The 110070-nt window shown below is 67.3% G+C and carries 83 protein-coding genes, 9 pseudogenes and 1 riboswitch; of the genes and pseudogenes, 46 read left to right on the forward strand and 46 right to left on the reverse strand.

Annotated elements, in window-relative coordinates:
• A partial coding sequence (locus WS69_RS34420; RefSeq protein ID WP_231747051.1) for a hypothetical protein occupies window positions 1-206 on the forward strand: 206 nt, incomplete at its 5' end.
• A 162-nt stretch (window positions 207-368) separates the two neighbouring features.
• Here WS69_RS34420 and WS69_RS01400 read toward each other — a convergent pair.
• Window positions 369-584 (reverse strand): annotated as a pseudogene (locus tag WS69_RS01400) (phage terminase large subunit family protein); the annotation flags it as partial.
• Between the two features lie 293 nt (window positions 585-877).
• On the opposite strand from WS69_RS01400, the pseudogene WS69_RS01405 reads away from it, so the two are divergent.
• The 4 pseudogenes from WS69_RS01405 to WS69_RS35425 all read left to right on the forward strand — a co-directional run.
• Window positions 878-1135 (forward strand): annotated as a pseudogene (locus WS69_RS01405) (transposase); the annotation flags it as partial.
• Between the two features lie 139 nt (window positions 1136-1274).
• A pseudogene (locus WS69_RS01410) lies at window positions 1275-1620 on the forward strand (phage virion morphogenesis protein); the annotation flags it as partial.
• Between the two features lie 713 nt (window positions 1621-2333).
• Window positions 2334-3488: pseudogene (locus WS69_RS01415) on the forward strand (trypsin-like serine peptidase); the annotation flags it as partial.
• A gap of 93 nt (window positions 3489-3581) precedes the next feature.
• A pseudogene (locus WS69_RS35425) lies at window positions 3582-3796 on the forward strand (hybrid sensor histidine kinase/response regulator AtsR); the annotation flags it as partial.
• Window positions 3797-3879: 83 nt separating this feature from the next.
• Here the strand turns inward: WS69_RS35425 and WS69_RS01420 are convergent.
• Both WS69_RS01420 and WS69_RS01425 read right to left on the reverse strand, forming a co-directional pair.
• Window positions 3880-4854, reverse strand: coding sequence for a LysR family transcriptional regulator (locus WS69_RS01420; protein ID WP_059469059.1), 975 nt, complete (start codon window positions 4852-4854; stop codon window positions 3880-3882).
• A 205-nt stretch (window positions 4855-5059) separates the two neighbouring features.
• Window positions 5060-7435, reverse strand: coding sequence for a penicillin acylase family protein (locus tag WS69_RS01425; protein ID WP_059469060.1), 2376 nt, complete (start codon window positions 7433-7435; stop codon window positions 5060-5062).
• 398 nt (window positions 7436-7833) lie between these two features.
• On the opposite strand from WS69_RS01425, the gene WS69_RS33955 reads away from it, so the two are divergent.
• From WS69_RS33955 to WS69_RS01440, 4 genes are all read left to right on the forward strand, one after another.
• Complete coding sequence (locus WS69_RS33955) at window positions 7834-8445, forward strand: hypothetical protein (RefSeq protein ID WP_197419190.1); 612 nt, start codon at window positions 7834-7836, stop codon at window positions 8443-8445.
• Complete coding sequence (locus tag WS69_RS35235; RefSeq protein WP_250645203.1) at window positions 8442-9035, forward strand: type VI secretion system baseplate subunit TssF; 594 nt, start codon at window positions 8442-8444, stop codon at window positions 9033-9035. The genes WS69_RS33955 and WS69_RS35235 overlap by 4 nt, the downstream gene beginning before the upstream one ends.
• Window positions 8992-10551 (forward strand): type VI secretion system baseplate subunit TssF, encoded by a 1560-nt coding sequence (gene tssF, locus WS69_RS01435; protein ID WP_269434729.1) that lies wholly within the window; start codon window positions 8992-8994, stop codon window positions 10549-10551. The genes WS69_RS35235 and tssF overlap by 44 nt, the downstream gene beginning before the upstream one ends.
• Window positions 10552-10627: 76 nt before the next feature.
• Window positions 10628-13708 carry a transglycosylase domain-containing protein gene (locus WS69_RS01440; protein ID WP_059469062.1) on the forward strand — a complete coding sequence of 1027 codons (3081 nt, stop codon included), beginning with the start codon at window positions 10628-10630 and terminating at the stop codon, window positions 13706-13708.
• A 25-nt stretch (window positions 13709-13733) separates the two neighbouring features.
• Here the strand turns inward: WS69_RS01440 and WS69_RS01445 are convergent, their stop codons facing one another.
• From WS69_RS01445 to WS69_RS01460, 4 genes are all read right to left on the reverse strand, one after another.
• Window positions 13734-14423, reverse strand: a complete 690-nt coding sequence (locus WS69_RS01445; RefSeq protein WP_059469063.1) for a phosphoribosyltransferase — start codon at window positions 14421-14423, stop codon at window positions 13734-13736.
• Between the two features lie 112 nt (window positions 14424-14535).
• Window positions 14536-15894, reverse strand: coding sequence for a nicotinate phosphoribosyltransferase (locus WS69_RS01450; protein WP_059469064.1), 1359 nt, complete (start codon window positions 15892-15894; stop codon window positions 14536-14538).
• Window positions 15891-16568 (reverse strand): dienelactone hydrolase family protein, encoded by a 678-nt coding sequence (locus tag WS69_RS01455; RefSeq protein ID WP_059469129.1) that lies wholly within the window; start codon window positions 16566-16568, stop codon window positions 15891-15893. Before WS69_RS01455 ends, WS69_RS01450 begins: the two co-directional genes overlap by 4 nt.
• A gap of 25 nt (window positions 16569-16593) precedes the next feature.
• Window positions 16594-17913, reverse strand: coding sequence for an erythromycin esterase family protein (locus tag WS69_RS01460; RefSeq protein WP_059469130.1), 1320 nt, complete (start codon window positions 17911-17913; stop codon window positions 16594-16596).
• Window positions 17914-18278: 365 nt separating this feature from the next.
• On the opposite strand from WS69_RS01460, the gene WS69_RS01465 reads away from it, so the two are divergent.
• From WS69_RS01465 to WS69_RS01475, 3 genes are all read left to right on the forward strand, one after another.
• Window positions 18279-20012: an ABC transporter permease gene (locus WS69_RS01465; RefSeq protein ID WP_059469065.1), complete on the forward strand. Its 1734-nt coding sequence runs from the start codon at window positions 18279-18281 to the stop codon at window positions 20010-20012.
• 8 nt (window positions 20013-20020) lie between these two features.
• Window positions 20021-21376, forward strand: a complete 1356-nt coding sequence (locus tag WS69_RS01470; RefSeq protein ID WP_059469066.1) for an ABC transporter ATP-binding protein — start codon at window positions 20021-20023, stop codon at window positions 21374-21376.
• Window positions 21377-21746: 370 nt separating this feature from the next.
• Window positions 21747-21941 (forward strand): hypothetical protein, encoded by a 195-nt coding sequence (locus WS69_RS01475; protein ID WP_059469131.1) that lies wholly within the window; start codon window positions 21747-21749, stop codon window positions 21939-21941.
• A gap of 255 nt (window positions 21942-22196) precedes the next feature.
• On the opposite strand, the gene mnmH is transcribed toward WS69_RS01475, so the two are convergent.
• Together mnmH and WS69_RS32835 are read right to left on the reverse strand one after the other, a co-directional pair.
• Complete coding sequence (gene mnmH, locus WS69_RS01480; protein WP_059469067.1) at window positions 22197-23276, reverse strand: tRNA 2-selenouridine(34) synthase MnmH; 1080 nt, start codon at window positions 23274-23276, stop codon at window positions 22197-22199.
• Between the two features lie 76 nt (window positions 23277-23352).
• Window positions 23353-23627 (reverse strand): annotated as a pseudogene (locus WS69_RS32835) (LysR family transcriptional regulator); the annotation flags it as partial.
• Between the two features lie 422 nt (window positions 23628-24049).
• Between WS69_RS32835 and WS69_RS01490 the strand changes: the two are divergent.
• Entirely contained in the window at window positions 24050-25810 is a 1761-nt protein-coding gene (locus tag WS69_RS01490; protein ID WP_059469069.1) for a cholesterol oxidase substrate-binding domain-containing protein, read from the forward strand.
• Between the two features lie 196 nt (window positions 25811-26006).
• A complete protein-coding gene (locus WS69_RS34430; protein ID WP_231747052.1) occupies window positions 26007-26201 on the forward strand; it encodes a pyruvate kinase in 195 nt (64 codons plus the stop codon).
• A gap of 515 nt (window positions 26202-26716) precedes the next feature.
• Here the strand turns inward: WS69_RS34430 and WS69_RS01505 are convergent.
• A complete protein-coding gene (locus WS69_RS01505) occupies window positions 26717-27301 on the reverse strand; it encodes a DUF4142 domain-containing protein (protein WP_059469072.1) in 585 nt (194 codons plus the stop codon).
• A 14-nt stretch (window positions 27302-27315) separates the two neighbouring features.
• Here WS69_RS01505 and WS69_RS32840 point away from each other — a divergent pair, with 14 nt between their 5' ends.
• From WS69_RS32840 to WS69_RS01515, 3 genes and pseudogenes are all read left to right on the forward strand, one after another.
• Window positions 27316-27480 carry a hypothetical protein gene (locus WS69_RS32840; RefSeq protein ID WP_156437897.1) on the forward strand — a complete coding sequence of 55 codons (165 nt, stop codon included), beginning with the start codon at window positions 27316-27318 and terminating at the stop codon, window positions 27478-27480.
• Between the two features lie 497 nt (window positions 27481-27977).
• Window positions 27978-29396, forward strand: a pseudogene (locus tag WS69_RS01510) (HD domain-containing phosphohydrolase).
• Between the two features lie 46 nt (window positions 29397-29442).
• Window positions 29443-31274: pseudogene (locus WS69_RS01515) on the forward strand (histidine kinase).
• Here WS69_RS01515 and WS69_RS01520 read toward each other — a convergent pair.
• A complete protein-coding gene (locus tag WS69_RS01520) occupies window positions 31252-32934 on the reverse strand; it encodes a purple acid phosphatase family protein (RefSeq protein WP_059469073.1) in 1683 nt (560 codons plus the stop codon). The pseudogene WS69_RS01515 and the gene WS69_RS01520 sit on opposite strands and share 23 nt — an antisense overlap.
• Before the next feature lie 443 nt (window positions 32935-33377).
• Here WS69_RS01520 and WS69_RS01525 point away from each other — a divergent pair.
• Window positions 33378-33749: pseudogene (locus tag WS69_RS01525) on the forward strand (DUF4377 domain-containing protein); the annotation flags it as partial.
• Window positions 33750-33833: 84 nt separating this feature from the next.
• Here the strand turns inward: WS69_RS01525 and WS69_RS01530 are convergent.
• On the reverse strand, window positions 33834-34181 hold the full coding sequence (locus tag WS69_RS01530; protein ID WP_059469075.1) for a GFA family protein: 348 nt from the start codon (window positions 34179-34181) through the stop codon (window positions 33834-33836).
• A gap of 341 nt (window positions 34182-34522) precedes the next feature.
• Here WS69_RS01530 and dgoD point away from each other — a divergent pair, with 341 nt between their 5' ends.
• Window positions 34523-35671, forward strand: coding sequence for a galactonate dehydratase (dgoD, locus tag WS69_RS01535; protein ID WP_059469076.1), 1149 nt, complete (start codon window positions 34523-34525; stop codon window positions 35669-35671).
• A 390-nt stretch (window positions 35672-36061) separates the two neighbouring features.
• On the opposite strand, the gene WS69_RS01540 is transcribed toward dgoD, so the two are convergent.
• Window positions 36062-36988 (reverse strand): CopD family protein, encoded by a 927-nt coding sequence (locus WS69_RS01540; RefSeq protein ID WP_059469077.1) that lies wholly within the window; start codon window positions 36986-36988, stop codon window positions 36062-36064.
• Between the two features lie 380 nt (window positions 36989-37368).
• Here WS69_RS01540 and WS69_RS01545 point away from each other — a divergent pair, with 380 nt between their 5' ends.
• The 3 genes from WS69_RS01545 (at window position 37369) to WS69_RS01555 (ending at window position 41052) form a co-directional block, all read left to right on the forward strand.
• A complete protein-coding gene (locus WS69_RS01545; protein ID WP_059469078.1) occupies window positions 37369-38130 on the forward strand; it encodes a c-type cytochrome in 762 nt (253 codons plus the stop codon).
• Between the two features lie 19 nt (window positions 38131-38149).
• Window positions 38150-39448 carry a c-type cytochrome gene (locus WS69_RS01550; protein WP_059469079.1) on the forward strand — a complete coding sequence of 433 codons (1299 nt, stop codon included), beginning with the start codon at window positions 38150-38152 and terminating at the stop codon, window positions 39446-39448.
• 128 nt (window positions 39449-39576) lie between these two features.
• Window positions 39577-41052 carry a DEAD/DEAH box helicase gene (locus WS69_RS01555; RefSeq protein ID WP_059469080.1) on the forward strand — a complete coding sequence of 492 codons (1476 nt, stop codon included), beginning with the start codon at window positions 39577-39579 and terminating at the stop codon, window positions 41050-41052.
• An 81-nt stretch (window positions 41053-41133) separates the two neighbouring features.
• Here the strand turns inward: WS69_RS01555 and WS69_RS01560 are convergent, their stop codons facing one another.
• From WS69_RS01560 to WS69_RS01570, 3 genes are all read right to left on the reverse strand, one after another.
• Complete coding sequence (locus WS69_RS01560; protein ID WP_059469081.1) at window positions 41134-41634, reverse strand: hypothetical protein; 501 nt, start codon at window positions 41632-41634, stop codon at window positions 41134-41136.
• A gap of 67 nt (window positions 41635-41701) precedes the next feature.
• Window positions 41702-42529: a ferritin-like domain-containing protein gene (locus tag WS69_RS01565; RefSeq protein ID WP_059469082.1), complete on the reverse strand. Its 828-nt coding sequence runs from the start codon at window positions 42527-42529 to the stop codon at window positions 41702-41704.
• A 321-nt stretch (window positions 42530-42850) separates the two neighbouring features.
• Window positions 42851-44515, reverse strand: coding sequence for a gamma-glutamyltransferase family protein (locus tag WS69_RS01570; RefSeq protein WP_082715875.1), 1665 nt, complete (start codon window positions 44513-44515; stop codon window positions 42851-42853).
• Window positions 44516-44753: 238 nt separating this feature from the next.
• On the opposite strand from WS69_RS01570, the gene WS69_RS01575 reads away from it, so the two are divergent.
• Entirely contained in the window at window positions 44754-45533 is a 780-nt protein-coding gene (locus tag WS69_RS01575) for a DeoR/GlpR family DNA-binding transcription regulator (RefSeq protein ID WP_059469083.1), read from the forward strand.
• 322 nt (window positions 45534-45855) lie between these two features.
• The gene (locus tag WS69_RS01580; protein WP_010101796.1) at window positions 45856-46053 is read left to right on the forward strand and encodes a phage tail assembly chaperone; all 198 of its coding nucleotides are present in this window, start codon (window positions 45856-45858) and stop codon (window positions 46051-46053) included.
• 66 nt (window positions 46054-46119) lie between these two features.
• On the opposite strand, the gene WS69_RS01585 is transcribed toward WS69_RS01580, so the two are convergent.
• Entirely contained in the window at window positions 46120-46491 is a 372-nt protein-coding gene (locus WS69_RS01585) for a hypothetical protein (protein WP_059469084.1), read from the reverse strand.
• A gap of 166 nt (window positions 46492-46657) precedes the next feature.
• On the opposite strand from WS69_RS01585, the gene glpD reads away from it, so the two are divergent.
• From glpD to WS69_RS01605, 4 genes are all read left to right on the forward strand, one after another.
• Window positions 46658-48190, forward strand: coding sequence for a glycerol-3-phosphate dehydrogenase (gene glpD / locus WS69_RS01590; protein WP_059469085.1), 1533 nt, complete (start codon window positions 46658-46660; stop codon window positions 48188-48190).
• A 114-nt stretch (window positions 48191-48304) separates the two neighbouring features.
• Window positions 48305-49807 (forward strand): glycerol kinase GlpK, encoded by a 1503-nt coding sequence (glpK, locus tag WS69_RS01595; RefSeq protein WP_059469133.1) that lies wholly within the window; start codon window positions 48305-48307, stop codon window positions 49805-49807.
• Between the two features lie 112 nt (window positions 49808-49919).
• Window positions 49920-50636: an MIP/aquaporin family protein gene (locus WS69_RS01600; RefSeq protein WP_059469086.1), complete on the forward strand. Its 717-nt coding sequence runs from the start codon at window positions 49920-49922 to the stop codon at window positions 50634-50636.
• A gap of 324 nt (window positions 50637-50960) precedes the next feature.
• On the forward strand, window positions 50961-51647 hold the full coding sequence (locus tag WS69_RS01605) for an HAD family hydrolase (protein WP_059469087.1): 687 nt from the start codon (window positions 50961-50963) through the stop codon (window positions 51645-51647).
• Window positions 51648-51723: 76 nt separating this feature from the next.
• On the opposite strand, the gene ribB is transcribed toward WS69_RS01605, so the two are convergent.
• The 3 genes from ribB to WS69_RS01620 all read right to left on the reverse strand — a co-directional run bounded on the left by ribB (window position 51724) and on the right by WS69_RS01620 (window position 54841).
• Window positions 51724-52452, reverse strand: a complete 729-nt coding sequence (ribB, locus tag WS69_RS01610) for a 3,4-dihydroxy-2-butanone-4-phosphate synthase (protein ID WP_059469088.1) — start codon at window positions 52450-52452, stop codon at window positions 51724-51726.
• 137 nt (window positions 52453-52589) lie between these two features.
• A riboswitch (FMN riboswitch) is annotated at window positions 52590-52738 on the reverse strand.
• A gap of 129 nt (window positions 52739-52867) precedes the next feature.
• On the reverse strand, window positions 52868-53536 hold the full coding sequence (locus tag WS69_RS01615) for a helix-turn-helix domain-containing protein (protein WP_059469089.1): 669 nt from the start codon (window positions 53534-53536) through the stop codon (window positions 52868-52870).
• 132 nt (window positions 53537-53668) lie between these two features.
• The gene (locus WS69_RS01620; protein WP_059469134.1) at window positions 53669-54841 is read right to left on the reverse strand and encodes an MFS transporter; all 1173 of its coding nucleotides are present in this window, start codon (window positions 54839-54841) and stop codon (window positions 53669-53671) included.
• A gap of 142 nt (window positions 54842-54983) precedes the next feature.
• On the opposite strand from WS69_RS01620, the gene WS69_RS01625 reads away from it, so the two are divergent.
• From WS69_RS01625 to lnt, 7 genes are all read left to right on the forward strand, one after another.
• Entirely contained in the window at window positions 54984-55916 is a 933-nt protein-coding gene (locus tag WS69_RS01625; RefSeq protein WP_059469090.1) for a LysR family transcriptional regulator, read from the forward strand.
• 337 nt (window positions 55917-56253) lie between these two features.
• On the forward strand, window positions 56254-57654 hold the full coding sequence (miaB, locus tag WS69_RS01630) for a tRNA (N6-isopentenyl adenosine(37)-C2)-methylthiotransferase MiaB (RefSeq protein ID WP_059469091.1): 1401 nt from the start codon (window positions 56254-56256) through the stop codon (window positions 57652-57654).
• 26 nt (window positions 57655-57680) lie between these two features.
• Entirely contained in the window at window positions 57681-58745 is a 1065-nt protein-coding gene (locus tag WS69_RS01635) for a PhoH family protein (RefSeq protein ID WP_059469092.1), read from the forward strand.
• Between the two features lie 570 nt (window positions 58746-59315).
• A complete protein-coding gene (gene ybeY, locus WS69_RS01640; protein WP_059469093.1) occupies window positions 59316-60104 on the forward strand; it encodes an rRNA maturation RNase YbeY in 789 nt (262 codons plus the stop codon).
• Between the two features lie 20 nt (window positions 60105-60124).
• Entirely contained in the window at window positions 60125-60763 is a 639-nt protein-coding gene (locus WS69_RS01645) for a gamma-glutamylcyclotransferase (protein ID WP_059469094.1), read from the forward strand.
• A 635-nt stretch (window positions 60764-61398) separates the two neighbouring features.
• Window positions 61399-62286, forward strand: a complete 888-nt coding sequence (locus WS69_RS01650; RefSeq protein ID WP_038751910.1) for an HlyC/CorC family transporter — start codon at window positions 61399-61401, stop codon at window positions 62284-62286.
• 45 nt (window positions 62287-62331) lie between these two features.
• The gene (gene lnt, locus WS69_RS01655; protein ID WP_059469095.1) at window positions 62332-64026 is read left to right on the forward strand and encodes an apolipoprotein N-acyltransferase; all 1695 of its coding nucleotides are present in this window, start codon (window positions 62332-62334) and stop codon (window positions 64024-64026) included.
• 66 nt (window positions 64027-64092) lie between these two features.
• On the opposite strand, the gene WS69_RS01660 is transcribed toward lnt, so the two are convergent.
• Window positions 64093-65730: a tetratricopeptide repeat protein gene (locus WS69_RS01660; protein WP_059469096.1), complete on the reverse strand. Its 1638-nt coding sequence runs from the start codon at window positions 65728-65730 to the stop codon at window positions 64093-64095.
• Window positions 65731-66278: 548 nt separating this feature from the next.
• On the opposite strand from WS69_RS01660, the gene glyQ reads away from it, so the two are divergent.
• The 5 genes from glyQ to WS69_RS01690 are packed head-to-tail and all read left to right on the forward strand — an operon-like array spanning window position 66279 to window position 71749.
• Window positions 66279-67286: a glycine--tRNA ligase subunit alpha gene (gene glyQ, locus WS69_RS01670; protein WP_082715876.1), complete on the forward strand. Its 1008-nt coding sequence runs from the start codon at window positions 66279-66281 to the stop codon at window positions 67284-67286.
• 16 nt (window positions 67287-67302) lie between these two features.
• Window positions 67303-69402 (forward strand): glycine--tRNA ligase subunit beta, encoded by a 2100-nt coding sequence (glyS, locus tag WS69_RS01675; RefSeq protein WP_059469098.1) that lies wholly within the window; start codon window positions 67303-67305, stop codon window positions 69400-69402.
• Between the two features lie 17 nt (window positions 69403-69419).
• Entirely contained in the window at window positions 69420-69983 is a 564-nt protein-coding gene (gene gmhB, locus WS69_RS01680; RefSeq protein ID WP_059469099.1) for a D-glycero-beta-D-manno-heptose 1,7-bisphosphate 7-phosphatase, read from the forward strand.
• A gap of 42 nt (window positions 69984-70025) precedes the next feature.
• Window positions 70026-70805: a lysophospholipid acyltransferase family protein gene (locus WS69_RS01685; RefSeq protein WP_059469100.1), complete on the forward strand. Its 780-nt coding sequence runs from the start codon at window positions 70026-70028 to the stop codon at window positions 70803-70805.
• Window positions 70806-70852: 47 nt separating this feature from the next.
• Complete coding sequence (locus tag WS69_RS01690) at window positions 70853-71749, forward strand: M48 family metallopeptidase (RefSeq protein WP_059469101.1); 897 nt, start codon at window positions 70853-70855, stop codon at window positions 71747-71749.
• Between the two features lie 427 nt (window positions 71750-72176).
• Here the strand turns inward: WS69_RS01690 and gloA are convergent, their stop codons facing one another.
• Window positions 72177-72566, reverse strand: a complete 390-nt coding sequence (gene gloA, locus WS69_RS01695) for a lactoylglutathione lyase (protein ID WP_059469102.1) — start codon at window positions 72564-72566, stop codon at window positions 72177-72179.
• Window positions 72567-72925: 359 nt separating this feature from the next.
• Here gloA and WS69_RS01700 point away from each other — a divergent pair, with 359 nt between their 5' ends.
• Window positions 72926-73864 carry a DMT family transporter gene (locus WS69_RS01700; protein WP_059469103.1) on the forward strand — a complete coding sequence of 313 codons (939 nt, stop codon included), beginning with the start codon at window positions 72926-72928 and terminating at the stop codon, window positions 73862-73864.
• A 505-nt stretch (window positions 73865-74369) separates the two neighbouring features.
• Here the strand turns inward: WS69_RS01700 and rsmA are convergent.
• From rsmA to WS69_RS01720, 4 genes are all read right to left on the reverse strand, one after another.
• Window positions 74370-75197 (reverse strand): 16S rRNA (adenine(1518)-N(6)/adenine(1519)-N(6))-dimethyltransferase RsmA, encoded by an 828-nt coding sequence (gene rsmA / locus WS69_RS01705; protein WP_059469104.1) that lies wholly within the window; start codon window positions 75195-75197, stop codon window positions 74370-74372.
• A gap of 31 nt (window positions 75198-75228) precedes the next feature.
• Window positions 75229-76278, reverse strand: coding sequence for a 4-hydroxythreonine-4-phosphate dehydrogenase PdxA (gene pdxA, locus WS69_RS01710; protein WP_059469105.1), 1050 nt, complete (start codon window positions 76276-76278; stop codon window positions 75229-75231).
• 15 nt (window positions 76279-76293) lie between these two features.
• Window positions 76294-77643: a peptidylprolyl isomerase gene (locus WS69_RS01715; RefSeq protein WP_059469106.1), complete on the reverse strand. Its 1350-nt coding sequence runs from the start codon at window positions 77641-77643 to the stop codon at window positions 76294-76296.
• 66 nt (window positions 77644-77709) lie between these two features.
• Window positions 77710-80073, reverse strand: coding sequence for an LPS-assembly protein LptD (locus WS69_RS01720; protein ID WP_059469107.1), 2364 nt, complete (start codon window positions 80071-80073; stop codon window positions 77710-77712).
• A 214-nt stretch (window positions 80074-80287) separates the two neighbouring features.
• Between WS69_RS01720 and WS69_RS01725 the strand changes: the two genes are divergently transcribed.
• Complete coding sequence (locus tag WS69_RS01725; RefSeq protein ID WP_059469108.1) at window positions 80288-81322, forward strand: aminoglycoside phosphotransferase family protein; 1035 nt, start codon at window positions 80288-80290, stop codon at window positions 81320-81322.
• 3 nt (window positions 81323-81325) lie between these two features.
• Window positions 81326-82045 carry an N-acetylmuramate alpha-1-phosphate uridylyltransferase MurU gene (murU, locus tag WS69_RS01730; protein WP_059469109.1) on the forward strand — a complete coding sequence of 240 codons (720 nt, stop codon included), beginning with the start codon at window positions 81326-81328 and terminating at the stop codon, window positions 82043-82045.
• 164 nt (window positions 82046-82209) lie between these two features.
• Here the strand turns inward: murU and WS69_RS01735 are convergent, their stop codons facing one another.
• Window positions 82210-84081 carry an ABCB family ABC transporter ATP-binding protein/permease gene (locus WS69_RS01735; RefSeq protein ID WP_059469110.1) on the reverse strand — a complete coding sequence of 624 codons (1872 nt, stop codon included), beginning with the start codon at window positions 84079-84081 and terminating at the stop codon, window positions 82210-82212.
• Between the two features lie 474 nt (window positions 84082-84555).
• Between WS69_RS01735 and WS69_RS01740 the strand changes: the two genes are divergently transcribed.
• Window positions 84556-84954: an acyl-CoA thioesterase gene (locus WS69_RS01740; protein ID WP_059469135.1), complete on the forward strand. Its 399-nt coding sequence runs from the start codon at window positions 84556-84558 to the stop codon at window positions 84952-84954.
• Window positions 84955-85026: 72 nt separating this feature from the next.
• Here the strand turns inward: WS69_RS01740 and WS69_RS01745 are convergent, their stop codons facing one another.
• Window positions 85027-85506, reverse strand: coding sequence for a nitrate reductase associated protein (locus WS69_RS01745; RefSeq protein WP_059469111.1), 480 nt, complete (start codon window positions 85504-85506; stop codon window positions 85027-85029).
• 134 nt (window positions 85507-85640) lie between these two features.
• On the opposite strand from WS69_RS01745, the gene fdhD reads away from it, so the two are divergent.
• On the forward strand, window positions 85641-86465 hold the full coding sequence (gene fdhD / locus WS69_RS01750) for a formate dehydrogenase accessory sulfurtransferase FdhD (protein ID WP_059469112.1): 825 nt from the start codon (window positions 85641-85643) through the stop codon (window positions 86463-86465).
• A gap of 71 nt (window positions 86466-86536) precedes the next feature.
• Here fdhD and WS69_RS01755 read toward each other — a convergent pair whose 3' ends face one another.
• The 18 genes from WS69_RS01755 to WS69_RS01840 all read right to left on the reverse strand — a co-directional run bounded on the left by WS69_RS01755 (window position 86537) and on the right by WS69_RS01840 (window position 108755).
• The gene (locus WS69_RS01755; RefSeq protein ID WP_059469113.1) at window positions 86537-87301 is read right to left on the reverse strand and encodes an enoyl-CoA hydratase; all 765 of its coding nucleotides are present in this window, start codon (window positions 87299-87301) and stop codon (window positions 86537-86539) included.
• A 96-nt stretch (window positions 87302-87397) separates the two neighbouring features.
• Window positions 87398-88597 carry an acetyl-CoA C-acyltransferase gene (locus tag WS69_RS01760; RefSeq protein WP_059469114.1) on the reverse strand — a complete coding sequence of 400 codons (1200 nt, stop codon included), beginning with the start codon at window positions 88595-88597 and terminating at the stop codon, window positions 87398-87400.
• A 127-nt stretch (window positions 88598-88724) separates the two neighbouring features.
• Window positions 88725-91160 (reverse strand): 3-hydroxyacyl-CoA dehydrogenase/enoyl-CoA hydratase family protein, encoded by a 2436-nt coding sequence (locus WS69_RS01765; protein ID WP_059469115.1) that lies wholly within the window; start codon window positions 91158-91160, stop codon window positions 88725-88727.
• 113 nt (window positions 91161-91273) lie between these two features.
• Window positions 91274-93061: an acyl-CoA dehydrogenase C-terminal domain-containing protein gene (locus WS69_RS01770; protein WP_059469116.1), complete on the reverse strand. Its 1788-nt coding sequence runs from the start codon at window positions 93059-93061 to the stop codon at window positions 91274-91276.
• A gap of 56 nt (window positions 93062-93117) precedes the next feature.
• The gene (locus WS69_RS01775) at window positions 93118-93717 is read right to left on the reverse strand and encodes a TetR/AcrR family transcriptional regulator (RefSeq protein ID WP_004189774.1); all 600 of its coding nucleotides are present in this window, start codon (window positions 93715-93717) and stop codon (window positions 93118-93120) included.
• Window positions 93718-93905: 188 nt separating this feature from the next.
• Window positions 93906-95180 carry a cardiolipin synthase ClsB gene (gene clsB, locus WS69_RS01780; protein ID WP_059469117.1) on the reverse strand — a complete coding sequence of 425 codons (1275 nt, stop codon included), beginning with the start codon at window positions 95178-95180 and terminating at the stop codon, window positions 93906-93908.
• Window positions 95177-95653, reverse strand: coding sequence for a dihydroneopterin triphosphate diphosphatase (nudB, locus tag WS69_RS01785; RefSeq protein WP_059469118.1), 477 nt, complete (start codon window positions 95651-95653; stop codon window positions 95177-95179). Before nudB ends, clsB begins: the two co-directional genes overlap by 4 nt.
• Before the next feature lie 224 nt (window positions 95654-95877).
• Complete coding sequence (gene aspS / locus WS69_RS01790; protein ID WP_059469119.1) at window positions 95878-97680, reverse strand: aspartate--tRNA ligase; 1803 nt, start codon at window positions 97678-97680, stop codon at window positions 95878-95880.
• Window positions 97681-97736: 56 nt separating this feature from the next.
• Window positions 97737-98387, reverse strand: coding sequence for a DUF502 domain-containing protein (locus WS69_RS01795; protein ID WP_010101729.1), 651 nt, complete (start codon window positions 98385-98387; stop codon window positions 97737-97739).
• Between the two features lie 67 nt (window positions 98388-98454).
• A complete protein-coding gene (locus WS69_RS01800) occupies window positions 98455-98802 on the reverse strand; it encodes an FmdB family zinc ribbon protein (RefSeq protein WP_059469120.1) in 348 nt (115 codons plus the stop codon).
• 100 nt (window positions 98803-98902) lie between these two features.
• Window positions 98903-99595 carry a methyltransferase domain-containing protein gene (locus WS69_RS01805; protein WP_059469121.1) on the reverse strand — a complete coding sequence of 231 codons (693 nt, stop codon included), beginning with the start codon at window positions 99593-99595 and terminating at the stop codon, window positions 98903-98905.
• A gap of 63 nt (window positions 99596-99658) precedes the next feature.
• Window positions 99659-101236 (reverse strand): ubiquinone biosynthesis regulatory protein kinase UbiB, encoded by a 1578-nt coding sequence (gene ubiB, locus WS69_RS01810; protein ID WP_059469122.1) that lies wholly within the window; start codon window positions 101234-101236, stop codon window positions 99659-99661.
• 12 nt (window positions 101237-101248) lie between these two features.
• Window positions 101249-101896 (reverse strand): ubiquinone biosynthesis accessory factor UbiJ, encoded by a 648-nt coding sequence (locus WS69_RS01815; RefSeq protein WP_059469123.1) that lies wholly within the window; start codon window positions 101894-101896, stop codon window positions 101249-101251.
• Window positions 101897-102003: 107 nt separating this feature from the next.
• A complete protein-coding gene (locus tag WS69_RS01820; protein ID WP_059469124.1) occupies window positions 102004-103023 on the reverse strand; it encodes a Tim44 domain-containing protein in 1020 nt (339 codons plus the stop codon).
• Between the two features lie 42 nt (window positions 103024-103065).
• Window positions 103066-103797, reverse strand: a complete 732-nt coding sequence (gene ubiE, locus WS69_RS01825) for a bifunctional demethylmenaquinone methyltransferase/2-methoxy-6-polyprenyl-1,4-benzoquinol methylase UbiE (RefSeq protein ID WP_059469125.1) — start codon at window positions 103795-103797, stop codon at window positions 103066-103068.
• 50 nt (window positions 103798-103847) lie between these two features.
• Complete coding sequence (locus WS69_RS01830; RefSeq protein WP_059469126.1) at window positions 103848-104261, reverse strand: gamma-butyrobetaine hydroxylase-like domain-containing protein; 414 nt, start codon at window positions 104259-104261, stop codon at window positions 103848-103850.
• Window positions 104258-104701, reverse strand: coding sequence for an HIT family protein (locus tag WS69_RS01835; protein WP_059469127.1), 444 nt, complete (start codon window positions 104699-104701; stop codon window positions 104258-104260). Before WS69_RS01835 ends, WS69_RS01830 begins: the two co-directional genes overlap by 4 nt.
• 34 nt (window positions 104702-104735) lie before the next feature.
• The gene (locus WS69_RS01840) at window positions 104736-108755 is read right to left on the reverse strand and encodes a DUF3683 domain-containing protein (protein WP_059469128.1); all 4020 of its coding nucleotides are present in this window, start codon (window positions 108753-108755) and stop codon (window positions 104736-104738) included.
• Window positions 108756-109360: 605 nt separating this feature from the next.
• Between WS69_RS01840 and WS69_RS01845 the strand changes: the two genes are divergently transcribed.
• Window positions 109361-110070: pyridoxal-phosphate dependent enzyme (locus WS69_RS01845; RefSeq protein WP_156437898.1), on the forward strand; the 710-nt coding region annotated here is incomplete at its 3' end.

Raw genomic sequence — 110070 nt, forward strand, 5'->3', positions numbered from 1 at the left:
AAGCGTCAGGCATCCGCAGCGTCGCTACCCCGCAAACATCATCTTCCAAGCACGGCCACTTCAAACGCTCAATTCCAAAACGCCGTCGTTTAGTGTCGGATTTGGACCGGCGTTCACAGCACGTCGTCGAGCATCACAACGCGCTTTCCCGCCGCTTGCAGCCTTTCTATCGTATTACCGTTCCCGTTCGAGCTGCCCAGGCATGAACCCGTGCAGCGTCGGCTTGACGTTCGGTCCGACGCTTTCGTTCAGATAGTTTTGCCACGCGGCAGACATGATGACCGTTCGGACGCCCTGCTCCGCCAATGCATACGTCATCACCGCATTGTCGTGCTCGACGCATTGGCGATGCGTTTCCTCGAAAGCTGGGTCAGTTGCATGGGCCGACATCGTTTCGTCATCCTCTGCTTGATCGCCATGAACGACGCGGCCAGATCGACCCAGCCCGCGTCGAATTGCAGGCGGCCGTTGCGGATGACGGACTGGCCCTTGAGCACGAGGCGGGGTTTCACCTCGGGCGAGTAGTTCAGCGCGACCGCGGCCGGGAAGAACTTGCACACGAGCGGGTAGACGCCTTGCCCCATGCAGTCCATGCGCGAGCGTTCCCCCGTTCTTCCCATACGAAGACGGGGACGGCACGTGGTCGCAACGTCCGTAGGGGCTGCGCCAGCCGCCTGAGCCCGACGAAGGGAAATCGCCGCGCTTTCGGCCCGGCAAACGCGATCCGGTCTGACCGTGTCCTTCGTGCGAGCCGTACCGCACCGAGCAACGGCATATCGCGCGGCGAATCTGCAGCGCCGTCGGCGCAGCGGCCGGCGCCATGAGCGGCGCCGCTGCCGTGCTATCCGGCGCCGAGATCGGCTCGGCCCTCGCTGTACGCATGATCCGCAAGCATTTCGACGGCATCGCCGCCTGCACGCAAACGCGTCAGACCAACAGTTTCCTGGAAGCGCTCAACGGCCTGTTTCAGGCCGCCAAGCGACGCGCGCGCGGTTACGCCAAACTTACCACCATGCGTACCGTGCTGTTCCCGATCGCCGGCAAGCTCGACTTCGCTTCGATCAACCTGCATGCCGCACACCCCACTCAAATTTCAACGGAGCCACGAATCGGGAAGAGCAACGCAACGGCATGACATTCATCGCAGATATTCTGTCGAGCAACGCGGCCGGCCTCGCGATTAAGGTGAAGCTCCCGGAAGCATTGTGGTCGGAACGGACGAAAACGGCGATCGGACAGTCGAGCATATCGACAGCGGCCGACGCGTGGCCGCCATGACGGACGATCTTCACACGCTCGAAAAATGGGCCGGCGCGCTGCTCGCCAAACTGTCGCCTGCCGCCCGCCATCCATCGCCGAACGAGCTCGGCCGCGATCTGCGTCGCCGCGCAGCAGAATCCGGACGAATCCGCGTATAAGCCGCGGAAAGTAAAGCGCGGCGGGAAACGCTCGCGCGACAAGGCTGGCCGCGTGGAGCGCAAGAGGATGTTTCGGGAGCTGCGCACCACCCGCTATCTGCGAATCGGCGTCGACGACACGGGCCTCGCGATCGGTTTCGACGAGCGGCTGTCGCGCATCGCCCAGATCCGCCAGAAAGGCCTGAAAGCGCCCGTCGAGCCGCACGACATCTCATGCCGCATCAAATGATTTCCCCGTGGCATGACGCCTCGGCAACGGCAAACGGAACGGGAACACGCGCGGCGGGTATACCTCGCAGTCGCACAGCGCGCCGGGGCTCGCCCACGCGAAGAATTCGCCTGACTGCACGATGCCGCGCCGTCGCGGCCGCGCTCGACCATACATCTTGCTCCATACCGCGATCCCACACAGGATCAGGCGGGCCGCCTGCCTGCCATCCGTGAGCGCCGGGTGCCGGCACTACCATTTCTCGCAGGAAATTTGGGCGGCCACGGAAATCGAATTCTAATTACAAAAAATAATAATCATCATGAAAAAATATAATATCCACCATCGAAAATAAAATGAAAAGCAGATCTACACTTCCTTTCAACAAGACAAAGCACGCATCATATCGACACCATTAAAAATACATTGCCTCAACCACAATACGGCCACCACTTAAAAAACCAATTCCAATCAACACCATATCACCCCGATCTGACGCAAAATATTAAATGCCAATTTAAAAAACAACCCGCCACTCCATCAATTCGACCAACCAAGAACAACAAAGAGAGTTCATTGGGATCACCACCCCATACGACAACCTCGCAGAGCATTTAATTCGCCCGGCATAACTTTCATGCAAACCGAGGGGCGCTTTAAAATTCTGCATAAATTTCGAATCTCGGGAAATCATTCAAAATATGCGACAGGAGATTCAAATGAACAACTTGATCAAAAAAATCACTTTTGCCGCGGTCAGTTCACTGATCGCGACCAGCGCGCTTGCCCAGCTAATCAAAACGCAAGGAGGCGTGACGCAAATCACGTTGCCGGAGCGCGGTCTACAAGTTACTGGGATCGATTTCAAGAACGCTCTGCCGATGCCGCTGCCGAAACCGATCCTGGCGCCGCCCACGATGTTGGATTCGCTGATGTACAACGCCAAGCCGGCTCTCGGCACGCCTGGTTACGCGCGAGGCGGCGCTGGAGACGGCAAGCAGCGGCCGGTGCAACTAGTGGCCCCCGTGAACTTGAATCAGGGCGGAATCGAACCGCAAGAGTACGGATCGTCTAATCAGCCGTACACCACCAGCCAAGTGAACGCATACGGAGACAATACCCAGTATTACTATCCGTTCCGTCCAGCCGGTAAGTTGTTCTTCAACATCGGCTCGGCAACCTATCTGTGTTCCGCATCCCTCATCAAGCCGGGTGTTGTCGTCACGGCAGCGCATTGCGTGGCGAATTTCGGCCAACGACAGTTCTACTCGAACTGGGTATTCGTTCCCGACTATAGCAACGGAACTGCGCCCTATGGCGTGTGGAGCGGGGCATCCGCGACCATCATGACGTCCTACTACGACGGCACCGATCCATGCGCCGTTGCCGGCGTCGTCTGCCAAGACGACGTGGCTGTGATCGTGCTGGTTCCGCAAGGAGGATCGTACGCGGGCAATCGCACCGGATGGTATGGCTATGGATGGAACGGCTACAGCTACAATCCGTCAGGACTCGCTTTGATCGACCAACTCGGTTACCCCGTGGCGCTGGATAATGGCGTCTACATGGAGCGCAACGAATCGCAAGGTTTCGTGTCATCCAGCTACTCGAACAACACGATCATCGGATCGCTGATGACTGGAGGATCGAGCGGCGGCCCGTGGCTCGTCAATCTTGGCATGCCGCCGGCGCTCAACGGCACGGCTTTCGGCAACGCGTCCGCACACAACACCGTGGTCGGCGTGACGAGCTGGGGCTATACGGACACTACGGTGAAACAGCAAGGCGCGTCCCCGTTCACGAGCGGCAACATCGTGACGCTCGTGAATGTCGTATGCAGCAGCACGCCAGCAGCTTGTTGACGGCCATCTAAAGGAGTGCGCCGTGCATGGCGTCGCGCTCGTCGTGCCGATGAGGCACGGCAGGTCAGACGCTTTCTGCGGCGCATCCTCGCAGTTGTCAACGACAACGAGAACGCGCGCGAAACGTCGGGCTCGATGCTGACGGCCCTGGGCATTCAGGTGGATCCGGCGACACCGGCAGGAAGACGGCAATACTCGGCGTGAGCGTGTACGAATCGGCCATTCTCAAAGGGGATCAGACGATCTTCGGCGAATTCATCCCCAAGCCGATTCATCTGGACACGCTCAGCAGCGTCGTCGGCCGGCTCCTCAAACGATCGCGGCCTTTCATGCGCACGCGACCGTTGCGTCGGCGCGCATTCGATGCATGCGAACCCGCTCGACGCAACCGCTACGCCGCGACCTGCCCGCGGCTCGCCTTCCGTTCGCGCGCCGCCACGCCGCCGCGCCAGTCTTCGCCGCCTTCGAGCGCAGGTGTCGAGTCGAACAACTCCGCGATCCAGTCGGCGAACACGCGAACCTTCGCGGACAAATGCCGGTTGTTCGGATAGACGATCGAAATCGGCTTGGGCTTCGGATTGAAGCCCGGCAGCACTTCCAGCAGCGATCCGTCGAACAGGTGCGGCAGCACCATGAACAGCGTCGGCTGGATCATGCCGAAGCCTTCGACGCCGCAGGTCACGTAGGCATCCGAATCATTGACGGTCACGACGCCGTTCAGCTTGACCTCGACCGGCTTGCCGTCGATCACGAACACCCACGGCACCGGCCGCGAACCATGGCTCGCGCGAAAATTCACAGCGTGGTGCGCAGCCAGCTCCGCGATCTCCTGCGGCTCGCCGAAGCGCTTCAGGTAGTCGGGCGACGCACAGGTGACGCGCTTGAGCATCCCGATCCGGCGCGCGACCATCGACGAATCCTCGAGCGGCCCGATGCGAATCATGCAGTCGATCCCCTCTTCGACCGGATCCACCGGACGATCGGACAATCCCAGATCGAGCACGATGTCCGGATAGCGCTGATGGAAGATCGGCAGCGCGGGAATCACGAGCCGCCGTCCGAGCGAGCTCGGCATGTGCACGCGCAGCGCGCCGCTCGGCTTGCGGTTGCCGACCTGAAAGCTCGCGTCCGTCTCCGCGATCTCGGTGATGATCTTGATGCAGTGTTCGTAGTACGCGGCGCCTTCCGGCGTCAGCGACAGCCGACGCGTCGTCCGATGCATCAGGCGCACGCCGAGCAGCGCCTCGAGATTCTGGATGATCGTCGTCACCGACGCACGCGGCATCCCGAGCGTCTCGGCGGCCCGCGTGAAGCTGTTCGCATCGACCACGCGGGTAAAGACTTCCATTGCCTGGATGCGGTCCATGCTATCCCCCTTCGAATCGTCAACTGGGCAGAATAGAGCACGCGGCAGCCCCGATTCAAGCCGCTTCGCGACTATTCGCTTTCGCCGAATAGTCGGGCATTTCGCACGGCAAGGGTCCGCATCCGGATGCGGTCGATTCGGCGGCGGCCTCGACCGGCATCGTCGCCGATCGAGGTCGAACGAGGTCGATCATTCGTGCGCCGAACTAAGGCGCAAAGCGCAGCGTATGCTCGGTCGGCCCCGGCAGGAACGGCATCGGCTCGCCCTTCACCCACGCCTCATGGCCCGCCAGAAAGAACGGGCTGAGCGGATGCCCGCTCTGCCCGCCCGGCATGTTGAAGAGGCCGTCCTCCTCGTGCCCCGGCGACACGACGATCCGCTCCGACTGCCCGAACTTCGGTCCGGCGACGCGCGGCATGTTCGCGTCGCCCGGCACCTGGTCGGCGGGCGCGGACAGCCAGCGTCCCACGAGCGGCACGCTGCGCGCGAACGGATGCGCGATCCGCAGCGTGTTGCGCTCGCCCCAGGTCGCGTCGGCGAGCGGCGCGCCCGTCCCGGTCAGTGCGGCAATCGTCCGATCGATCGCCGTCAGTTGCACGTCGCGCCAGCTCGCCGCGTCGGGCGGCAGCCACGCGGCGGGCTGCTCGTCGAGCAGCCGCGCGATCACGACCGGCCAGCGCGGATTCGCCAATGCGTAGTCGGCGTCGGGCTGCTGCTGCTTCAGCCGCGCGTCGAGACTGCCGAAAATCACGTCGTAGAGCCGATGCAAATAGCCGCGCGCGAGCGTGTACCCGACCGAATCGATGCTCGCCCGTCCCGTCCAGCCGTTCACGAGCAGCCGCCGGAATTCCGCGCGCGCCGGATGGCCGGCGAGCGCCGCATCGTCGAGCACGCGCAGCGCCCGGTCGCGCCACGGTGACATGAAGCGCGCGCGATCGTCGAGATCGAGCCGGTACGCGGACCGCTCGTCGGTGCGGCCGAGCGCCGTCAGGCCGTCGCGCAGCTGGCGCGCGCGCGCGCCGAGGTCCGCGCCGCCGTCGCCGATCAACCGGTACGCATCGCTCGCCAATTGCCGGTTGTTCGCTGTCCACAACTGACCGCCGGCAGGATCGACGATGCGCGGATACGCGTCGGGCGGCAGCGCCGCCTGCCACGACAAAGCGCCGCTGTCCGGCCGGCTTCTGCGGTCAGGCAACGCGCCCGCGATCGTCCAGCCGATGCGCCCCGTGCTGTCGCCGATCACGATGTTCTGCGCGGGAAGGCCCGCCGCGTTGGCGATCCGGATCGCATCCTCGATGCTGGCCGCACCGGTCATCCGCGCGAATGCCAGATTCACCGCGCCGCTCGACTGCGCGATCCAGTGCGCCGCATAGAACTTGCCGCCGATGTCGCGCACGGGGCCGGCCGTCGTCTCGAGCACGGTCAGATCGACGGGTGCGCCGCCGCGGACGCGAATCGTCTCGATGCTCTCGCGCGCGGTCTGCCATCCGTCGCCGAGCCTGAAGCGGCGCGGATCGCGCGCGTCGCGCTCGAGCGGCACGAGATCGAGGCAGTTCGCGTAGCCGTTCGTGAAGCCCCATGCGATGCGCCCGTTGCTGCCGACGACGACGGCCGGCAAGCCGGGCAGCGTCACGCCGACGACGCGCGTCGCCGGCCTTGCGCCGCCCGACGACGTGAACGCCGCGCGATACCAGATGTTCGGCAAGCCGAGCGACAGATGCATGTCGTCGCCGACGATCGCGGCGCCGCGCACGCTGCGGCTGCCCGCGAGCACCCAGTTGTTACTGCCGACCGACGATCGTTCGTCGAGCGACACGCTGTCGATCGGCGCGGTGGGTCCCGCTTCGCGCAGCCACGCGGGCGCGGCCGCGCTGACCCGCGCGACCGGCGCAGCGACGCCCGACGCATCGAGCGGCGCATCGAATCGGCTCGACGACGGCAGCAGAAACGCGAGCTGCTCGGGCGTCGAGTGCACTTGCAGCCAGTGCCGCGCGAACTCGCGCGACGCGAGCCGGCCTTGCAGATCGAAGTACATCGCCCAGATCACGAGCATCGAATCTTCGAGTCGCCACGGCTGCGGCTGCATGCGCAGCAGCGCGTATTCGAACGGGCGCGCGCGCAGCGCCGCCAGACCGTCGTTGACGCCTTGCGTGTAGCGCTGCAGCAAGCGCAGGTCGTCGGGCGGCAAATGCGCGACGACGGCCGCAGCGAGCGCGCGGAATCGGAACAGACGATGATCGCGATCGACGTCGAGCGCGATCGGCCCGAACAGCTCCGACAGCTCTCCCGCGCCGCTCCTGCGCAGCAGGTCCATCTGGAAGAAGCGGTCCTGCGCATGCAGATAGCCGATCCCGTAAGCGGCGTCGAACCGGTCGCGCGCGGAAATCGTCGGCACGCCGAACGCATCGCGCTCGACTGTCATCGGCGCGCCGAGCGTCGGTGCGCGGACCTCGCCGTCGAGCTGCGGGAGACTCGAACGCAGATACGCCGCCGCGCCCGCGATCGCGAGCAGCAAGCAGAGCAGGATCAGGCCTGACAGGATCTTCAGGTGGCGCCGCATGCGGTTCCGGGTCGAGGCCATGGTTGCGCGAATCCGTGAGTTGCGCCGGCGCGCCGCCTGCCCGATTCCGGGCGAAGGGCGGCCGCGCTTGCGGGTTGAGCGGTGAATCGGCGCCGTCTTCGGTGCTTTCTTCACGCGCCGAAGGCGGCCTGGCGCCGCGCGTCGACATCGATCGTCACATCTTCGCCGACAGCTTGATCGCGTGTCATGTCATCCGCGCGACCTGCCTCGAATATCCGGCAGCAGCGCGCGTTCCGTCAAGGCACCGCGCGCCGAAGAAGCGGTGGCTTTTGCGCTCGCGCACGCGCCGATACGGTTGATCCTTCTTGCGCTTCCGGCACTCGCCAATATGGCGAATCGCGCTGCAGCCGTTTGCACATGCCGACGCAAACCAAACGACAATCAGCCGCCACCGTCAGATGTTTCAATTCGATGAACGGATCGAGCGTGCCATATCGAACGAGACAACGAATGGTTACGATAATCCGCCGTTGCACCGAAAATCGCCGGGCATGGACGCGGGCCGGACAACGTCGTCTCAGCGATTGTCATACCGACCGCTTCAAACATTAAAAATACCTTTCGTATCATGCAGTCGCATGATCACCTCGAATGTTCATCGTTACCCCAGTCAATCCTGGTTTAATGATGCGGCTGCAAGCAGCGATCGTCCGTTAGCATTCGATAATTCCGCGGACGTCGATTCGAACGAAAAAGCGGCAATAATGTGGCCGCTCGATGCCTATCCGGAAAATGACGGTAGCGACTTCTCGTTCGCTGCTTCGAGATTCGCCACGACGCGCTTGCGTCGCATTCGAACGCGCCGCGCGGCCGATGACCCCGACGGCAACGCCATCATCCGGCACTTAATGAATGACGCGAAATCATCCTCGCCTGAATTCCGGGAACCCGGCCGCCATCCGCCGCAAGCGGCACGCCGTCGGCCCCGGCGCGCCCGCGCAGCGCGCGTGACAGCGCCCCGCATGCGATCACGCGAATCGGCTCGAACCCGGATCGGCTCTTTCCAATGAACGACCTCCTCCCCCACTACGAACGCGAAATCGCGCTGCTGCGCAACGCGGTGCGCGAATTCGCGATGCGCCATCCGAAGATCGCGACGCGCTTCGGCATCGCCGATGGCCACAGCGACGATATGCACGTCGAGCGCATGCTCCAGTCGTTCGCGCTGCTCGGCGCGCAGATCGGCGAGTCGCTCGACGACGACTACCCGGCATTCACCGAATGCACTACTCGAAATCACATGCCCCGATTATCTGCGTCCGTTTCCCGCGTGAGCGATCGCGCAATTCGGCGCGGCGTCGACGTTCAGCCAGTTGACAGAAGGCGTGACGATCCGGCGCGGCGCCACGCTCGAAAGCGGGGTCGGCGCGAACCGGTTCCGCGCCGCGTAGACGTCGCACTCGCGCCCGTGACGATCGTCGACGCACGCTATCGCCCGGCGTCGGCCGCGCCGTCCGCCGCGCGGATGCCGCCGTCGTCGACCGGCATTGTGTCGATCACGTTCGATTCGCTGACCGCCCAGCCTGTGCTCGCTGCGCCGCGCGCGCAGCCTGCGCGTGCACCTGCACGGCGATGCGCCGCTCGTCGCCGCGCGCCTTGACGCGTTCGCGATGCGCGTGCCGACCGCGTTCGTCGAGCCCGACGGCGACGGGCGCTGGAAACCGCTGTCGAAGGCGCCGCTCGCGCCGGTGGGATTCGCCGACGAAAGCGCGCTGCTCGATTCCGCGCACAGCGCATCGCCGTTCCGGCTATTGATGGAATATTTCGCATTCCCGGCCAAATTCGATTTCGTCGACATCGACGTCGCGCGTATCGCGCGCGCCACCGGCACGGGCAGGCGCATCTCGCTGCATCTGCCCGTCGTCGACCTCGCAATGGATTCGTCGCATGCGCACGTGCTCGACACGCTTTCCGCTTCGAACCTGCGTCTCTTCTGCCCGCCGATCGTCAATCTGTTCAGCCAGGATGCGATGCCGATCTCGCTGCGAGACGCTGCGACCGCACATCGCGTCACGTCGCGGGCACTGAAGTCGAACGGCATCGAAGTGCGATCGATCGACGCGGTGCGCATCGCGCGCGAAGGCGAGCAAGGGGAGAACCTCGACGTGACGCCGTATCGCTCGCTGCTGCATGGGCGGCGTGGTCGCGACGAGCAGGTCTACCGGATCGCCGAGCGCGATCCGTGCGCAGACGGCGCGCAATCGACCTCACCCACGTCGCTCAGGCTCATCGACGCGGACGGCGCGCCCGTCAAGCCTCGCGGCGCTCAGTTGAACGTCGAGCTGAACGGCACGAACGGCGGCGATCCGCAGACGCTGCCGATCGGCGATCCCGAAGGCGACTTGCTCAACGAGAAGGACAATCTGCCGGGCCAAATCACGATCCTGCGCCGGCCGGCGCAGCCCCGCCGGCTCCCGCGCGACCACGGCGCGCTCTGGCGTTTGATCGCGGCGATGACGCCGCACGCGCTGCCGCAGCAGCCGTCGGGGCTCGGCGCGCTGACATCGCTGCTCGTTCAGTACGCGGCGCGCGCGTCGAGCGCGGTTCCGCCGATCGACGGCATCGTGAAGCTCGATCACAAGGCCGCCGTGCGCTGGATGGCCGTGAAGCCGATGCCGACGTTCGTGCGCGGCATCAAGGTCGCGCTGACGTTGAACGAAGCGGCGTTCGTCATGAGCAGCCTGAAGGTGTTCATTGACGTGATGGACAGCTTCGTTGCGCCGCACGCGCCGCGCGGCGGCTTCATCCAGCTCGTCGTGCATTCACGGGACACGGGCGAGAACTGTATCGATGCGCGCCGCGCGGCGGGATCGCGCAGCTCGTGTAGCTTCGCTCGCCGATCCGCACGGCGAGCGAAGCTACACGATTTTGTGAAGGCGCACCGCCGGATGCCGCCGTTCGCCGCGTGCGTTCAGTGCGAGGATCCGATGGACGCTGCGTTACGCGATCGCCTGAATCGTCGACGAAGGGTCAGCGAAGGTTCAAGTCGCGAACCTCGATCCGTACGACCAGTCCGCACCGCACCATTTCCGAGCATCGCCGCACATGTCGCGCCATATGCCGCGCGAACGCGGACACGTTTCCACGGATTGTGGTTTTTCCGAGTCAATCCGTAGCGTGATTTCCACAATTCAGTACTAAACTAAGCAAAATGGGCTCGGCAAGTGCCGGCGCCCGCCGGGAGACGCCGCCATGAATCGGCCGCTGATTCGGATTCCCCTTCGCCCGACCGGAACCCTGTCGTTCTGGAAAGCGCTCAAGTGGTCGCTGATCGCGATCGTCGCGGTCGCGCTCGCGATCGTCGCGCGCCTCGTCCAGATCGAGATCGAGACCTCCCGGCTGCAAGCGCGCTTCTTGTCTGAACTGACGCGCGACGTCGGCTACAGCGTCGACGAAGGCGCGAGCGACCGCATCCGCTTCCCCGAAAACGGCCCATACGACCTGCGTCTCGGCTATGCGCTGCTGCCGTCGTTCCAGCAGCGGCTGCTGTCGCACGGCTTCGTCGTCGCGTCGCAGGCGCGCGCGTCCGACCGGATGCTGTCGCTCGCCGACGACGGCCTCTTCCTGCCGTACGACGAAAAAGACCAGGCCGGCCTGTCGATCGTCGACTCGACGGGCTCGCCGCTCTTCGGCGTCGCCTATCCGCACCGCGTCTACCGCGACTTCGAGACGATCCCGCCGCTCATCGTGCAATCGCTCCTCTTCATCGAGGATCGTTATTTGCTCGATCCGAACCAGCCAAACCGCAATCCGGCGCTCGACTGGGGGCGTTTCAGCCGCGCGCTCGCCGACCAGGGGCTGCGCTTCGTGAACCGCCATCAGGCGACGCCCGGCGGCAGCACGCTCGCGACGCAACTCGAGAAATTCCGCCACTCGCCCGACGGCCGCACCGCGACGCCGTCGGAGAAGCTCCGGCAGATCGCGTCGGCATCGGTGCGCGCGTATCTGAACGGGCCGCAGACGATGGCCGCGCGTCAAGCGATCGTCGTCCATTACCTGAACTCGGTGCCGCTCGCCGCGCGCGCGCGCGTCGGCGAAATCACGGGCATCGGCGACGGCCTCACCGCGTGGTACGGCCGCGACTTCGATGAAGCGAACCGGCTGCTCGCCGCGCCGACGACGCCCGACAACGTCGACGCACAAGGGATGGCGTTCCGGCAAGTGCTGTCGCTGATGATCGCGCAGCGCGCGCCGTCGTACTTCCTGAATCGCGGCTACCCGACGCTGCAGCGGCTCACCGACAGCTACCTGCGCCTGCTCGCGACAGGCGGCGTGATCACGCCCGCGCTGCGCGACGCCGCGCTTGCCGCGCACATCGAGCGCAGCGCGGCGCCCGCCGCAACCGAAGCGCAGTCGTTCGTCACGCGCAAGGCGGTGACGTCCGCGCGCTCGCACCTGCTCGGCGCGCTCGGCATCGACAACGTCTACCAGCTCGACCGCCTCGACCTGCGCGCGACCGACACGCTGAACGACAAGGTGCAGCAGGCGGTCGCCGCGGGCCTCGCGCGCGCGGCGACGCGCGACGGCGCGCGCGAGGCCGGTCTCTACGGCTTCGAGATGCTGCGCCCGGGCGACGATCCGTCGAAGATCCTGTACAGCTTCACGCTCTACGAGCGCCGCAACGGCGCGAACCTGCTGCGCGTACAGACCGACAGCGTCGACCAGCCGTTCGACATCAACCAGGGCGCGCGCCTGAACCTCGGCTCGACCGCCAAGCTGCGCACGATCGTCACGTATCTGCAGATCATCTCCGAGCTGCACACGCGCTACGCGGACATGAGCGCGGCCGAGCTCGCGAAGGTGAAGCCCGATCCGACCGATGCGCTCACGCGCTGGTCGCTCGATTATCTCGCGCACACGCCGGACCGTTCGCTGCCGGCGATGCTCGCGGCGGCCGTCGAGCGCAAGTATTCGGCAAATCCGGGCGAGACGTTCTACACGGGCGGCGGCGCACAGAGCTTCACGAATTTCGAGAAATCCGACAACGGCAGGATCCTGACCGTGCACGTCGCGTTCCAGAACTCGGTGAACCTCGTGTTCGTGCGGCTGATGCGCGACATCGTCCATTACGAGATGCTCCGCACGAGCGGGCCATCGGCGTCGTGGCTCGACGATCCCGCGCAGCGCCAGCGCTATCTGCTGCGCTTCGTCGACGCAGAGAGCCGCGTGTACGTGAAGCGCTTCTACACGAAGTACGCGGGCAAGCCCGGCGACGACGCGCTCGCCGCGATGCTCGACAACGTGCGCAAGTCGCCGCCGCGCGTCGCGACGGTGCTGCGCAGCGTCGCGCCCGAGCAACCGCGCGCGTGGTTCGACGCAAAGATGCGCACCGCGCTGCACGGTACGCCGGCCGCGGCGAAACTGTCGGACGACACGCTCGAAAAGCTCTATGCGAAATATGCGATCGACCGATTCAACCTCAACGATCGCGGCTACATCGCCGGCGTGCATCCGCTCGCGCTGTGGACCCTAGCGTATCTGCGCCGGCATCCGGGCGCGTCGCTCGACGACGTGCAGAAGGCGAGCCGCGACGCGCGGATCACGTCGTACGCGTGGCTCTTCAAGACGCGTTATCACGCGACGCAGGATCGCCGCATCAAGCGCATGGTCGAGCTGCGCGCGTACGACGCGATCGGCGAATCGTGGCGTGCGCTCGGCTATCCGTTCGATCATCTGACGCCGTCGTACGCGGCGGCGATCGGCGCGTCGGGCGATCAGCCGGCCGCGCTCGCGAAGCTCGTCGGCCTGATCGCGAACAACGGCGCGAAGGTGCCGAACGAGCGGATCGCGTCGCTCGAGTTTGCGCACGGCACGCCGTACGAGACACGTTTCGTTCGCGCGGCCGCGCAGCCGCAACCGCTGCTGTCACCGGAGATCGCGAACCAGGTGCATGCGCTGCTCGGCGACGTCGTGCAGAAAGGCACGGGCCGCCGTCTCGCCCAGGGATTGACGTTCCCCGACGGCCTGACGCTGCCCGTGTACGGCAAGACCGGCACGGGCGACCAGCGCTTCAACGTGTACGCGCGCGGCGCGCGCTTGATCGAATCGCGTAAGGTCAATCGGAGCGCGACGTTCGCGTTCTCGCTCGACGATCGATTCTTCGGCGTGCTGACCGCCTACGTCCACGAGCCGTACGCGGCGCGTTACGATTTCACGAGCGCGATGGCGGTGCAGTTGCTGAAATCGCTCGCGCCGGCGCTGCAGCCGCTGACGACCGCGCCCGCCGAGCCGAGCGCGAACGAAGCGACCGCGAAGGCCGCCGCCGCGGGTTGATCGGACATCGCGCGGCCGGCCGCATTCAGTCGGGGCCGGCCGTCGAAGCATCTCCTTCGCCCGGCCGCTCCCACTTGCGCGCGCGGCCGAGCAGCGCCCGCACCTCGTCGTCGCTCGTCTGATCGAAGTCCCGATAGAACTGGCCGATGCCCATCAGCCAGTCCGGCCGCATCACGCAGACGATCGCGTCCGCCGCCGCCTTTACCTTCTCTGCGCTGCTCGGCGATGCGACCGGCACCGCCGCGACGAGCTTCGCCGGCTTGCGCTCACGCACCGCTTCGATTGCGGCGAGCATCGTCGAGCCCGTCGCGATCCCGTCGTCGACGACGATCACGGTCCGGCCTTCGACGTCGGGCGGCGCGTGATCGCCGCGATACGCGGCCTCGCGCCGTGCAAGTTCGTCGCGCTCGCGCGCGATCGTGTCGGCGAGCTCGCGTTCGGACACGTGCATCGCGCGCAGCACCGATTGCTCGAGCAGCACGACGCCGCCCGTCGCGATCGCGCCCATCGCCAGTTCCGGATTGCCGGGCGCGCCGAGCTTCCTGACGATCAGCACGTCGAGCTTCACGTGCAGCGCCTTCGCGACTTCGTACGCGACCGGCACGCCGCCGCGCGGCAGTGCGAGCACGATGACGTCGCTGCGGTTCGCATAATCGGCGAGATGCGCGGCGAGCTGCCTGCCCGCATCGACGCGATCGCGAAAATAATCGTTCATCACGCCTCCTTCGCCGCGTCGCGATCGACATCCTCGCGATGCCGCGGCTCGTTCGATTGCATGCGCTTGCATGCAGGAATGTGCGTCGACGCGCGACGCACGGAACGTCGCACTATGTGTGCGCATCGCCCGCCGTCTGCGCGTCGATCCGTTGCGCGAGCGCGGTGAGCGCGTCGGTCACGGCGACCGGATAATCGGCCGCGTGCGCGAGATCGCGCAGCGCCGCGGGCAGCGCGTCGAGCTGGCCGCGCGCGTGCGCGCGCACGTCGGCCAGGCTCGGCAACGATGCAACGCGCTCGCCGTCGATCACGAATGGCTCGAGCAACGCGACGCCCGGATGCGCTTCGTCACGCAGCGCGAGACTGTCGCCATCGAAAGCGCCGTCGTCGCGACAGCGGCGGTACACCTGCTTGCGTCCCGGCCACGTCGCCTTGCCCTCCGAGCGCTTGCGGCGCGGCACGCCCGCGTACTCGGTCAGCTTGTACGCGCAATCCGCATATGGCGCGTCCGCCGACGTGTTCATCCGCGTCCCGACGCCGAAGCCGTCGATCGGCGCACCCTTTCCGATCAGCGCTTCCAGCTTGTATTCGTCGAGATTGCCGCTTGCGAAGATCGTCACCTGCCGCAGGCCTGCGCGATCGAGAATCGCGCGCACTCGCATCGCGTGCTGCGCGAGATCTCCGCTGTCGAGCCGCACGCCTTTCACCTCGACGCCGTCGCGAGCGAGCTTCTTCGCGACGTCGATCACCTTGTACGCGGCCGCTTCGGTGTCGTATGTGTCGATCAGCAGCATCGCGTTGCGCGGGAACGAACGTGCGAAATGCTCGAACGCGAGCGACTCGCTGTCGTGCGCCTGCACGTACGAATGCGCCATCGTACCGTACACGGGAATGCCGTAGCGCAGGCCGGCGAGCAGCGTCGCGGTGCCGGTGAAGCCCGCGATATAGCTCGCACGGGCCGACAGCAGCGCCGCTTCCGCGCCGTGCGCGCGACGCAGCCCGAAGTCGACCAGCGTCTTGCCCGGCGCCGCAAGCACTGCGCGCGCAGCCTTGCTCGCGACGATCGACTCGAAATGCAGCAGGTTCATCACGCGGCTCTCGATCAGTTGCGCTTCGCGCAGCGGCGCGGTGATCTGCAGGATCGGCTCGTCGATGAAGAACACCGTGCCCTCGCGCATCGCGTGGACCGAACCGGTGAAGCGCAGCGATTCGAGCGACGCGAGAAACCTGTCGCTGAAAAGCCCTGTGCTCGCGAGCCCGTCGATTTCGTCGGCGTCGAGCTTCAGGCCCGCGAGATAGTCGAGCACCTGTTCGAGACCCGCCGCCACCAGGAAGTTGCGATGCTCGGGCAGCTTGCGAACGAAGAACTCGAACGTCGCCGTATCGTTCATCCCGCAATCGAAATACGACTGCAGCATCGTGAATTCGTACAAGTCGGTCAGCAACACGCCGTCGCGAGCGGGGTTCGTCATCTTCGGCTCCGCTTGTGCGCCTCCCGGTCGCCGCCGAGATGCGCGACGAACCAGTCGGCCGCGAGGCGTGCGACTTCGTCGAGCGTGCCCGGCTCCTCGAACAGATGCGTCGCGCCCGGCACGATGACGAGCTTCGACTCGCCGATGAGCCAGCCGGCCGCGAGACGGTTCAGCCGGATCACTTCCTCATCGCGCTCGCCGACGATGAGGAGCGTCGGCACACGCACGCGCGGCAGCGCGTCGCCCGCGAGATCGGGGCGGCCGCCGCGCGAGACGACCGCTCGCACGGCGCGAGCGCGCGAGTTGGCCGCAATCAGCGCCGCCGCCGCGCCCGTGCTCGCGCCGAACAGGCCGACGGGCAGCTCGCCGACGTGCGGCCGCTCGTGCAGCCAGTCGAGCGCGCTGACGAGCCGGCGCGCGAGGAACGCGATCGCGAACCGGTACTCGGCCGTCACCGCGTCGCGCCGCTGCTCTTCCACCGTCAGCAGATCGAACAGCAGCGTCGCGAGGCCCGCGCGCTGCAACACCGCCGCGACTTCCTGGTTGCGCGGACTCAACCGGCTGCTGCCGCTGCCGTGCGCGAACACGACGATTCCCGGCGCATGCTCGGGCGTCGCGAGGATGCCGTTCAATTCGACTTTTCCGATAGGTATCCGTACTTCTTGCGTCTGCATTGCATTCTCCATGCCTGCGTCGCCGTCACGACGCCGGCACCGGCTTCTCGCGCGGATGCCACACATCGGGCGGCGCGAGCGGTTCGAGCGGGCTCGTCTCGTCGAGATGGAACAGCGCGTCGAACTGCCCGGTGATCGACGACATGAAGTAATGACTGTCGCGCTCCGTCTCCGGCAGATAGATCACGCCGATCGCGCGCTCGAGCAGCGCTTCGCCGAGCGGCTGCGCGACGGTTTCGCGCAGCGACAGGAAGAAACGATCGAGCCCGGTCGTATGGAAAAGGTGTTCGTAGCTGTCGTGCAGCGCGGGACGCATCCATTTCTGCTCGACGTCGCCGTCCCAGTGCGACGCAGCCGACACGTGGCCGGTATAGGCGGTGAAGCCGATCGACAGCGCGCGTTCGCCGAGCGACTGACGCACGAGCTGGCCGAGCGTCCATTCGCCGCGCAGATGCATCGCGGTCGCGCGCGCGTCGCCGACGTGCGAGTTGTGCGCCCAGACGACCGCGCGTCCCGTGCCGCCGCGCCGCGCGCGATAGCGGCGCAGCGCGAACAGCGTATCGCGCATGTGCGAATCGCGCAGATTCCACATGTTCGCGCGCGGCCCGAACATCGCGCGGTAGTAGGTCTCCGCGTTGACGACGACTTGCGCATTGCGTTCCGCGAAAAACTGCGCATCGAGCGCGTCGATGCCGTCTTGCGCGAGATAAGCCGCTTCGCTCGAGCGAAGCTGCAGCAATTGCGTGACCGCATCGGCGGTCGCGGCGGGCCGTGCGCCCGTTGCGACCGCATAGCCGTATGCGCTCGGCTCGCGCACGTGATCGAGCGCCGCGTAGCGCCGCCGCGCGAGTTCTGCCTGGTCGGGATCGACGTCGTCGAGATAGCGGATCACCGCATCCGCCGACCGGTACAGGCTGTATAGATCGAGCCCGTAGACGCCGACCCGCGATTCGCGCGGCAGCGTCGCATTGTGATCGCGCAACCAGCCGACGAATTCGCGCATCGGACGATTGCGCCACATCCATACGGGAAAACGCGTAAAGTCCGCGAGCGCCGCGTCGGCGTCGCCGATCGCGGCGTCGCCCTGCACATAGCGATTCACGCGCCATGCATCGGGCCAGTCGCCCTCGATCGCAATGGTGTCGAAACCGCATTCGTCGACGAGCCGCGCGGTGATCTGCGCGCGCATCCGATAGAACTCGGTCGTGCCGTGCGTCGCCTCGCCGAGCAGCATCACGTCGGCATCGGTCGTCATGTCGATCAATTCGTCGAAATCGGCCGAATTGCCGTGCAACGGGCGAGCGGCATCCCGCACGGCAAGAAAGGGCGTCTTCGCAGGATGCATGAATCGTCTCCGGACGACCGCCGTCCGAGCGTGCGCGCCGCTCGCGACGGGCCGTCGCGCGACGCCGCGCAAGGCGGCTGGTCCGATCATTCTCGACCGCGGTTTCGCCGGAACATTGCGTTGAATCAACGATCGCGGCCGCGGTCGCGCCGTCGCTCACGCAGCGGCGCGTCTCTTTCAATTTACGCGCTCCGCGCGGAAGTTGCAGTGCGAATAACCCCATCCGCACACATGCGTTCGCATTATTTTTCGATGCGCGGCGCAGTGGATCGCACGCCGCGAAGCCAGCGACGCTTGATGCACGTCAAGCGCGCGCGCCGCGCTTTCGCCGACGATGGTGCGCGGCCAATCGCACGGGGGTTAAGGTGGAGCAACATGTCGACCTGCTTGCCGGCGGACGCTGGCGCCTGCGCACGCTCGGGTGGCGCGACGCGGCCGCGGTGCTGCTCGTGCTCGCGCTCATCGTGCTGCTCGGCTCCGGCGTTCGTCAGATGGCGCTGCCGCTCGACGTCGCTCGGCCGGAAGCGATCTCGCTATCGCCGCTCGCGCTGCCGGGCTACGCGCTGCGCACCGTGCTGCGGATGCTGGCCGCGCTCGGCGCGTCGTTCGTGTTCACGTTCGCGTACGCGACCCTCGCCGCGAAGAGCCGCGCGGCGGAGGCCGTGCTGATTCCGCTGCTCGACGTACTGCAGTCGGTGCCGATTCTCGGCTACCTGTCGTTCACCGTCGTGTTCTTCCTGTCGATCACGCCCGGCTCCACGTTCGGCGCGGAGCTCGCGGCAATCTTCGCGATCTTCACGAGCCAGGCCTGGAACATGGCGTTCAGCTTCTATCAATCGCTGCGCACGGTGCCGCGCGATCTCGACGAGGCGAGCCGCAGCCTGCGGCAAACCGGCTGGCAGCGCTTCTGGCGGCTCGAAGTGCCGTTCGCGATGCCGGGCCTCGCATGGAACGCGATGATGTCGATGTCGGGCGGCTGGTTCTTCGTCGTCGCGTCCGAAGCGATCTCGGTCGGCGATCTGCACATTGCGTTGCCGGGCGTCGGCGCGTACGTCGCGCGCGCGATCGCCGAGCGCGATCTCCCCGCCGTCGGCTATGCGATCGCCGCGATGACGATCGCGATCGTGCTCTACGATCAGTTGCTGTTCAGACCGATGGTCGCATGGGCGCACAAGTTCCGCTGCGATCAGACCGTGAGCGGCCCCGCGCCGCGCAGCTGGCTGCTCGATCTGCTGCATCGCGCGAGCCTGCCGCAGCGCGTCGGCACGCCGCTCGGCGCGATGCTGCATCGCGCGGCGCGCACCCGTCTGTCGCTTCGCGTGCGGCTGTCCGCGCACGAGCGCTCGCTGTCTCGGCGCATCGGCCGCGTCATCTGGATTTCACTGTGCGCGGCAGGCATCGTCTATGCGAGCATCGGGCTCTTCCGGTTCGCGGCGCCCGTGCTGGCGTGGGCCGATGTCGCCGACGTCGCGCGCAACGGCGCGCTGACGCTCGCGCGCGTGCTCGTGCTGATCGGCGTCGCGTCGGCCGTCTGGGTGCCGATCGGCGTGTTGATCGGCCTGCGGCCGCGCGCGACCGCGTTCGTGCAGCCGATCGCGCAGTTCCTCGCCGCGTTTCCCGCGAACCTGCTGTTCCCGCTCGCCGTGTTCGTGATCGCGCACTTCGAGCTCACACCCGCGATCTGGCTTAGTCCGCTGATGATCCTCGGCACGCAGTGGTACATCCTCTTCAACGTGATCGCCGGCGCGACCGCGTTCCCCGACGATCTGAAAGAAGCAGCGGCGAGCCTGCGCGTACGCACGCCGACGTGGTGGCGCGAGGTCGTGCTGCCCGGCATCCTGCCGTACTACGTGACGGGCGCGATCACCGCGTCGGGCGGCGCGTGGAACGCGAGCATCGTGTCGGAGCTCGTCGGCTGGGGACACACGACGCTCGACGCGTCCGGACTCGGCGCGTACGTCGCGCGGATGACCGCGGCGGGCGACTATCCGCGGATCGCGCTCGGCGTCGCCGCGATGTCGCTGCTCGTGATCGCGATGAATCGTCTGATGTGGCGGCCGCTCTATGCGTTTGCGGAACGCCGCTCCCGTCTCGACTAGGTGCCGCCATGTCCACGCCGACACGCCCCGCCCCCGCTTCGCCGCCCGCCTCCGCCGACGATGCGCGCGCGCCCGTGATCGCGCTGCGCGGCATCAGCATGTCGTTCGCCAAGCCGTCGGGCGAACCGCTGCCCGTGCTCGCCGACATCGACCTGACGGTCCATGAAGGCGAGATCCTCGGATTGCTCGGCCGCTCGGGCTCCGGCAAATCGACGCTGCTGCGCATCGCGGCCGGGCTCGTCAAGCCGAGCGCCGGGCGCGTCGAATATCGCGGCGAGCCGCTCGACGGCCCTGCCGCCGGCATCGGCGTCGTGTTCCAGACCTTCGCGCTCTATCCGTGGCTCACTGTCGCCGAAAACGTCGAGCTCGGGCTCGATGCAATCCGCGTGCCGCCGGACGAAGCGCGCAAGCGCGTGATGTCGGCGATCGAGCTGATCGGCCTCGATGGCTTCGAGTCCGCGTATCCGCGCGAGCTGTCGGGCGGCATGCGACAGCGCGTCGGCTTCGCGCGCGCGCTCGTCGGCGACCCGGCGCTGCTGTTGATGGACGAGCCGTTCTCCGCGCTCGACGTGCTGACCGCCGACACGCTGCGCACCGATTTTCTCGACCTGTGGCACGCGCGCCAGTTGCCGATCGACGCGGTGCTGATGGTCACGCACAACATCGAAGAAGCGGTGCTGATGTGCGACCGGATTCTCGTGCTCGGCGCGCATCCGGGCCGCATCCTCGCCGAGGTGCCGATTCCGCTCGGCTATCCGCGCAATCGGCTCGATCCGGAGCTGCAGCGCATCGTCGACGATATCTATGCGGCGCTCACGACGCGCATCGCCGATGCGGTCGCCGCGCGAAACGGCAAACCAGGCGTTCCCGCGCAACGACTGCCGAACGTGTCGAGCCATCAACTCGACGGCTTCGTCGATGCGTTCGTCCTGCATGCGCGCGACGGCTGCGCGGAATTGCCGCGGCTCGCATCGGCGCTCGCGATGCCGATGAACGACTTGCTGCCGCTCGCGGTCGCGCTGCACGTGCTCGAGTTCGCCGAGCTGCACGACGGCGCGCTGCGGCTGACGGCCGCGGGCCGCGTCTATGCGCAGGGCAGCGCGAGCGAACGCAAGCGGCTTTTTCGCGAGCATCTCGAACATTTCGTGCCGCTTGCGGCGCACATCCGTCAGGTGTTGGACGAGCGCGCCGGCCACCAGGCGCCCCGCGAGCGCTTCGAGCTCGAGCTGCTCGACCGGCTGAATCCTTTCGATGCAGCGAATACGCTGCGCGTCGCAATCGACTGGGGACGCTTCGCCGGTCTGTATGACTACTACGACGACGCACGCGTGTTCCGCCGGGGCGAAGGCGACGCACACGCCTAACGTCTTCTCGAATTGATCTGCACTCCGAGCGTTTCCGCTTCGATTGCGTTCGATCAAGAAGCGTGGCGACGTTGCTCGTACAGTGATCGCAGTCCCTCGTCATGCGCGTTGCGCGGAACGAGCCCATGTTCCCACGCCGTTGTACGCACGGCTCGCGTGATGCTGACGCGAGCGGATTGATCGCGCGCGCGATTCGCGGACGCATCGAAGCGCTCTTGCGCGGCGCAAAGCATGTGCGGCGGCTCCACGCGACGCGTGTGACGGCGGCCGATCGCTGCTCGTCATCGGCATGCGCTGTTCGCACGCGGCAGCGTATGGCACGACACGCGTCGATGCGCGCGTCGCCGCACGAATCTTCTGGAGATCGATCATGATTGCAGGTGTGGTGCTGTGGGTCGCCCTCGCGGTGATCTTTCCGACCGTGGCCGTTCCGGCCGCGCAACATGCGGTCGAACACGTCGTCGATCATCCGGGCAAGCGCGCAGCGCCGCCTGCCGCGCAGCACGGCAGCGACGCGCAAGGACAGCCGGCATCGCCGGACGGCGGCGATACGATCGAGCGTTGATCGGCGCCGCCTACAGTCGGAAAGGGCTGGCATGCGTGCGCGACGCGATCGAGCGGATGCGCATCGAGGCATCGCTCAGGCGAGTGTTCGAAACATGCATAGAATGCCGCCGGTCAGGATAGCCGATCGCTCGGGCGCGCATGCGGCATCGATGGCCGCTGGAGAAAAGACTCGCGAAGCGCGGCGCACGACGACGCCAGCGCGTGCAGCACGTGCCGTGCACCGTGTGCAAGCGGCCTGCGTGCTACGTGCGCATCAAGCCCGCTTGCCACACGCGCTCGCGCCCGCCGCGTCGAGATACGCGAGCAACGCCCTCGCCTGTTCGACGACGTCGCTCGCGGTCGGCCTGAACGGAAAGTGCTCGGCCTGCGGCAGGCGAACGAAATGCGCTCGGCTGCTGCGCGTATAGGCGGGATCGTAGTGAACGTCGACGAGTTCTTCGAACAACTCGCCGCGCCGCCCTTGGTCGAGCATCTGGTGCCACTTCCGAATTCGCGCGTGGCCGTGCATCGGCACGAGCTTCTCGAGCTGGATCTTGAAGAACGCGGTCTGATCGAACAGATGCCCGTAGTCTTGCAGCAGCAACTCGACGCGCTCGTCGCGTTCGGTCTCGACGTTCACGCAATCCGCCGCATGCATGCCGGTCAGCAGCGCGAGCGGCAGCGTGATCGCGCCGATGCGCCGGCTCTCCGCTTCGATGAACACGGGTTGCTCGCGGCCGAAGCCGCGCAGCGCGCCGACGAGCGCCGTGTCGAACGCTTTCTGCGACGGTTGCTCGCTGCTCGGCAGCGCACCGAGCAGCGAGCCGCGATGCGCGGCGAGCGCTTCGAGATCGAGCGTCTGCGCGCCCGCCTGCGCGAGCGCATGCAGCAGCCGCGTCTTGCCGCTCCCCGTATTGCCCGTCAGGACGACGTAACGAAATTCGGGCGGCAACTGACCGAGCGCATCGACAACCGAGCGGCGATACGACTTGTAGCCGCCGTCGAGCTGCCTCGCGCGCCAGCCGATCATGTTGAACCAGACAGTCATCGACCCGGAGCGCTTGCCGCCGCGCCAGCAGTAAATGAGCGGCCGCCAGTTGCGCGGACGGTCGGCGAACGTCGTGCCGAGATGCGCGGCGATGTTGCGCGCGACCATCGCCGCGCCGACGCGCGTCGCCTCGAACGGCGACACCTGCTTGTACATCGTGCCGACGATCACCCGCTCTTCGTTGCTGAGGACAGGCGCGTTCAGCGCGCCCGGAATGTGATCCTCCGCGTATTCGAGCGGCGTGCGGACGTCGACGATCTCGTCGAAATCGTCGATCTGGTCGAGGGAAACGGGCAGGAGATTCAACGTATCGGGTGCGGCGGGGCCGCATCATCGCTGGCGGTGGAACGACAATTATCTCACGCGCGGCGGCCGCCTCGCACGGCGGCGGGCGGCTCGCGCGCACCGCGTCCTCCATCCGCCGGATGTCGGCGACGATGCGCGTCGCGTAGCGCAGGTAGGTCTCGCCTTCTCTCGTCAGGCTGAAGCTGCGCGTCGTGCGATTGACGAGCCGCGCGCCGAGCCGGTTCTCGAGCAAGGCGAGCCGCTTCGTCGCGGCGGGCAGCGTACGTCGAGCACGCGCGCGGCGGCGGACAGGCTGCCGTGGCGCGCGACGAGCACGAAGAACGTCAGGTCGCCGATCTGATGAGCTTTCACCAAAAGTAAATAAACAAGTGAAGATTGAACACAGACTGCGCGAGCCGCGCTCTTTCGCGTGCTCGCTTGCGGCGCACGCCGCGCGCTTTCCACCCGCACCGGTCCCTTCCCGTCGACACGCGTGCCACCGCCGAACGCGCAGCCGCACGTCGTCCATGTCACTTCGCGCGGCCGCGACACAGCGGCCGCGCGATTCCGCCGCCCCGCCGCCTTTCGTTCCTCCCGGCCTGAAAAATCAATTTGCTTGACGCGATTTCATCGCCGCTTATCATCTAATTAATTTTTATTATTCAATAACATATTTTTAATAAACAATAACAATCCTCGAATATAAGCACGCAGCAAAAATAGGGAAATGCATTTCAACAAAACAGAATGCTTCATTCCTTCGTTGCAGAATCAATAATATTTCGAGAGAAAACATGAAAAAGACCACCGGAGGCAATTCTCCCAGTCATCGTCGCCGCGCGTTTCTCGGCGATATCGCGCGCCTTGCCGGTGCGGGCGTCGTCGCCGGATGGACGCCGATCTATCAGATTCCCGCGCATGCACGGCCTTCCGTCTCCGCGCCGCCGAATTTCCCGGCGAGCATTCCGCTCTACAAGCAGGCGTTCCAGAACTGGAGCGGCGAGATCGCCGTGGCGGACCTGTGGACCGCCGCGCCCGCGACGCCCGCCGACGTCGTCGCGATCGTCGGCTGGGCGGCGGCGAACGGCTATCGCGTGAGACCGCGCGGTTACATGCACAACTGGTCGCCGCTCACGGTAGCCGCCCAGGATGCGAACGTCCGCGCGATTCTCGTCGACACGACAAAGCATCTGACGTCGGTGTCGATCGACGTGTCGACGAAGCCCGCGCGCGTCACCGCACAAGCGGGCGTGTCGATGGACACGCTGCTCGCGACGCTCGAGCGGCAAGGGCTCGGGATGACCGCCGTCCCCGCGCCCGGCGATATCACGCTCGGCGGCGCGCTCGCGATCGGCGCGCACGGCACCGCGCTGCCGGCCTCGGGCGAGACGCGGCCGGCGGGACACACGTACGGTTCGCTCAGCAACTCGGTCGTGTCGCTGACCGCGGTCGTCCATGACGCTTCGTCGGGCCGCTACGCACTCCGTACGTTCGCGCGAACCGATCCCGACATCGGCCCGTTCCTCACGCATCTCGGCCGGGCGTTCATCATCGAGGCAACGCTGCAAGTCGGCGCGAATCAACGGTTGCAATGCGAGAGCTTCGTCGACATCGCTTCGTCGGAGCTGTTCGCGCCGGCCGGCTCGCCGGGCCGGACCGTCGAGTCGTTCCTGCAGCGCTCGGGCCGGATCGAGGCGATCTGGTTTCCGTTCACCGACAGGCCCTGGCTGAAGGTATGGACCGTTCGGCCGAACCAGCCGTCCGGCGCGCTCGCCGTCGATCAGCCTTACAACTATCCGTTTTCCGATTCGATATCGAAAGAACTGTCCGACCTGGTGACCCGCATTTTATTGAACGGCGAAATCCAATTGGCTCCGCTATTCGGAAAAACGCAATACGCGATCACCTATCTCGGCCTGACGAATATCTTCAAGCCGCTGACGAATCTCTGGGGCTGGTCGCGCTCGGTGCTGCAGTATGTCCGGCCGACGACGCTGCGCGTGACCGCGAACGGCTATGCCGTATTGACGAACCGCGCGAACGCGCAGCGTGCGATCAACGAGTTCGTCGAGTTCTATCAGCAGCGGGTCGCTGCCTACCGCCAGACTGGCAGCTATCCGATGAACGGTCCCGTCGAGATCCGCGTGACGGGCGTCGATTCGCCGGACGATGTCGGCCCGGGCGCGGCGGCGCCGTCGCTGTCCGCGATCCGGCCACGGCCCGACCATCCGGACTGGAACGCCGCGATCTGGTTCGACATCCTGACGTTGCCGGGCACGCCCGACGCGAACCGCTTCTATCGCGAAATCGAGCGCTGGATGCTGTCGAACTACAGCGGCGGCTATGCGACCGTGCGGCCGGAATGGTCGAAGGGCTGGGGCTACACCGACGCCGCCGCGTGGAGCGACGACACGATGATCGGAACGACGATTCCAGATCTGTTCCGGCAGGGGCTGTCGCCCGCCGACAACTGGGATGCGGCGCTGCGCACGCTCGACCGCTACGATCCGCAGCGCGTGTTTTCGTCGCCGCTGCTCGACCGGCTGGCGCGCTAGCAGGCGCGGCCCACGTACCGGCCGATTCGTTTATCACCAAATAAAAAGGTTCTTCAGACATTCCTGTGGGTCGGTAGTACGCTGGCGCGCATGTTCTGCAAGGGAGGCGTGCGATGGACAGCGTGGAGTTGTACCGGCAATTGCTTGGGCTGACGGCGCGCTGTCGTTCGTCGTCGACGCGGTGCGCGGCCAGGACGTGCGCGTAATCGCCGAGACGGCCGGCACGCTGAAGAGCCGCAAGGGCATCGACGTGCCCGAGATCGACCTCGGCCACGATCTCGTTACGCCGCGCGACCGCGAGATGATTGCGTTCGCGAAGGAAACGGGCGTCGATTTCGTCGGCGTCAGCTTCGTCGAATCGGCGGCGCACGTCGCGCGATCCGTGCGCTGATCGGCGGCGCGACGCCGCAGGTCGTCGCGAAGGTCGAGAACCGCGGCGGTCCCGAGCACCTCGACGAGATCGCGGCCGCCGCCGACGATCTGAAGAACCGGACGCAACGGCTCGTCGATGCGGTCGCCGTGTTCCGGTCGAATGCGAGCGCGACCGCGCGACCGCGCGATGCGCGCCCGGCGCAAATGGCAATCGCGCCCGCGGCGGCAGTTCGCACGACCGCCAAACAGAACCGGCGGGCGACGCGTGCGATGCCGGCTCCATCGTTCGCGAGCGCGAGCGCATTGCCGGCGCCGCCCCTGCATCCGTCGCGGCGGTCGCCGAGACGGATTGGCAGACGTTCTGAACGGGACGGCGCGGGAGAATCGGCGCACGCTCGATACGAAACAGGCGGCGCTTACGCGCCGCCTATCCGTTTGCCGCCCGATGCGCCGCATATGCAGCGCGCATCGAACGGATGCGCCGTACGCGCTTTCGCTATCGCAAGCGCGACGACGTCGCGCGAACGACCGCCGTCACTGCGATGCGTCGCCCGGCAGGTGCTTGCGGCCCGCGAGCTCCCGAGCCTGCTGATAATGCGCCTGGATCACCGGCAGGCCCTTGCGCGCAGCATTCTTCAGCTGCTCGTTGCGGCCCGACGCGATTTCGGCCTGGAACACCGACAGCGACTTGCGGTTGCCGTCGAGTGCGACCTGCTCGATGTACGCCTTGTCGAACGCGTCGCCGCGCAGATTCTTGATGCTGTCGAGCACGGCGGGATCGGGATCGTTGTGCGGCACGTCGACGCCGCGCGGGCTCGCGGCGCGCAGCGTCTGCGACAGCTTCTCGTTGTCGCTCGCGACGCGTTCCGCGAATGCCTTCACGGCGCGATCGCTCGAGCGCGACGTCGCGATGCGTGCGGCATCGCGCTGCGTCGATACGGCTTTCGTCGCGTCGGTGACGAAGGCTTGATCGGCTTCATGCAGCCTCGTACCGGTTTCAGCGGCTGCCTCGGGGCGCGGCTGCGTCGGTGGAGTCGTCTGCGCGGATGCGGCGGCCACGAAGACGAACAGACCGGCGGCACATGCACCGACGAGCGATAAAGTAGAGCGGCGAGTCATACGTTCTCCTTAAGTTGAAATTCATCAACGGATCGACGAACCGGGCTGCGGTGCTGCGGGCCGGGGGCGGCGAAGCGTTCGATGCGTTCGATGCCTTCGCCGCGAGCACACCGGCCATGGACTCGGATGCGGCGCAACCCGTCCAATCCATTCTAGGAGGCACGTCGCAATCGAGGTGAAACGATGGTGTCGCTTGTGTAACGGGAGGTAAGACAATAGGCCGCGCGAGCCTGTGCAACGTGCGCGCAAACATCGTGTGCGTGCTCTTTGCGTTCGCTATCGACGCGATATGCGCGCGCCCATCGGGCAAAATTTTCTTGCGATGGAAAGCGGCGGCGCCGATACGCGCATCTTTTACACGGCGCTGTAAACCCGATCGAATCCAATCATTGTTATTAGCGCGTCGACGCGTCGGTTCGCTCGTCGCGCGAGCGGCGGCGCACGCGGGCCTCGCTTGCGGCATTCGCATCGACATCGCGCGATCGCCGATACACGCTCGGAAACATTCGCGACGATTCTTTCGAGGCACGCGCACCGAACGCGCGTAACGCCGGCCGCGGCACCGCTTGCGCTATCTAGGTAGATACGCTAACGCCCCGCTTTTTCGCTCAAAAACGAATGGCTGAGCGCCGATATCGCAAGGAATCCAATATGAAAAAAATGAAGCGGAGGCTTCGTGAATACCGGATCCGAGGAATCGATAACGTCCATCGCGCCGGATGCATCGCACGCGTTCGCCGGCGCATCCTGCAATGCGCCGGCCGCGCCCGCGATCCTGATCGTCGACGACGAGCCGAGCATCCTGTCGGCGCTCAAGCGTCTGCTGCGCACGGCGCGCTATCAGGTCGTCACGGTCGAGAGCGGCGCGGCCGCGCTCGACGTGCTCGCAGCCGGCGAAGTCGATCTCATCATCTCCGATATACGGATGCCGGGCACGACGGGCGCCGAATGTCTCGCTCGCGCGCAGACGCTCCATCCGGATGCGATGCGCATCGTGCTGACGGGCTACTCGGAAATCGACGCGGTCGTGAGCGCGATCAACGAGGACGGCGTGTACCGTTATCTGAACAAGCCGTGGGACGACCACGACCTGCTGCTCGCGGTCAAGCAGGCGCTCGAGCAGCGGCGGCTGCGCCAGGAGACCGCGCGCCTCTTCGCGCTCACGTAGAAGCAAAACGAGGAGCTCGTCGCGCTCAGCACCGCGCTCGAAGCGCAGGTGCACGCGCGCACCGCGAAAATCCAGCAGACCGTGCTGTTCCTCGAAGACGCGCAGCGCGACCTGAAGCGCAATTTCATGACGATGATCCAGGTCGGCGCGAACATGATCGAGCTGCGCTGCGGCGTGAAGGGCGGCGAATCGCGGCGTATCGGCGAGCTCGCGAAGCAGCTCGCGCTCGACATGAGCGCGCTGCAGGCGCAGGATCGGCGCAGGATCTCCATTTCGCCGGCCTGCTGCACGGGATCGGCAAGCTGTTGCTGCCGGACGAGCTGCTGCACAAATCGATCGACCGGATGAGCGCGGAAGAAAGCCGGCAGTTCCATCAGCATCCGCTGCGCGCGCAGCTGGTGCTCACGCCCGTCGCGCAGCTCAATCAGGTCGCGCACATCATTCGCCACCAGTACGAGCGCTTCAACGGCCGCGGCGCGCCGGACGGCCTCACGGGCGACGACATCCCGCTCGGCGCGCGCATCCTCGCGGTCGCGCGCGACTACGAAGGGCTGCAGCGCGGCGGCGGCGTCAACCAACGCATGCAGTCCGAACAGGCGATTGCGCTCATCAAGTCGCAGGCCGGCATGCGCTACGACCCGCAAGTCGTCGATCGTTTCGCCGCGCTCGCGAAGGATCCGGCGACGCTCGGCTGCAACACGCCGTATGCGCAAATCACAGGCGGCCAGTTGCTGGAAGGCATGCGGCTCGCCGACGATCTGCGCACGAGCCGCGGCGTGCAGCTGACGACGAATGGCAGCGTCGTGTCCGCATCAGGTCGCGCTCGTGCGGTGTTACGAAGCGCAGGAAGCCACGCCGTTCACGGTCCTGATCCAGACGCCGCCGCCGAAGATCGAAGCCCCGGCGGCCTCCGGGCGCGGGCGCTGACGCGCGCCGCCCTCACCGTCGCGCGCGACGCGACGAGCCGACGCCCATGCACGGAACCTTCGACTTCCCGCTCGTCTTGCTGTCGCTCGCGTCCTACACGGCGCTCGATCCGAGCGCGCTCATCTCGCCCCTCGACAAGCCGCGGATGCGGCTCGCATGGCTCGCGGGCGGCGCGGCCGCGATGAGCACGGGCATCTGTGCGATGCACTTCGTCGGCATGCTCGCGTTCTCGCTGCCGATTCTGCTCGGCTGCGAGTTCCGGCTCACGTTCCTGTCGCTTGCGATCGCGATGGTCGTCTCGTACTTCGCGCTGAACGCGGTGACGCGCGGCGCGCTCACGCGCGAGCGCCTCGCGGTGAGCGGCGTGCTGATGGGACTCGGCATCGCCGCGATGCACTATACCGGCATGAACGCGCTGCAAATGCGTCCGGCGATCGAATACGACCGAACGCTCTTCGTCGCGTCGATCGCGATAGCGATCGGCGCATCGACGACCGCGCTCTGGATCGCGCACCGCCCGTGCGACGAAAACCAGCCGCATGTGATCGCGGAGCGGATCGCCGCGGCGGGCGGGACGGGCATCGCGATCACCGGCATGCATTACACCGGGATGGCAGCCGCGCATTTTTACGCGAATGCGGTCTGCATGGCGAGAAACGGCATCAGCGGCGCGTGGCTCAGCGCGACGATCGCGCTCTTCACGGCGACGATCCTGAGCGCGACGCTCGTCGCGTCGCGCTTCGGCGCGCGCACCGCGTTTCTGCGCGGAATGACCGACGCGCTCGAAGAGCGCGTCAGGAAGCGCACGAGCGAGCTCGAAGGCGCGCTGCGGCAATACGAACACGACACACGTGCTGCAGCGCACGCGCAGGAAGATGGAGCAGGAGATCGACGAACGCAAGGCCGCGCAGGCGCGCCTCGAACACGAGAAGGACGAGTAGCGCCGGCTGATTCACCAGCTCGAGGAAACGCACGTGCAGCTGTTGCAGTCGGAAAAGCGCGCGTCGATCGGCCAGCTCGCCGCCGGCGTCGCGCACGAGATCAACAATCCGATCGGCTTCGTCAACGCGAATCTCGATACGCTGAAGAGCTGGGTCCGGGGCCTGCTCGACGTGATCGCCGTGCAGGAAGCGCTGACGAGCACGCTCGCCGCCGACGCGCGCGCCGCTCGCCGCGGTGTCGCGCGACGTCGACCTCGACTACGTGCGCGGCGACATCATGGCGCTCATCGACGAATCGATCGACGACGCGATGCGCGTGCGGCGCATCGTCTGCGACCTGCGCGACTTCTCGCGGCCGAGCGGAGAGGAATGGGCGTTCGCCGATCTGCACGCGTGGCTCGAGCGCACGCTGAACGTCGTCCACAACGCGCTGAAGTACAAGGCGGAGGTCGTGCGCGAATACGGCGGCCTGCCGCTCGTCGAATGCAACGCCGCGCAACTGAGCCAGGTGTTCGTGAACCTGCTCGTCAACGCCGCGCAATCGATCGAGGCGCGCGGCACGATCACGATTCACACGACGCACGATGCCGACTCCGTGTCGATCTCGATCGCCGACACGGGCGTCGGCATTCCCGACGACGTGATCGGCAGGATCTTCGATCCGTTCTTCACGACGAAGCCGATCGGCCGGGGCACGGGGCTCGGGCTGTCGATCTCGCACGGCATCGTCGAGCACCACGGCTGGCGCATCGACGTCGAGGGCCGCGTCGGCCGCGGCACGACGTTTACGATCACGCTGCCGATCCGGCGCAAGACCGACTCGATCGAGCGCGCGGGCGCGCTCGATCACGATGCAGGCGCCGCATGCAAGACGGCGCACGCCGCCGCCCCGCTCGCTTCGCCCGCGTCGCCGCTTACGCGCGGCGCGCCTTGCTGAGCACGATCGTCTCGAACAGCGCGTACTCGGCGGTCGGCGTCTGATCGGCGCCCGGTGCGTGATAGTAGTTCACGGTGATCGACGTATGGCCGCCGTGCTCGCCCGGATCGTAGTCGAACACCGCGATCCCGTAGCCCGTGCCCGTATCGCGCCGCGCGGACCAGATCGCATCCTCGACCGCATCCGCGCCGTGCCGCACGAACGTGTTCGGCGCCGTGCCCGGCACCGGCCGGTTCGGCTTCGTGAACACGCGCGCCTGCGGCAGGCCCGTCGCCGGATTCTCGCCGTATACGTCGAGCGGCGCGCTCGTGCCGCCGCCGCCGAGAATCATGTGGATCGTGCCGTGCGACGTGTCGAACGTGCCGTCGGTCGGCTCCGACGTGACGACGGGACGCGGCTGCATCGTATCGACGACCTCGCCCGTCGCCGAGTCGACGCCCGTGCGATGGTTGCAGCCGCGCACCGGGAAGCTCCGCTCGTAGTCGTGGTCGTGGCCGCACAGCACGAGGTCGACGCCGTAGCGGTCGAAGAGCGGCAGCCACGCTTCGCGGATGCCCTTGTCCGAGCCGTTGCCCGTCTTCGACGAGCTGAGCGCGTCCTGGTGCATCTGCACGACGATCCAGTCGATGTCGCGATCGTGCGACGCGCGGCGCAGCGTCTCTTCGAGCCAGCGTGTCTGCTCGCCGCGGCTGTAGCCGCGCACGTAGAACGACGTGCCGGGGGGAATCGGCTCGCTGCCGGTGCTCGCCGCCGGCACGAGCGGATTCGGGCCCGCGACGAACGCGGCCGCGTCCTGATAGACGACGTCGTCCGCGTCGAGCGACACGAACAGCACCGCGCCGACGTGGAAGCTGTACCAGCGGCCGGGGAAGCGCGTGCCGTTCTCCGGCAGCGTGTAGCGCGCGAGATACGAGTCGAGCCCTTGCGGGCCGTTGTGAAATTCGATCTCGTGATTGCCGGGGCACGGCATCCACGGCCGATTCGCAGCGGACGTCTGGTTGTTGTTGCCGAAGTCGCGCCACACGTCGGTCTGGTGCGCGGGATTCAGGTTCGCGTAGCAGAGATCGCCGTTCAGCAGATGAAAGAGCGGCTGGAAGCGCTCGACCGCCTGCACCGCGAAGCGGCTCTGCGGCGACGACAGCACCCAGCCCGTGTTCGGCGTCGCGAGGTCGCCGTAGCTCGTCCAGCGAAACGGCGCGCGGCCCCGCGGCGCCGCGTCGAAGCGGGCGGCGAACGGCTTCGCCGCGTTGCTGTCGTTGTCGGCCGTGACTTCGTAGCGATAGACGGAGCCCGGCTTGAGTCCGCGCAGCCGCGCGTGATACGTGAACACGACTTCGCCGTTCAGGCCGTCGGTGTACGTGCGCTGCACGCCGTGCGCGGTCCGCCACGCTTCGTTCGGGCCCGCGAAGCGCACGCGCGGGTTCGCCGCGGCCGCGAGCGTCGCCCACGACACGACGACCTCGTTCGCGTCCGCGTCGCCCCACGTCAGATGAATCTGCTCGGGCGTGCCGTCCGGCACGGCAGCCGCCGCCCGCGCGGCGGCGAGGCCGCTCGCGGCGGTCGCGAGTCCGGACACGCCGGCGAACTTGAGGAAGCCGCGGCGAGAGACGGCGGAAGGCTGCTCGGTCGGCGGCACGTCAGGAGCTGGCTTGTTCGACATGATTTCGTTCGATCGTGGGAAAGTCGTGGGAAAGGAATGAAAGCGACCGGCATTCGCCGCGCGCGGCGGCGCGGCGGCGCGGCAGCCGGCATCGAAGCTCGGCCGCGCACGCCGGCGCCGACACCTTATGCCGAGATGCGTGACGCGACGATGTCAGCGCGCTGCGCTGCGCTCACATCGGCTTCACGGCGGGAATCGGCGCGCGCCCGGGGCGCCGGCGAGTCGGCTTCGATCACGCTTCGACCGGATCTCGGCGCGGTTCCGCGGTGCTACGGCGCGGCGGCGCAATCGAAGTTGAGGCCGAGGCCGAGGCCGCGCGACCGTCGCGCTTCGACGTCACACTTCGACGCGACCGTTCGGGAATCGCGAAACGGCGCGCCCGCGCGCGGCGAACCCGCCCGGCAAGTCCCGGTCCAATCGCGGTTTCATCGACGCGGATTCCCATGTTCAGTAAGATCCGCCACGCCCTCGCGGCCGTCGCGTTCGCCGTTACGGCCGGCCTCTCCGGCTGCGAGACGAGCACCGCGGCGAACGCGCCGGCCACGCAGCCGGCCGCACCGCAAGCCGCGACGAAGACCGTCTACGTCGCCGCGCAGACGGCGCGCTGCGTCGGCGTCGCGCCGATGGACTGCCTGCAGGTGCGCACGAGCCCGAACGTGCCATGGCAGCTCCGGTACAGCGGCACCGAAGGCTTCGACTACCGCCCGGACTACGAATACCAGTTCGAGATCGCCGAGTACGAAGTGTCGAATCCGCCCGCCGACGGTTCGTCGATTCACTGGGTATTGAAGCGCATCGTCCGGCAGCAGCCGCGCTGAGCCGGACGGCGTCGGAACGGGCGCGAAGCGCGCGCCGTGCAGACCTCGCGCGCTGCGCGATCCCGAATCAGGCATGCGCGCTCAGAGCGCGCGTCCGTCGAAATGCCGGACCGGCACCGCGTCGAGATCGATGCCGTCCAGGCAGCGGATGTTGACGGCCGCCATCGCGTTGCCCTTCGGATCCGTGCCCTCCGCGAACGGATGGATCCCGCAGGTCGGACAGAACCGATGCCGGATCGTGTGCTTGTTGAACAGATAGGTCGCGATGTCGCCGTCGGGCGTTTTCAAGCGGAACGCGTCGCGCGGCACGAACCACAGCAGCGAGCCCTTGCGCATGCACATCGAGCAGTTGCACGCACAGGCGCCGTCGATCTCCCCTTCCACCTCGAACCTGACTCTGCCGCAATGGCAGCTGCCGGTGTAGAGCATCGTCGCCTCCTTCGATCATGTCCGGCTCGGCGACGCGGCGACGCCGCGTTCGCATGCCCGGCCGGTGGCGTACGGTAACGCTCGGCCGGGCGGACCGCAACCGCCGGGCGGCGTCCCTCGAATGTCGAGCGAGCGAAGCAAGAAATCGCTTTCGACCCGACTCGCCCGCCGACATCCGTGCCGAACGCGCGGCTCGATCCGGCCACGCGTCCGCCGCCGCGGACGGCGCGAACCCGGCAGCGGCGCTCACTATGTGCGCAACGGCGCGATCGATACTACTTTCGCGCTGCGCCGCTGTACGATTCATGCATGATTCATGCAGACGACAGGAGACACCCGCAATGAAAATCACCCGCCTCGAAACCTTCGTCGTTCCGCCTCGATGGCTGTTCCTGAAGATCGAGACCGACGCGGGCATCGTCGGCTGGGGCGAGCCGATCGTCGAGGGCCGCGCGCACACGGTCGAAGCGGCCGTGCACGAACTCGCCGACTACCTCGTCGGCCAGGACCCGCTTCGCATCGAAGACCACTGGCAAGTGATGTACCGCGCGGGCTTCTATCGCGGCGGGCCGATCACGATGAGCGCGATCGCGGGCATCGACCAGGCGCTCTGGGACATCAAGGGCAAGCACCACGGCGCGCCCGTCCACGCGCTCCTCGGCGGCCCGGTGCGCGACCGGATCAAGGTCTATTCGTGGATCGGCGGCGACCGTCCGAGCGACGTTGCGAACAACGCGCGCGCGGTCGTCGAGCGCGGCTTCCAGGCGGTGAAGATGAACGGCTCGGAGGAGTTGCAGATCATCGACACGTTCGACAAGGTCGAAAAGGTGATCGCGAACGTCGCGGCGGTGCGCGAAGCGGTCGGGCCGCACGTCGGGATCGGCGTCGACTTCCACGGCCGCGTGCACAAACCGATGGCGAAGGTGCTCGCAAAGGAGCTCGATCCGTACAGGTTGATGTTCATCGAAGAGCCGGTGCTGTCGGAGAACGCCGAGGCGCTGCGCGACATCGCGAACCAGACGAGCACGCCGATCGCGCTCGGCGAGCGGCTCTACTCGCGCTGGGACTTCAAGCACGTGCTCGAAGGCGGCTACGTCGACATCGTGCAGCCGGACGCGTCGCACGCGGGCGGGATCACCGAATGCCGGAAGATCGCGACGCTCGCGGAGAGCTACGACGTCGCGCTCGCGCTGCACTGCCCGCTCGGGCCGATCGCACTCGCCGCGTGCCTGCAGCTCGACGCAGTCAGCTACAACGCGTTCATCCAGGAGCAGAGCCTCGGGATCCACTACAACCAGGGCAGCGACCTGCTCGACTATCTGCGCAATCCGGAGGTGTTCCGCTACGCGGACGGCTTCGTCTCGATCCCGCAGGGGCCGGGGCTCGGCATCGACGTCGACGAGGAGAAGGTGCGCGAGATGGCGAAGATCGGGCACCGCTGGCGCAATCCGGTGTGGCGGCACGCGGACGGCAGCGTCGCCGAGTGGTGAGCCTTGCGGGCGGCGGGCCGCGCACCCGCCGCCCGATATCGGGAACGCGCCGGCGCGGCGGGCGAAACGAGCAATCGGCTCGGAAGAAAACGGGAGAAAAGCACGTGCGATTCGCAACGCGCGCCGCCTGCAGGCGGGCCGCCCGAAGCGCCGCGCGGCGGCACGCGCGCGAGTGCGCGCCGACAATCCCGGCTGAGCGGCCGCGACGCAGCCGGCACGCCACCGTTCGTCGCTACGCTCGGCCAGCATCGGCATGACGCCACGCATGACGGCATCACGACGTCACGCGCGCCGCGCGCCCTGCCGCCCCGAACGATCGGCCGCCGCCCGCGCGACGGCCCGCCCGGTCCATACCCGGGCCCGCCAGCCGCCGCGCGCAACCCTCGCGCGTCAGCCCGCCGCGATCGGCGCGGTAAACGACAGCACCGCCGCCGCGACGAACACGCCGATCATCGCGAGCGCTTCGAGATGCAGCACGTTGCGGAACGTATGCGCGTCCTCGGTCGACGCGGTGCGGCGCAGCCGGGGCAGCGCCGAGAAGCGGTTGAGCGCCGCAAGCACCAGCGCGAGCGTGACGAGCGCGAGCTTCAGCAGCAATATGCGTCCCCACGTGCTGCCGTCGAGCGCCGCGAAATTGCCGCCCGTGCCGCGGATCGTGTTGAGCGCGCCCGTGACGACCACGAACGCGAGCGCGGCGATCGACGCGCTCGATAGCCGCTGCGCGATGCGGATCATCGCGCCGCGCGCAATCGACGAGCCGAGCGCCGGCAGCACGGCCATCCCGCCCGCGATCACGAGCCCGCCCCACGCGGCCGTCGCGGCGACGTGCACCGTCTGCACACCGACCGCGGCCGAGAACGCGCCCGAATCGGCAGCATGGCCGAGCGACGCCTTGCCCGCCGCGACGACGAGCGTCGCGAGCGCGAGAAGCGCGCCCGAGGCAGGGCCGCTCGGCCGTGCGAGCGCAACCGCGAGCAGCAGCAGCGCGCCGCCGCACGCGACGCTCCACGCATGCCCGACGTGCGTCTGCGCGAGCACGGCCGGCATCGCGCCGAATGCGCCGCGCAGGCCCGCGCCGCTCATCGACGCGGCCTCGTAGACGAGCCAGCCGACGTCGGCGAGGACGAGCACGGCCGCCGCGACGGCAAGCGAGCGCAGCGATTGCCGCCAGGCGGGATGCGACGGCGCGATGACGCTCTTCGCGCCGTCGTTCGCGAGCCACGCGCCGATCAGCGCGGAGCCGACGGCGACCGCGAACGCGACGTCGCCGAGCGCGGCGAGCGCCGCCTGGCCGAACCAGAGGCTGTCGATCTTCATCGCGCACCGCCTGCGCCACGCACGCCGGATAAACGGAAGGATCGACTGTTGTTTTCAGGCAAACAGGAAAAAGAGGACTTCATCGACTCGCATGGAAGTAAGGAAATCGGGGCGGCGCGGCGGACCGCCCTGACGCCGCGCCCCCGAAGTGTACGGGCTTCGCCGTCGGCTGCGCAGCTTGTCCGACGTTTGAACCATCATCCGCGCGTCAAATTGTCGCAACCCGACCACGGCTTGGAACCGTGCCCTCCGCGTCAAATAGCCGCCATTACCCATCGATGATAGAATGCCGCGTCGCAGCAGCCCGGCTGTCTGCCCTCGTTAGTTCTTGCCGTCACGCCGAGCCGATCGGAGCCCGGTCAGGTCCCCGACGAATAACAATGGAGTCCCGTGTGTCTTCTAGACGCCTTTTCCGTCCGCTGCTCGCCGTTGTGTTGATGAGCGCAGCGAGCCTTCTGAGCACTGCGCACGCGCAGACCAAGCCCACCGAGCCGGCTGCCGCGAAGGCGCCCCTGAAGGCGCCCGACACGATGGCTGAGCGCGTGCGCGGCTGCACGGCCTGTCACGGCACGCACGGGCAGGGCACCGACAACGACTATTTTCCGCGTCTGGCAGGCAAGCCGGCCGAATACCTGTACAACCAGCTCGTGAACTTCCGCGACGGTCGCCGCAAGTACCCGCCGATGAACTATCTGCTCACGTACCTGAACGACGACTACCTGCACGAGATCGCGCAGCACTTCTCCGAGCAGCGTCCGCCGTACCCGGCGCCGACGAAGCCGACCGTGCCCGCCGCCGTCGTCGAGCGCGGCAAGCAGCTCGCGCTGCACGGCGATCCGGCGCGCAAGCTGCCCGCGTGCGTCGCGTGCCACGGCACCACGCTGACCGGCATGCAGCCCGCGATCCCGGGTCTCGTCGGCCTGCATAGCGATTATCTGAGCGCGCAGATCGGCGCGTGGCGTTCGGGCACGCGTCATGCGAAGGCGCCCGACTGCATGCACGAAGTCGCGAGCAAACTGTCCGACGAGGACGTGACCGCCGTGACCGCGTGGCTCGCCGCGCAACCGGCGCCCGCCAACCCCGTGCCGGCCCCGGCCCGCTCGATGAAGACTCCGCTCGCCTGCGGCAGCGAACCGCAATAAGGCAAGGGAGACAGACTAAATGAAACGCAAGTCCCTGTTTGCACTCTCGGCTGTCGCGATCGTCGCGGCAGCGGCCCTCGTGCCCGTCCTGTGGCCGGGCAACGACACGCTGCACGGCAACGCCGCCGTTGCCGCGACGCCCGCCGACCAGGCCGCGCTCATCAAGAAGGGCGAATACCTCGCGCGCGTCGGCGACTGTATCGCGTGCCACACGGTGCGCGGCGGCAAGTCGTTCGCGGGCGGCCTGCCGATGGCGACGCCGTTCGGCACGATGTACACGCCGAACATCACGCCGGACGATCAATACGGGATCGGCAAGTGGACGTCGGACGACTTCTACCGCGCGATGCACACCGGCCGCTCGAAGGACGGCAGCCTGCTCTACCCGGGCTTCCCGTTCACGAGCTACACGAAGGTCACGCGCGCGGATTCGGACGCGATCTACGCGTACCTGCGCTCGGTCGCGCCGGTCAACACGGCGAGCCGTCCGCACGAGCTGCGCTTCCCGTTCAACAACCGCAACCTGCTGATCGGCTGGCGCACGCTGTTCTTCAAGGAAGGCGAGTACAAGCCGGATCCGACGAAGTCGGTCGAATGGAACCGCGGCGCGTATCTCGTCGAAGGCCTCGGCCACTGCAGCATGTGTCACACGTCGATCAACATGATGGGCGGCCCGGTGAGTTCGGCGGCCTTCGCGGGCGGCCTGATTCCGCTGCAGAACTGGTACGCGCCGTCGCTCACGAACGACAAGGAACTCGGCCTCGGCGAGTGGCACGTCCAGGAACTGTCCGATCTGCTGCAAGCGGGCGTCTCGAAGAAGGGCGCGGTGTTCGGCCCGATGGCGGACGTCGTCCACAACAGTCTGCAGTACATGACGGATGAGGACACCCGCGCGATGTCGACTTACCTGAAGTCGATCCCGCAGAAGGCAGAAGCGCCAAAGAACATGCAGTACGAGCCGTCGCAGCAGTTCGGCAGCGCGCTGCTCGAGCAGGGCAAGAAGATCTACGCGGACAACTGCGCGACCTGCCACGGCGCGCATGGCGAAGGCAAGCCGACTGCGTACCCGCCGCTCGCGCAGAACCGCTCGATCATGATGGAATCGGCCGTGAACCCGATCCGCATGGTGCTGAACGGCGGCTATCCGCCGAGCACGTCCAAGAATCCGCGTCCGTATGGAATGCCGCCGTTCGCACAGTCGCTGTCGAACCAGGAAGTCGCGGCAGTCGTTACGTACATCCGGATGTCGTGGGGCAACAACGGATCGCCCGTCTCACCGCAACAGGTGAGCGACCTGCGTTCCGCGCCGCTCGATTAATCGGCACTTGACGCGAACGGGGCGCGGCTGCGGGAAACCGCGGCCGCGCCCTTTTGCTTTTTCGGTGACGTCCGTTTCCCGCGCGGGCCGCGCGAGGACGTCGCCTTACCAATAAATCAAGAGTATCTATGTCTTTCGCATCTCTCGGCCTCGCCGAACCACTCGTGCGGGCCGTCACCGAGCTGGGCTACACGCAGCCCACGCCGATCCAGGTCCAGGCCATCCCCGCTGTGCTGGGCGGCGGCGATCTTCTCGCCGGCGCGCAGACGGGCACCGGCAAGACGGCAGGCTTCACGCTGCCGATCCTGCAACGCCTGCACACGTTCTATGCGGAAAACCGCGGCGCGCGGCGCGCGGTGCGCGCCCTCATCCTCACGCCGACGCGCGAGCTCGCCGCGCAGGTCGAGGAAAGCGTGCGCGCATACAGCAAGTACGTGAAGCTGCGCTCGACCGTGATGTTCGGCGGCGTCAGCATCAATCCGCAGATCGATGCGCTGAAGCGCGGCGTCGACATCGTCGTCGCGACGCCGGGGCGCCTGCTCGATCACATGCAACAAAAGACGATCGACGTGTCGAGCCTCGACATCCTCGTGCTCGACGAAGCCGACCGGATGCTCGACATGGGCTTCATCCACGACATCAAGCGCGTGCTCGCGAAGCTGCCGGAGAAACGCCAGAACCTCCTGTTCTCGGCGACCTTCTCCGACGAGATCAAGTCGCTCGCGGACAGCCTGCTCGACTCGCCCGCGCTGATCGAAGTCGCACGCCGCAACACGACGGCCGAGACGGTCGCGCAGAAAATCCACCCGGTCGACCGCGACCGCAAGCGCGAGCTGCTCACGCATCTGATCCGCGAGCACAACTGGTTCCAGGTGCTCGTGTTCACGCGCACGAAGCACGGTGCGAACCGGCTCGCCGAGCAGTTGACGAAGGACGGCATCAGCGCGATGGCGATCCACGGCAACAAGAGCCAGTCGGCGCGCACGCGCGCCCTCGCCGAGTTCAAGAGCAGCACGCTGCAGGTGCTCGTCGCGACCGACATCGCCGCACGCGGGATCGACATCGATCAATTGCCGCACGTCGTCAACTTCGATCTGCCGAACGTGCCCGAAGACTACGTGCACCGGATCGGCCGCACGGGCCGCGCGGGCGCGAACGGCGAGGCGGTGTCGCTCGTGTGCGTCGACGAGAAGCAATTGCTGCGCGACATCGAGCGGCTCATCAAGCGCGAGATCTCGCAGGAAGTGATTTCGGGCTTCGAGCCGGACCCGAACACGAAGCCGGAGCCGATCCAACGGCGCGCGCAGCGCGGCGGGAATAGCGGCGGAAACGGCGGCGGCGCGAGCAACGGCGGCCGCAACGGCGGCGGCAATCGCGCGCCGCGGGCCGCGAATCAAGGGCAAGCGCCGGGCCAACCCGCCGCGCGTCGCGACGGCGGCGCAAAAGCGAAGGCTGCGCCATCGAAGGCAGTGCAGCCCAAAACCGCGAAGCCGCAGCAAGCACGCGGCGGCAGCGGACGACCGACGGGCAACGGCAACGCGAACGGCGGCGGCGCGCATGCGAATCGCAATCGTTCGTCGCGCAGCGGTCAGCGCGGCCATTGAGCGTCACGCGCCGCTGCGCCGCTCATCGAAGCGGCGCGCGGCGCCCCCTTCTCTCTGAGCGAGCGCGCCCTTGCGCGTCCTTCAGCGCTTGAGCTGCGCGATCTGCCGCGCCCAGCGCGCGAGCACGGCGCGCGCATCGGCGTCGGCAAGCTCGAACGTGACGCCCGCCGTCAGACGCGCATAGCCGACTCGCTGCGCTTCGCCGCCGACGAGCGTGGCGATGAAGCGCGCGAGCCCGTCGCCGGTCGAATCGGATGAATCGATGCGCAAACGCGCCTGATGGAACGCGTCGTCGGCGACGAACGTGAGCGTCGCGTCGGGATGCGCGGCGAGCGCGCGCGCCGCACGCGACTGCGGCCATAGCGAGAAGCGCAGCGACTGCGCATCGGGCGCGTAGAGCTCGCCCGCGCTCAGCAGCGTCGAGCGCGGCTGCGGCGGATCGACGTCGCGCTCGACGACGACGAGCGCGGCGGTGAAGCCCGCCTTGTGCGCGAGATCGTCGCCGTCGAACAGCGCGAGCGCAGCGCTCGGCCACACGTCATACATCGTCCGTTCGAGGGTGCGTCGGTCCGGATCGGTCACGGTGTTCTCCTGCTGCGCGTCGTGTCGAACGAAACCCGCAGCATACCGCGCGACGCGGCGCCGACGCTTACCGGAAGAACACGTGCTGCGTGAGCTTCGTCAGCGGATAGTGGACGCCCGGCTGGATCTTCGCGGGCAAGTCGAGCGGCTTGAGCAGCATCTTCACGCACATGTCCGCGGACAGGTTGCGCCGCACGAGCGCGTTCACGCGCGCGGTGCGCTCGCGGCAATACGCGGAATCGCCCGCGCGGTCCGGATAGCGGATCGCGAACACGTGCCGCAGCGCGATCTCGGAGTCCTCGTTCTTGATCTCGAGCACGCGCCGCGTCAGCGCGCCGAGCACCGCGAGCCGGCCGTTGCCCTCGACCTCGTTGTATTTCTTGAAATAGCGGAAGAAGTGCTTGTAATGGCGGACTTCGTCGGTGCGGATGTTGTCGGTGATCTCCTTGAGCACGGGCTCGTCCGAGCACTCGTTGATCGCGCGATAAAGCGTCGCCGTGCCCGTCTCGACGACGCAGCGCGCGACCATCTCGAGCGCCCGCGTCTTCTCGAACGCTTCGAGCGAGCAGGTCTTCGAATACTCGTCGAAGAAATTCGCGAATGCGAGATCCCAGTCGAACTCGGGCCACACGTGCGCGATATACGCCTTCAGCGCGCGGCCATGCTGCAACTCCTCGTGTTCCCATTCGGTGTTGAGCCACGCCGACACTTCGCGATCGTCGTCGAAGAATTGGCTCAGGTTGCTCGTGTAAAGATCGGAGCCGCTCTCGATGAACGACGCTGCGCACAGCAGCAGCAACAGATCTTCGTTCGCTGCGGCGCGTTGACGGTCGATTCGCGTCAGGTCGATGTCTTCGATGCGCCAGGGCATCTCGTGCGAGGTATCAGCCAGCATGTTTCGCGCTCCCAAACGCCGCTTCGCGTCCGGACGGGCCGCGCCGCGCGCGGCTCGCGATCCCGCCGGTTGCGGCGCGTTGAAATCGGTTATTCGACACGTCCGGCCATCTTAGCCGGACTTTTTTGATCGTGCTTCGAGCACTGACCTTAACCGGCAATCGCAGTTCCACGGCGATTATCACGCAATATTAGACCCGTAATTCGAAAAGGCGTGCGATATCGAAAGCGAAAGCCTTTTTTGAAATGCCTTTCGATATCGTTTCGCCTGCAACGAACGCCGCGCGCAAGACGCATGCGCGGCGCGCGCATCCCGTGCGCGTCAGAAACCCGCCGCGAGACCGTCGCGCCGGCTGTCGCTCGCCGCGACGTAGCCGCGGTCGGGTTCGCTGCGGTCGAGCCGCCAGATGAACTGGCCGGACCCGAAGTCCATGTAAGGATCGTCGATCGCCTGGATCGTATGGCCGCGCGCGGCGAGCGAATCGACGACGGACGCATCGAGCGCCGCCTCGACATCGAGCGTGAACGACCGGCTCACCCTCCAGCGCGGCGCGTCGCATGCGGCCTGCGGCTGCTGGCCGTAGCCGAGCATCCGCACGATCGTCTGCAGATGGCCCTGCGGCTGCATGTCGCCGCCCATCACGCCGAAGCTCATCACGGCTTGTTGCCGCCCGTCCGCCTGCTGCGTGACGAACGCCGGGATGATCGTATGGAACGGCCGCTTGCCGCCCGCGACGACGTTCGGCGACGCCGGGTCCATCGAGAATCCGCAGCCGCGGTTCTGCAGCGCGATCCCGGTGCCCGGCACGACGAGTCCCGAGCCGAAGCCCATGTAGTTGGACTGGATGAAGCTCACCATCATCCCGCGCTCGTCGGCCGCCGACAGATAGATCGTGCCGCCCGCGCGCGGCATCCCGAACGTGAAGTGCGTCGCGCGCTCGACGTCGATCAGCTTCGCGCGCGCGTCGAGATACGCGTCGTCGAGCATCTGGGCGGGCGTGACTGCCATCGCGCGCGGATCGGCGACGTAGCGGTGGACGTCGGCGAACGCGAGCTTCATCGCCTCGATCTGCACGTGCTGCGAATCCGCCGAATCGAGCGGCAGGTCGGCGAGATCGAAGCGCTCCATGATGCCGAGCGCGATCAGCGCGGCGATCCCCTGCCCGTTCGGCGGGATCTCGTGCACCGTGTAGCCGCGATAGTCCTTGCCGATCGGCTCGACCCACTCGGGCCGGTACGCGCGCAGGTCGTCCGCGCTCAGCGCGCCGCCGCCTTCGCGGAAGAACGCGGCGATCGTCTCGGCGATGCCGCCTTCGTAGAAAGCGCGCGCGCCTTCGGCCGCGAGCGTGCGCAGCGTCTTCGCATGGCCCGGCAGCCGCAACAGCTCGGCCACCTCGGGCGCGCGGCCGCACGGCATGAAGGTCTCCGCGAAACCCGGCTGGTTCTTCAGCTCGGGCACGGCGGCCGCCCACTTGTGCGCGACGATCGCAGCGACCGCATGCCCGCGCTCCGCGAGCTCGATCGCCGGCTCGAGGAGGTCGGCGAACGGCAGCGAGCCGAATTTCGCATGCAGCGCTTCCCAGCCGGCGATCACGCCGGGCACCGTCACCGTGTCCCAGCCGCGCGTCGGCTGCCGCGCGAGGCCGTTGCCCGCTTCGCCGTGCCGGCGGCGGAAGTAGTCGACGCTCCACGCAGCGGGCGCAACGCCCGATGCGTTCAGGCCGTGCAGCTTCGCGCCGTCCCAGACGAGCGCGAACGCGTCGCCGCCGAGGCCGCACGACACCGGCTCGACGACGGTGATCGCAGCCGCCGCGGCAATCGCCGCATCGACTGCGTTGCCGCCCTTCCACAGCATCCTGAGCCCCGCCTGCGCGGCGAGCGGATGCGACGTCGACACGACGTTGCGCGCGAATACCGGCACGCGCGTCGTCGGATACGGGTTGCGCCACGAGAAGGTCGCGCCGGGCATGTTCGAGTGAAGATTCATCGCAAGTAGACTGTAAACGGGATCGAAACAGACATTCCAACGCGAATGGGCGGCCCCGACAAATTTATTTGTCACATGAATTGATGCGCCGGAAGCATGAATCAAGTCTAAATCGAATGCCGCGCCGGTGCGCGGGCATGTATGCCGCACGCCGGACGAATCGGCCCGAACAGCCCTTACAATGCGGATTGCCGTCCCCAGTTCCCCGCTCCATCGAGCCGAATCGAAACCCCTGAACATGACACGAGACCCCCGCCTCACCCTGAACGCACGTCAGCAGGAATTGCTCGAATGGGTGCAGCGCGACGGCTTCGTCACAGTCGACGATCTCGCCGCTCATTTCGACGTGACGCCGCAGACGATCCGCCGCGACGTCAACTGGCTCGCCGATCTGAACCTGCTGCGCCGCTACCACGGCGGCGCGAGCCTGCCGACGAGCTCGGAGAACCTGTCGTACACCGCGCGCCAGCGGATGTTCCACGACGAGAAGCGGCGCATCGCGGCGCTCGCCGCTTCGCACATCCCGGATCAGGCTTCGCTCTTCATCAACCTCGGCACGACGACCGAGGAAGTCGCGCGCGCGCTGAACCGGCATCGAGGCTTGCGCGTGATCACGAACAACCTGAACGTCGCGAGCATGATGAGCGGCTATCCGGAGTGCGAGGTGCTGATCACGGGCGGCATCGTGCGGCCGTGGGACAAGGGCGTCGTCGGCGAGCTCGCGATCGACTTCATCCGCCAGTTCAAGGTCGATTACGCGATCATCGGCACGTCGTCGATCGAAAACGACGGCACGCTGCGCGACTTCGACACGCGCGAGGTGCGCGTCGCCGAGGCGATCATCCAGCACGCGCGCACTGTCTACCTCGTCACCGACCATTCGAAGTTCGGCCGCCCGGCACTCGTGCGGCAGGGGCATCTGAGCCAGATCCATGCGCTCTTCACAGACAAGCCGCTGCCCGGCGACATGGCCGAGACGATCGCGCAGGCGGGCACGCAAGTGTACGTCGCCGACTGACCGGACCGCCGCCCGAGCGACGGGTCGCGCTGCTGCACCGCACCCAAAACTTCAAGTGAAATCAAGGAATTGCCGCACCGGTAAAACCGCCTGACGAATTCCTTGATGTCAATCAGAAAATTATCAGGGTGTGATTTGTAGATGCCGGCTCGCTTGACTACACTCCAAATCCCCGGCGCGGTTGCGCGTACTTTGCGCAACCGGGGCGGCGTCTCAATAACGCCAAGGCCGGGACAGCGGCTTTTCCCCCCACGCCTTCCCTTGCTGGGTCACTCGACCGGACACTTGCACCCGGGACAGTACGGTTGTCATGGAGAGAACGATGCTAAGTCCGCATGAATTCGCCACGCTGTTGCTTGTGAAGGATGCTCCCGACCAAGCCGACATGGACCGCGACGAACTCGACGCGTTGCTCGAGCGACAGCTCGTGAAGCTGGAGGCGCTCGGCTCCGGCAAGAAATACTGCGTCACCGAAATCGGCGACGCGGCATTGCGATCGATCAAGCTCCGATATTCGTGATGTACTGGCCGGAGGGGCGCAGCCAGTGCCAGGCCGCGCCCCTCCGGCCCATCCCTTTCCCGCCTCTCAACCGCCGCGCAGCGACGGATCGACGGCTGCTCGCCAGCTGATCGCCTGCGCGCGCGCGTCGTTGAGATAGCTCACCCAGCGGCCCCGCCCGGCCGGGTCGGCGCTCGTCCCCAGCGCCGCGTGGCGCCGCGCAAGTTCGTTTTCGAACGCACAGAAGCGCGCATCCGTCAGCTTGCCGTGGCGCTTCGCAACCCACGCATCGAACATCGCCGAATAGACGGACTGCGCGTCGCCGCCATAATCGCGCACCTCGCCGCAGGTCCGCTGCAGCTCGGCAAACGATGGTCCGCCCCAGCCGCCGAATTCGGACGGCACGCCCGCACATCCGGCCAGCAGCGCGAACGCGCCGGCCGCGATCATCGTACGCATGTGTACACCTCGCTCGTTGATCCTCCGCCAGTATCGTCCGGGATCGTGCGCTGCGCCACCCGGCCCTCAATAGCGAACTTTACTTTTTCGATTATGTTCGTTAAATTTCGAATTCGAACATTTCAGGTTCGCTCATTTTCTGTTATATGAACGATAGGATCAGCGGGTGACTCAACAGAATCGTTACGATCTGCTCGTCGTCGGCGGCGGGATCAACGGCGCGGGCATCGCGCGCGATGCGGCCGGCCGCGGCCTGTCGGTGCTCCTGTGCGAACAGGACGACCTCGCGTCGCACACATCCTCTTCGAGCACGAAGCTGATCCACGGCGGTCTGCGCTACCTCGAGTACAAGGAATTCGGGCTCGTGCGCAAGGCGCTGCAGGAACGCGAGACGCTCTTGCGCGCGGCGCCGCACATCATTTGGCCGCTGCGCTTCGTGATGCCGCACATGCCGAACCTGCGTCCCGCATGGCTCATCCGCATCGGCCTCTTCCTGTACGACCATCTCGCGAAGCGCGAACTGCTGCCCGGCTCGCGCGGCATCGACATGCGCCGCCACCCGGCGGGCGCGCCGCTCATCGATTCGATCAAACGCGGCTTCGTCTATTCAGACGGCTGGGTCGACGACGCGCGGCTCGTCGTGCTGAACGCGCTCGACGCGCAGGAACGCGGCGCGCGCATCCTCACCCGCACGAAGCTCGTGTCGGCCGAGCGCCGCGACGGCGAATGGCGCGCGCAGCTTCGGCGCGCCGACGGCTCGACGCTCGACGTGCGCGCCCGCGCGATCGCGAACGCGGCGGGCCCGTGGGTCGGGGAAGTGCTGCACGGCGCGCTCGGCCGCGGCGCGCAGCACAGCGTGCGCCTCGTGAAGGGCAGCCACATCGTCACGCGGCGCCTGTTCGATCACGACCACGCGTACATCTTCCAGAATCCGGACAAGCGGATCATCTTCGCGATTCCGTACGAGCGCGACTTCACGCTGATCGGCACGACCGACGTCGAATACCACGACGATCCGTCGCGCGTCGCCATTGATCGCGACGAAACGCGCTATCTGTGCGAGTCGATCAATCGCTATTTCAAGCGTAAGATCTCGCCCGCCGACGTGTGCTGGACCTATTCCGGCGTGCGCCCGCTCCTCGAAGACGAGAACGCGGACAACCCGTCCGCCGTCACGCGCGACTATCGCCTCGAGATGGACGACGGCGCGAGCGCGCCGCTCCTGTCGGTGTTCGGCGGCAAGATCACGACGTTCCGCAAGCTCGCCGAAGAGGCGACCGACATGCTCGGCGGCACGCTCGGCGCGGCGCGCGGCGCATGGACGGCGGGCGTGCCGCTGCCGGGCGGCGACATCGCCGATGCGCGCTTCGCGCCGTTCGCCGCAACCTTCGCGAAACGCCATCCATGGCTGCCCGCCGCGCTCGCGCGCCGCTATGCGCGCGCGTACGGCACGCGCGCCGAGCGCGTGATCGGCCGCGCGAAGTCGCTCGCCGAGCTCGGCGCCGAGCTCGCGCCCGGCCTTCATGAAGCGGAATTGCGTTATCTGCGCGACGCCGAATGGGCGACCTGCGCGGACGACGTGCTGTGGCGGCGTTCGAAGCTCGGCCTGCATGTCGCGCCGGGCACGCTCGACACCGTGACGGCCGTGCTCGACGCCTGGTTCGGCGCCGCGCGCGAAGCGGCGAGCGCCGCGCATTGACCGACGCGCATCGACGCCGGCGGCAACGGACGACGACAGGAAACACCGGAAACGCGCCGCACCCGCGGCGCCAATCACAACGACGTACGCTACGTACGGATGGAGATGAGACAAATGCAGGATCAATACATCCTCGCGCTCGACCAGGGCACGACCAGCTCCCGCGCCATGCTGTTCGATCGACAAGGCAACATCGTGTCGATCGCGCAAAAGGAATTCGAGCAGATTTATCCGCAGCCGGGCTGGGTCGAGCACGACCCTCAGGAGATCTGGTCGACGCAAGCGGGCGTCGCGGCGGAAGCCGTCACGCGCGTGGGCCTGAACGGCACGGCGATCGCCGCGATCGGCATCACGAACCAGCGCGAGACGACGATCGTCTGGGATCGCGAAACGGGCCACCCGATCTACAACGCGATCGTCTGGCAGGATCGCCGCACCGCCGATTTCTGCGACCAGCTGAAAGCGCAGGGCCTGAGCGAAAAAGTCCGCGCGAAGACCGGCCTGCCGATCGACTCGTACTTCTCGGCCACCAAGATCCGCTGGATTCTCGACAACGTCGAGGGCGCGCGCGAGAAGGCGCGCCAGGGCAAGCTCGCGTTCGGCACGGTCGACAGTTGGCTCGTCTGGAACTTCACGAAGCACGAGCTGCACGTGACCGACGTGACGAACGCGTCGCGCACGATGCTCTTCAACATCCATACGCTCGACTGGGACGACGAGCTCCTTGACGCGCTCGAAATCCCGCGCAGCATGCTGCCGGAAGTGCGTGCGTCGTCCGAGATCTACGGGCCGACGAAGACCACGGTGTTCGCGTCGAAGATCCCGCTTGCCGGCATCGCGGGCGACCAGCAGGCCGCCCTCTTCGGCCAGATGTGCACGACGTCCGGCATGGTGAAGAACACCTACGGCACCGGCTGCTTCCTGATGATGAACACCGGCGAGAAGCCGATCGAATCGCAGAACAACCTCGTCACGACGATTGCGTGGCAGGTCGGCGGCAAGGTCAACTACGCGCTCGAAGGCAGCATCTTCATCGCGGGCGCGGTCGTGCAATGGCTTCGCGACGGGCTCGGGATCATCAAGAGCGCATCGGAGATCGAAACGCTCGCAAGCGGCGTGCCGCACACGGACGGCGTCTATCTCGTGCCCGCGTTCGCCGGCCTGGGCGCGCCGCACTGGAACGCGCGCGCCCGCGGGTCGCTCTTCGGCGTCACGCGCGGCACGACGTCCGCGCACCTCGCGCGCGCGGCGCTCGACTCGATCGCGTATCAATCGCTCGACGTGCTGAAGGCGATGGAAGCCGACTCGGGCATCCGGATCGGCGAGCTGCGCGTCGACGGCGGCGCGAGCGCGAACAACCTGCTGATGCAGTTCCAGGCCGATCTGCTCGGCGTGGACACAGTGCGTCCGCGCGTCACCGAGACGACCGCGCTCGGCGCCGCGTATCTCGCGGGCCTCGCGATCGGCTATTGGGAGAACGTCGACGAGCTGCACAGCCAATGGCAGCTCGAACGCCGCTTCGCGCCGTCGATGCAGAGCGAGCAGGTCACTTCGTGCCTCGCCGGCTGGCAGCGCGCGGTGCGCGCGGCGAAGGCGTGGGCGGACGACACGCACTGAGCCGGTTCGTTCGGCATCCGCAGCAACTCAATTCAATACATATATTCACAACAATCAGGCGGGCCGCGCGACGCAAGCCGCGAGCCCGCCATACCGGTAGAGAGACGACATCATGTCACCATATATCGCGGAGTTCATCGGCACGGCTCTCCTCGTGCTGCTCGGCAACGGCGCTGTTGCGAACGTGCTGCTCGCGAAAACCAAGGGTAAGGGCGCCGACCTCATCGTCATCGTGATGGGCTGGGCGATGGCGGTATTCGTCGCGGTCTACGTGACCGCATCGTTCTCCGGCGCGCACCTGAATCCGATCGTCACGATCAGCCTCGCGCTCGCGGGCAAGTTCGCTTGGGCGAAAGTGGGCGGCTACATCGCGTCGCAGATGCTGGGCGGCATGGCGGGCGCGTTCCTCGTGTGGCTCGCGTATCGCCAGCACTTCGCAAAGGAAGCCGATCCCGATCTGAAGCTCGCCGTGTTCTGCACGGCGCCCGCGATTCGCAGCGTCACGCACAACGTACTGACGGAAGCGATCTGCACGTTCGTGCTGATTCTCGGCGTGCTGTACCTCGCGTCGCCGCAAGTCGGCCTCGGCTCGCTCGACGCGCTGCCTGTCGGCCTTCTCGTGCTCGGCATCGGCATCTCGCTCGGCGGCCCGACGGGCTACGCGATGAGCCCCGCACGCGACCTGTCGCCGCGCATCATGCACGCGCTCCTGCCGATTCCAGGCAAGCGCGACAGCGACTGGCGCTATGCGTGGGTGCCGGTGCTCGGGCCGCTCGTCGGCGGCGTGCTCGCGGCGAACCTGTATCTGTATCTGCATACGACGCACTGACCGCGATGCGGCGCCGCGCCGCGTTCGCATCCAGGCCGCGCGTCGACTACGGTCGCAAGCCCCCTCGCGCCTCGCCGGGCGAGGGGGTTTTTCGTTTTGCGCTTCACCTCCTGTCGCTCGCGAGCGACACACCCGTGTAGCCGCGGACATCCTCGCGGCTTCGCCATCACGCCGCCCCCCTTGCACCCGCGTCGGCGCGAGCGAACGAGCGCCGCCCGCCAGCGCGACACGCCGCATCGCGCGCCGGCGCCGACGAAGCGCGCCCGCCGCCGGCAAAGCACGTATCATGGCGCTTCGTCGCCTCATCCCATTTTCGTTGTTTCTATGCTCGACCACCTCATTTGCGACTGCGACGGCGTGCTCGTCGACAGTGAAGTGATCGCCGATCGCGTGCTGTTCGACACGCTGTCGGCCGCGTTCCCCACGATCGATTTCGCGGCCGACGCGAAAGCCGCGTTCGGCCAGCAGACGTCGCGCTTTCTCGCCGGCCTCGAAACGCGTCACGGCATCGCGATGCCGGCGGATTTCCTCGAGACGATCGATCACAACATCGAGATCGGCCTCGCGCAATGGCTCGCGCCGATCGCGGGCGTGCGCGACGCGCTGACGAAGATCGCGCTGCCCGCGGCCGTCGTGTCGAACAGCCGGCTCGAGCGCGTGCGCAACTCGCTCAAGCGCGCGGCGCTCACCGACGTGTTCGGCGAGCGCGTGTTCAGCGCCGAGCAGGTTGCGCGGCCAAAGCCCTATCCGGACGTGTACCTGCACGCGGCAAAGACGCTCGGCGTCGAGCCGGCGCGCTGCGTCGTCGTCGAAGACAGCGTGTCGGGGCTGAACGCGGCGCGCGCGGCCGGCATGAAGACGATCGCGTTCGTCGGCGCGAGCCACATCCCCGGCGGCTATGAAGACGCGCTGCGCAAGATGGGCATCACGCGGATCATGCGCTCGATGGACGAACTGCCCGCGCTCGTCGAGGCGGGCAGGCGCGGCGAATTCGGCGACGTGCAGTCGTAGCCGCGCGAAATCGCCTCGCGTACGGCGCGGCTTGCGCGCCGTACGCGCCCCTCCCGGCAGAATCGGACGGAATCGATCAGGCGGCGTCCTCGCAGCACGCGTCGCGTTCGCGCTCGCGCGCCGCCGCGAGCCGTTCGCGAAACGCGACGAGTTCGGCGATCGTCAGCATCGGCAGCCCGTGCTGCGCGGCGAAGCGCTCGACGTCCGCGCCGCGCGTCATCGTGCCGTCCGGGTTCATCAGCTCGCACAGCACGCCCGCCGGCTTCAACCCGGCGAGGATCGAGAGATCGACGGTGCCTTCGGTATGGCCGCGCCGCGCGAGCACGCCGCCCGGCGCCGCGCGCAGCGGAAACACATGGCCGGGGCGCACAATGTCGTGCGGCTTCGCGTCGTCGGCGATCGCCACGCGGATCGTCGTCACGCGATCGGCGGCCGACACGCCCGTCGACACGCCGACGCGCGCCTCGATCGACACCGTGAACGCGGTGCCGTTCTTGCTCTCGTTCAATTGGGCCATCGGCGGCAGCTCGAGCGCGCGCACCCGCTCGTCCGTCAGGCACAGGCACACGATGCCGCTGCACTCGCGGATCAAGAGCGCCATCGTCTCGTCGGTGAGCCGCTCGGCGGCGACGATCAGATCGGCTTCGTTCTCGCGGTCGTGGTCGTCCTGCAGCACGACCGCGCGCCCTTCGCGCAGCGCGGCGAGCGCAGCGGCGATGCGCGGCGGCACCGGTTCGGCAGCGAGCAACGGGAGGTCGGAGAAAGCGTCGGCGGGCGCCGACTTCGAAGGCAACGGAAACGACATGATATGAAACGCTCCTCGCGGATAGAATTGGGCGAAAAACGTTTCAGGGCTTAGCAAACAGACAGCGCGACGCCGCTCCCGCGCCGCGCGGACGACACCGCGCGCGCAGCGGACAAGACCTGCGCACATGACCATCTGCACATCTTCTTTCATCCGGACTATGACCGTCGGCTCTGGCATCGGACCAGATCTGCTGACCCCGCGCATCGCGCGGGCGCTCGCGGGCTTGCCGGCAACATGCCGACCTACCGCCGGTGGGGATTTCCGCCCCGCCCTGAAGACGCACTGATTGCCGGACGAACCGGCGGGTGAAGCATACAACACCTGCGGGCCCGCCGCAGCGAGAACCCGCCAAGACCCTACCGACGAAGCCGTCTAAACCGCGCGACGCGCAAAGGCGCACCGCAGCCCGGCGTCACGCCGGCACGTGCCAGCGCGGCGGCACTTCGGCGTTCACCGTCACGCGGAACGCGCGCGCCTCGGTATCGCCGGGATTGCGCAGCGTGTACGGCTGGTCCGCGTCGAACACGATCGCGTCGCCCGTGGCGAGCAGCTGCCGGCGATCGTGGATGCTGACTTCGAGCGTGCCTTCGCTGACGACAAGATTCACGCTCGTGCCGGGCGCGCGCGGCGAGCCGGGCTCGGTGTGCAGCGGCGCGATCCGCAGCTCGTGGAATTCGGCGACCGCGGGCTCGCCTTCCGGATAGAGCGCGCGCGCGGAAAAGCGTCCGTTCGAACCGACGACGCGCACCGCGCGCTCGGCGGACAGATGCTCGAAGCCGTTGACCGCGTGCCGCCGCAGGAACGCGGCGACCGACACCTTCAGTGCGGCCGCGACCTTGCAGAGCACCTTGATCGACGGCACGCTGCGCGCCGATTCGATTTGCGCGAGCATCGCGCGCGACACGCCGGAAAGCCGCGCGAGCGCGTCGAGCGACAACTGGCGTTCCGCACGCAAGCGCGCGAGGTTCACGCCGACGAGCCGCTCGAGCCCATCGAACGACTCGTGCGATGCGTCGGCGTCGGCCGCGGAAGCGGCATCCAGTGAAGACACATCGCGCACGAGCGCCAACGGAGAATGCATGACGTTGCCTCCAGGGCTGCAGCGAGCCCAGCGGTTTCAGATAAGGCAAGACTAACATCCGCTCGGGGCCCGTCAAACAAAGTTATCTTCACACTGTTATCAGGATCGCAGAGGACAGCGTTTTGCGATGCGTCATTGCGCCGTTGCAGCCGCACCCGATGAGACGCGCGTATCAAGCCGCGCGGCGAACATCGTGACCACGAGCGCCGCGAGCGTGACGGCGGCCGCGAGCCACGGCAGCGCGTCGAGCGGCATCCCGTGCGACAGCGCGACGCCGCCGAGCCACGCGCCGCCCGCGTTACCGACGTTGAATGCGCCGATGTTGAGCGTCGACGCGAGATTCGGCGCATGCGCGGCCTTCTCGACGACGCGCGCCTGCAGCGGCGGCACCGTCGCGAACGCCGCGATCCCCCAGACGAACACCGTGACGGCGGCCGCGACGGGCAGATGGCTCGTCTTCGCGAACACCGCCATCACGACGATCAGCGCAATGAGGATCGCGATTAGCGACGGCATCAGCGCGCGATCCGCGAGCTTGCCGCCGATCGTGTTGCCGACCGTGAGTCCGGCGCCGAACAGCACGAGGACGAACGACACGGAATGCGGCGAGAAGCCCGCCACGTCCTCGAGGATCGGCGCGATGTAGGTGAACACGACGAACACGCCGCCGAAGCCGAGCACCGTCATCGCGAGCGCGAGCCAAACCTGCGGCTCCTTCAGCACGCGCAGCTCGCGGCCGAGCGCGGCGCCCGCCGCGTCGCGCCGGTTCGGCACGAGCGCAGCGATCCCGGCGAACGACGCGACGCCGAGCGCCGCGACGATCCAGAACGTCGCGCGCCAGCCGAACATCTGGCCGACGAACGTGCCGAACGGCACGCCGAGCACGTTCGCGAGCGTGAGCCCGTTGAACATCAGCGCGATCGCGCTCGCGCGTTTGTCGACGGGGACGAGCGACGCGGCGACGACCGCGCCGATGCCGAAGAACGAGCCGTGCGCGAACGACGTGACGACGCGCGCGATCATCAGCATCCCGTAGCCTTGCGCGACCGCGCACAGCACGTTGCCGGCGATGAAGATCGACATCAGCAGTTGCAGCGCCGCCTTGCGCGGCATCTTGCTCGTGAGCACGGCGAGGAGCGGCGCGCCCGCCGCGACGCCGAGCGCATAGCCGCTCACGAGGAGGCCCGCGGACGGCAGCGTGACCGCGAGGTCGCGCGCGACGTCGGGCAACAGGCCCATGATGACGAATTCGGTGGTGCCGATGGCGAACGCGCTGATCGCGAGCGCGAGTAACGGTAGGGGCATGAGACGCTCCGGGTGCGGGATGCGGCGCGACTCATGCCGCACCGCATCAAAAGACCTGATGAGCGCGCATTGTCTCGAATCACAGGATTTTTGATAATTAGCGTAGCATTTGAACCATTTTCAAAAATTTTGTGAAAATCACATGGATCGATTGGGTGACATCCGCTTGTTCGTCGAGGCGGCGGAGCTCGGCAGCCTGTCGGCCGCCGGGCGCAAGCTGAACCTGACGCCCGCCGCCGCGAGCGCGCGGCTCGCGAAGCTGGAGGCGAAGGTGTCGACGCGCCTCTTCGAGCGCTCGACGCGGCGGCTGCGGCTCACCGACGAGGGCCGCCTATATCTGAACTGCTGCCGGCAGGCGCTGCAGGCGCTCGACGACGCCGACGCGATGCTGCAGGAAGGCCGCAACGTCGTGAGCGGCAAGGTGCGGCTGTCGTCGACGTCGGATTTCGGGCGCAATCAGTTGCTCGACTGGCTCGACGAGTTCAACGCGCGCTACCCGGACGTGACGTTCGCGGTGACGGCGTCGGATTCGTCGTCGAACCTGTGGCAGGACGAGATCGATCTCGCGATCCGCTTCGCCGCGCCGCCCGACGGCGCGCTGATCGCGCGACGGCTCGCGGCGAACCGGCGCGTGCTGTGCGCATCGCCCGCGTTCGTCGGCAAGCACGGCGCGCCGAAGGACCCGCTTGATCTGGCCCGTTTTCCGTGCAACGTGATTACGATCGCATCCGGGCCGATCAACGTCTGGCGCTTCACGCGCGGCGACGACACGCAAACCTACACGGTGCCGCTCGCGAACGCGCACGAGACGAACGACGGCGGCCTGACGCGCGAATGGACGATCCGCGGCTACGGAATCGCGCTGAAATCGATCTGGGACATCGCCGCCGACGTCCGCGCGGGCCGGCTGAAAGTGCTGCTGCCCGAGTGGCGGCATCACGACGCGCCGCTGCACGCGATCTATCACGGCAAGCGCTACATGGCGCCGCGCGTGCGGGTGCTGCTCGACTTCCTCGTCGAGCGCTTCGCGAAGGAGGAGGCGGCGCTTGAGGATCTGCTGAACGCATGCCGGTGACGCGGGTGCGTTCGGCTTCGCGCCTCTTTCATGGATTCGCTTTCCTGCTTTCACGCTTCCAGCGCGAGGACCGCGCGCCGCCGTGGACATCCCCTCGGTCGCGCAAACACGCCGCCTACCGGTCACCGTCCTCGGCGCAACCAAGCAAGCGCCGTCCTCCCCGCGCGACGCGCCGCCGCCCGCCCCGCGAAGCCCGAAAAGCTATAATGGAGAGCTTTCCCGGCGGCATCTCTCCGTACGCGCCCCGCGCTTTCGCGCGGCTGACGGCGCGCCGATCCGTCCCCCGATCCACTTTGAACGACGCCCCCAGGTCAACCACTGCGAACGGCGAATCCTCATGACCAAGAAAGTTTACGTAAAGACCTTCGGCTGCCAAATGAACGAGTACGACTCCGACAAGATGGTCGACGTGCTCAATGCGTCCGAAGGCCTCGAAAAGACCGACTCCCCCGAAGACGCGGACATCATCCTGTTCAACACCTGCTCGGTGCGCGAGAAAGCGCAGGAGAAGGTGTTCTCCGATCTCGGCCGCGTGCGCGAGCTGAAGGAGGCGAAGCCGGATCTGCTGATCGGCGTCGGCGGCTGCGTCGCGAGCCAGGAAGGCGCGTCGATCGTCGCGCGCGCGCCGTACGTCGACCTCGTGTTCGGCCCGCAGACGCTGCACCGCCTGCCGCAGATGATCGACGCGCGCCGCGCGAGCGGCCGCGCGCAGGTCGACATCACGTTCCCCGAAATCGAGAAGTTCGATCACCTGCCGCCCGCGCGCGTCGAAGGCCCGAGCGCGTTCGTGTCGATCATGGAAGGCTGCAGCAAGTACTGCAGCTATTGCGTCGTGCCGTACACGCGCGGCGACGAAGTCTCGCGTCCGCTCGACGACGTGCTGACCGAAATCGCCGGCCTCGCCGACCAGGGCGTGCGCGAAGTAACGCTGCTCGGCCAGAACGTGAACGCATACCGCGGCGCGCTGACGGCCGGCTCGCCCCCCAAGGGGGCTTCCTTCGGGGCGCACGACATCGCCGATTTCGCGACGCTGATCGAATATGTCGCCGACATTCCCGGCATCGAGCGGATCCGCTATACGACGTCGCATCCTAAGGAATTCACGCAGCGCCTGCTCGACGTCTACGCGAAGGTGCCGAAGCTCGTCGACCACCTGCACCTGCCCGTCCAGCACGGCTCCGACCGCATCCTGATGGCGATGAAGCGCGGCTACACGGTGCTCGAGTACAAGTCGGTGATCCGCAAGCTGCGCGCGATCCGGCCGAACCTGTCGCTGTCGACGGACATCATCGTCGGCTTCCCCGGCGAGACCGAGGCCGATTTCGACAAGACGATGGCGCTCGTCCACGAGATGAGCTACGACACGAGCTTCTCGTTCATCTACAGTCCGCGTCCCGGCACGCCGGCCGCGAACCTCGCCGACGACACGCCGCGCGAGCTCAAGCTCAAACGCCTGCAACATCTGCAGGCGACGATCGAGGAGAACGTCGTACGCATCAGCCAGTCGATGGTCGGCAAGGTCGAGCGCATTCTGGTCGAAGGGCCGTCGCGCAAGGATCCGAACGAACTCGCGGGCCGCACCGAGAACAACCGGGTCGTGAACTTCCCGGCGCCGCTCGCGTCGCACCCGCGCCTGATCGGCCAGATGATCGACGTGAAGATCAATCACGCGTATCCGCACTCGCTGCGCGGCGAGCTCGTGCTCGCGCGCGACGACGCGAGCGCCGCCACGCACTGAACGCCCAACAGGAACCCGACGCCACTTTGAAAACCGCTCAAGCACTGGAATTCACCGCGCCGCGCGACGACAACGCACGCCTCGCGAACCTCTGCGGCCCGCTCGACGAAAATCTGCGGCAGATCGAACAGGCGCTCGACGTGACGCTGTCGCGGCGCGGCCACCGGATCTCGATCCGCGGCCGCGCCGCGAAAACCGCGCTCGCGGCGCTCGAAGATTTCTACAACCGCGCGCGCGATCCGCTGTCGGTCGACGACATCCAGCTCGCGCTCGTCGAGGCCCGCCACCCGGGCAATTCGCGCCGCAACGGCAATGGCGAAGGCGAGCCCGAAATCGACGTGCGCTTTCGCGGCGATCCGGATCATCCGTTCGACGAGCCCGTCGTGCGCATCGGCGAAGAACCGTACGTCGACGAGACAGCGCCGAAGCTCTACACGCGCCGCGCAGACCTGCGCGGCCGCACGCCCGCGCAGCGCGAATACCTGAAGCAGATCCTGTCGCACGACGTCACGCTCGGCGTCGGGCCGGCAGGCACCGGCAAGACCTATCTCGCGGTGGCGTGCGCGGTCGACGCGCTCGAGCGCGACCAGGTCAAGCGCATCGTGTTGACGCGGCCGGCCGTCGAGGCGGGCGAACGGCTCGGCTTTTTGCCGGGCGACCTCGCGCAGAAGGTCGATCCGTACCTGCGGCCGCTCTACGACGCGCTGTACGACCTGCTCGGCTTCGACAAGACCGCGAAGATGTTCGAGCGGCAGATGATCGAGATCGCGCCGCTCGCGTACATGCGCGGCCGCACGCTGAACCACGCGTTCATCATCCTCGACGAGGCGCAGAACACGACGCCCGAGCAGATGAAGATGTTCCTCACGCGGATCGGCTTCGGCTCGAAGGCGGTCGTCACGGGCGACACGAGCCAGGTCGACCTGCCGCGCGGGCACAAGAGCGGGCTCGTCGAAGCGCAGCAGGTGCTCTCCGGCGTGCGCGGCATCGCGCTCACGCGCTTCACGAGCGCGGACGTCGTCCGGCATCCGCTCGTCGCGCGAATCGTCGAGGCCTACGACGAGTTCCACGCGCAGCACAAGGACGAGTAAGCGGGGCGAACGGGCTCGGTGGAATCGGTTCGATCGGCGGCCGCTTGCGCGATTGCACACGTCTCGGGTGACGGGCGGCAAACGCGGCCTGTCCGGGCAGCGTTCGCTTCGTTCGTTCGCTTCGTTCGCTTCGTTCGCTTCGTTCGCTTCGTTCGTTCGCTTCGTTCGTTCGCTTCGTTCGTTCGTTCGTTCGTTCGTTCGTTCGTTCGTTCGTTCGGCAGCATAGACCGCAGCGGCGCTCGGCCGCGCGCATGTCGATCGAAATCCCAACCTCGCGACACCACGTCGGCCGATCCGGCGACGATCGAGCGCCGTTCGCGTACCGGCCGGTGCGGCACCGTGCGACGATCGCCCGAATCCGCGCACCTTGCATCGGCGAAGCGCCGACCGAACAGCCGGCCGTTTTCAGGCCCTCACCCGTCGCCGAGCGCCGGCCGTACACCGCCCCTTCGAGTCGCCCGACCGCCGCGCGCCAGCACCTTCCCCGCTTCCGGCGATCCTGTTAAACGGCGCTCCGGGGGCTTGTCCGTTTGGTGTATCCTCAACCGCGTTCAAACCGACGCAAGCGTCATGAAATCGTCCCGTTCCTCAAAGCCCGTACGCGCCGACGCGGCGCAACCCGCGTTCCCTCGCCTGTCGCTGCTCGACGCGAAAGGCAAAGTCAAGACCGTCGATGCACAGGCGCTGCGCGTCGACTTCGCCGACGGCCGCAGCCTGATATTCGACCTGTCCGGCAGCTCGGGCGACGCGGCGGTCGCGATCGTCGCGCAGCACACGGATCCGTCGCTGCGCGCGACGATCGCGCTGCGCCCCGAGCACTACGACAGCGTGACCGTCGAGGTCGGCGCCGACGAGAATCCGGACTTCGCGCACGACGAAGCCGACGGCGAAGCCCAGGCGCACGAGCCCGAGCTCGATCTCGCGGTCCAGTACGGCGACGAGGTCGGCGACGCGCAGCGCAAGTCGCTGCCGAAGCGCAAGGTGATCGCCGAATGGCTCGAGCCCGCGATCTTTTCCGATGCGCAGTTCACCGTGCGCTTCGTCGGCGCGGACGAAGGGCGCGCGCTCAACAACAGCTATCGGCACAAGGACTACGCGACCAACGTGCTGACCTTCGCGTACGGCGAGGAGCCGGACGGCGTCACGGTCGCGGACCTCGTGCTGTGCTGCCCGATCGTCGAAAAGGAAGCGCGCGAGCAGGGCAAGACGCTCGTCGCGCATTACGCGCACCTGCTCGTGCACGGCGCGCTGCATGCGCAGGGCTACGACCACGAGCGCGGCGACGAAGACGCGGCCGAGATGGAAGCGCTCGAAATCGACATCCTCGCGAAGCTCGGCTTTCCGAATCCGTACCGCTGATTCGCATCGCCCCGCCCGCCGTGAGCCGCCCCGCACCCGCCCCCACCCGCCGCCCCTACCCTCCGTCGCTCGGCGAAGCGCGCTACCTGAGCGACGGCGAACTCGCGGCGTCGCTCGGCGCGACGCTCGCCGGCTGGGATCGCACGAGCGATCTGTGGCTGTTCGGCTATGGCTCGCTGATCTGGAACCCGGGCATGCCGGCCGTCGAGGCGGTGCGCGGGAAGGTCCACGGCTACCACCGCGGGCTCTACTTGTGGTCGCGCGTGAACCGCGGCACGCCCGAGCAGCCGGGGCTCGTGCTCGCGCTCGACCGCGGCGGCTCGTGCATGGGGCTCGCGTTCCGGCTCGCCGGCCGCACCGCGATGCCGCACCTCGAAGCGCTGTGGCGGCGCGAGATGGCGATGGGCTCGTATCGTCCCGCGTGGCTGCCGTGCGCGCTCGCGGGCGGCGAGCGGGTCAGCGCGCTCGCGTTCGTGATGCGGCGTGACGTCCCGACCTACACCGGCAAGCTGACCGACGACGTCGTGAAGGCCGTATTCGGCTGCGCGAGCGGCCGCTATGGCACGACGCTCGACTACGTGAGCCGCACCGTCGACGCGCTGCGCGACAGCGGAATGCCCGACCGGGCGCTCGAGGCGCTGCTCGCGCGCTGCCGGTAGTTCGCTGCCCATAGTTCGCCGCCGGCATCCTGCCGGATCGGCGCGAGAAACCGGCGGGCATCGCGCGCCGTTACGGATCGTGCTCCCGGCCGTATGCCCCGCCGATGCCGGTCGCACGCGCGGTCTCCCCGCCACGTCTCGCCGACCGGCTCCACGAACCCGCATCGCCCGCCTGCCTCGCGAAATTCACGTCCCGCCCGGCTTCTCGAGCGATCGACCATGCAATTCGGCTCGCCGCGCCGCGCCCCTTCGCGCCGGCCTGGCAGCCTGCCTCGCCGCACGGCTTCCTGCCGCGTCGGGCCACACCCCCTTCTGCCGAGCGCCCCGGTTGCCCGTCCTGCGCCCATCCGACCGACCATAGACATCGCCGCGCCGACGCACATCCCGGCGCGCCGGCGAGCGCTCCGCGGCGCGCCGCGGCATCTCGTCCCATCCGGCGCTTTTTTTCCGCCGCCGCCCGCGCGCCTGTTTCTGCGCTACGATGAGGGCACGCCCAAGGCCGCGCCGTCTGGCCGGAATCGCGCGAAAAGCCGCTTCGGCTCGCGCGGACGCCCGTCGACACGGTCGCGCCATGACCTTGGTGTATCCTTGCCAATTCCGTGACAGCGCGCCTCCGATTCGCGGGGCGCACCACCATGAACGATTCGTATCCCAGTCGAAAATCCTCCGACAAACCGCATGAAAAACGCTCGCTGCTCGAGCGTCTGACCGACTTCATCTCGCCCGAACCCGATTCGCGGGCCGAGCTCCTCGAAATCCTCCAGGACGCGCACGAACGCAACCTGATCGACGCCGATTCGCTGTCGATGATCGAAGGCGTGTTCCAGGTGTCCGACCTGTGCGCGCGCGACATCATGGTGCCCCGCGCCCAGATGGACGCGCTCAACATCGCCGACAAGCCCGAGGATTTCATCCCGTTCGTGCTCGAGAAGGCGCACTCGCGCTACCCGGTGTACGAAGACAACCGCGACAACGTGATCGGCGTCCTGCTGGCCAAGGACCTGCTGCGCTTCTACGCGGAAGAGGAATTCGACGTGCGCGGGATGCTGCGCCCCGCCGTCTTCATCCCCGAATCGAAACGGCTGAACGTGCTGCTGCACGACTTCCGCGTGAACCGCAACCACCTCGCGATCGTCGTCGACGAATACGGCGGCGTCGCGGGCCTCATCACGATCGAGGACGTGCTCGAGCAGATCGTCGGCGACATCGAGGACGAATACGATTTCGACGAGGAAGCCGGCAACATCATCGCCGCGCCGGACGGCCGCTACCGCGTGCGCGCGCTGACCGAGATCGAGCAGTTCAACGAAACGTTCGGCACCGATTTCTCCGATGATGAAGTCGACACGATCGGCGGCCTCATCACGCACCACTTCGGCCGCGTCCCGCATCGCGGCGAGAAGGTGCGCCTGGGCGACCTGCTGTTCGAGATCCAGCGCGGCGACGCCCGCCAGATCCACGTGCTGCTCGTGCGCCGCGCGCCGCTCGCGGGCCGGCGCAGCAGCTCGGCCGGCGAAGACTGACGCGCCGCCCGCCCGTTTCCCCAACCCGCTCTCCCGACGCAACGCATGGCCGAACCGATCTCGACCCGCTCGCAACCGAGCGTCTCCTCTTCGGCGAGCGGCCGCGCGCTGCCCGTCTGGCACTATCCGGCCGCGCTCCTCGCGGGCGCGGCCAACACGCTGACGTTCGCGCCGACGCCGCACGGCGGCTGGCTGCAGCTCGTCGTATTCGCGTGGCTCTTCGCGCAGCTCACGCGCACGACGAGCTGGAAGCACGCGGCGGCCACGGGCGGCGCGTTCGGCTTCGGCAACTTCATCACCGGCATCTGGTGGCTCTACATCAGCATGCACGTGTACGGCGAGATGGCCGCGCCGCTCGCGGGCGGCGCGCTCGTGCTGTTCTGCCTGTACCTGGCGATCTATCCGGCGTTCTCGGCGGGCCTCTGGTCGTTCTGCGCAGGCCACGCGCAAAACGGCCGCACGGCCGATCCGCGCCCGTTCTCGCCGACCTGGCACGGCGCATTCGCATTCGCGAGCGCGTGGGCCGTCGGCGAATGGCTGCGCGGCACCGTGCTCACCGGCTTTCCGTGGCTCGCGAGCGGCTATGCGCAGGTCGACGGGCCGCTCGCCGGCTATGCGTCGATCGTCGGCGTCTACGGGATCGGCTGGGTGCTCGCGCTCGTCGCGGCGCTCGCCGTGCAGGCGGTCGCGCGCGCGCGCGGCGACGGCGACCGCCGCGAAAACGGCAGCGCCGATGCAAACGCGACAGGCGGCGCACCCCGGTCGTCCCGCGCGCCGCGCGTCGCGGCGCCGGCGCTCGCAGCCGTCGCGTTCGTCGCGATCGGCCCGCTGCTCGCGCTCGTGCCGTGGACCGTGCCCGCGAACGCGCCGCTCACGGTGCGCCTGCTGCAAGGCAACGTGAAGCAGGACATCAAGTTCGAGGAAGCGGGCATCACGGCCGCGATCGAAATGTATCAGAAGATGATCACCGACAAGCCCGCCGATCTGATCGTCACGCCGGAGACGGCGATCGCGGTGCTGATCCAGGAGCTGCCCGAGCCGTTCGCGCGCGCGGTGCGCAATTTCAGCGACACGACCGACACGGCGGTGCTGTTCGGCGCGGTCGGCGGCACGGTGACGGCCGATGGCCGGATCGTCGATTACACGAACAGCCTGTACGGCGTGACGCCGCATTCGCGCGACATCTACCGCTACGACAAGCATCATCTGGTGCCGTTCGGCGAGTTCATCCCGTGGGGCTTTCGCTGGTTCGTCGACCTGATGAAGATGCCGCTCGGCGATTTCGCGCGCGGCGCGCCGGTCCAGCAGCCGTTCATCGTGCGCAACCAGCCGGTGATGGCCGACATCTGCTACGAAGACATTTTCGGCGAACAGATCGCGGCGACGATCCGCGACAATCCGGTGTCGCCCGGCGTGCTCGTCAACGTGACGAACCTCGCGTGGTTCGGCGACACGATCGCGCTCGACCAGCACCTGCAGATCGCGCGGATGCGCTCGCTCGAGACGGGCCGGCCGATGCTGCGCGCGACGAACACAGGAATGACGGCCGCGATCGACGCGCAGGGGCGCGTGCTCGGCCAGCTGAAACCGTACACGATCGGCTCGCTCGACGTGCGGATCGAAGGCACCGCCGGCCGCACGCCGTACGTGACGAGCGGCAATGCGACGGTGCTCGCGCTGTCGCTGCTGCTGCTCTCGTTCGGCTTCGCGTTCGGGCCGGGGCTGCGCCGGCGCGGCTGACGCCGCCGGTGTGGGCGCGCAGCCATCGTCGGCCGCCCGCGCAGACGGCCGGCCTGCTTTCCCGCATCAGCGTGCGCGCTGCGCCCATTCGCACAGATCGCGCGCCGCCTCCTCCATCACCGGCTCCCAGCGCGCGAACGCGCGCTGACGATACAGCGTCGCAGTCGGATACCACGGACTGTCGCGCCGCTCGAGCTGCCACACCCAGTGCGGATTGACGTCGAGCAGCACCCACGTCGGCCGCCCGAGCGCGCCGCTCAGATGCGCGACCGACGTGCAGACGCTCACGACCAGATCGAGCGCGCCGACGTAGGCCGCCGTGTCGTCGAACGTGCTCAGCTCGGCGGTTTCGTCGACGATCGGAAAGCCCGCCGCGCGCGCCGCCTCGACATCCGCCGCCGCGCCCGGCTGCAGCGAATGAAACGTCACGCCGCCGATCCCGCCGAACGCGGCGGCATACCGGTCGAGGCCGACGCGCCGGAACGGATTGCGCTGATGCGTGAGGCTGCCCGTCCACGCGAGCCCCACGCGCAGCGGCGCTGCGTCCACCGGCGCCGACGCGGCGAAGCGCTCGCGCCATCCGGCGATCGCCGCGTCGTCCGCGCGCAGATACGGCACGGTGTCGCCGAGCAGCGCGTCGCCAAGTCCGAGCATCCAAGGCGCGCTCATCAGCGGAATCTCATAGTCGAACGGCTGGAGCGCGGCGACGCCGCCGCCCGCGCGATAGCCGTCGACGTGCGCGCCCAGGCTGCGCACGAGCAGATCGCCCATCTGCGGAAACGAATTCCACTCGAGCCGCCCGCCTTCGCGATGCACGCGCTCGGCGAGCGCCGGCACGAAGCGGGCGAACTGCAGCAGGTCGCCCATTCCCTGCTCGCCCCACACGAGCAGCGTCTTGCCTGCGAGCGGCTCGCCGCGCCAGCGCGGGCCGGGCAGCGCGGGCAGCTTGCCGCGCAGCTCGGGCGCGCCGCTCCAGCGCATCTCGTGCTCCGGCCAGCCGGCCGCATAGTCACCGCGCGCGAGATGAATCAGCGCGAGGTTGAAGCGATGCGACGCATTATCGGGATCGCGCTCGCTGACGCGCGCCGCGATGCGTTCGGCGTCGTCCCAGCGCTGTGCTTCCTTGTACGCCATCGCCGCGTTGTTGAGCGCGAGTGGGCTGTCGGGCGCGAGCGCGAGCGCCTTCGCCGACGCCTCGAGGGCGCCCGGCAGATCGCAGCCGCGCAGCCGCGCGATGACGAGATTGATCCACGCGTCGGGCGCCGACGGCGCGTCGGCCGCCGCCCCTTCTAGCAGCGCAAGTTCCTCCGCCGCGTCGCCTCCCGCCATTCGGACGGCAACCGCGAGGTTGTTCTTCAGCGACGGCCACGCGGGCGCGACGGCCAACACTCGTCGGTATGGCGAGATCGCATCCGCATGCCGCCCCGCATACTGCAGCGCGTAGCCGTGATTGAACGCGGCGGCGGGCGACGTCGGCGCGAGTGCGTCGTAGAGGCGCGCAAGTTCGACTGCGTCGTCCGTGCGCCCTGCGCCGACGAGCGCCATCGTCAGTTGCGGGATGGCTGCGTCGTCCACGGGATGCAGCAGGCGGGCGGCCTCGAGCCAGATCGCGCGGGCGTCGCCGCTGGCGTCGAGCGACCGGCGAAGCATCGCGACGAGCGGCGGCACGAGCGGAACATTCGGACTGGATGCGGCTGAAGACATAAGCGATCGTCACGGTGACAGCGTGGCGCACCTCGCGGCGCCGGAAGCGCTCCATCTTACCGGCTCGACATCGCCCGGCATCTCGAAAATGCGACGAGGGCTTCGCCGCGTCGCCCGGCCGGCATGCGCGCCCGAGCGAATGCCCGACACACGATCCGTCGCGGAGCGCCCGCCGAGCGCCGTCTGCCGCGCGCTGCGTCGAACGTCATGCGCCGCACGCCGCGCGCTCGGCGCAGCGCCGCCGCGCGCCGGGACGCGGCTCACGTCCTCGACATCGCCGGCGGCAAGGAACGTGTCGAGATCGCCGGGGAATCGCGTCGACGCGCCGTGCGCGCCGCCCCGCGCAGCCGCACGTTTTCCCGCGATTTTCGCGCCCGCGAACGCGTATGGAGGGCTGCCCCACCCCGTTCCGGCCGCACCCGTCCGCCGATCCGGTAAAATTGCGTGTTTTAGCACAGACCCAAGCCGCGCGCCGCGCGAGCTGCCGGCGCGAACCTCGCTCGCGCCGGCAGCCCGAAGCAGAGCGCCCAGCGCCACGAAGGCCTCTCATGCTTACGTTTCAGCAAATCATCCTGACGCTCCAGTCCTATTGGGACAGGCAGGGTTGCGCCCTGCTCCAGCCGATCGACATGGAAGTCGGCGCCGGCACGTCGCACGTGCACACGTTCCTGCGCGCGATCGGCCCCGAGCCGTGGCGCGCCGCGTACGTGCAGCCGTCGCGCCGCCCGAAGGACGGACGCTACGGCGAGAACCCGAACCGCCTGCAGCACTACTACCAGTACCAGGTCGTGCTGAAGCCCGCGCCGGAGAACATCCTCGACCTGTACCTCGGCTCGCTGGAAGCGCTCGGCTTCGACCTGAAGCAGAACGACGTGCGCTTCGTCGAGGACGACTGGGAGAACCCGACGCTCGGCGCGTGGGGCCTCGGCTGGGAAGTCTGGCTGAACGGCATGGAAGTCACGCAGTTCACGTACTTCCAGCAAGTGGGCGGCCTCGACTGCAAGCCGGTGCTCGGCGAAATCACGTACGGCCTCGAGCGCCTCGCGATGTACCTGCAGAAGGTCGAGAACGTCTACGACCTGATCTGGACCGAGTGGGAAGAGCCGGGCCCGAACGGCCCCGAGCTGCGCCGCCTGACCTACGGCGACGTCTATCACCAGAACGAAGTCGAGCAATCGACCTACAACTTCGAGCAGGCGAACGTCGACCTGCTCTTCACGTTCTTCAACAGCTACGAAGCCGAAGCGAAGCGGATGATCGAAGCGCAACTCGCGCTGCCCGCGTACGAGCTCGTGCTGAAGGCGGGCCATACGTTCAACCTGCTCGACGCGCGCGGCGCGATCTCCGTGACCGAGCGCGCCGCGTACATCGGCCGCATTCGCGCGCTGTCGCGGCTCGTCGCGCAGGCGTACTACGATTCGCGCGAGAAGCTCGGCTTCCCGATGATCGGCAACCCGGTGCCGGGCGTGCCGGGCTTGACCACCGACGCGCAGGAGGCCGCGCAGCCCGCATGGGCGCCGCCGCTGAAGGCCGAACGCAAGATCGATCAGGACTGACGAGATTCTTTACACCATGACGCAAAACCATCCCGCTTCCCTGCTCGTCGAACTGCTGACCGAAGAGCTGCCGCCGAAGGCGCTCGCGCGCCTGGGCGACGCGTTCGCCGAAGGCATCGCGCAACGTCTCGCCGCGCGCGACCTGATCGAAGGCGAGCTCGCCTTCGAACGCTACGCGACGCCGCGACGCTTGGCCGTCGTCGTGCAGAACGTGCGCGCCGTCGCGCCGGAAAAGCAGGTCCGCGAAAAAGTGCTGCCGGTGTCGGTCGCGCTCGACACGGCAGGCAAGCCGGCCGCGCCGCTCGCGAAGAAGCTCGCCGCGCTCGGCCACCCGAACCTGTCGATCGCCGATCTCGAGCGCGCGCACGACGGCAAGGCCGAAGCGTTCTTCGTCAACTACGCGGCGCCCGGCGCGACGCTCGCCGACGGCCTGCAGGCCGCGCTCGACGAAACGCTCGCGAAGCTGCCGATCCCGAAGGTGATGACCTATCAGCGCCCGGACGGCGCCGACGTCCAGTTCGTGCGCCCCGTGCACCGCCTGACCGTGCTGCACGACGAACGCATCGTGCCCGTCTCCGCATTCGGCATCGACGCGGGCGACACGACGCTCGGCCACCGCTTCCTGTCGGACGGCCTCGTCGCGATCCAGCACGCAAGCGCGTACGCGGACACGCTGCGCGAGAAGGGCCGCGTGATCGCGCACTTCGCGGGCCGCAAGGACGCGATCCGCACGCAGCTCGACGCGCATGCGCAAGGCGACGAGGTCGTGATGCCGGAGGCGCTCCTCGACGAAGTGACGTCGCTCGTCGAATGGCCCGTCGTCTATCCGTGCCGCTTCGAGGACGAATTCCTGCAGGTCCCGCAGGAGTGCCTGATCCTCACGATGCAGACGAACCAGAAGTACTTCGCGCTCACCGACGCGGCGGGCAAGCTGCGCTCGCGCTTTTTGATCGTGTCGAACATCGAGACGAAGACGCCGAGCGAGATCATCGAAGGCAACGAGCGCGTCGTGCGCCCGCGCCTCGCCGACGCGAAGTTCTTCTTCGAGCAGGACAAGAAGAAACCGCTCGCCGACCGCGTGCCGCTCCTCGCGAACGTCGTTTATCACAACAAGCTCGGCTCGCAGCTCGCGCGCATCGAGCGCCTCGAGACGCTCGCGGGCGAGATCGCGCCCGCGATCGGCGCCGACGCGACGGTCGCGATCCGCGCGGCCCGTCTCGCGAAGGCCGACCTGCTGACCGACATGGTCGGCGAGTTTCCCGAGCTGCAAGGCACGATGGGCACGTACTACGCGCGCCACGACGGCGAGCCGGAAGACGTCGCGATCGCGTGCACCGAGCACTATCAGCCGCGCTTCTCCGGCGACGCGCTGCCGGCGACGCCCGTCAGCACGGCGGTCGCGCTCGCCGACAAGCTCGAGACGATCGTCGGCATCTGGGGCATCGGCCTCGCGCCGACGGGCGAGAAGGATCCGTTCGCGCTGCGCCGCCACGCGCTCGGCGTGCTGCGCCTGTTGCTCGAGAAGCAGCTTCCGCTCGATCTCGTCTGGCTGCTGCGTACCGCGTACGAACGTTTCGCGGCGGTGCCGGGCGTCGTCGAATCGACCGACGCGATCTACGCGTTCTTCATCGACCGCCTGCGCGGCCTGCTGCGCGAGCGCGGCTACTCGGCGGGCGAAGTCGATGCGGTGCTGAGCCTGAACCCGACGCGCCTCGACGACATCGTCGCGCGCCTCGACGCGGTGCGCGAGTTCGCGCGCCTCGACGAAAGCGAAGCGCTCGCGGCCGCGAACAAGCGGATCGCGAACATCCTGAAGAAGTCGGAGAGCGGCGCGAACGGCGCGGTGCAGCCGACCCTCTTCGTCGAACCGGCCGAGAAGGCGCTGCACGAGCAACTCGCCGAAGTGACGCCGCGCGTGCAGTCGCAGCTCGAGGCGCGCGCGTACACGGGCGCCCTGTCCGCGCTCGCCGCGCTGCGCACGCCCGTCGACACGTTCTTCAACGACGTGATGGTCAACACCGAGGATCCCGCGCTGCGCGCGAACCGGCTCGCGCTGCTGTCCGCGCTGCATCAGCAGATGAACTGCGTCGCCGACATCTCGAAGCTCGCCGCATAAGCCAGAGGAACCATGCGATGCCGACCAGTCTCAGCAAGAAGCTCGTCATCCTCGACCGGGACGGCGTCATCAACGTCGATTCGGACGCATTCGTCAAATCTCCCGACGAGTGGGTCGCGCTGCCCGGCAGCCTCGAGGCGATCGCGCGGCTCAATCACGCGGGCTACCGCGTCGTCGTCGCGACGAACCAGTCGGGCATCGGCCGCGGCCTCTTCGACATGGCGACGCTGAACGCGATGCATTTGAAGATGCATCGCGCGGCGGCCGCGGTCGGCGGGCGGATCGACGCGGTGTTCTTCTGCCCGCACACGGCCGACGACCACTGCGACTGCCGCAAGCCGCAGCCGGGCATGATGAAGCTGATCGCCGAGCGTTTCGAGATCGATCCGGAGGACACGCCCGTCGTCGGCGATTCGCTGCGCGACCTGCTGGCAGGCGCGGCGCTCGGCTTTCGGCCGCACCTCGTGCTGACGGGCAAGGGCAAGAAGACGCTCGCTGCGGGCGGGCTGCCGGACGGCACGCGCGTGCACGACGACCTGCGCGCGTTCGCGCTCGATTTCCTTTCCGAAGATCACGAGTGATGCCGTCCCGCGCGCATCCTCCCTCACCGTAACGTCACGCCGATGCGCTTCGTCCGCTCCCTGCTGCTTTTCGTCTATTTCATCGTCTACACGGCGCTGTACGCGACCGCGTGCTTCATCGCGTTCCCGTTCCTGCGCCCGAACGCACGCTACTGGATGGCGGCCGGCTGGTGCAAGTCGACGCTCTTCGTCGCACGCTGGCTGAACGGCATCCGGTATCGCGTCGAAGGGTTCGAGAACCTGCCCGACGGTCCCGCGGTGCTGCTGCCGAAGCATCAGTCCGCGTGGGAGACGGTCGCGCTGCCCGCGCTGATGCCGAAGCCGCTTTGCTACGTGTTCAAGCGCGAGCTGCTGTACGTGCCGTTCTTCGGCTGGGCGCTCGGGATGCTGCACATGGTCCACATCAACCGCAAGGACGGCAAGAACGCGTTCGACTCGGTGATCCGCCAGGGCCGCGCACGGATGGCGGACGGCGCGTGGGTCATCATGTTTCCGGAAGGCACGCGCACGCCGGTCGGCAACCAGGGCAAGTACAAGACGGGTGGCGCGCGCTTCGCGATCGGCGCGGGCGCGCCCGTCGTGCCGATCGCGCACAACGCGGGACGCGTGTGGCCGCGCAATTCGTTTATGAAATATCCCGGCACCGTCACGGTGTCGATCGGCAAGCCGATCGACACGCAAGGCCTCACCCCCGATCAATTGAACGAACGCGTCGAAAACTGGATCGAAGCGGAAATGCGCCGCATCGACCCGGACGCCTACCGGCACGAGCGCGACGGCGCACGCGGCGCCGACCGTGCGTCCGACGCCGCGCGTACCTGAAGTCAAGCGAGTTTCACCCATTGCGCACCGCCAAACGAAGCGAACTGATGCCGAAGCGTCCCAGGCCACGGCCGGCCGTCGTGGCGCTCGATCACCGCCAGCTCGACCTGCCGCTCTTCGACGGGCCGGCCGCCTCGCCGTCCCCCGCTTCCCCTTCCGCCGTTCCGCCCGCTTCGTCCGTTGCGCCCGCCGCACCCGCTGCGCCACCCGACGCCGACCGCTCCCGACGCCGCACGCTCGCGCTCGACGGCCGCGTGCTCGAATACAAGCTGAAGCGCTCGGCGCGCCGCACGATCGGCTTCGCGATCGACGGCAGCGGCCTCACGATCACCGCGCCGCGCTGGGTGACGCTCGCCGACATCGAAGCGGCGATCGCCGAGAAGCGCCGCTGGATCTTCAACAAGCTCGCCGAATGGCAGACGCGAACCGAGCAGCGCGCGCTGCCGCAGATCGATTGGAAGGAAGGCGCGCAGATTCCGTATCTCGGCAAGCCCGTCAGCATCGCGCTCGCGTCGGCGAAGGGCGCGCTCTGCTTCGATGCGGCCGCCGCGACGCTCGAGCTCGGCCTGCCCGCGCACGCGAGCGAGCAGCAGATCAAGGATCGCGTGCAGGGCTGGCTGCAGAACGAGGCCAAGCGGATCTTCGGCGAGCGGCTGGCGATGTATGCGGAGAAGCTCGGCGTCACGTATTCGATGTATGCGCTGTCGTCGGCCGCGACGCGCTGGGGCAGTTGCTCGAGCGACGGCAAGATCCGCCTGAACTGGCGGCTCGTCCACTTTCCGATGTCGATCGTCGATTACGTCGTCGCGCACGAGCTGTCGCATCTGCGCGAGATGAACCATAGCCCGGCGTTCTGGCAGACGGTCGAATCGATCTTCCCGGAATTCCGCGAAGCGCGGCATACGCTGAAGCACCATCCGCCGGAGCTGCTGCCGGCGCTCTGAGCGCCGCGCGTCGATGGTGCGGCCGCCCGCTCGCTGGCGATTCGGCTTGCAAACCTCGAACGGGAAACGCTCGCCGCGGCCGAGCGCCGCCGCAGCATCCGACACGGGCCGGTCTTCATCGTCACGACTGCCGGCCGACTGACGCCGGCCCGGATCGATTCAACCGGCTCGGTCTTCTTTTCCTCGCACTGCGTTCGTCCCGCATCGCACATCCGACGCATCCGCGCGACGGCATGCAGCGCATTACCCGCAGCGGCGCTCGAACCCGCGCGGCACCCGCCCGCGAACGCAACCGCGCCGCTGCGTGGCGCAGCCGAAGCCAAGCAAGATCATGGGAACGAACAACGACGCGGTACGCATGCTCGATCGCATCGCGCACCGCAGGCCGGCGCGGAGCGCCGCAGCGCCCCGCGCGGTGAGACTGCGCTCAGTGAATCTTGCGCTGAATGAACTCGATCTTGTAGCCGTCCGGATCTTCGACGAACGCGATCACCGTCGATCCGTGCTTCATCGGCCCGGCTTCGCGCGTGACCTTGCCGCCTTGCGCCTTGATCTGCTCGCACGCCTTGTACGCGTCGTCGACCTCGAGCGCGAGATGGCCGAAGCCCGTGCCGAGCTCGTACGACTTCGTGTCCCAGTTGTGGGTGAGCTCGATGACCGTGTGGTCCCGCTCGTCGCCGTAGCCGACGAACGCGAGCGTGAATTTCCCGTCCGGATAGTCGTCGCGGCGCAGCAATTTCATGCCGAGCAGCTCGGTGTAGAACTTGATCGAGCGGTCGAGATCGCCGACTCGCAGCATCGTGTGAAGCAAACGCATGATGGGTACTCCGTGGGGACTTGCTTGAACGTGCGAATGTACCAGACCCGCGCGATTCCCGCCGGCACGCGCCTCGTCCATCCGGGCAGCAGGGGCGATGCGCGGCGCGCGGCGCGATCGGTTAAGATCGTCGCGGCGGGCTCGCGATGCGTGCGCCGCAACGCTGCCTGCCGCGCTGCGCGACGACGTCCGCCCGGTCGGCGTCCCGTAACGAATCGAAGATCCGAACAACCCTCTCCGACCGCCGATCCCACCGGCCTGCGAACCGTGCGAACCCATTTCTTCGAACCGAGCCGGCCCGCCGAGCGCCCGGCCGGCGTCCCGTTCTCGGCTCACGCCGCCGTTTTCAGGAGCGCCCGATGAGCGCCGTCGCCTATGCGCCGGCGCGCCCGTCGCTCGATTTGCGCGCGATCGGCGTGATGGTTCTGCTGTGCGCGATCTGGGGCTTCCAGCAAGTCGCGATCAAGAGCGCAACGCACGCGATCCCGCCGATGCTCCAGGCCGGGCTGCGCTCAGCGATCGCGGCCATCGGCGTGTGGGCATGGGCGGGCGCGCGCGGCACGCCGCTCTTTCGCGCGGACGGCACGTTCGGCGCGGGCGTCGCCGCAGGCACGCTGTTCGCGGGCGAGTTCGTCTGCCTCTTCTTCGGCCTCACGCTGACGAGCGCCGCGCGCATGGCGATCTTTCTCTACACGGCGCCGTGCTTCACCGCGCTCGGGCTGCACCTGTTCGCGCCCGGCGAGAAGATGCGCCGCACGCAATGGACGGGCGTCGCGATCGCGTTCGCGGGCATCGCCGTCGCATTCGCCGACGGCTTCGCACGGCCGGCCGCGGACGGCGCATCGGCGCTCGCCGGACTCGCGGGCGACGCGCTCGGCGTGCTCGGCGGCGTGATGTGGGCGGCGACGACGGTCGTCGTGCGCTCGACGTCGCTCGCTCGCGCGACCGCGAGCAAGACGCTGTTCTACCAGTTGACGGTGTCGTCGGCCGTGCTGCTGGGGCTCGCCGTCATGACCGGACAGACGACGCTCGCGCACGTGACGCCGCTCGCCGTCGCGAGCCTCGCGTATCAGGGCGTGATCGTCGCGTTCGCGAGCTATCTCGCGTGGTATTGGCTGCTGACGCGCTACAGCGCGGCGCGGCTTTCCGTGTTCACGTTCCTCGCGCCGCTCTTCGGCGTGAGCTTCGGCGTGCTGCTGCTCGGCGATTCGGTCGATGCGCGCTTCGGCGCGGCGGCCGTGCTCGTGCTGGCGGGCATCGGGCTCGTCAACGCGCCGCCGCGCGGCGACGGCAAGTAAGTGCATGCGGGGTTGGTCGAGAGAAATGGAGGCCGGCGCAAATCGCTGCGCCGATGGGCTGATGTGCCAACGTGCCGACGTGCTCACGCGTGGATCTGCAAGCGCGCCGACGTGTCGACGTGCATGTGCCGGCGTGCCGATACGCCAATGCGCTGATGTGTCGGCACGGATACGCCGATGCGCGCAGCGTGAGGATTGCAGGCTTCGGCCCTGAAGAAGCGTTGTCGACGGCACCGCGAAAGCCACCGCGCAGCCATGCCGTCGCCGCGCCCTGGCCCGCCACGCGGCAAGACCGCCGCGTATCGACGATCGACCGCGCATAGATCGAGAAAGCCCCTCGTCCGAGGCCAGCGCGCGGATGCATGCTTACGGCGTCGCGCCCCGCAACCGAAAAGAAGCGATGCCGGAAGCAATCCGCGCAACGACGAAGCCGCCCCAAGCGCCCCCTATCGCCGGCGCCGACCGGACAAAATCGCGCGACGCGCCCTGCCCCGTCAGCCGCCGATCAGCCGCCCGCGCGCCGCGCGCCGACCGCCTGCGCGACGCGCACGTACTCGTCGACGTCGACATCTTCCGCGCGTCGCGCGAGATCGAAGCCGAGCGCATCGAAATCGACGAGATCGCGATAGCCGCCGAGCGTGTTGCGCAGCATCTTGCGGCGCTGCGAGAATGCGGCCGTCACGACTTCGCCGAGCGCCGCCGGATCGACGGTCTGCAACTCGTGCGGCGCATGCGGGATCATCCGCACGATCGCCGAATCGACCTTCGGCGGCGGCTGGAACGATTCGGGCGGCACGTCGATCAGCTTGTCCATCGTGTAGCGGTACTGAAGCATCACCGACAGCCGGCTGAACGCCTTCGTGCCCGGCTCCGCGACCATCCGCTCGACGACCTCGTTCTGCAGCATGAAATGCTGGTCGATCACGACGTGCGCGAACGACATCAGATGGAACAGCAGCGGGCTCGAAATGTTGTACGGCAGATTGCCGATGATCCGCAGCGACGGCTTGTCGCCTGGCAGGGCGAGCGAGCCGAAGTCGAACGCGAGCGCGTCGCCCGCGTGCAGCTCGAGCAGGTCGCCGAAGCGCTGCTTCAGGCGGCCGATCAGGTCGCGGTCGAGCTCGACCGCGTGCAGCGGCGAGCCGGGCGTCGCGAGCCGCGCGATCACGGGCCCCGTCAGCGCGCCGAGGCCCGGCCCGATTTCGACCATCCGCTCGCCGCGCTCGGGCCGGATCGCCGCGACGATCGCGTCGATCACGCCGTGATCGACGAGAAAGTTCTGCCCGAAGCGCTTGCGCGCGAAATGCCCTTGGTGCTGTCTGCTGTTCGACATCGAAAAATAGAAAAACGGATGACGCGAAAATTCAGCCCGCGCGCCGATGGCGCGCCATCGTCACGGCGGTATCGATCGCGGCGACGAGGCTGCCCGGATCGGCGCGGCCCGTACCGGCGAGATCGAGCGCGGTGCCGTGATCGACCGACGTGCGGATGATCGGCAGGCCGAGCGTGACGTTGATGCCCTCGCCGAACGTCGCGTACTTGAGGACCGGCAGCCCCTGGTCGTGGAACATCGCGAGCACGCAATCCGCGTGCTCGAGGTAGCGCGACTGGAACAGCGTGTCGGCGGGATAAGGCCCGCGCGCGTCGATGCCCGCGGCCCGCGCGCGCACAAGCGCCGGCTCGATCACGTCGATTTCCTCGCGGCCGAGATAACCGTTCTCGCCCGCGTGCGGATTGAGGCCCGTCACGAGAATGCGCGGTGCGGCGAGACCGAAGCTGCGGCGCAGGTCGCGGTCGACGATCGCGAGCGTATCGGCGAGGCCGTCGATGGTCAGCGCGGCCGACACGTCCTTGAGCGGCAGGTGCGTCGTCGCGAGCGCGACGCGCAGCGGCCGCTCGCCCGTGCCCGCGAGCATCATCACGACGTGCGGCGTATGCGTGCGCTCGGCGAGATATTCGGTATGGCCGGTGAACGGCACGCCGGCATCGTTGATCGTGCTCTTTTGCAGCGGCGCGGTGACGATCGCGTCGAATGCGCCGGCGACCGCGCCGTCGATCGCCGCGTCGAGCAGATCGAGCACGTAGCGCCCGTTCGCCGGATTCAGCTTGCCCGCTTCGGCGGGTGCGGCGAGCGCGCGATGCGCGACCGCGACATGCGCGTTTGCGACATGCGCGTTTGCGACATGCGCGTCTGCGACATGCGCGTCTGCACCGCTCGCCGTCATGCGCGCCCAATCGACGCCGACCGCGGCTGCGCGCTCGGCGATCAGGCCCGCGTCGCCGAGCACCGTGAAGCGCGCGTCGGGCCAGCGCGCCGCCGCGTCGGCGAGTGCACGGGCCGTCAGCTCGGGGCCGACGCCGGCCGGCTCGCCGGTCGTGATCGCGATGCGCAGCGGCTGCGGGCTGGCGGACATGTTTCGGCTACGCGCTTATTGGACGACGGGCAGCTTGACCTGCACGTACGACGAGTCGCGCAGCTCGCGCAGCCAGTCCGAGTACGCCTGCTCGGCCTTGCGCTGGCCGATCGCCTGGCGCGCGATGTCCATCTGCTGCTGCACCGAGCCTTCCGCGTCGCGGCGGCCGAGCACCTGAATCAGGTGGTAGCCGTACTCGGTGCGCACCGGGTTGCTGACCTGGCCATCCTGCAGGCTGTTCATCGCACGCTCGAATTCCGGCACCGTCTCGCCCGGGCTGATCCAGCCGAGATCACCGCCTTGCGACGCCGAGCCGTCCTGCGAGTAGGTGCGCGCGAACTTCTCGAAATCGCCGCCCGCCTCGACCTGCCGGCGGATGTCGATCAGTTGCTGGCGCGCCTGCGATTCCGACTTGCCTTCGCCGACGCGCAGCAGAATGTGGCGCACGTGCGTCTGCACGATCTTCGGCGACGCGGCCGACACGCTCTGGCTCGCGCGGCGGTCGACGAGACGCACGATCTCGAAGCCGTCCGGCACGCGGACGAGCGTCGGGTTGACCTGGCCGGGACGCAGCTTCGACACCGCGTCGACGACGTCGGACGGCAGCGACGACGGCGACTTGAAGCCGAGATCGCCGCCCTTCTTCGCATCGTCGGCTTCCGAATTGTTCTTCGCGAGCCGCTCGAAATCGACGCCTGACGCGAGCGCCTGCTGCAGCAGGCCTTCCGCCTTCTTCTGCGCGACGTCGATGTCGGCTTGCGGCGCGCTGGTCGGCGCCTTCACGAAGATGTGCTCGAGCCGCAGATCCTGCTGCGAGCCGGCGTTCGGGCCGCGCTGGCTCGCGATGTAGCTCGCGACTTCGGCGTCCGACACGGTGATCTTGCCGTCGACTTCCTTCTCGCGCAGCTTCGAGAGCATCAGCTCAGTGCGCGCGTCGCGCACGAACACGTCCCACGGCACGCCCTGCGCCTCGATGCGCGCCTTGTATTGGTCGAGCGGCATCCCGTTCGCCTGCGCGAGGCGCCCGAGCGTCGCCTGCACGGTGGCGTTGTCGACGACGATGCCGTCGTCCTTCGCCCGCTGGATCTGGATGCGCTCGAGCACCATCTGGTTCAGCACCTGTGCGCGCAACTGGTCGATCGGCGGCACGGGCGCCTTCTGCTGCTGCAGACGGCGCGCGATCAGGCCGACGCGCTGATCGAGCTCGCGCCCGGTGATCACGTCGTTGTTGACGACAGCGACCACCTCGTCGGCGAGCGACGCGCCCTGCGCGCGCAGCGCCTGCGCAGACGCGGCCGGTGCGACCGTGATGAGCGACGCGACCAGACCGGATGCGATAGCCGCGAAGCGAAGGGTTTTCTTCATTGCCACAGGTACTCCATTGAAAGCGGGCTGCGCAAACGCCGCTCGCCGCGAACGCCTCGTCGGCGGTTAATCGTAATTGCTGAAACGCGACAACGGCGCCGGCGCGGGCGGCAGCGGCGTATATCCCTGCACGCCGGCGCGGAACGAGGATACGAGTCCGTTGTCGATGCTCGTCAGCCCCTTGAGCACGAGCTGCGCGAGCACGCGGGTCGACGAATTCTGCTGCCCCGACGTGTTCACGCCGTTCGCGTAGCGCTGGACGCCAACGCCGAACGCCCAGCAGTCGGCATCGTACTGGAAGCCGACGAGACCGTCGACAACCCGGCTGCTCGCGAGATCGTAGTTGAGCCGGCCGACCGCATAGAGCCGCCGCGTGAGCGGCCATTGCGCGGACACGAGAACCTGATTGATCGGCTCGTTGCTGAGCGTCGCGTTCTGCCGCGTGTAGCGATAGCCGACGTTGATCACGCGCCGCTCGCCCGGGCTGTAGCCGAAGCCGACGCTCGACTTGACGAGCTGGTTGTTGTCGACGTTGTATTGGAACGCGGTTTCCGACGCGAAGCCCGCGCCGAGCTTGACCGACGCACCGAGGATCAGGTCGGAGTGCCGCGCGGTCGCGGACGCGTCGGTCGGCAGCAGCGTCACGCGCTGGTCGGTGAAGTAGTACTGCTGCGCGATGACGAAGCGCGCGCGCTCGTCGCCCGTCGTCGGATTGATGAAGCGGGTCGTGAGCGCGGCCGTCAGGCGGTTCGCGTCAGCGATCCGGTCGTTGCCGACGAAGGTGTTCGGCGTGAAGATCTCCGCGAGCCCGAAGTCCGACACGGCCGTGTCGAAGAGCGGCGCGTCCGACTGGTTCCGGTACGGCGTGTACACATAGTACAGCCGCGGCTCGAGCGTCTGGATGAAATCCTGGCCGAACAGGCGCACCGAGCGGTCGAAGATGAGCCCGGAATCGAAGCTGAGCGTCGGAATCGAATAGGTGAAGCGCTTCGCCTGGCCGGGCACGCCGCCCGTCGTCGTCGTCAGGTCGTACGACGCGAAGTGCATCTGCGCCTTCGGTACGACGAAATAGCCGGGACCGTACACCCCGTACGACACGTACGGGTTGAACATCACGCGATCGCCTTCCGGCTGGTCGGCGGTCGTGATCCGGAAGCGCGAATAATCGGCTTCCGCGCCGAAGTCGAAGCCACCGACGTTGTACTTCGCGTACTTCACGTTCAACTGCGGCTCGCGGCCGTACGGCGCGACCGACGGCGCGAGCGTCTGCCAGTGCTGGTAGCGCCCGAGCACGGACCACGGCCCGTTGTTGTACGTCAGGCCGGCTTCCTGCTGATAAATCGTCTGGAGCCCGTTCACGAACTGGTTCGTGGATCCGAGATCCTCGGGATACAGGTTGTCCGAAACCTTGTTGAAGTAAACGTAGCCGCCGAAGCCGTTGCCGAAGTTCTGCTGGTGCTGCCAGTAGATCGCGTAGCGGTTGCGCTTCGCGACACGGTCGTCCGGCAGGTATTCGCCCGTCAGCGTGCCCGAATAGTTCGTCGACAGATAGCGGAACGTCGCCTGCGTGAAGATCCCGCGCTTCGAGATGATGTGCGGCGTGACCGTCAGGTCGCGATTCGGCGCGATATTGAAGTAGTACGGCAGCGAGAATTCGAAGCCGTTCGTCGAGCTGAACGGCGAGAACGTCGGCGGCAGGAAGCCGCTGCGCCGCTCGCCCGACAGCGGGAACGTGAGCCACGGGCTGCCGAAGAGCGGCACGCCCTGGAAGAACAGCACGCCGTTGCGCGCGACGCCTTCGTCGGCGCCCGTATCGAAATCGAACTCGGTGCCCTTGATGTACCACGCCGGGTTCGTCGTGCACTGGCAGCCCGTGTAGGTGCCGTTCGTGAACACCGAGCGCTCGCTGTCGAGCAGTTGCACCCGCTCGGCGCTGCCCGAGCCGCCCGTCGCCGTGAAATGGTACTTCGGCGTCGTCATGAAGCCCTGGTTCGCCTCGACCTTCAGATGCGCCTCGGGGCCCGAGAACGTCGTGCCGGCGTTCGACACCGTGACCTTGCCGTACGCGTCGGCCATGTCGGTGTCCTGGTCGTAGTGGATCGCATCCGCCTTGACGACCGCATTGCCGCGCCGGATCTCGGCCGAGCCCTTCGCGGCGAGATCCTGGTCGGCCGTGCCGTTCGTGTGGTCGCCCAAGACGAACGTCGCGGGCTTGCCGCGCTGCTTTTGCGGATGCTCGTCGAGCTGCGGCGCGAGGCGAAGGTCCCACGGCGAGCCGAACGCCTGCGGCTCGGCCGCGGCGCCCGACAACTGGGCCTGCGACACCGCCGGCACGAGGCCCGGTACGGCCAAAAGCGCGACCGCGAGCCGTTTTTTGCGCGGCGCGGCATCGCAAGCTGGGACGAGCGGGAATAACGTTTTAGGCGGCATCTATCGTTCGGCGAATCGACCCTGTCAAACCCGGCCTCCGCACGTCGCAGCCCTCGCAATCGAACCGTGACTGCGGCTTCGCGCATACCGGGGGAAAACGGGCAAACGAGCGGCGTGGCGGACTGCGGGCCCGCGCCGGCGGGGATTGACACGGGACGCGTCAAAAAAGTCGTGGGGTATTATATGGCAAGACGTTCCCCCTCCCCGACTTTCAATGACGCAGCCCTTGGCCGATCCCCGCCTCGCCCTCCTCACCGACTGGCTCGCCACGTTCGCCGACCGCTACGCGCTCGACCCGGCGTCGCTCGTCCCTGCGTCCGCCGACGCGAGCTTCCGGCGCTATTTCCGCATCGCGAGCGCGGCCGCGCCGGGCGGAACCGCGATCGCCGTCGACGCGCCGCCGCCAGAGAAATGCCGCGAGTTCGTGCAGCTCTCGCAGTTGCTCGACGCGGCCGGTCTGAACGTGCCGAAAGTGCTCGAACACGACTTCGACGCGGGCTTCATGCTCATCACCGATCTCGGCACGCGCTCGTACATCTCCGCGCTCGATCCCGCCGCGCCGGACGCCGCTCGGCCGCTGATGCGCGACGCGCTCGACGCGCTGATCCGCTGGCAGCTCGCGTCGCGCGAAGACGTGCTGCCGCCGTTCGACGAGGCGTTCCTGCGCTGCGAGATGGAGCTGATGCCCGAGTGGTACGTCGGCCGGCATCTCGGCAAGACGCTCACGGATAACGCGCGCGGCGTGCTCGACCGCACGTTCGCGCTGCTGATCGCGAGCGCGCGCGCGCAGCCGCAGGGCTACATGCTGCGCGACTTCATGCCCCGCAACCTGTTGATTGCTCAGCCGAACCCGGGCGTGCTCGACTTCCAGGACGCCGTCTACGGGCCGCTCACGTACGACGTCGTGTCGCTCTTGCGCGACGCGTTCATCAGTTGGGACGAGGCGTTCGAGCTCGACTGCTTCGCGTACTACTGGGAAAAGGCGAAGAAAGCCGGGCTGCCCGTCGAGCCCGACTTCGGCGAGTTCTACCGGCAGCTCGAATGGATGGGCCTGCAGCGCCACATCAAGGTGCTCGGCCTGTTCGCGCGGATCAACTACCGCGATCACAAGCCGCACTATCTCGCCGACCTGCCGCGCTTTCTCGGCTACGCGCGCAAGGTCGCGCTGCGCTACCGGCCGCTCACGCCGTTCGCGAGGCTGCTCGACGAGCTCGAAAACAAGACAGCCGAAGTCGGCTACACGTTCTGAACGATGACGCACACACTCGACACGGCGATGATCTTCGCCGCCGGGCGCGGCGAACGGATGCGCCCGCTCACCGACACGACGCCGAAGCCACTCCTCGCGGCGGGCGGCAAGCCGCTGATCGTCTGGCAGATCGAGCGGCTCGCCGCGGCGGGCATTCGCACGATCGTCGTCAACCACGCATGGCTCGGCGAGCGGATCGAGGCCACTCTTGGCGACGGCTCGCGCTGGGGCGTGCGGCTCGTCTATTCGGCCGAGCGCGAGGCGCTCGAAACGGCGGGCGGAATCGCGCAGGCGCTGCCGTTCATCGAGGACGGCGGCGGGCCGAAGGTGTTCGTCTGCGTCGCGGGTGACGTCTACGCAAACTTCGACTACGCGACGCTGCGCGCGCGCGCCGCCGCGCTGGCTGCGGCGCCCGAGCCCGGCATGCACCTCGTGATGGTGCCGAACCCGCCGTTCCATCCGGCGGGCGACTTCGCGCTCGACGGCGACGGCCTGCTGTCGCTCGACGGCGTGCCGCGCGTCACATTCGGCAACATCGCGCTCTACGACTCGCGAATGTTCCGCGCTCTGCCCGCCGGCACGCGCAGCCGGCTCACCCCCTATTTTCGCGAAACGATCGCCGCGCGCCGCGCGACGGGCGAGCTATATGCGGGTGTGTGGGAGAACGTCGGCACGCCGGCGCAACTGAGCGAGCTCGACGCCGCGCTGAGGGCAGCGCGCTGAAGCCGGCCGGCTGACGCCCGCTCGCCCGGGTTCATCGAGCGGCTCCGGCGTGATCCGCCGAGCGTCCAGCCGGCCGCCAATCGGCAACGACACAACGACGCGCCGCTATCGGCCGAGACGCGCGAGTCCGCGCCACCATGCCGCGCGCGGCGCGCCCCGCCCCATTAAACCTCTTCCGCCGCCGCGCCGTCGGCCGCCGCGCGCTGCTGCTGCAGCGCCCACATCTGCGCATAGAGGCCGTCTGCGCGCAGCAGCTCGGCATGCGTGCCGCGCTCGACGATACGCCCGTGGTCCATCACGATGATCTGGTCCGCGTGCACGACGGTCGACAGCCGGTGCGCGATCACGAGCGTCGTCCGGTGCCGCGCGATCTGCTCGAGCTCGTGCTGGATCGCGCGCTCGGAACGCGAATCGAGCGCCGACGTCGCTTCGTCGAACACGAGGATCGGCGGGTTCTTCAGGATCGTCCGCGCGATCGCGACGCGCTGCTTCTCGCCGCCCGACAGCTTGAGCCCGCGCTCGCCGACGGGCGTGTCATAGCCCTTCGGCAGACTTTCGATGAACGTGTGGATGTGCGCGGCGCGCGCGGCCGCGATCACCTCGTCGCGCGTCGCCGACGGCCGGCCGTACGCGATGTTGTAGTAGATCGTGTCGTTGAAGAGCACCGTGTCCTGCGGCACGATGCCGATCGACGCGCGCAGCGAATCCTGCTTCACGTCGCGGATGTCCTGGCCGTCGATCGTGATCGCGCCGCCCGTCGCGCGACCGAGATCGTAGAAGCGGAACAAGAGGCGCGACAGTGTCGACTTGCCCGAGCCGCTGTGGCCGACGACCGCGGTCGTCGAGCCCGCTTCGATCGTGAAATCGACGTCGTGCAGGATCTGCCGCGCCGGCTCGTAGCTGAAATTCACCCGTTCGAAGCGCACCTGCGCGCCGCTCACCTTCAGCGCGGGCGCGCCGGGCGCGTCGTCGACTTCGCGCGCGGCCGACAGCAGCCCGAACATCCGGTCCATGTCGGTCAGGCTCTGCTTCAGCTCGCGGTAGACGACGCCCAGGAAGTTGAGCGGAATGTACAACTGCAGCATGAAGGTGTTGATGAGGACGAGGTCGCCGAGCGTGAGCTTGCCCGCGAGCACGCCCTGCGTCGCGCGCCACAGGATGAACACGAGCCCCGCGCCGATGATCGCCTGCTGGCCGAAGTTGAGAAACGACAGCGAGTTCTGCGAACGGATCGCCGCCTTGCGGTAGCGCTTCAGGTTCTCGTCGTAGCGCTGCGTTTCCCACTCCTCGTTGCCGAAATACTTGACCGTCTCATAGTTGATCAGCGAATCGATCGCACGCGAGTTCGCACGCGAATCGAGCTCGTTCATCGTGCGGCGGAAATGCGTGCGCCACTCGGTCACCTTCACGGTGAACACGATGTACGCGACGAGCGCCGCGAACGTCACGTACGCGTAATACGCTTCGTACTTGACGGCGAAGAAGCCGAGCACGAGCCCCACTTCGACGAGCGTCGGCAGGATGCTGTACAGCGAATACGAGATCAACTGCTGGATGCCGCGCGTGCCGCGCTCGATGTCGCGCGACATGCCGCCCGTCTGCCGTTCGAGGTGAAAGCGCAGCGACAGGCCGTGCAGATGCCGGAACACCTGCAGCGCGAGCCGCCGCACTGCGCTCTCCGTCACCTTCGAGAACAGGATTTCGCGCAATTCGGTGAAGAGCGACGTCGATAGACGCACGAACGCGTACGCGACCACGAGGAGCCCCACGCCGCCCGCGAGCACGATGCTCGCCGACTGCTCGGCGCGGCCGAGCGCGGTCAGATGCTGGACGGCGGCGAGACTGTCGACGATCCGCTTCATCACGACGGGCACGCCGAGGCTCGCGACCTTCGCGCCGATCAGGCACGTGAGCGCGAACGCGACGCGCCACTTGTAGGCGGTCAGGTACGGCAGCAGCGAGCGGATCGTCTGCCAGTCGTTGCGCGGCCCGGTCGCGATGGGCGCGGGCTCGGAAGAAGCGGGATAGCGGCGCATGGGGGAGTTCGTGGGTTCGCTTCGTCGGTGAAAGTATGCGTTTCGGGTTCGCACGGCCGGCGTCGGTGCGACGCAGGGGCGCGGCGCGCGCGAATCGCGCGTCGGCGGCCATCTGCATCCGCCGTCCCGGCCGCCGCATGGCGATCGGTCTCGAGCCGGCTGGCTACGCCACGCGCGCCGCGTAGCCAGCCGGCGGGCGGCACGAATCGCGCGACGAAATACCCGGCGGACTGCCGGCGCGTTCCGGTCCATGCGGCACGGCGGACGTTGAGCTGCCCGCCCGGCTCGGCCCATGCGGCTTGGGCGACGCAATTCTGCCCGCCCGGCCCGGCCCCAATCCACACTTTCTCGTACAATTTCAGAACTTTGTATTCTCGCAGAAGCCGGTTCGCGCCGCTGCGCGCCGCCTCGCCCGCGGCGGCGCGCGAAATCGCGCAAGCCGGCCGCTTTTCTTACAAGATGGAAGCTTCAACCATGACCGATTCGCCCCTGCAACTCCCGCAAAAACCGCCCGCGCTGCGCGTCGTGCCGCAACCGTCCGACGCGAACGTCCACGGCGACGTATTCGGCGGCTGGATCATGGCGCAGGTCGACATCGCGGGCTCGATCCCGGCGTGCCGCCGCGCGAACGGCCGGGTCGCGACGGTCGCGGTCAATTCTTTCCTGTTCAAGCAGCCGGTGTTCGTCGGCGATCTGCTGAGCTTCTACGCGAGCATCGTCAAGACGGGCAACACGTCGGTGACGGTCGACGTCGAGGTTTACGCACAGCGGATGAGTCTGATGAGCGAAATCGTCAAGGTGACCGAAGCGACCCTCACCTACGTCGCGACCGACGCCGATCGCCGCCCGCGGGCGCTGCCGCCGCTCGAATAAGCGCGGCTGCGCGTCGCATCCGGCGCCCGCGCGCGAACGGCGGGGCAACGCGCGTGGCGCCGCCTCGCCCGCTCAATGCGCGGAGAGGCCGAACTCGCGCATCGCGGGGATGAAGTCGTGGTTGAGCTTCGGCTTGCGCGACAGCTTCGCGAGCACGTAGCGTTGAAACGGCGTGAGCGTCGCCCACTGCGCGGCCGACGGCGCCTGCAGCCCGGCCAGCCCGCTCTGCGCGACGAGCGCATCCGGCACCGCATCGGCGCTGCGCCAGGCCGGATGCTCGTCCGGCTGGAACCAGCTCGGCTCAACGTTCGCGTGCGTACGCAGCATCTCGAACAGCGCATGATCGAAGTTCGGCTCGATCACGACGTCTTCGTCGGCCGGAAAGCGCGCGAGCAGCTTGCGATCCTCGATCGGCAGCATCTGCCATTGCTCGAGCGAGATCCGCAGCCCGAAGCGGTCGAGGTTGAAACGGACGATCATCGGAATGTAGGTCAGATCCTCCGACGATACGACTTCGAAATTGAACAGCAACGGCGCGTCGCTCAGTCCCATGTTTGCACCCACTATGACGTTTGCCGGCACATTTGGCCTGTCTGGAGTATTTTAGAACCTTCGCGGGCGACGGGCGTGCCGCCGGACGCCGCGCCCCGCTCGTCCGCCCCGTCCAATCGAAGGAGTAGTCCCCCGTGAGTCTGTCCGAAACCGTCGAACCCAGCGGCATCGTCGAGCTCGCGGTGCGCAGGCGGCGCGGCGACGCGGTCGAAGCGACCGTCGACCACGTCGGCCAGGAATGGCCCGTCGCGCTCGTGTTCAACGGCATCTCGCACGCGGTGATGATGTGCACGCCACGCGATCTGGAAGCGTTCGCGGTCGGCTTCGCGGTGTCGGAAGGCATCGTCGAGCGCGGCAGCGACGTGAAGGACATCGAAGTCGTGCTGCACGGCGACGCGCCGCTGCCGCACGCCGAAGTGCAGCTCACGGTCGTCCAGCAGGCGTTCGCCGCGCTGAAGGAGAAGCGCCGCGCGCTCGCGGGGCGCACCGGCTGCGGCGTGTGCGGCATCGAGAGTATCGATCTGCTCGATCTCGTGCCGGAACGCGTGCCGGATACCGGCTTTCTCGCGCGCATCGCGCCGGATGCGATCGCACGCGCGGCGCGCGATCTCCCCGCCCATCAGGTGCTCACGCGGCAGACGGGCGGGCTGCACGCGGCCGCGTGGTGCGACGCATCGGGCGCGATCGTCCACGCGTTCGAGGACATCGGCCGCCACAACGCGCTCGACAAGCTGATCGGCACGCTCACGCTCGAACGCGCCGACATGACGAACGGCTTCGTCTTCCTGTCGAGCCGCGCGAGCTACGAGCTCGTGCGCAAGTCCGCGCGCGTCGGCATTCCGATGGTCGCGACGATCTCCGCGCCGTCGTCGCTCGCGATCGAAATCGCGCGGCAAGCCGGGCTGCGGCTCGTGAGCTTCTGCCGCGAAGCGGGCTACGTCGACTACGGCTCCGCTTAGCGCGCCGCCGCATCGATGGGCGTGCGGCGGAAGCGGCACACCGCCGCACGCCGCCGCGTTTGCGTTCGCGTTCAGTCGAACTGCCGGAAGTCCGGCTTGCGCTTCTCGAAGAACGCAGTGATCGCCTCGCGCACTTCGGGCGAGCGCAGCATCCGGCCGAACTGGTCGCCTTCTTCCGACATCCGCGCGGCGACGTCCGCGCCGCCCCCCTTCTTGAGGAACGCCTTCGTCGCGCGCAGCGACGATGCCGGCAGCGCGACGAGCTTCGCCGCCTGCTCCGCGGCGAACGCGTCGAGATCCGCGGCGGGCAGCACGCGGTTCACGAGGCCGATCCGGTGCGCTTCGAGCGCGTCGAACGGCTCGCCGAGCAGGAGCTTCTCGGCCGCGACCTGATGGCCGGCAAGACGCGGCAGCAGCAGGCTCGACGCCGCCTCGGGACACAGGCCGAGCTGCGCGAACGGCAGCGAGAGCTGCGCGGTGTCGGCCGCGTAGACGAGATCGCAGTGCAGCAGCATCGTCACGCCGATGCCGACCGCGACGCCGGAAACCGCCGCGATGACCGGCTTCTGCGCGCTCGCGATCTGGCGCAGAAACTGGAACACGGGTGCGTTCTCGTCCTTCGGCGGCGCCTTCATGAAGTCGTCGAGATCGTTGCCCGCGCTGAAGTTGCCGTCGCTGCCGCGAATCACGATCGCGCGCACCGACTTGTCATCCTGCGCCGCCGCGAGCGCATCGGCCATCGCCTGGTACATCGCCGCGGTGATCGCGTTCTTTTTCGCGGGGCGCGCGAGCGTGATCGTCAGCACGCCGCCTGCGTTTTCGATCTGGATATCCATCTGAGCCGTCTCCATGGCTGTTTTCATTCGATAAACAAAAAAAACGGTGCGCGAGCTGGTCGCCCGCGCACCGTCGTCATGCGTCGCGCGCTCCGATCAGAGCCGCTCGATGATGCCTGCCGCACCCATGCCGGTCCCGACGCACATCGTCACCATCCCGTACTTCAGGTTGCGACGACGCAGGCCGTGCACGACGGTCGCCGCGCGAATCGCGCCCGTCGCGCCGAGCGGGTGGCCGAGCGCGATCGCGCCGCCGATCGGGTTGACCTTCGACGGATCGAGGCCGAGATCGCGCATCACCGCCAGCGATTGCGCGGCGAATGCTTCGTTCAGCTCGATCCAGTCGAGATCGTCCTGCTTCAGGCCCGCCGCCTTCAGCGCGGCCGGAATCGCTTCCTTCGGGCCGATGCCCATGATCTCCGGCGGCACGCCGCGCACGGCAAAGCTGACGAAGCGCGCGAGCGGCGTCAGGTTGAACTGCTTGAGCACCTTCTCCGACACGACGAGGAGCGCGCCCGAGCCGTCCGATGTCTGCGAGCTGTTGCCCGCCGTCACCGAGCCCTTGTTCGCGAACACCGCGCGCAGCTTCGCGAGGCCTTCGATCGACGTGTCCGCACGCGGGCCTTCGTCGATCGCGATCTCGCGCGTCTTCGTCTCGATCTCGCCCGTCGCGAGATTCGGGAAGCGCTCGATGATCGTGTACGGCGCGATCTCGTCCTTGAACTCGCCCGCCTGCTGCGCGGCGAGCGCCTTCCTGTGCGACTCGACCGAGAACGCGTCCTGGTCTTCGCGGCTCACCTTCCACTGCTCGGCGACGCGCTCGGCGGTCAGGCCCATCCCGTAGGCAATGCCGACGTCTTCGTTGCGATCGAAGATGTGCGGCGACATCGACGGCTTGTTGCCCATCATCGGCACCATGCTCATCGATTCGACGCCGGCCGCGAGGAGCGCGTCCGATTCGCCGACGCGAATGCGGTCCGCCGCCATCGCGAGCGCGGTGATGCCCGATGCGCAGAAGCGGTTCACCGTCACGCCGCCGACCGTGTTCGGCAGGCCCGCGAGCAGCGCGCCCATCCGCGCGACGTTCAGGCCCTGCTCTGCCTCGGGGATCGCGCAGCCGACGATCGCGTCTTCGATCAGCTTCGTGTCGAATTCCGGCACCTGCGCGATCGCCGACTTGATCGCGTGGACGAGCAGCTCGTCCGGGCGCGTGTTCTTGAATGCACCGCGGGGCGCCTTGCCGATCGGCGTGCGGCTTGCGGCGACGATGTATGCGTCTTGCAGTTGTTTGCTCATTTGAGACTCCTGTCGACCAGAGTTGGCACTTCAGCGCTGACTCTGGTCCCATGCCCTTGGGCGGTCGATCGCAGTTAGCGCTGTGGCGCTTACTCTGCTCCCATGCAAAGTTGTCCGCTCGGCTCGATCAGTTGCGAACCGGCTTGCCGGTCTGCAACATGCCCATGATCCGTTCCTGCGTCTTCTGCGTGCCGAGCAGCTCAACGAACGCGCGACGCTCCAGCGCGAGCAGCCATTCCTCGTCGACCGTGCTGCCGGCTTCGACGTCGCCGCCGCAAACCGCCTCGGCGATCCGGCTCGCGATCAGGAAATCGTGGTCGCTAATGAAGCGGCCGTCGCGCATGTTGACGAGCTGCGCCTTGATGGTGGCGATCGCCGAGCGGCCGGCCACCGGGATTTCCTTCGCCTTCAGCGGCGCGCGGTAGCCCGCCGCCGCGAGGCCGCGCGCTTCCTTCTTCGCGATGTCGAGCAGTTCGAACACGTTGAACACGATCGTGTCCGACGGCTTCACGTAGCCCATCGCGCGCGCCTCGTGCGCGGACATCGACACCTTCGCCATCGCCGCGTTCTCGAACGACTTCGTCAGGAACTTGAGCAGCTCGCTCGTCAGGCCCGCCGCCGTCGCCGCGTCCGCCGCGCGCAGCGCCGCTTCCTTCAGGCCGCCGCCCGCCGGCACGAGGCCGACGCCGACTTCGACGAGGCCGATGTAGCTCTCGACGTGCACGACGCGCTTCGCGCTATGCAGCATCAGCTCGCAGCCGCCGCCGAGCGCCAGGCCCGACACCGCCGCGACGACCGGTACGTTCGCGTACTTGACGCGCAGCATGCCTTCCTGGAACTTCTTCACGAACGGCTCGATGCCCTTCGCGCCGCCCATCATGAACGCGGGCATCGCCTCTTCGAGGTTCGCGCCGGCGGAGAACGGGCCGCCCGGGTTGCCGAGCTTGAGCGACGTCGGCTGCCAGATCACGACGCCCTTGTAGTCCTTCTCCGCGAGCTCGATCGCCTGCACGAGGCCGTCGATCACGCCCGGGCCGATCGTGTTCATCTTCGACTTGAACGACACGATCACGACGTCGTCCTCGCCCGCACGGTCGTCGACCCACGCGCGCACCGAGTCGGTCTCGAACAGCGTCTTGCCGAACGTCTTCGGATCGTGGCCCGCTTCGCCGAGGAGCGGCGCGCGGAACACCTGCTTGCCGTAGACGGCGAGCGTCGAGCGCGGCGCGAAGCGCTTAGTCGCGGGCGACCACGAGCCTTCGGCCGTGTGCACGCCGCCCTGCTCGGCGACGACGCCTTCGAGCACCCACGCGGGCAGCGGCACGTTCGCGAGCGCCTTGCCGGCCGCGATGTCTTCCTGCACCCACTCGGCGACCTGCTTCCAGCCCGCGGCCTGCCAGCCTTCGAACGGACCTTCGTTCCAGCCGAAGCCCCAGCGGATCGCGAGGTCGACGTCGCGCGCGTTGTCGGCGATCGATTCGAGGTGGAGCGCGATGTAGTGGAACACGTCACGGAAGATCGACCACAGGAACTGCGCGTGCGGATGCTCCGTCTCGCGCAAGAGCTTCAGGCGCTCCGCGGGCGGGCGCTTCAGGATGCGGCCGACGGTCTCGTCCGCCTTCGCGCCGGAGTCGACGTAGGCGCCCGTCTTCGCGTCGAGCACCTTGATCGCCTTGCCTTCCTTCTTGTAGAAGCCGCCGCCCGTCTTCTGGCCGAGCGCGCCCTGTTCGACGAGCTTCGCGAGCACGGCGGGCGTCTTGTAGACCGGAAAGAACGGATCGTCGGCGAGGTTGTCCTGCATCGTCTTGATCACGTGCGCCATCGTGTCGAGGCCGACCACGTCCGCCGTGCGGAACGTCGCCGACTTCGCGCGGCCGAGGCGGCTGCCCGTCAGGTCGTCGACTTCGTCGAAGCGCAGGCCGAACTTTTCGGCTTCGGTGATCACGGCGAGGATCGAGAAAATGCCGACGCGATTCGCGATGAAGTTCGGCGTGTCCTTCGCGCGCACGACGCCCTTGCCGACGACGCTCGTCAGGAACGTCTCGAGCTGGTCGAGGATCTCGCCGCGCGTGTGCGTGGTCGGGATCAACTCGACCAAATGCATGTAGCGCGGCGGGTTGAAGAAGTGCACGCCGCAGAAGCGCGCCTTCAGTTCATCGGCAAAGCCATCGGACAGCGCCGTGATCGACAGGCCCGACGTGTTGGTCGCGAAGATCGCGTGCGAAGCGATGTGCGGCGCGACCTTCTTGTACAGGTCGTGCTTCCAGTCCATCCGCTCGGCGATCGCTTCGATCACGAGGTCGCATTCGGCGAGCTTCGCGATGTCGTCCTCGTAGTTCGCGGGTTCGAGGTACTTCGCGTCGTCCTTCACGCCGAACGGCGCGGGCGACAGCTTCTTCAGGTTCTCGATCGCCTTCAGCGCAATGCCGTTCTTCGGACCTTCCTTGGCGGGCAGATCGAACAGCAGCACCGGCACGCGCGCATTGACGAGATGCGCGGCGATCTGCGCGCCCATCACGCCGGCGCCCAGCACGGCGACCTTGCGAATGTTGAAATTGCTCACGGGACTCCTCCGGATTGAGCCGCGCGTCGCCGTTCGTAAGGACGCGAGCGCGGCGTGTGAGTGCTAAGAATCGGTCGTTCAGGCGGCGCGCGGCGCGCCGCCCGGCGGTCGCGTTAGAACAGCGCTTCGTCGACTTCCATCATCGTCTTCCCGCCGGCGCGCGCGAGACGGATCGACGCCGCCGTTTCGGGCAAGAGGCGCGCGAAGTAGAAGCGCGCGGTCGCGAGCTTCGACTTGTAGAACGGATCGCCCGACGCTTCCTTGTCGAGCGCGATGCGCGCCATCCGCGCCCAGAAGTACGAGAACACCAGGTGACCGACGGTGCGCAGATACGGCACGGCCGCGGCGCCCACTTCGTCCGGGTTCTGCATCGCCTTCATGCCGATTTCCATCGTCAGCTTCTGCACCTTTTCGCCGATGTCGGCGAGCGGCGTGACGAATTCGGACATTTCGGGCTTCACGCCTTCTGCTTCGACGAACTCGGTGACGATCTTGCCGAACTTCTTCAGCTTCGCGCCCATGTCGCCCAGCACCTTGCGGCCGAGCAGGTCGAGCGCCTGAACCGAGTTGGTCCCTTCATAGATCATGTTGATCCGCGCATCGCGCACGTACTGCTCCATGCCCCACTCGGAGATGAAGCCGTGGCCGCCGTAGATCTGCATCGCGTGGTTCGTGCACTCGAACGCGTTGTCGGTCAGGAACGCCTTGATGATCGGCGTGAGGAGCGCGACGAGATCCTCCGCTTCCTTGCGCACCGCTTCGTCGGCGTGCGACAGCGCCTTGTCGATCTGCAGCGCCGACCAATACGTGAACGCGCGCGCGCCTTCCGCATATGCCTTCTGCGTGAGCAGCATGCGGCGCACGTCCGGGTGGACGATGATCGGGTCGGCCGGCTTGTCCGGCGCCTTCGGGCCCGTCAGCGAGCGCATCTGCAGGCGTTCCTTCGCATACGTGAGCGAGTTCTGGTACGCGACTTCGGTAAGGCCGAGACCTTGCATGCCGACGCCGAGACGCGCGGCGTTCATCATCACGAACATCGCGTTCAAGCCCTTGTTCGGCTCGCCGATCATCCAGCCTTTCGCGTTGTCGAGGTTCATCACGCAGGTCGCGTTGCCGTGGATGCCCATCTTGTGCTCGATCGAGCCGCACTTGACGCCGTTGCGCTCGCCCGGCTCGCCCGATGCGTCGGGGATGAACTTCGGCACGATGAAGAGGGAGATGCCCTTCGTGCCCTTCGGCGCGTCCGGCAGGCGCGCGAGCACGAGGTGGACGATGTTCTTCGAGAAGTCGTGTTCGCCGCTCGAGATGAAGATCTTGGTGCCGCTGATCGCGTACGAGCCGTCGCCGTTCGGCTCGGCCTTCGTGCGCAGGATGCCGAGATCGGTGCCGCAGTGCGGCTCGGTCAGGCACATCGTGCCCGTCCATTCGCCCGCGACGAGCTTCGGCAGGTAGACCTTCTGCAGTTCGGGCGCGCCGTGCGCGTGCAGGCATTCGTATGCGCCGTGCGACAGGCCCGGATACATCGTCCACGCCTGGTTCGCCGAGTTCAGCATTTCATAGAGCGCATTGTTGACGAATGCGGGCAGCCCCTGGCCGCCGTAGTCCGGATCGCAGCCGAGCGCCGGCCAGCCGGCCTCGACGTATTGCCGATACGCTTCCTTGAAGCCCGTCGGCGTCGTCACGACGCCGTCGCCGACATACGTGCAGCCTTCACGGTCGCCGACCTGGTTGAGCGGGAAGAGCACCTCCGAGCAGAACTTGCCCGCTTCCTCGAGCACCTGGTTGATCGTGTCGGCGTCGAGATCAGCGTGCTTGGGCATCTGCTTGACCTCGGCTTCGACGTTCAGAAGCTCGTGCAACACGAATTGCATGTCGCGCAACGGCGCGGCGTACTGTCCCATGACTCTCTCCAAGATAAGGCAATCGGCTCGAGCTCCCGGCGGCGGTCGCGCCGCCGCTAACGGCTCTCGCTCTGGTACGAAACAATCGTCTTTTCAAGCGCGGCCCACGTGAGGCGCACGGCGTCCGGCTGATGCAGGAAGCGCGCGTCGTGATGCAGACCGAGCGTGAAGCTGTACAACTCGAAGAGCATCAGGTTCGGGTCCGTATCCGGACGCAGATGCCCCTCTTCCTTCGCCTGCGAAATGGCGCGCAGCAGCGCGGCGCGCCATGCCTTCACGCTCGCGATCAACTGCTCGCGCACCGCGCTGTCGGGACGGTCGTCGTACTCGACGGCGCCGCTGATATAGATGCATCCCGTCGTCACTTCCTGGATGCGCTTCTCGATCCAGCGCGCGAGCATCGCCCGCAAGCGCGGCAGACCCCGCGGCTCGCGCAGGCTCGGAAAGAACACCTCGTTCTCGAAACGATGGTGGTACTCTCGCACGACCTCGACCTGCAAATCGTCGCGCGATCCGAAGTGCGCGAACACGCCGCTCTTGCTCATCTGCATGCGCTCGGCCAATAGGCCGATCGTCAGACCCTCGAGCCCGTCACGGCTGGCAAGGTCCAATGCTGCTTCGAGTATCGCGGCACGCGTCTGTTCGCCTTTTCGCATAGCTTTTAATAACCGTTCCAGGTAATCGAATAAAATCGAACGGCCGTACTATTATTGAGTGCGGCCGTCGGCGAAACAAGGAAATTATTAGAAATCGGTTTCTAACCATCCCCGCTATTTTGCAGGGTTGCGCGCCTTTGGAGGCGGCCCTGTGCAGGCCGTGGCGCGCGGCGTGTGTAAGCGAATGCTTAGTCGTATCCGCCGACTGTCAGGAGCTTCATCGCCCCCCGGTACGCGGTGTACGCGAACCAGTTCAGGAACCGCTCGACGGCCGGCCGCGCCGCGTAGAGCGCGGCGTCGATCTCGCGGCCGTCCGCGAACGCGGCGGCGATCGCGTCGCGCAGCGCGGCGGTCTCGCCGCGATGCCGCACGAGCACGACGTTCGCCTCATTGTTCAGCATCAGGCTCAGCGCGTCCAGATTCGACGAGCCGACGGTCGCCCAATGATCGTCGATCACCGCGACCTTGCCGTGCAGCATCGTCTTGTCGTATTCGGCGACCCTGACGCCCGCGCGCAGCAACGCATGATATAGGAACGGCACCGCCATATCGAGCGACGCGAACTCGTTGCGGCCGATCAGGATCCGCACGTCGACGCCGCGGCGCGCGGCGCCCGCGAGCGCGCGGCGCAGCTTGCGCCCTGGCATGAAGTAAGGGTTGGCGAGCAGGATCGACTGGCGCGCGCGGCCGATCGCGGCGAGATACGCCTTCTCGATCGCACGGCGGTTCACGACGTTGTCGCGCGCGACGAACGCGACGCTCGGCTCGGTCACGACGCGCAGCGCGCCCGCCTTCACCCACCGGTGGCTGCGCATCCAGCGGCGAAAGCGCGCGGCGAATGCGGAGCTGTCGACGCCGTGCGGCGCGAACGCCGCGTAGCGCTTGTGGCCGGCGGCGATCCGGTGCCACTGCACCTCGAATGCGGCGCGCACGTCGGCGACGGCCGGCCCGTTCAGTTCGACCGCGAAATCCCAGCGCGGATACGGCAGGCGCTCGCCGCTCTGCTCGAAATCGTCGACGATGTTGATGCCGCCGCAGAACGCGTATGCGTCGTCGACGGCCGCGAGCTTGCGGTGCGTGCGCGAGAAGCCGAAGCGGCCGAACAGATAGGGGTTGTAGATCCGGTGCTCGACGCCCGCGTCCGGCCACGCGTCGAAGAGCGGCAGACGCTCGGTGCCGATCCCGTCGGTGATGACCCGCACGTGGACGCCGCGCGCGGCCGCGCGGATCAGCGCATCGGAGACCGCGCGTCCCGCCGCGTCGTCGCAGAAGATGTAGGTTTCGAGCGCGACGCGCTCGCGGGCGGCGTCGATCCGTTCGATCAGCGCCGGGAAGAACGTCGCGCCGCCGTCGCAAAGCCGCACCGTGTTGCCGGACGTGAACGCGAGCCGCGACGCGGAGCCGCGCTCCTGCAGGAACATCTGCCGCAGTTGCGCGAGACGGTGCCGAGTCTTGCCGCTCATGCGGCGCGCGATGCGACGCGTTCGGGCAGTTGCAGGATCGCCTCGGCGTTCGACGGCGAGTAGCAGCGCGCGGCCGCTTCCCGGTAAGGCAGCCACAGATAGGCGGTGTGCTCGCGCGGCGACAGCGTCACGTCGATGCGGCCCGGCACCTCGAGGCCGAACCAGTGCTCGATGTTGCGCGTGACGCCGGGCGCGTAGCGGTGCAGGTACTGCGGGTAGATCGTGTATTCGATCGCGTGATGCCAATCGACGAGCGCGCTCTGCGGAATGCCGGCGCTGCCGACGACGATGCCCGTCTCTTCGGCGACTTCGCGCGCGGCAGCCTGCTCGATCGGTTCGTCTAGCGCGTCCTTCGACCCCGTCACGGACTGCCAGAAGTCGGGCTGATCGGCACGCTTGATGACGAGCACGTCGAGCGCGGACGTATGGATTACGACGAGGACGGATTCGGGGATTTTCGGCGGTTTCGTCATCGGGATGTCATCGGCGCCTGCCCGCTCGACGCGGCGGACAGCGCGGCACCGTCAAAAAACCATGAGGCTGACTGTACCGCAAAAAACGAAAAGGGCGCACGCGCGCCCCCATTTCTGCAGTTGCTTCCTGCTCCGGCCGGTTGCGGCCGGGGCCATCGGCCGCGTCGATCGCCGGCCGATCCGCGACGGTCGACGATCGGCCGCAGCCGGCGAGCGGGCGACCGTTACGCCTTCGGCTGCTCCGGCTGGCGCAAGCGGATGTGCAGCTCGCGCAGCTGGCGCTCGTCGACGGGGCTCGGCGCCTGCGTCAGCAGACACTGCGCACGCTGCGTCTTCGGGAACGCGATCACGTCGCGGATCGAGTCGGCGCCCGCCATCATCGTGACGATGCGATCGAGGCCGAACGCGATCCCGCCGTGCGGCGGCGCGCCGTATTGCAGCGCGTCGAGCAGGAAGCCGAACTTCGCCTGCGCCTCCTCCGGGCCGATCTTGAGCGCGCGGAACACCTTGCTCTGCACGTCCTCGCGGTGGATACGCACCGAGCCGCCGCCGATTTCCCAACCGTTCAGCACCATGTCGTATGCCTTCGCGAGGCAGCGGCCCGGATCGGTCTCGAGGTACTCGAGATGCTCGTCCTTCGGGCTCGTGAACGGGTGATGCGCGGCCACGTAGCGCGCGTCTTCGTCGTCGTATTCGAACATCGGGAAGTCGACGACCCACAGCGGCTTCCAGCCCGACTCGACGAGGCCGTTCGCCTTGCCGAATTCCGAGTGGCCGATCTTCAGGCGCAGCGCGCCCAGGCTGTCGTTGACGACCTTCGCGCGGTCGGCCGCGAAGAAGATGATGTCGCCGTCTTCCGCGCCCGTCCGCTCGAGGATCGCCGCGATCGACGCGTCGTGCAGGTTCTTCACGATCGGGCTTTGCAGGCCGTCGCGGCCCTTCGCCTTCTCGTTGACCTTGATCCACGCGAGGCCCTTCGCGCCGTAGATGCGCACGAACTCGGTGTAGCCGTCGATGTCGCCGCGCGTGAGCTCGGCGCCCTTCGGCACGCGCAGCGCCGCGACACGGCCGTCCTTCGTGTTGGCCGGCGTGCTGAACACCTTGAAGTCGACGTCCTTCATCGCGTCGGTGAGCTCGGTGAACTCGAGCTTCACGCGCAGGTCCGGCTTGTCCGAGCCGAAGCGCGCCATCGCTTCCGAATACGGCATCACCGGGAATTTCGCGGCGAGCTCGGCGTCGATCGTCGTCTTGAAGATGTGACGAATCATGTCCTCGAACAGGTCGCGGATTTCCTGCTCGCCGAGGAACGACGTCTCACAGTCGATCTGCGTGAATTCCGGCTGGCGGTCGGCGCGCAGGTCTTCGTCGCGGAAGCACTTGGTGATCTGGTAGTAGCGATCGAAGTTCGCGACCATCAGCAGTTGCTTGAAGAGCTGCGGCGACTGCGGCAGCGCGAAGAACTGGCCCGCGTTCACGCGCGACGGCACGAGGTAGTCGCGCGCGCCTTCCGGCGTGCTCTTCGTCAGCATCGGCGTTTCGATGTCGATGAAGCCCTGCTCGTCGAGATACTTGCGCGCCTCGATCGCGACGCGGTAGCGCAGGCGCAGGTTGTGCTGCATCTGCGGACGGCGCAGGTCGAGCACGCGATGCGTGAGGCGCGTGGTTTCCGACAGGTTGTCGTCGTCGAGCTGGAACGGCGGCGTGACCGACGCGTTCAGCACGTTCAGCTCGTGGCACAGCACTTCGATCTTGCCGCTCTTCAGGCCGGCGTTGATCGTGCCCTCCGGACGGCCGCGCACGAGGCCCTTGATCTGGATGCAGAACTCGTTGCGCACGCCCTCGGCGGCAGCGAACATCTCGGCGCGATCCGGATCGCACACTACCTGCACGAGACCTTCGCGATCGCGCAGGTCGATGAAAATCACGCCGCCGTGATCGCGGCGACGGTGGACCCAGCCGCACAGCGACACCGTCTGGCCCAGCAGGTGTTCGGTCACGAGACCGCAGTATTCAGTTCGCATCGACATGATGTTTGCTTTCTTTCGTAGTGGTCAACGGGAAGAGCCGCACTCTCTCCCGGGCATTACAGCGGCGGCTCGACGGGACGGCGCGCGGGCGCGGCGACGGGCGCCGGGGGCGCGACGACGCCCATCGAGACGATGTACTTGAGCGCGGCGTCGACCGACATGTCGAGCTCGACGACCTCGCTTTTCGGCACCATCAGGAAGAAGCCGGACGTCGGATTCGGCGTCGTCGGCACGTAGACGCTCACGTGCTCTTCCTTCAGGTGATTGACCACGTCGCCGCCCGGCGTGCCGGTCAGGAACGCGATCGTGTAGGAGCCGCGGCGCGGATACTCGATCAGGAGCGCCTTGCGGAACGCATTGCCGCTGCTCGACAAGAGCGTGTCCGACACCTGCTTCACGCTCGTGTAGATCGGCCCGACGACCGGAATGTGCCGCACGACTGCGTTCCACCAGGTGACGAGCTTCTGGCCGATGAAGTTCTGCGTCGCGAGCCCGACGACGAAGATGAACGCGAGCGTCAGCACCGCGCCGATCCCCGGCAGGCGGAAGCCGAGCAGCCGCTCCGGCTGCCACGATTCGGGCAAGAGGAGCAGCGTCTGATCCATCGTGCCGATGATGAGCCCGAGGACCCACAGCGTGATCGCGAGCGGGACGAGAACCAGGAGTCCCGTCAGAAACACCGATTTGAGGGTCGTCTTTTTCATCATCTGCCGTCGAAAAATCGCGCCGGTGCGTCAAGCGCGGAACGCGCCGCCGACACGGGCGGCGCAGCGATCAAGTGCTGCTCGCGGGCGCGGCGGCGGGCGCGGGTGTCGCCGGCGCGCTCGCCGAGCTGTCCGCCGCGACGGGCGCGCTCGCCTTCTCGCCGCCAGCCTTCTCGCCGCCCGCCTGGTCGCCGTTCGCGGCCGACGTGCTCGCCGGCGCGCCTGCGCCGCCCGAGCCGCCGCGGAAGTCGGTCACATACCAGCCCGAGCCCTTCAACTGGAATCCAGCCGCCGTGACCTGCTTGCGAAAAGCGTCCTTCCCGCATTCCGGGCACTGCGACAGCGGCGCGTCGCTCATCTTCTGAAGCACATCCTTCGCGTAACCGCACGCTTCGCAACGATAGGCGTAGATCGGCATGGTATTTTCCCGCAGAAACAATAACCGGTATAAAAAGCTTGCAAAGCTTTGAATTATAGCCGAAAGGTGGACGCCACCCTCGGTCTCCGCAGGCGGGCCGCTACGAGCGGCGCCATGCGAGCCAGCGCTCGCGCCCCGCGAACACCGGCAGCGAATCGGCGACGGGCGCGTCCTCGACGAGCTCGAAGTGCGGCGAAAGAAGCGCATCGAGGTCCGCGCGCTCGATGCCGAACGGCGGGCCCTTCGGCGTCGCGCCCACGTAGAAGAAACCGGCCAGGAAGCCGCCCGGCGGCAGCAGTTCCGCCATCCGCCGCGCGTAGTCGGCGCGGCGGCTCGGCGGGATCGCGCACAGGAACGCGCGCTCGTAGATCCACTGCGGGACGAACGGCGGTGCATACGTGAAGAAGTCGGCCTGCTCGACGAGCAAGGCGTCTTCACCCAATTGGCGGCGCGCGGCCTCGACCGCCTGCGCGGAAAAGTCGATCGCGCGCACAGGCCAGCCGGCGCGTGCAAGCCAATGCGCTTCGTATGCGCTGCCGCAGCCGGGAATCAGTACCGGACACGGCGTTCGCCGCGCGGCGAACGCGGCGAACGCATCGGGCACGCGCGCGCTGTCCCATGGGATGTGGCCCTGCTCGAAGCGCTCGTCCCAGAACGACGCGTCGCCCGGATCGCGCGACGCGAAATTCCCGGCAGGCAGCGCGGCCGGCGTGGCCCCGGCAGCCGGAGCCGTCGGACTTGCGTCGCCGGCCGCCTGCGCGGCGGCATCAGGTTTCTTCGTTTCGCTCGTCATACCGTCGCCCGTCCTTCCCGCGTCGCCCGTGGACGGCGCTTGCCCGAATCCCGCACCGCGCGCTCAGCCGCCGTACGCGATGATGATCAACACCCGCGCGATCACCGCGCCCGCCCCGACCGCGAGCCCGAACACGAGGAGCGCCTGCAGCAGCCGGTTGGTCCGCTTCTGCTCGACCAGGATCTGCCGGACGAGATCGTCGCTGATCGCGCGCGGCGCTTCGTGATGTGCGGTGAGCGCCTGATGAACGAGGCGCGGGAGCTGCGGCAGCGTCTTGCTCCATTGCGGCGCCTCGACCTTCAAGCGCTCGTACCAGCCGCGCAGCCCAATCTGCTCGGTCATCCAGCGCTCGAGGTACGGCTTCGCAGTCTTCCACAGGTCGAGCTCCGGATCGAGCGAGCGGCCGAGCCCCTCGACGTTCAGCATCGTCTTCTGCAGGAGCACGAGTTGCGGCTGGATTTCGACGTTGAAGCGGCGCGACGTCGAGAAGAGCCGCATCAGCACCTGGCCGAGCGAAATGTCCTTCAGTGCGCGGTCGAAGTACGGCTCGCAGACCGCGCGAATCGCGCTTTCGAGCTCCTCGACGCGCGTATCGGGCGGCACCCAGCCCGATTCGAGGTGCAGCGTCGCAACGCGGTGGTAGTCGCGCTTGAAGAACGCGAGGAAGTTCTGCGCGAGGTAGTTCTTGTCGAAATCGGACAGCGCGCCGACGATCCCGAAGTCGAGCGCGATGTAGCGCCCGAAGTGCTTCGGATTGAGGCTCACCTGGATGTTGCCCGGGTGCATGTCCGCGTGGAAGAAGCCGTCGCGGAACACCTGTGTGAAGAAGATCTCGACGCCTTCGCGCGCGAGCTTCGGAATGTCGACGCCCGCCGCGCGCAGCGTGTCGATCTGGCTGATCGGCACACCTTCCATCCGCTCCATCACGAGCACGCTCGGCGTCGAGTAATCCCAGAACATTTCCGGCACGAGCAGCAGATCGAGCCCCGCGAAGTTGCGGCGCAGTTGGCTGCCGTTCGCCGCCTCGCGCATCAGGTCGAGCTCGTCGTGCAGGTATTTGTCGAATTCGGCGACCACCTCGCGCGGCTTCAACCGCCGGCCGTCCGCCCACAGGCGCTCGGCCCAGGTCGCGATGTCGCGCATCAGCGCGAGGTCGGAATCGATGACGGGCAGCATGTTCGGCCGCAGCACTTTGACCGCGACCGCCTTGCCCGCGTGCTCGCCCTGCTTGAGCTTCGCGAAGTGCACCTGCGCGATCGACGCGCTCGCGACCGGCTCGCGCTCGAACTCGTCGAACAGTTGATCGATGCGCGCGCCGAGCGCTTTCTCGACGAGCGCGATCGCGACGGCCGAATCGAACGGCGGCACCTGGTCCTGCAGCTTCGCGAGCTCGTTCGCGAAATCGACGGGCAGCAGATCGCGCCGCGTCGACAGCACCTGGCCGAACTTCACGAAGATCGGCCCCAGGCTTTCGAGCGCGCGGCGCAGCCGCACCGCGGGCGGATCGGCGAAGCGGCGGCCGATCGTCGTGATGCGCAGCAGGAACTTCACGCGACGGTTTTCGATGCGCGACAGCATCACCTCGTCGAGGCCAAAGCGGATGACGGTGAAGACGATTTTGATGAAACGGAAAATGCGCATGCCTCGCGGCCCTCACTGCGCGCGTCGCGAGCTGCCGCCCGCGCGCGCGTCAATTTTTTGTTCCAGTCGTTCGATCCGCTTCTCGACGCGCGCAAGCGCGTCGCGGGCCCGGGCGAGCTCCGCGTCGAAATCGGCGAGCACGCTCTTGCGCACGACCTGCGGGTTTTCGTCGAGCCAGTATTCAGCGATCGAATCGAGCACATTGCGGCCGGTGCGGCGCGCGTGCTCGCCCGTCGAACGCACGAAGGTCGCGATCCGGTGCGCGGCCGCATCGCCGACGATCTTCGCGAGATCCTCCTCCGGCTCCCAGCGCAGGTGCTCGGCGAGCTTCGCGATCTGCGTCGCGAACTCCGCGTCGCCGTCGATCTTCACGTGCTTCATCACGGCCGCCTGCCCGCCCTGCAGGAACGCGGCCGCCGCGTCGAACGGGCCGCCCTTGTCGCCGCCCGACAGCGCGATCGACACGTCGAACTGACGCGCGTCGTGTGCGTCGACGGCGGCCAGGTAGCCGTCCGGCTGCACGAGCAACACGAGCGTCACGGGCGAAATTTCGAGCCGGGCGGTCTTGCCGGCATAGGGAATCAGACGGTCGCGCGCCCAGGATTCGCGGGCGAGCAGGTGATTGACGGCGGCGGCAAAAGGCTTGGCGGCAAGGGTCATCTGGCTGGCAATGAAAAGCCCGCGTAGGCAGGGCGCCTGCGCGGGCTTCTATTGTAACGTCGGTTCGGCCGCGGCCTCGCGAGGCGCGACGGGCGGCACGACTTCCGTCAGTGCGTGTTCACCTGCTGGATGCCCGCGAGGAGCCACCCCTGGCTGCCCGACTTCGACAGGTTCCACACCTCGTCGAACGGCTCGGCCGACGCGCCCTGCGCTTCGCGGATGAGGCCGTGGAAGCGCACGCTCGCGAAGTGATCGCCGCCGCGATCCTCGACCGCGAGCAGTTCGGCGTCGAGTTGCACGACGTCCGTCTGGTTCGCGCCCGCGCCGCGACCGTCGAGGTCGATCTTCACTTCGGCGAACATCTCGGGCGTCGTGAACTCGCGGATGTCGGCGAGGTTGCCCTCGTCCCACGCGGCCTGCAGCCGCACGAAGTAGACCTTTGCGTTGCGCAGGAACGCTTCGGTGTCGAAGCCGGCCGGCACCACGGGCGCCGCGGCGGCCGCAGCCGTCGTCGCGGCGGCCGCGCCGCCAAACACGCGCTGCGCTTCGCCCGCGTACGTGCTGCCCGAGCCCGGGAATGCGTCATTCGACGCCGCCTGGCGCGGAACGCTCGCGTCCTGACCGAAGCCGCCGCGGTTCTGCGACGGCTGGCCGCCTGCGTAGGCAGGCTGCTGCGCGCTACGCCGGTTCATGAACTTGCGGACGAGCCAGATGCCGGCCATCGCGAGGAGCGCGATCACGATGACGTTGGCCATCATGCTGGCGAACGCGCCGCCGAGCCCCAGGTGCGACAGCAGCGCCGCAATGCCGAGGCCGGCGGCGAGACCGGCGATCGGGCCGAGCCAGCGCGAGCGGTTCGGCTGCGCGGCGGGCGTCGGCTGCTGGCGCGGCGCCTGGGCGGGCGCCGCCTGCTGCATCGGCTGCTGCGCGGGCGGCGTCGCCTGACGCTGCTGCAGCGTCTGCGACTGGCGGCCGACGCTGCGGCCGCCGCCCATGCGCTTCGCTTCGGCATCGAGCGACGCAAACGTGCCGGCGGCCAGAAGGCCGACCATCAGGAACGTGCCGATTCGCCGCGCCAACGACTTCGGCCCTCTGCTGCGGTTAAACGACGAACGCGATTCGGACATCCCGGCCTCCAAGCTGAAAGTAAATTGTATGGATGGAACCCCTTAATACTTGGTTCCCACGTGCAAAGCTACCACGCCACCTGACAAATTGTAATATTTGACGGTATCCAACCCGGCTTGTTCCATCATCGTCTTCAGTGTGCCCTGATCCGGGTGCATCCGGATAGATTCAGCAAGATACCGGTAACTGTCGGCATCTTTCGCGAATTTGTCGCCAAGCCACGGTAATACTTTGAAAGAATAAAGATCGTAGGCTTTTTTCAGCGGCTCCCAGACTTTCGAGAATTCGAGCACCATCACACGGCCGCCCGGCTTCGAGACGCGGCGCATCTCGGCAAGCGCGGCATCCTTGTGCGTCATGTTGCGCAAGCCGAACGCGACGGTGGCGACGTCGAAGTAGTTGTCCGGGAACGGCAGCTTCTCCGCGTCGCAGAGCAGCGACGGCGCGACGATGCCCTTGTCGAGCAGGCGATCGCGGCCAACGCGCAGCATCGATTCGTTGATGTCGGTATGCCAGACCTCGCCAGTCGGCCCGGCGGCCTTCGCGAACGCCTTCGTCAGATCGCCCGTGCCGGCCGCGATGTCGAGCACCCTGAAGCCCGGCCGCACGTTCGCCTGCGCGATCGTGAACGCCTTCCACGCGCGGTGCATGCCCGCCGACATCAGGTCGTTCATCAGATCGTAGTTGCTCGCGACCGAGTGAAACACCCCCGCGACCTTCTTCGCTTTTTCGTTTTCCTCGACGGTCTCAAAGCCGAAGTGGGTTTTGCTCATCGCGTTGATCCTCTATCAATGCCAAACGGCGCCGCAACCGGCGCCGTCGTTCAGTGGTGGTGGCCTCGCGGTAGCGAGTCCGCCGGCATTGGCGCGTCGCGCTCGACGCCCGCCGCCTTCAATTTGTCGAAATATGCGCGCCAGAGCGCGTCCTGCCGCGTCGCGAGCTCGTACAGCAGATCCCACGAGTAGATGCCCGTCGAATGGCCGTCCGAGAACGTCGGCTTGAGCGCGTAGTTGCCGACCGGCTCGAGCGCCGTGATCGTCACGTCGCGCTTGCCGGTCTGCAGCGTCTCCTGGCCCGGGCCGTGACCGCGCACCTCGGCGGACGGCGAACAGACGCGCATCAGCTCGAAAGGCACCCGGTAGCTTTCGCCGTTCGGGTACTGCAGTTCGAGCACGCGCGACACCGCGTGCACGACGACGCCGGACGGCACGGGCGCCGTCGAAGTCTGGCCGCTCATGCCCGGCCTCCGCTCACCGCCTGCTCGATCTCCTCGTGCACCGCGTTGTGCAGGAGCGTCGCCTGCGCGGCGCGCAGCCGCAGCAGCGCGTCGGACACCGACCGCTGGCGCGGCGCCCAGACCGGCTGCGGGAAATGCGCGTCGTTCGAAAAGCGCGGAATCACGTGCCAGTGAACGTGCGGCACCTGGTTGCCGAGGCTCGCGAGATTCACCTTCGTCGGCTGCATCACGCGCCGCACCGCCTTCTCGACCGCGTAGACGATCCGCATCAAATGCGTACGCTCGGCTTCGGCCAGATCGGAAAATTCAGCGACGTGCGCGTGCCAGATCACCCGGCAGAATCCCGGGTAATCGGTTTCGGTCGTCGCGAGGACGACGCGCACCACGTCGTCCTTCCAGAGCAGCTCGCCGCCGTCTTCGCGGCAGAATACGCAATCCATCGTCAATTCCTTCACTGGTGGAACGTTCGTCACCTTACACCAGCACGCGCTCGATCCCGCCGTTGTTCGCGCGCGCGACGTAGTCGGCCATCCAGTTTTCGCCGAGCATGTGGCGCGCGATCTCGACCACGACGTAGTCGGCTTCGATGTCCGCGTCCTCGTTATAGCGCGACAGGCCCTGCAGGCACGCCGGGCAGCTCGTCAGGATCTTCACGTCCGACGCGCCGGCGGCCGGCCCGTTCGCGCCGTTGCCCGACACCACCGGAATGTTACGCAATTTGGCGGCGCCCTTCTTGATCTCTTCCTCCTTTCGGAAGCGGACCTGGGTCGACACATCCGGACGCGCGACGGCGAGCGTGCCCGATTCGCCGCAGCAGCGGTCGTTCTTCTCGATCTTGTAGCCGTCGTTCTGCGCGCCCATCAGGTCGTTGACGAGCTTGACGGGGTCCATCGTCTTGATCGGCGTGTGGCACGGGTCGTGATACATGTAGCGCGTGCCGGCCACGCCGTCGAGCTTCATGCCCTTCTCGAGCAGGAACTCGTGGATGTCGATGATCCGGCAGCCCGGGAAGATCTTCTCGAATTCGTAGCCGGCGAGCTGGTCGTAGCAGGTGCCGCACGACACGACCACCGTCTTGATGTCGAGGTAGTTCAGCGTGTTCGCGACCCGGTGGAACAACACGCGGTTGTCGGTGACGATCTGCTCGGCGCGGTCGTACTGGCCCGAGCCGCGCTGCGGATAGCCGCAGCACAGGTAGCCCGGCGGCAGCACTGTCTGCACGCCCGCTTCCCACAGCATCGCCTGCGTCGCGAGGCCGACCTGCGAAAACAGGCGCTCGGAGCCGCAGCCGGGGAAGTAGAACACCGCTTCCGAATCGACGGTCGTCGTGTTCGGATTGCGGATGATCGGCACGATCTTGTTGTCCTCGATGTCGAGCAGCGCGCGCGCCGTCTTCTTCGGCAGGTTGCCCGGCATCTTCTTGTTGACGAAGTGGATCACCTGCTCGACGACGGGCCGCTTGCCGGTCGTCGACGGCGGGTGCGCGGTCTGCTTCTGCGCGACCTTCTTCAGCACGTCGTTCGCGAAGCGCTGCGCCTTGTAGCCCAAGCCCATCATCACCGCGCGCGTCGCGTTGATCGTCTGCGGATTCGTCGCGTTCAGGAAGAACATGCCGGCCGCGCTGCCCGGGTTGAACTTCTTCTTGCCCATCTTGCGCAGCAGGTTGCGCATGTTCATCGTCACGTCGCCGAAGTCGATCTTCACCGGGCACGGCGTCGCGCACTTGTGGCAGACCGTGCAGTGATCGGCGACGTCGTTGAATTCGTCCCAGTGCTTGATCGACACGCCTCGGCGCGTCTGCTCCTCATACAGGAACGCCTCGACGAGCAGCGACGTCGCGAGGATCTTGTTGCGCGGGCTGTACAGCAGGTTCGCGCGCGGCACGTGCGTCGCGCACACCGGCTTGCACTTGCCGCAGCGCAGGCAGTCCTTCACCGATTCGGCGATCGCGCCGATGTCGGACTGCTGCATGATGAGCGACTCGTAGCCCATGAGGCCGAAGCTCGGCGTGTACGCGTTGCGCAGGTCCGCGCCGTCGAGCAGCTTGCCCTTGTTGAAGCGGCCCTGCGGATCGACGCGCTGCTTGTACGCGCGGAATTCGGCGATCTCGTCGTCGGTCAGGAACTCGAGCTTCGTGATGCCGATGCCGTGCTCGCCGGAGATCACGCCGTCGAGCGAGCGCGCAAGCTTCATGATGCGTGCGACGGCCGCGTGCGCGTCCTGCAGCATCTCGTAGTTGTCGGAGTTGACCGGGATGTTCGTGTGGACGTTGCCGTCGCCCGCGTGCATGTGCAGCGCGACGAACACGCGGCCTCGCAGCACCCGCTTGTGGATCGCCTGCGCCTCGTCGAGGATTTGCTTGAATTCGCCGCCGTTGAAGATCGCGCGCAGTTCCGCGCGGATCTCCTGCTTCCACGAGATGCGCACCGTGCGGTCCTGCGCGATGTGGAACACGGTGGCGTCCGGCTGCGCGTCGACGCGGTCCGCGAACTTCTCCGCGAGCGCCTCGTAGCCGAGCGCGACGAGATAGTGCTGCGCCTCGCGCAGCGACAGGTCGAGCCTGTCGCGCAGGAATTCCCAGCGCGCGCGAACGTGCTTCAGCAGATCGAGCGCCTGCTGCACGCGGTCTTCGAGCAGCTCGGCGCTCGGGATCTCGTTTGCGTCGTCGCTCTTGCCGAGCGGCAGGTTGCCCGCGGTGAAGAACGCTTCGAGCGCGTCGACGAGCTGCAGCTTGTTCTTGATCGACAGCTCGATGTTGATCCGCTCGATGCCGTCCGTGTATTCGCCCATCCGGTTGAGCGGGATGACGACGTCTTCGTTGATCTTGAACGCATTCGTGTGCTTCGCGATCGCGGCGGTGCGGCTGCGGTCGAGCCAGAAGCGCTTTCTCGCTTCCGCGCTCACCGCGACGAAGCCTTCGCCGCTCTTGCCGTTCGCCATCCGGACGACTTCGGACGTCGCGGCCGCGACGGCGTCCGCATCGTCGCCGACGATGTCGCCGATCAGCACCATCTTCGGGAACGCGTTGCGCTTGCTCTTCGTCGCGTAGCCGACCGCGCGCAGGTAGCGCTCGTCGAGGTGCTCGAGGCCGGCGAGAATCGCGCCGCCCTGCCTCGACGTCTCGAACAGGTAGTCCTTGATCTCGACGATGCTCGGAATCGCCTCGCGCGCCTGGCCGAAGAATTCGAGGCAGACGGTGCGCGTATGCGCGGGCATCTTGTGCAGCACCCAGCGCGCGGACGTGATGAGTCCGTCGCAGCCTTCCTTCTGCACGCCCGGCAGCCCCGCGAGGAACTTGTCGGTCACGTCCTTGCCGAGGCCTTCCTTGCGGAAGCGCCGGCCTTCGATGTCGAGCGTCTCGGCGCGCAAGAGTTTCTCGCCCGGCGCGCGCGCGCCGTCGAACCACTTGAGCTCGAAGCGCGCGACCGGGATGTCGTGGATCTTGCCGAGGTTGTGCTCGACGCGCGTGACTTCGAGCCAGTTGCCTTCCGGATCGACCATCCGCCACCACGCGAGATTGTCGAGCGCGGTGCCCCACAGCACCGCCTTCTTGCCGCCCGCGTTCATCGCGACGTTGCCGCCGATGCACGATGCGTCGAGCGACGTCGGATCGACCGCGAACACGTAGCCGGCCGCCTCGGCCGCCTCGGTCACGCGGCGCGTGACGACGCCCGCGCCGGAGAAGATCGTCGGCACCTTGTGCGCGACGCCCGGCAGCTCGGTCAGTTCGACCGCGCCCAGCTGCTCGAGCTTCTCGGTGTTGATGACGGCCGAGAACGGCGTGAGCGGCACCGCGCCGCCCGTGTAGCCCGTGCCGCCGCCGCGCGGGATCACGGTCAGGCCGAGCTCGAAGCAGGCCTTCACGAGGCCCGCGATTTCCGCTTCGTTGTCGGGCGTCAGCACGACGAACGGATATTCGACGCGCCAGTCGGTCGCGTCCGTCACGTGCGACACGCGCGCGAGGCCGTCGAAGCGGATGTTGTCCTTTTGCGTGCAGCGGCCGAGCACCTTCGTCGCGCGGCGGCGCAGTTCCGCCATCTTTTCGAATTCCTGCGCGAACTCGTCGACCGCGCGATGCGCGGCCGTCGCGAGCATCTCGACGCGCGCGGCGCGCTCGCGGCCCGCCACGTCGCCGTGCTCCGACAGATCGGCGCGGCGGCGCTTCTCGATCTCGGACAGCCGATGGTTCAGCGCCTCGATCAGGAGCGCGCGGCGCTTCGGATTGTCGAGCAGATCGTCCTGCAGATACGGATTGCGGCGCACCACCCAGATGTCGCCCAGCACTTCGTACAACATCCGCGCCGACCGGCCGGTGCGGCGCTCGGCGCGCAGCTCGTCGAGCGCGGTCCAGGCTTCGTGGCCGAGCAGCCGGATCACGATCTCGCGATCGGAGAACGATGTGTAGTTGTAGGGAATTTCGCGCAGGCGCGGAGCGGGGTCGGCGGCAACGGCGGCTGCCGCGCCGTGCGGATCGAAAACTTGCGGTGCGTTCATGTTCGGACGATTCGGAGGCCGGCGCGCAGCGAAGGAGCGCGAAACCGGCAGGCGCGTGGTGCGCGATTTTGGGGAAATCTTCTGTTACCAGGCACGTGACTGCTTTGCACGGGACCGGAGTGCGCTGCATGGGACCGGCGTAAGTGCTGAAGCATTAACTCCGGTCGACAAAGCGCTGAAGCGCGACTCCGGATCGACACGACCTGGCGGCGCTCGGTACCGTCAACACGATCGCGCGCGGCGCGCGTGCCGTTCCGCCGCCGGACATGCTGCGCGCGGCGACGGCTTCAAAGCGACGATCCAAGACTGCCTTTGCATCTTCCGATCCTTGATTCAAAACGAAATTCTAACCCAGGTTGGACGAACGCGTTAATCGTCGACGCGGCAGTCGAATGGGCCGTCGGATCGGCTGCGGCGACCGACTGGCGGGCGTTTGCGGCCGGCCGCGCCGCGCGGCGCGCTCGTCTTTCAGTACCCCGACGGCGGTCGGACCGACTTCGATTCGCCGTCCGGACGGTCGGTAACCATTCGGTTAAGGTCGAAACGGCGAGGGTTGGCGCTATCATTGCCCTTTTCCGCCGCATCCACGCTTTTCGCCCCCTCTCATGGCTTCCCACGATTATCTGAAGAAAATCCTGACCGCCCGGGTATACGACGTCGCGCTCGAAACCGAGCTCGAACGCGCGCGCAACCTGTCCGCGCGGCTGCACAACGACGTCTATCTGAAGCGCGAGGACAACCAGCCGGTGTTCTCGTTCAAGCTGCGCGGCGCGTACAACAAGATGGCGCACATCCCGGCCGACGCGCTCGCGCGCGGCGTGATCACCGCGTCGGCGGGCAACCACGCGCAGGGCGTCGCGTTCTCGGCCGCACGAATGAACGTGAAGGCGGTGATCGTCGTGCCGGTGACGACGCCGCAGGTGAAGGTCGATGCGGTGCGCACGCACGGCGGCCCGACCGTCGAGGTGATCCAGGCGGGCGAATCGTACAGCGACGCCTATGCGCACGCGGTGAAGGTGCAGGCCGAGCGCGGCCTCACGTTCGTCCATCCGTTCGACGATCCTTACGTGATCGCGGGCCAGGGCACGGTCGCGATGGAGATCCTGCGCCAGCATCAGGGGCCGATCCATGCGATCTTCGTGCCGATCGGCGGCGGCGGGCTCGCGGCGGGCATCGCAGCATACGTGAAGGCGGTGCGCCCCGAGATCAAGGTGATCGGCGTGCAGACGGACGATTCTTGCGCGATGAAGCGCTCGCTCGCGGCGGGCAAGCGCGTCGAGCTGCCCGAGGTCGGCCTCTTCTCCGACGGCACTGC

This window comes from Burkholderia sp. BDU5, from assembly GCF_001522845.1.
In the GTDB taxonomy this organism is placed as follows: domain Bacteria; phylum Pseudomonadota; class Gammaproteobacteria; order Burkholderiales; family Burkholderiaceae; genus Burkholderia; species Burkholderia mayonis.

Bases quoted from the DNA above. Each gene is read 5' to 3' on its own strand.
- WS69_RS01420 (WP_059469059.1), bottom strand. From the start codon at position 4,854: ATGGACCGCATCCAGGCAATGGAAGTCTTTACCCGCGTGGTCGATGCG.
- WS69_RS01425 (WP_059469060.1), bottom strand. From the start codon at position 7,435: ATGGCCTCGACCCGGAACCGCATGCGGCGCCACCTGAAGATCCTGTCA.
- WS69_RS33955 (WP_197419190.1), top strand. From the start codon at position 7,834: ATGTTTCAATTCGATGAACGGATCGAGCGTGCCATATCGAACGAGACA.
- WS69_RS35235 (WP_250645203.1), top strand. From the start codon at position 8,442: ATGAACGACCTCCTCCCCCACTACGAACGCGAAATCGCGCTGCTGCGC.
- WS69_RS01440 (WP_059469062.1), top strand. From the start codon at position 10,628: ATGAATCGGCCGCTGATTCGGATTCCCCTTCGCCCGACCGGAACCCTG.
- WS69_RS01445 (WP_059469063.1), bottom strand. From the start codon at position 14,423: ATGAACGATTATTTTCGCGATCGCGTCGATGCGGGCAGGCAGCTCGCC.
- WS69_RS01450 (WP_059469064.1), bottom strand. From the start codon at position 15,894: ATGACGAACCCCGCTCGCGACGGCGTGTTGCTGACCGACTTGTACGAA.
- WS69_RS01455 (WP_059469129.1), bottom strand. From the start codon at position 16,568: ATGCAGACGCAAGAAGTACGGATACCTATCGGAAAAGTCGAATTGAAC.
- WS69_RS01460 (WP_059469130.1), bottom strand. From the start codon at position 17,913: ATGCATCCTGCGAAGACGCCCTTTCTTGCCGTGCGGGATGCCGCTCGC.
- WS69_RS01470 (WP_059469066.1), top strand. From the start codon at position 20,021: ATGTCCACGCCGACACGCCCCGCCCCCGCTTCGCCGCCCGCCTCCGCC.
- WS69_RS01475 (WP_059469131.1), top strand. From the start codon at position 21,747: ATGATTGCAGGTGTGGTGCTGTGGGTCGCCCTCGCGGTGATCTTTCCG.
- WS69_RS01490 (WP_059469069.1), top strand. From the start codon at position 24,050: ATGAAAAAGACCACCGGAGGCAATTCTCCCAGTCATCGTCGCCGCGCG.
- WS69_RS01505 (WP_059469072.1), bottom strand. From the start codon at position 27,301: ATGACTCGCCGCTCTACTTTATCGCTCGTCGGTGCATGTGCCGCCGGT.
- WS69_RS01520 (WP_059469073.1), bottom strand. From the start codon at position 32,934: ATGTCGAACAAGCCAGCTCCTGACGTGCCGCCGACCGAGCAGCCTTCC.
- WS69_RS01530 (WP_059469075.1), bottom strand. From the start codon at position 34,181: ATGCTCTACACCGGCAGCTGCCATTGCGGCAGAGTCAGGTTCGAGGTG.
- dgoD (WP_059469076.1), top strand. From the start codon at position 34,523: ATGAAAATCACCCGCCTCGAAACCTTCGTCGTTCCGCCTCGATGGCTG.
- WS69_RS01540 (WP_059469077.1), bottom strand. From the start codon at position 36,988: ATGAAGATCGACAGCCTCTGGTTCGGCCAGGCGGCGCTCGCCGCGCTC.
- WS69_RS01545 (WP_059469078.1), top strand. From the start codon at position 37,369: ATGGAGTCCCGTGTGTCTTCTAGACGCCTTTTCCGTCCGCTGCTCGCC.
- WS69_RS01550 (WP_059469079.1), top strand. From the start codon at position 38,150: ATGAAACGCAAGTCCCTGTTTGCACTCTCGGCTGTCGCGATCGTCGCG.
- WS69_RS01555 (WP_059469080.1), top strand. From the start codon at position 39,577: ATGTCTTTCGCATCTCTCGGCCTCGCCGAACCACTCGTGCGGGCCGTC.
- WS69_RS01565 (WP_059469082.1), bottom strand. From the start codon at position 42,529: ATGCTGGCTGATACCTCGCACGAGATGCCCTGGCGCATCGAAGACATC.
- WS69_RS01570 (WP_082715875.1), bottom strand. From the start codon at position 44,515: ATGAATCTTCACTCGAACATGCCCGGCGCGACCTTCTCGTGGCGCAAC.
- WS69_RS01575 (WP_059469083.1), top strand. From the start codon at position 44,754: ATGACACGAGACCCCCGCCTCACCCTGAACGCACGTCAGCAGGAATTG.
- WS69_RS01580 (WP_010101796.1), top strand. From the start codon at position 45,856: ATGCTAAGTCCGCATGAATTCGCCACGCTGTTGCTTGTGAAGGATGCT.
- WS69_RS01585 (WP_059469084.1), bottom strand. From the start codon at position 46,491: ATGCGTACGATGATCGCGGCCGGCGCGTTCGCGCTGCTGGCCGGATGT.
- glpK (WP_059469133.1), top strand. From the start codon at position 48,305: ATGCAGGATCAATACATCCTCGCGCTCGACCAGGGCACGACCAGCTCC.
- WS69_RS01600 (WP_059469086.1), top strand. From the start codon at position 49,920: ATGTCACCATATATCGCGGAGTTCATCGGCACGGCTCTCCTCGTGCTG.
- WS69_RS01605 (WP_059469087.1), top strand. From the start codon at position 50,961: ATGCTCGACCACCTCATTTGCGACTGCGACGGCGTGCTCGTCGACAGT.
- ribB (WP_059469088.1), bottom strand. From the start codon at position 52,452: ATGTCGTTTCCGTTGCCTTCGAAGTCGGCGCCCGCCGACGCTTTCTCC.
- WS69_RS01615 (WP_059469089.1), bottom strand. From the start codon at position 53,536: ATGCATTCTCCGTTGGCGCTCGTGCGCGATGTGTCTTCACTGGATGCC.
- WS69_RS01620 (WP_059469134.1), bottom strand. From the start codon at position 54,841: ATGCCCCTACCGTTACTCGCGCTCGCGATCAGCGCGTTCGCCATCGGC.
- WS69_RS01625 (WP_059469090.1), top strand. From the start codon at position 54,984: ATGGATCGATTGGGTGACATCCGCTTGTTCGTCGAGGCGGCGGAGCTC.
- miaB (WP_059469091.1), top strand. From the start codon at position 56,254: ATGACCAAGAAAGTTTACGTAAAGACCTTCGGCTGCCAAATGAACGAG.
- ybeY (WP_059469093.1), top strand. From the start codon at position 59,316: ATGAAATCGTCCCGTTCCTCAAAGCCCGTACGCGCCGACGCGGCGCAA.
- WS69_RS01650 (WP_038751910.1), top strand. From the start codon at position 61,399: ATGAACGATTCGTATCCCAGTCGAAAATCCTCCGACAAACCGCATGAA.
- lnt (WP_059469095.1), top strand. From the start codon at position 62,332: ATGGCCGAACCGATCTCGACCCGCTCGCAACCGAGCGTCTCCTCTTCG.
- WS69_RS01660 (WP_059469096.1), bottom strand. From the start codon at position 65,730: ATGTCTTCAGCCGCATCCAGTCCGAATGTTCCGCTCGTGCCGCCGCTC.
- glyQ (WP_082715876.1), top strand. From the start codon at position 66,279: ATGCTTACGTTTCAGCAAATCATCCTGACGCTCCAGTCCTATTGGGAC.
- glyS (WP_059469098.1), top strand. From the start codon at position 67,303: ATGACGCAAAACCATCCCGCTTCCCTGCTCGTCGAACTGCTGACCGAA.
- gmhB (WP_059469099.1), top strand. From the start codon at position 69,420: ATGCCGACCAGTCTCAGCAAGAAGCTCGTCATCCTCGACCGGGACGGC.
- WS69_RS01685 (WP_059469100.1), top strand. From the start codon at position 70,026: ATGCGCTTCGTCCGCTCCCTGCTGCTTTTCGTCTATTTCATCGTCTAC.
- WS69_RS01690 (WP_059469101.1), top strand. From the start codon at position 70,853: ATGCCGAAGCGTCCCAGGCCACGGCCGGCCGTCGTGGCGCTCGATCAC.
- gloA (WP_059469102.1), bottom strand. From the start codon at position 72,566: ATGCGTTTGCTTCACACGATGCTGCGAGTCGGCGATCTCGACCGCTCG.
- WS69_RS01700 (WP_059469103.1), top strand. From the start codon at position 72,926: ATGAGCGCCGTCGCCTATGCGCCGGCGCGCCCGTCGCTCGATTTGCGC.
- rsmA (WP_059469104.1), bottom strand. From the start codon at position 75,197: ATGTCGAACAGCAGACAGCACCAAGGGCATTTCGCGCGCAAGCGCTTC.
- pdxA (WP_059469105.1), bottom strand. From the start codon at position 76,278: ATGTCCGCCAGCCCGCAGCCGCTGCGCATCGCGATCACGACCGGCGAG.
- WS69_RS01715 (WP_059469106.1), bottom strand. From the start codon at position 77,643: ATGAAGAAAACCCTTCGCTTCGCGGCTATCGCATCCGGTCTGGTCGCG.
- WS69_RS01720 (WP_059469107.1), bottom strand. From the start codon at position 80,073: ATGCCGCCTAAAACGTTATTCCCGCTCGTCCCAGCTTGCGATGCCGCG.
- WS69_RS01725 (WP_059469108.1), top strand. From the start codon at position 80,288: ATGACGCAGCCCTTGGCCGATCCCCGCCTCGCCCTCCTCACCGACTGG.
- murU (WP_059469109.1), top strand. From the start codon at position 81,326: ATGACGCACACACTCGACACGGCGATGATCTTCGCCGCCGGGCGCGGC.
- WS69_RS01735 (WP_059469110.1), bottom strand. From the start codon at position 84,081: ATGCGCCGCTATCCCGCTTCTTCCGAGCCCGCGCCCATCGCGACCGGG.
- WS69_RS01740 (WP_059469135.1), top strand. From the start codon at position 84,556: ATGACCGATTCGCCCCTGCAACTCCCGCAAAAACCGCCCGCGCTGCGC.
- WS69_RS01745 (WP_059469111.1), bottom strand. From the start codon at position 85,506: ATGGGACTGAGCGACGCGCCGTTGCTGTTCAATTTCGAAGTCGTATCG.
- WS69_RS01755 (WP_059469113.1), bottom strand. From the start codon at position 87,301: ATGGATATCCAGATCGAAAACGCAGGCGGCGTGCTGACGATCACGCTC.
- WS69_RS01760 (WP_059469114.1), bottom strand. From the start codon at position 88,597: ATGAGCAAACAACTGCAAGACGCATACATCGTCGCCGCAAGCCGCACG.
- WS69_RS01770 (WP_059469116.1), bottom strand. From the start codon at position 93,061: ATGGGACAGTACGCCGCGCCGTTGCGCGACATGCAATTCGTGTTGCAC.
- WS69_RS01775 (WP_004189774.1), bottom strand. From the start codon at position 93,717: ATGCGAAAAGGCGAACAGACGCGTGCCGCGATACTCGAAGCAGCATTG.
- clsB (WP_059469117.1), bottom strand. From the start codon at position 95,180: ATGAGCGGCAAGACTCGGCACCGTCTCGCGCAACTGCGGCAGATGTTC.
- nudB (WP_059469118.1), bottom strand. From the start codon at position 95,653: ATGACGAAACCGCCGAAAATCCCCGAATCCGTCCTCGTCGTAATCCAT.
- aspS (WP_059469119.1), bottom strand. From the start codon at position 97,680: ATGTCGATGCGAACTGAATACTGCGGTCTCGTGACCGAACACCTGCTG.
- WS69_RS01795 (WP_010101729.1), bottom strand. From the start codon at position 98,387: ATGATGAAAAAGACGACCCTCAAATCGGTGTTTCTGACGGGACTCCTG.
- WS69_RS01800 (WP_059469120.1), bottom strand. From the start codon at position 98,802: ATGCCGATCTACGCCTATCGTTGCGAAGCGTGCGGTTACGCGAAGGAT.
- WS69_RS01805 (WP_059469121.1), bottom strand. From the start codon at position 99,595: ATGACGAGCGAAACGAAGAAACCTGATGCCGCCGCGCAGGCGGCCGGC.
- ubiB (WP_059469122.1), bottom strand. From the start codon at position 101,236: ATGCGCATTTTCCGTTTCATCAAAATCGTCTTCACCGTCATCCGCTTT.
- WS69_RS01815 (WP_059469123.1), bottom strand. From the start codon at position 101,896: ATGACCCTTGCCGCCAAGCCTTTTGCCGCCGCCGTCAATCACCTGCTC.
- WS69_RS01820 (WP_059469124.1), bottom strand. From the start codon at position 103,023: ATGTCCGAATCGCGTTCGTCGTTTAACCGCAGCAGAGGGCCGAAGTCG.
- ubiE (WP_059469125.1), bottom strand. From the start codon at position 103,797: ATGAGCAAAACCCACTTCGGCTTTGAGACCGTCGAGGAAAACGAAAAA.
- WS69_RS01830 (WP_059469126.1), bottom strand. From the start codon at position 104,261: ATGAGCGGCCAGACTTCGACGGCGCCCGTGCCGTCCGGCGTCGTCGTG.
- WS69_RS01835 (WP_059469127.1), bottom strand. From the start codon at position 104,701: ATGGATTGCGTATTCTGCCGCGAAGACGGCGGCGAGCTGCTCTGGAAG.
- WS69_RS01840 (WP_059469128.1), bottom strand. From the start codon at position 108,755: ATGAACGCACCGCAAGTTTTCGATCCGCACGGCGCGGCAGCCGCCGTT.